The organism is Faecalibacterium langellae, from assembly GCF_002549775.1.
Taxonomy (GTDB): Bacteria; Bacillota; Clostridia; order Oscillospirales; family Ruminococcaceae; genus Faecalibacterium; species Faecalibacterium langellae.
Genome location: NZ_NMTR01000016.1, coordinates 1 through 115,057, shown reverse-complemented (window position 1 = coordinate 115,057; position 115,057 = coordinate 1). Strand labels below are relative to the sequence as shown.

Annotated in this window: 105 protein-coding genes and 1 rRNA gene (1 of these 106 cut by a window edge); 47 read left to right on the top strand and 59 right to left on the bottom strand. The window is 60.1% G+C overall.

Translation table 11 applies throughout. The features are described from left to right. From CGS49_RS06810 to rsmD, 13 genes are all read right to left on the bottom strand, one after another. On the bottom strand, positions 1-1,061 hold the 5' portion of the coding sequence (locus tag CGS49_RS06810) for an MATE family efflux transporter (protein WP_343215857.1). Its footprint begins 274 nt before the window's first position; the window shows 1,061 of its 1,335 coding nt (coding positions 1-1,061); it begins with the start codon at positions 1,059-1,061; its stop codon lies off the left edge, out of view. A gap of 127 nt (positions 1,062-1,188) precedes the next feature. Then, positions 1,189-2,667: a UDP-N-acetylmuramoyl-L-alanyl-D-glutamate--2,6-diaminopimelate ligase gene (locus CGS49_RS06805; protein ID WP_097801124.1), complete on the bottom strand. Its 1,479-nt coding sequence runs from the start codon at positions 2,665-2,667 to the stop codon at positions 1,189-1,191. 35 nt (positions 2,668-2,702) lie between these two features. Then, positions 2,703-4,244, bottom strand: coding sequence for a cell division protein FtsQ/DivIB (locus CGS49_RS06800; RefSeq protein WP_097801123.1), 1,542 nt, complete (start codon positions 4,242-4,244; stop codon positions 2,703-2,705). A gap of 33 nt (positions 4,245-4,277) precedes the next feature. Then, positions 4,278-5,405, bottom strand: coding sequence for an undecaprenyldiphospho-muramoylpentapeptide beta-N-acetylglucosaminyltransferase (gene murG / locus CGS49_RS06795; protein WP_097801122.1), 1,128 nt, complete (start codon positions 5,403-5,405; stop codon positions 4,278-4,280). A 280-nt stretch (positions 5,406-5,685) separates the two neighbouring features. Beyond that, positions 5,686-6,996 (bottom strand): FtsW/RodA/SpoVE family cell cycle protein, encoded by a 1,311-nt coding sequence (locus CGS49_RS06790; RefSeq protein ID WP_097801121.1) that lies wholly within the window; start codon positions 6,994-6,996, stop codon positions 5,686-5,688. Between the two features lie 37 nt (positions 6,997-7,033). Then, on the bottom strand, positions 7,034-8,053 hold the full coding sequence (locus tag CGS49_RS06785; protein ID WP_097801120.1) for an MraY family glycosyltransferase: 1,020 nt from the start codon (positions 8,051-8,053) through the stop codon (positions 7,034-7,036). Positions 8,054-8,081: 28 nt separating this feature from the next. Beyond that, entirely contained in the window at positions 8,082-9,464 is a 1,383-nt protein-coding gene (locus CGS49_RS06780) for a UDP-N-acetylmuramoyl-tripeptide--D-alanyl-D-alanine ligase (protein WP_097801119.1), read from the bottom strand. A 24-nt stretch (positions 9,465-9,488) separates the two neighbouring features. Continuing rightward, positions 9,489-11,975, bottom strand: a complete 2,487-nt coding sequence (locus CGS49_RS06775; RefSeq protein ID WP_097801118.1) for a peptidoglycan D,D-transpeptidase FtsI family protein — start codon at positions 11,973-11,975, stop codon at positions 9,489-9,491. 121 nt (positions 11,976-12,096) lie between these two features. Next, positions 12,097-12,576 (bottom strand): cell division protein FtsL, encoded by a 480-nt coding sequence (locus CGS49_RS06770; protein WP_097801117.1) that lies wholly within the window; start codon positions 12,574-12,576, stop codon positions 12,097-12,099. A 43-nt stretch (positions 12,577-12,619) separates the two neighbouring features. Further along, positions 12,620-13,585, bottom strand: coding sequence for a 16S rRNA (cytosine(1402)-N(4))-methyltransferase RsmH (gene rsmH / locus CGS49_RS06765; RefSeq protein WP_097801116.1), 966 nt, complete (start codon positions 13,583-13,585; stop codon positions 12,620-12,622). A gap of 40 nt (positions 13,586-13,625) precedes the next feature. Next, positions 13,626-14,045 (bottom strand): division/cell wall cluster transcriptional repressor MraZ, encoded by a 420-nt coding sequence (gene mraZ / locus CGS49_RS06760; protein WP_097801115.1) that lies wholly within the window; start codon positions 14,043-14,045, stop codon positions 13,626-13,628. Between the two features lie 229 nt (positions 14,046-14,274). Next, positions 14,275-14,736: an ATPase gene (locus tag CGS49_RS06755; RefSeq protein ID WP_097801114.1), complete on the bottom strand. Its 462-nt coding sequence runs from the start codon at positions 14,734-14,736 to the stop codon at positions 14,275-14,277. Continuing rightward, a complete protein-coding gene (rsmD, locus tag CGS49_RS06750; protein WP_097801113.1) occupies positions 14,733-15,320 on the bottom strand; it encodes a 16S rRNA (guanine(966)-N(2))-methyltransferase RsmD in 588 nt (195 codons plus the stop codon). Before rsmD ends, CGS49_RS06755 begins: the two co-directional genes overlap by 4 nt. 185 nt (positions 15,321-15,505) lie before the next feature. On the opposite strand from rsmD, the gene CGS49_RS06745 reads away from it, so the two are divergent. The 5 genes from CGS49_RS06745 to CGS49_RS06725 all read left to right on the top strand — a co-directional run bounded on the left by CGS49_RS06745 (position 15,506) and on the right by CGS49_RS06725 (position 21,012). Beyond that, on the top strand, positions 15,506-16,126 hold the full coding sequence (locus CGS49_RS06745; RefSeq protein WP_097801112.1) for a flavodoxin family protein: 621 nt from the start codon (positions 15,506-15,508) through the stop codon (positions 16,124-16,126). Between the two features lie 278 nt (positions 16,127-16,404). Then, complete coding sequence (locus CGS49_RS06740; RefSeq protein WP_097801111.1) at positions 16,405-18,792, top strand: glycoside hydrolase family 2 protein; 2,388 nt, start codon at positions 16,405-16,407, stop codon at positions 18,790-18,792. A 137-nt stretch (positions 18,793-18,929) separates the two neighbouring features. Further along, the gene (locus CGS49_RS06735) at positions 18,930-19,325 is read left to right on the top strand and encodes an RING finger protein (protein ID WP_097801110.1); all 396 of its coding nucleotides are present in this window, start codon (positions 18,930-18,932) and stop codon (positions 19,323-19,325) included. A gap of 3 nt (positions 19,326-19,328) precedes the next feature. Next, on the top strand, positions 19,329-20,180 hold the full coding sequence (locus CGS49_RS06730; protein ID WP_097801109.1) for a DUF5685 family protein: 852 nt from the start codon (positions 19,329-19,331) through the stop codon (positions 20,178-20,180). 97 nt (positions 20,181-20,277) lie between these two features. Then, positions 20,278-21,012: a J domain-containing protein gene (locus tag CGS49_RS06725; protein WP_097801108.1), complete on the top strand. Its 735-nt coding sequence runs from the start codon at positions 20,278-20,280 to the stop codon at positions 21,010-21,012. 69 nt (positions 21,013-21,081) lie between these two features. On the opposite strand, the gene CGS49_RS06720 is transcribed toward CGS49_RS06725, so the two are convergent. From CGS49_RS06720 to CGS49_RS06710, 3 genes are all read right to left on the bottom strand, one after another. Beyond that, on the bottom strand, positions 21,082-22,008 hold the full coding sequence (locus CGS49_RS06720) for a hypothetical protein (RefSeq protein WP_097801107.1): 927 nt from the start codon (positions 22,006-22,008) through the stop codon (positions 21,082-21,084). Between the two features lie 217 nt (positions 22,009-22,225). Further along, complete coding sequence (locus CGS49_RS06715; RefSeq protein ID WP_097801106.1) at positions 22,226-22,900, bottom strand: GntR family transcriptional regulator; 675 nt, start codon at positions 22,898-22,900, stop codon at positions 22,226-22,228. Between the two features lie 136 nt (positions 22,901-23,036). Further along, positions 23,037-23,672, bottom strand: coding sequence for a phosphatase PAP2 family protein (locus CGS49_RS06710; protein ID WP_097801105.1), 636 nt, complete (start codon positions 23,670-23,672; stop codon positions 23,037-23,039). Between the two features lie 148 nt (positions 23,673-23,820). Here CGS49_RS06710 and CGS49_RS06705 point away from each other — a divergent pair, with 148 nt between their 5' ends. From CGS49_RS06705 to CGS49_RS06685, 5 genes are all read left to right on the top strand, one after another. Continuing rightward, positions 23,821-24,729 carry a Cof-type HAD-IIB family hydrolase gene (locus CGS49_RS06705; protein WP_097801104.1) on the top strand — a complete coding sequence of 303 codons (909 nt, stop codon included), beginning with the start codon at positions 23,821-23,823 and terminating at the stop codon, positions 24,727-24,729. A 237-nt stretch (positions 24,730-24,966) separates the two neighbouring features. Next, a complete protein-coding gene (gene eda / locus CGS49_RS06700; protein ID WP_097801103.1) occupies positions 24,967-25,929 on the top strand; it encodes a bifunctional 4-hydroxy-2-oxoglutarate aldolase/2-dehydro-3-deoxy-phosphogluconate aldolase in 963 nt (320 codons plus the stop codon). A gap of 91 nt (positions 25,930-26,020) precedes the next feature. Then, positions 26,021-27,046 (top strand): sugar kinase, encoded by a 1,026-nt coding sequence (locus CGS49_RS06695; protein ID WP_097801102.1) that lies wholly within the window; start codon positions 26,021-26,023, stop codon positions 27,044-27,046. 19 nt (positions 27,047-27,065) lie between these two features. Beyond that, positions 27,066-27,914: a 5-dehydro-4-deoxy-D-glucuronate isomerase gene (gene kduI / locus CGS49_RS06690; RefSeq protein WP_097801101.1), complete on the top strand. Its 849-nt coding sequence runs from the start codon at positions 27,066-27,068 to the stop codon at positions 27,912-27,914. An 82-nt stretch (positions 27,915-27,996) separates the two neighbouring features. Beyond that, positions 27,997-28,797, top strand: a complete 801-nt coding sequence (locus tag CGS49_RS06685; protein ID WP_097801100.1) for a gluconate 5-dehydrogenase — start codon at positions 27,997-27,999, stop codon at positions 28,795-28,797. 89 nt (positions 28,798-28,886) lie between these two features. On the opposite strand, the gene CGS49_RS06680 is transcribed toward CGS49_RS06685, so the two are convergent. Both CGS49_RS06680 and CGS49_RS06675 read right to left on the bottom strand, forming a co-directional pair. Then, positions 28,887-30,485 carry a hypothetical protein gene (locus CGS49_RS06680; RefSeq protein WP_143405824.1) on the bottom strand — a complete coding sequence of 533 codons (1,599 nt, stop codon included), beginning with the start codon at positions 30,483-30,485 and terminating at the stop codon, positions 28,887-28,889. 24 nt (positions 30,486-30,509) lie between these two features. Next, positions 30,510-30,695 carry a hypothetical protein gene (locus CGS49_RS06675; RefSeq protein ID WP_097801098.1) on the bottom strand — a complete coding sequence of 62 codons (186 nt, stop codon included), beginning with the start codon at positions 30,693-30,695 and terminating at the stop codon, positions 30,510-30,512. Between the two features lie 189 nt (positions 30,696-30,884). Between CGS49_RS06675 and CGS49_RS06670 the strand changes: the two genes are divergently transcribed. The 3 genes from CGS49_RS06670 (at position 30,885) to mscL (ending at position 32,430) form a co-directional block, all read left to right on the top strand. Beyond that, positions 30,885-31,070, top strand: coding sequence for a hypothetical protein (locus CGS49_RS06670; RefSeq protein WP_143405823.1), 186 nt, complete (start codon positions 30,885-30,887; stop codon positions 31,068-31,070). A gap of 234 nt (positions 31,071-31,304) precedes the next feature. Continuing rightward, the gene (locus CGS49_RS06665) at positions 31,305-31,775 is read left to right on the top strand and encodes a cytochrome C (RefSeq protein ID WP_097801096.1); all 471 of its coding nucleotides are present in this window, start codon (positions 31,305-31,307) and stop codon (positions 31,773-31,775) included. Positions 31,776-31,977: 202 nt separating this feature from the next. After that, a complete protein-coding gene (gene mscL / locus CGS49_RS06660) occupies positions 31,978-32,430 on the top strand; it encodes a large conductance mechanosensitive channel protein MscL (protein ID WP_097801095.1) in 453 nt (150 codons plus the stop codon). A gap of 175 nt (positions 32,431-32,605) precedes the next feature. Here mscL and CGS49_RS06655 read toward each other — a convergent pair whose 3' ends face one another. Then, positions 32,606-34,153 (bottom strand): alkaline phosphatase, encoded by a 1,548-nt coding sequence (locus CGS49_RS06655; RefSeq protein WP_242975402.1) that lies wholly within the window; start codon positions 34,151-34,153, stop codon positions 32,606-32,608. 296 nt (positions 34,154-34,449) lie between these two features. Here CGS49_RS06655 and CGS49_RS06650 point away from each other — a divergent pair, with 296 nt between their 5' ends. From CGS49_RS06650 to CGS49_RS06605, 11 genes are all read left to right on the top strand, one after another. Then, the gene (locus CGS49_RS06650; protein WP_097801093.1) at positions 34,450-35,265 is read left to right on the top strand and encodes a Cof-type HAD-IIB family hydrolase; all 816 of its coding nucleotides are present in this window, start codon (positions 34,450-34,452) and stop codon (positions 35,263-35,265) included. 18 nt (positions 35,266-35,283) lie between these two features. Continuing rightward, positions 35,284-36,261, top strand: a complete 978-nt coding sequence (locus CGS49_RS06645) for a 3'-5' exonuclease (RefSeq protein ID WP_097801092.1) — start codon at positions 35,284-35,286, stop codon at positions 36,259-36,261. A gap of 448 nt (positions 36,262-36,709) precedes the next feature. After that, positions 36,710-37,300 (top strand): TVP38/TMEM64 family protein, encoded by a 591-nt coding sequence (locus CGS49_RS06640; protein WP_097801091.1) that lies wholly within the window; start codon positions 36,710-36,712, stop codon positions 37,298-37,300. A gap of 121 nt (positions 37,301-37,421) precedes the next feature. Next, on the top strand, positions 37,422-37,559 hold the full coding sequence (locus tag CGS49_RS14200; protein ID WP_179859043.1) for a hypothetical protein: 138 nt from the start codon (positions 37,422-37,424) through the stop codon (positions 37,557-37,559). Between the two features lie 161 nt (positions 37,560-37,720). Next, positions 37,721-38,203: a MarR family winged helix-turn-helix transcriptional regulator gene (locus tag CGS49_RS06635; protein ID WP_097801090.1), complete on the top strand. Its 483-nt coding sequence runs from the start codon at positions 37,721-37,723 to the stop codon at positions 38,201-38,203. A 401-nt stretch (positions 38,204-38,604) separates the two neighbouring features. Continuing rightward, entirely contained in the window at positions 38,605-40,356 is a 1,752-nt protein-coding gene (locus CGS49_RS06630; RefSeq protein WP_097801089.1) for an ABC transporter ATP-binding protein, read from the top strand. Beyond that, on the top strand, positions 40,356-42,275 hold the full coding sequence (locus CGS49_RS06625; protein WP_097801088.1) for an ABC transporter ATP-binding protein: 1,920 nt from the start codon (positions 40,356-40,358) through the stop codon (positions 42,273-42,275). Before CGS49_RS06630 ends, CGS49_RS06625 begins: the two co-directional genes overlap by 1 nt. A gap of 141 nt (positions 42,276-42,416) precedes the next feature. Beyond that, complete coding sequence (locus CGS49_RS06620) at positions 42,417-43,493, top strand: leucine-rich repeat protein (RefSeq protein ID WP_242975401.1); 1,077 nt, start codon at positions 42,417-42,419, stop codon at positions 43,491-43,493. 5 nt (positions 43,494-43,498) lie between these two features. Continuing rightward, on the top strand, positions 43,499-44,938 hold the full coding sequence (locus CGS49_RS06615; protein ID WP_343215856.1) for a vWA domain-containing protein: 1,440 nt from the start codon (positions 43,499-43,501) through the stop codon (positions 44,936-44,938). 10 nt (positions 44,939-44,948) lie between these two features. Beyond that, positions 44,949-46,487: an ATP-binding protein gene (locus tag CGS49_RS06610; protein ID WP_097801085.1), complete on the top strand. Its 1,539-nt coding sequence runs from the start codon at positions 44,949-44,951 to the stop codon at positions 46,485-46,487. Between the two features lie 3 nt (positions 46,488-46,490). After that, entirely contained in the window at positions 46,491-47,450 is a 960-nt protein-coding gene (locus tag CGS49_RS06605) for an AEC family transporter (RefSeq protein ID WP_097801084.1), read from the top strand. Positions 47,451-47,499: 49 nt separating this feature from the next. Here CGS49_RS06605 and CGS49_RS06600 read toward each other — a convergent pair whose 3' ends face one another. Together CGS49_RS06600 and CGS49_RS06595 are read right to left on the bottom strand one after the other, a co-directional pair. Continuing rightward, a complete protein-coding gene (locus CGS49_RS06600; RefSeq protein WP_097801083.1) occupies positions 47,500-48,486 on the bottom strand; it encodes a glycerophosphodiester phosphodiesterase in 987 nt (328 codons plus the stop codon). 60 nt (positions 48,487-48,546) lie between these two features. Next, positions 48,547-49,986 (bottom strand): 6-phospho-beta-glucosidase, encoded by a 1,440-nt coding sequence (locus CGS49_RS06595; protein WP_097801082.1) that lies wholly within the window; start codon positions 49,984-49,986, stop codon positions 48,547-48,549. Positions 49,987-50,274: 288 nt separating this feature from the next. Here CGS49_RS06595 and CGS49_RS06590 point away from each other — a divergent pair, with 288 nt between their 5' ends. Continuing rightward, on the top strand, positions 50,275-51,144 hold the full coding sequence (locus CGS49_RS06590) for a phosphoribosylaminoimidazolesuccinocarboxamide synthase (RefSeq protein ID WP_097801081.1): 870 nt from the start codon (positions 50,275-50,277) through the stop codon (positions 51,142-51,144). A gap of 60 nt (positions 51,145-51,204) precedes the next feature. Here the strand turns inward: CGS49_RS06590 and CGS49_RS06585 are convergent, their stop codons facing one another. From CGS49_RS06585 to CGS49_RS06570, 4 genes are read right to left on the bottom strand one after another with little or no spacing between them, the layout of a single operon-like run. Continuing rightward, positions 51,205-52,146, bottom strand: a complete 942-nt coding sequence (locus tag CGS49_RS06585) for a hypothetical protein (RefSeq protein WP_179859042.1) — start codon at positions 52,144-52,146, stop codon at positions 51,205-51,207. Then, complete coding sequence (locus CGS49_RS06580) at positions 52,130-52,846, bottom strand: hypothetical protein (protein WP_097801080.1); 717 nt, start codon at positions 52,844-52,846, stop codon at positions 52,130-52,132. Before CGS49_RS06580 ends, CGS49_RS06585 begins: the two co-directional genes overlap by 17 nt. Before the next feature lie 11 nt (positions 52,847-52,857). After that, entirely contained in the window at positions 52,858-53,430 is a 573-nt protein-coding gene (locus tag CGS49_RS06575) for a hypothetical protein (protein ID WP_097801079.1), read from the bottom strand. Continuing rightward, complete coding sequence (locus CGS49_RS06570) at positions 53,417-53,959, bottom strand: RNA polymerase sigma factor (protein WP_242975399.1); 543 nt, start codon at positions 53,957-53,959, stop codon at positions 53,417-53,419. Before CGS49_RS06570 ends, CGS49_RS06575 begins: the two co-directional genes overlap by 14 nt. A 172-nt stretch (positions 53,960-54,131) precedes the next feature. Between CGS49_RS06570 and CGS49_RS06565 the strand changes: the two genes are divergently transcribed. Beyond that, positions 54,132-55,094, top strand: a complete 963-nt coding sequence (locus tag CGS49_RS06565; protein WP_097801077.1) for a biotin--[acetyl-CoA-carboxylase] ligase — start codon at positions 54,132-54,134, stop codon at positions 55,092-55,094. 54 nt (positions 55,095-55,148) lie between these two features. On the opposite strand, the gene CGS49_RS06560 is transcribed toward CGS49_RS06565, so the two are convergent. The 4 genes from CGS49_RS06560 to CGS49_RS06545 form a co-directional block, all read right to left on the bottom strand. Further along, on the bottom strand, positions 55,149-56,360 hold the full coding sequence (locus tag CGS49_RS06560) for a condensation domain-containing protein (protein WP_097801076.1): 1,212 nt from the start codon (positions 56,358-56,360) through the stop codon (positions 55,149-55,151). Positions 56,361-56,365: 5 nt separating this feature from the next. Further along, positions 56,366-56,608: an acyl carrier protein gene (locus tag CGS49_RS06555; protein WP_097801075.1), complete on the bottom strand. Its 243-nt coding sequence runs from the start codon at positions 56,606-56,608 to the stop codon at positions 56,366-56,368. A 151-nt stretch (positions 56,609-56,759) separates the two neighbouring features. Further along, positions 56,760-58,232: a class I adenylate-forming enzyme family protein gene (locus CGS49_RS06550; RefSeq protein ID WP_097801074.1), complete on the bottom strand. Its 1,473-nt coding sequence runs from the start codon at positions 58,230-58,232 to the stop codon at positions 56,760-56,762. 20 nt (positions 58,233-58,252) lie between these two features. Then, on the bottom strand, positions 58,253-59,704 hold the full coding sequence (locus CGS49_RS06545) for a class I adenylate-forming enzyme family protein (RefSeq protein WP_242975398.1): 1,452 nt from the start codon (positions 59,702-59,704) through the stop codon (positions 58,253-58,255). Between the two features lie 395 nt (positions 59,705-60,099). On the opposite strand from CGS49_RS06545, the gene CGS49_RS06540 reads away from it, so the two are divergent. The 10 genes from CGS49_RS06540 to CGS49_RS13975 all read left to right on the top strand — a co-directional run bounded on the left by CGS49_RS06540 (position 60,100) and on the right by CGS49_RS13975 (position 72,318). Continuing rightward, on the top strand, positions 60,100-61,218 hold the full coding sequence (locus CGS49_RS06540) for an acyltransferase family protein (protein ID WP_097801073.1): 1,119 nt from the start codon (positions 60,100-60,102) through the stop codon (positions 61,216-61,218). Positions 61,219-61,277: 59 nt separating this feature from the next. After that, entirely contained in the window at positions 61,278-62,069 is a 792-nt protein-coding gene (locus CGS49_RS06535; protein WP_097801072.1) for a hypothetical protein, read from the top strand. 22 nt (positions 62,070-62,091) lie between these two features. Then, the gene (locus CGS49_RS06530; protein ID WP_242975397.1) at positions 62,092-63,690 is read left to right on the top strand and encodes a glycosyltransferase family 4 protein; all 1,599 of its coding nucleotides are present in this window, start codon (positions 62,092-62,094) and stop codon (positions 63,688-63,690) included. Positions 63,691-63,850: 160 nt separating this feature from the next. After that, positions 63,851-64,894 carry a lysylphosphatidylglycerol synthase transmembrane domain-containing protein gene (locus tag CGS49_RS06525; RefSeq protein WP_097801070.1) on the top strand — a complete coding sequence of 348 codons (1,044 nt, stop codon included), beginning with the start codon at positions 63,851-63,853 and terminating at the stop codon, positions 64,892-64,894. A gap of 5 nt (positions 64,895-64,899) precedes the next feature. Next, the gene (locus tag CGS49_RS06520; protein ID WP_097801069.1) at positions 64,900-65,358 is read left to right on the top strand and encodes a hypothetical protein; all 459 of its coding nucleotides are present in this window, start codon (positions 64,900-64,902) and stop codon (positions 65,356-65,358) included. 774 nt (positions 65,359-66,132) lie between these two features. Further along, positions 66,133-68,385 (top strand): formate C-acetyltransferase, encoded by a 2,253-nt coding sequence (pflB, locus tag CGS49_RS06515; RefSeq protein WP_097801068.1) that lies wholly within the window; start codon positions 66,133-66,135, stop codon positions 68,383-68,385. Beyond that, on the top strand, positions 68,372-69,127 hold the full coding sequence (gene pflA / locus CGS49_RS06510) for a pyruvate formate-lyase-activating protein (protein WP_097801067.1): 756 nt from the start codon (positions 68,372-68,374) through the stop codon (positions 69,125-69,127). The genes pflB and pflA overlap by 14 nt, the downstream gene beginning before the upstream one ends. Before the next feature lie 118 nt (positions 69,128-69,245). Further along, entirely contained in the window at positions 69,246-70,643 is a 1,398-nt protein-coding gene (gene cysS, locus CGS49_RS06505) for a cysteine--tRNA ligase (RefSeq protein ID WP_097801066.1), read from the top strand. Positions 70,644-70,806: 163 nt separating this feature from the next. Continuing rightward, positions 70,807-71,721, top strand: coding sequence for an ROK family protein (locus CGS49_RS06500; protein ID WP_097801065.1), 915 nt, complete (start codon positions 70,807-70,809; stop codon positions 71,719-71,721). Positions 71,722-72,075: 354 nt separating this feature from the next. Further along, a complete protein-coding gene (locus tag CGS49_RS13975) occupies positions 72,076-72,318 on the top strand; it encodes a hypothetical protein (protein WP_143405821.1) in 243 nt (80 codons plus the stop codon). Here the strand turns inward: CGS49_RS13975 and eno are convergent. Then, positions 72,282-73,580: a phosphopyruvate hydratase gene (gene eno / locus CGS49_RS06495; RefSeq protein WP_097801064.1), complete on the bottom strand. Its 1,299-nt coding sequence runs from the start codon at positions 73,578-73,580 to the stop codon at positions 72,282-72,284. The genes CGS49_RS13975 and eno overlap by 37 nt on opposite strands. 400 nt (positions 73,581-73,980) lie before the next feature. Here eno and CGS49_RS06490 point away from each other — a divergent pair, with 400 nt between their 5' ends. From CGS49_RS06490 to asnA, 7 genes are all read left to right on the top strand, one after another. Further along, positions 73,981-75,402: an MATE family efflux transporter gene (locus tag CGS49_RS06490; RefSeq protein WP_097801063.1), complete on the top strand. Its 1,422-nt coding sequence runs from the start codon at positions 73,981-73,983 to the stop codon at positions 75,400-75,402. Between the two features lie 266 nt (positions 75,403-75,668). Then, the gene (locus CGS49_RS06485) at positions 75,669-76,886 is read left to right on the top strand and encodes an ABC transporter substrate-binding protein (protein WP_097801062.1); all 1,218 of its coding nucleotides are present in this window, start codon (positions 75,669-75,671) and stop codon (positions 76,884-76,886) included. A 172-nt stretch (positions 76,887-77,058) separates the two neighbouring features. Continuing rightward, a complete protein-coding gene (locus CGS49_RS06480; protein WP_097801061.1) occupies positions 77,059-77,937 on the top strand; it encodes a branched-chain amino acid ABC transporter permease in 879 nt (292 codons plus the stop codon). Between the two features lie 14 nt (positions 77,938-77,951). Continuing rightward, positions 77,952-78,980 (top strand): branched-chain amino acid ABC transporter permease, encoded by a 1,029-nt coding sequence (locus CGS49_RS06475; protein WP_097801060.1) that lies wholly within the window; start codon positions 77,952-77,954, stop codon positions 78,978-78,980. Then, the gene (locus CGS49_RS06470) at positions 78,973-79,812 is read left to right on the top strand and encodes an ABC transporter ATP-binding protein (protein ID WP_097801059.1); all 840 of its coding nucleotides are present in this window, start codon (positions 78,973-78,975) and stop codon (positions 79,810-79,812) included. The genes CGS49_RS06475 and CGS49_RS06470 overlap by 8 nt, the downstream gene beginning before the upstream one ends. 3 nt (positions 79,813-79,815) lie before the next feature. Continuing rightward, positions 79,816-80,529, top strand: coding sequence for an ABC transporter ATP-binding protein (locus tag CGS49_RS06465; protein WP_097801058.1), 714 nt, complete (start codon positions 79,816-79,818; stop codon positions 80,527-80,529). 172 nt (positions 80,530-80,701) lie between these two features. After that, a complete protein-coding gene (gene asnA, locus CGS49_RS06460) occupies positions 80,702-81,715 on the top strand; it encodes an aspartate--ammonia ligase (protein WP_097801057.1) in 1,014 nt (337 codons plus the stop codon). Positions 81,716-81,797: 82 nt separating this feature from the next. On the opposite strand, the gene CGS49_RS06455 is transcribed toward asnA, so the two are convergent. The 5 genes from CGS49_RS06455 to CGS49_RS06435 all read right to left on the bottom strand — a co-directional run bounded on the left by CGS49_RS06455 (position 81,798) and on the right by CGS49_RS06435 (position 89,038). Beyond that, the gene (locus CGS49_RS06455; RefSeq protein WP_097801158.1) at positions 81,798-83,102 is read right to left on the bottom strand and encodes an HlyC/CorC family transporter; all 1,305 of its coding nucleotides are present in this window, start codon (positions 83,100-83,102) and stop codon (positions 81,798-81,800) included. Positions 83,103-83,420: 318 nt separating this feature from the next. Continuing rightward, positions 83,421-86,033 (bottom strand): ATP-dependent chaperone ClpB, encoded by a 2,613-nt coding sequence (clpB, locus tag CGS49_RS06450; protein WP_097801056.1) that lies wholly within the window; start codon positions 86,031-86,033, stop codon positions 83,421-83,423. A 321-nt stretch (positions 86,034-86,354) separates the two neighbouring features. Then, on the bottom strand, positions 86,355-87,257 hold the full coding sequence (locus CGS49_RS06445) for a DegV family protein (protein WP_097801055.1): 903 nt from the start codon (positions 87,255-87,257) through the stop codon (positions 86,355-86,357). A 53-nt stretch (positions 87,258-87,310) separates the two neighbouring features. Then, the gene (locus CGS49_RS06440) at positions 87,311-88,603 is read right to left on the bottom strand and encodes an adenylosuccinate synthase (protein WP_097801054.1); all 1,293 of its coding nucleotides are present in this window, start codon (positions 88,601-88,603) and stop codon (positions 87,311-87,313) included. A 210-nt stretch (positions 88,604-88,813) separates the two neighbouring features. After that, positions 88,814-89,038 (bottom strand): DUF896 domain-containing protein, encoded by a 225-nt coding sequence (locus tag CGS49_RS06435; RefSeq protein ID WP_097801053.1) that lies wholly within the window; start codon positions 89,036-89,038, stop codon positions 88,814-88,816. Positions 89,039-89,170: 132 nt separating this feature from the next. Here CGS49_RS06435 and CGS49_RS06430 point away from each other — a divergent pair, with 132 nt between their 5' ends. After that, complete coding sequence (locus tag CGS49_RS06430) at positions 89,171-89,800, top strand: epoxyqueuosine reductase QueH (RefSeq protein ID WP_097801052.1); 630 nt, start codon at positions 89,171-89,173, stop codon at positions 89,798-89,800. 286 nt (positions 89,801-90,086) lie between these two features. On the opposite strand, the gene CGS49_RS06425 is transcribed toward CGS49_RS06430, so the two are convergent. The 7 genes from CGS49_RS06425 to CGS49_RS06395 form a co-directional block, all read right to left on the bottom strand. Continuing rightward, complete coding sequence (locus CGS49_RS06425) at positions 90,087-91,229, bottom strand: MFS transporter (RefSeq protein WP_097801051.1); 1,143 nt, start codon at positions 91,227-91,229, stop codon at positions 90,087-90,089. Positions 91,230-91,488: 259 nt separating this feature from the next. Then, positions 91,489-92,454, bottom strand: a complete 966-nt coding sequence (locus tag CGS49_RS06420) for an RnfABCDGE type electron transport complex subunit B (protein WP_097801050.1) — start codon at positions 92,452-92,454, stop codon at positions 91,489-91,491. Positions 92,455-92,469: 15 nt separating this feature from the next. Next, the gene (locus CGS49_RS06415; RefSeq protein WP_097801049.1) at positions 92,470-93,102 is read right to left on the bottom strand and encodes an electron transport complex protein RnfA; all 633 of its coding nucleotides are present in this window, start codon (positions 93,100-93,102) and stop codon (positions 92,470-92,472) included. Position 93,103: 1 nt separating this feature from the next. After that, a complete protein-coding gene (gene rsxE / locus CGS49_RS06410; RefSeq protein WP_097801048.1) occupies positions 93,104-93,769 on the bottom strand; it encodes an electron transport complex subunit RsxE in 666 nt (221 codons plus the stop codon). A 16-nt stretch (positions 93,770-93,785) separates the two neighbouring features. Next, a complete protein-coding gene (locus CGS49_RS06405; protein WP_097801047.1) occupies positions 93,786-94,337 on the bottom strand; it encodes an RnfABCDGE type electron transport complex subunit G in 552 nt (183 codons plus the stop codon). Further along, entirely contained in the window at positions 94,334-95,293 is a 960-nt protein-coding gene (locus CGS49_RS06400) for an RnfABCDGE type electron transport complex subunit D (RefSeq protein WP_097801046.1), read from the bottom strand. The genes CGS49_RS06405 and CGS49_RS06400 overlap by 4 nt, the downstream gene beginning before the upstream one ends. Next, positions 95,293-96,615: an RnfC family protein gene (locus tag CGS49_RS06395; RefSeq protein WP_242975404.1), complete on the bottom strand. Its 1,323-nt coding sequence runs from the start codon at positions 96,613-96,615 to the stop codon at positions 95,293-95,295. The genes CGS49_RS06400 and CGS49_RS06395 overlap by 1 nt, the downstream gene beginning before the upstream one ends. Before the next feature lie 326 nt (positions 96,616-96,941). Here CGS49_RS06395 and CGS49_RS14540 point away from each other — a divergent pair, with 326 nt between their 5' ends. Then, positions 96,942-97,067: a hypothetical protein gene (locus CGS49_RS14540; RefSeq protein ID WP_275542717.1), complete on the top strand. Its 126-nt coding sequence runs from the start codon at positions 96,942-96,944 to the stop codon at positions 97,065-97,067. A 151-nt stretch (positions 97,068-97,218) separates the two neighbouring features. Here CGS49_RS14540 and CGS49_RS06390 read toward each other — a convergent pair whose 3' ends face one another. From CGS49_RS06390 to CGS49_RS06340, 11 genes are all read right to left on the bottom strand, one after another. Then, a complete protein-coding gene (locus CGS49_RS06390) occupies positions 97,219-97,755 on the bottom strand; it encodes a DUF5662 family protein (protein WP_097801044.1) in 537 nt (178 codons plus the stop codon). 149 nt (positions 97,756-97,904) lie between these two features. Then, positions 97,905-99,785 carry a glycosyltransferase family 2 protein gene (locus CGS49_RS06385; protein ID WP_097801043.1) on the bottom strand — a complete coding sequence of 627 codons (1,881 nt, stop codon included), beginning with the start codon at positions 99,783-99,785 and terminating at the stop codon, positions 97,905-97,907. A gap of 3 nt (positions 99,786-99,788) precedes the next feature. Continuing rightward, positions 99,789-100,532 (bottom strand): ABC transporter ATP-binding protein, encoded by a 744-nt coding sequence (locus tag CGS49_RS06380; protein WP_097801042.1) that lies wholly within the window; start codon positions 100,530-100,532, stop codon positions 99,789-99,791. Positions 100,533-100,545: 13 nt separating this feature from the next. After that, positions 100,546-101,355, bottom strand: a complete 810-nt coding sequence (locus CGS49_RS06375; RefSeq protein WP_242975396.1) for an ABC transporter permease — start codon at positions 101,353-101,355, stop codon at positions 100,546-100,548. 6 nt (positions 101,356-101,361) lie between these two features. Then, a complete protein-coding gene (gene rfbC / locus CGS49_RS06370) occupies positions 101,362-101,928 on the bottom strand; it encodes a dTDP-4-dehydrorhamnose 3,5-epimerase (RefSeq protein ID WP_097801041.1) in 567 nt (188 codons plus the stop codon). Positions 101,929-102,002: 74 nt separating this feature from the next. Beyond that, positions 102,003-103,331: a D-alanyl-D-alanine carboxypeptidase family protein gene (locus CGS49_RS06365; protein WP_097801040.1), complete on the bottom strand. Its 1,329-nt coding sequence runs from the start codon at positions 103,329-103,331 to the stop codon at positions 102,003-102,005. Positions 103,332-103,427: 96 nt separating this feature from the next. Continuing rightward, positions 103,428-104,021 carry a dipicolinate synthase subunit B gene (locus tag CGS49_RS06360; protein ID WP_097801039.1) on the bottom strand — a complete coding sequence of 198 codons (594 nt, stop codon included), beginning with the start codon at positions 104,019-104,021 and terminating at the stop codon, positions 103,428-103,430. Further along, positions 104,018-104,812 carry an NAD(P)-dependent oxidoreductase gene (locus CGS49_RS06355; protein ID WP_097801038.1) on the bottom strand — a complete coding sequence of 265 codons (795 nt, stop codon included), beginning with the start codon at positions 104,810-104,812 and terminating at the stop codon, positions 104,018-104,020. Before CGS49_RS06355 ends, CGS49_RS06360 begins: the two co-directional genes overlap by 4 nt. Positions 104,813-104,961: 149 nt before the next feature. Further along, complete coding sequence (locus tag CGS49_RS06350) at positions 104,962-105,555, bottom strand: ECF transporter S component (RefSeq protein ID WP_097801037.1); 594 nt, start codon at positions 105,553-105,555, stop codon at positions 104,962-104,964. A gap of 136 nt (positions 105,556-105,691) precedes the next feature. Continuing rightward, the gene (locus CGS49_RS06345) at positions 105,692-106,672 is read right to left on the bottom strand and encodes a Gfo/Idh/MocA family protein (protein WP_097801036.1); all 981 of its coding nucleotides are present in this window, start codon (positions 106,670-106,672) and stop codon (positions 105,692-105,694) included. A 28-nt stretch (positions 106,673-106,700) separates the two neighbouring features. Beyond that, positions 106,701-107,597 (bottom strand): type III pantothenate kinase, encoded by an 897-nt coding sequence (locus CGS49_RS06340; RefSeq protein WP_097801035.1) that lies wholly within the window; start codon positions 107,595-107,597, stop codon positions 106,701-106,703. A gap of 304 nt (positions 107,598-107,901) precedes the next feature. On the opposite strand from CGS49_RS06340, the gene coaBC reads away from it, so the two are divergent. Then, positions 107,902-109,098, top strand: coding sequence for a bifunctional phosphopantothenoylcysteine decarboxylase/phosphopantothenate--cysteine ligase CoaBC (gene coaBC / locus CGS49_RS06335; protein ID WP_097801034.1), 1,197 nt, complete (start codon positions 107,902-107,904; stop codon positions 109,096-109,098). A gap of 35 nt (positions 109,099-109,133) precedes the next feature. On the opposite strand, the gene CGS49_RS06330 is transcribed toward coaBC, so the two are convergent. Then, on the bottom strand, positions 109,134-109,982 hold the full coding sequence (locus tag CGS49_RS06330; RefSeq protein WP_097801033.1) for a DegV family protein: 849 nt from the start codon (positions 109,980-109,982) through the stop codon (positions 109,134-109,136). A 277-nt stretch (positions 109,983-110,259) separates the two neighbouring features. Here CGS49_RS06330 and murC point away from each other — a divergent pair, with 277 nt between their 5' ends. After that, positions 110,260-111,642 (top strand): UDP-N-acetylmuramate--L-alanine ligase, encoded by a 1,383-nt coding sequence (gene murC, locus CGS49_RS06325; protein ID WP_097801032.1) that lies wholly within the window; start codon positions 110,260-110,262, stop codon positions 111,640-111,642. A gap of 63 nt (positions 111,643-111,705) precedes the next feature. Here murC and CGS49_RS06320 read toward each other — a convergent pair whose 3' ends face one another. From CGS49_RS06320 to rrf, 5 genes are all read right to left on the bottom strand, one after another. Next, entirely contained in the window at positions 111,706-112,179 is a 474-nt protein-coding gene (locus tag CGS49_RS06320; protein WP_097801031.1) for an LURP-one-related/scramblase family protein, read from the bottom strand. Positions 112,180-112,311: 132 nt separating this feature from the next. Continuing rightward, positions 112,312-113,268, bottom strand: coding sequence for a histidine kinase dimerization/phospho-acceptor domain-containing protein (locus tag CGS49_RS06315; protein WP_097801030.1), 957 nt, complete (start codon positions 113,266-113,268; stop codon positions 112,312-112,314). Next, a complete protein-coding gene (locus CGS49_RS06310; RefSeq protein WP_097801156.1) occupies positions 113,250-113,930 on the bottom strand; it encodes a response regulator transcription factor in 681 nt (226 codons plus the stop codon). The genes CGS49_RS06315 and CGS49_RS06310 overlap by 19 nt, the downstream gene beginning before the upstream one ends. Before the next feature lie 5 nt (positions 113,931-113,935). After that, on the bottom strand, positions 113,936-114,799 hold the full coding sequence (locus CGS49_RS06305) for a TraX family protein (RefSeq protein WP_097801029.1): 864 nt from the start codon (positions 114,797-114,799) through the stop codon (positions 113,936-113,938). 138 nt (positions 114,800-114,937) lie between these two features. Beyond that, a 5S ribosomal RNA gene (gene rrf, locus CGS49_RS06300) occupies positions 114,938-115,054 on the bottom strand. Positions 115,055-115,057: the final 3 nt, after the last annotated feature.

Below are 115,057 nucleotides of genomic sequence, written 5' to 3'. Positions count from 1 at the left end.
ATCAACAATTTTACTACAAGCTCAATCATCTGTGTATCATCCGTAAACATATGAACGATAAAACGTCCGGTCATTGCAAATGTCACAGAAAAGCACGTTGCTGTTACAAGACCATATATCACAGCTTTCCGTGTACCCCTGTCACATTCCTCATACTTCTTTGCCCCGATTCTCCAGCCAGTCATAATAGCATTTGCCTGTGCAAGTGCTGCCCCCACACAATATGAGAAATTGGCTATCTGCATAGCATACGAACGAGCTGTAACATTCATTCCATCCGTATCCATCTGGTTCATAAAACGCACTATAAATGTCATTGCTACATTATAAAGTGCTGTCTCAAATGCAGAAGGAAACCCAATCTTAACAATCTGTGCAAGTATCCTTCGTGGTTGTTCACGTTCAGGGCTCTGCTTTGCTTTTATAAGTACAGCCCCCATTGCCGCTACAATAATAAGATTCACTGCTTTTGAAATAACTGTTGCAGTAGCAACTCCCATGACTCCCCAGTGAAACACAAACAGGAATACTGAATTCAGTATAATATTAATTACATTACCGACAACTGTCCCTATCAAGGAATGTTTTGTATATCCAAATACTCTTAAATAGCTGGAAAAAATAGGAATAAGCGCATTTAAAAAGCTTGCGCCTCCAACAATTTTAAGATATGTTTCAGCTGATTCAAGCAAAGCAGGAGCAATACTCACTGCCCTCAGTATCCCTCCTGAAAAGACAGCAAGAACAACAGATATCAAGATACCTGTCAGTGCATTAAATACAAGTCCAAGCTGTCTCGCCTGATATGCAATTCCAGGTCTTCCAGCCCCGATATTCTGTGACATCACCGCTACCATACCAGATGATATTACCCCGAACATAATGATAAAAACACTTATATATGTATTTGCTGTTCCGACAGCCCCAACAGCCTGGTCGCTTACTGATGATAACATCAGTGTATCAACCATACCTGAAAGCATATAAAATAAAGTTTCCAGGCATATTGGCACAGATAGTTGTGTCAACGTTTTTCTTTCACCTTGCATGTTTTCCTCCATAAATTCCGATTTATTGAGTTGAGTATACCACACCACCCGTCAAGATTCCACTTTCACACGCAAAAAGTCCCCTGTCTGCACCACACCGATGCAGACAGGGGACTTGCCGTTTTACAATATTATTTTCTTATTCCAGCCCGATCTGCTGTGCATATTCTTCCAGCAGTTCCCGCTCCAGGAACGGCGTCTTGACGCCCTCGCGGTCACGGTAGGTCTCGTGGCCCTTGCCGATGACAGCGATCAGGTCGCCCTCCTGCGCATGATCCACCGCGTAGTGCAGTGCGTCCAGACGGTCCGGGATCTCCACGAACTTGGCGTCCGGGTTGCCCTTGTTCATGCCCACACGGATATCCGCAAGGATGTCCTCCACCTTTTCAAAGCGGTTGTTGTCCTCGGTGAGGATGGAGAAATCGGCCATCTTGGCGCAGATCTCACCCATGCCGTAGCGGCGCAGCTTGGAGCGGTTGCCGCCGCAGCCAAACACCACCACCAGCCGGTGGGGCTTGTAGGCCCGCAGGGTGGTCAGCAGGCTTTCGGTGGAGACCTCATTGTGGGCGTAGTCCAGCAGAATGGTGAACTTTTTGCTGATGGGCACCAGCTCCACGCGGCCCTTGACCACGCACTTGCCCAGGCCATCGTGGATGGCGGCATCCGGCAGGCCCAGCACCTTGCCCACGGCCAGCGCTGCCAGCGCGTTGTAGACGCTGAACTCGCCGGGCATGTTCACCTTCACGTCCATCTCGTCCTTGCCGGTAACGTGGAACTTCACGCCCAGAAAGTCGTGGGTGCGCAGCAGCTCAAAGCCGGTCTCGCGGTAATCGGCCTGTGCGGCGCGGCCATAGGTCACCAGCTTGCAGGTGCGGCCTTCCAGCAGCGCTTCGGTGTTCTCGTCGTCGATGTTGACCACGCCCACATCACAGCGCTTGAACAGCTGGCCCTTCCAGCTGCGGTATTCCTCAAAGGTCTTGTGCTCGCCGGGGCCGATATGGTCGGGCGAGAGGTTCGTGAACACGCCCACGTCGTAGTGGATGCCCGCCACGCGGTCCATCATCAGGCCCTGACTGGACACTTCCATCAGCGCGGTGTCGCAGCCTGCGTCCAGAAACTCCCGGAAGGTCTTCTGCAGCTCGTAGCTCTCGGGGGTGGTGTTGGCGGTATCCTTATGGCGGCCCATGTAGTAGATGCCGTTGGTGCCGATCATGCCCACCTTGCGGCCGGCGGCTTCCAGCACGCTCTTGATCATGTGGGTGGTGGTGGTCTTGCCCTTGGTGCCGGTCACGCCGATCATGATCATCTTGCGGGAGGGGTTGCCGAACAGGTTCCCGCTCATCAGGGCCATGGCGTAGCGGCTGCTCTCCACCTTGACCACAGTCACGCCGGGCACGGCAGAAAGGTCGATGTCGTGCTGGATGACCAGCGCGCTGATGCCCTTGGCCGCGCAGTCGGCGGCGAACTCATGGCTGTCGCGCTGGGTGCCCACGATGCACACGAACAAAAGGCCCGGGGCCGCCTTGCGGCTGTCATAGATGATGTCCGAAATTTCGGTTTCCAGGCTGCCCTGCACCAGGGTGAAAGGCACGCCTTCCAGCAACTGTTCCAGTTTCATAACTGCACACGCTCCTCAAATCGTTTGATATTGGTTCACATGGGGTTTTCGTCTTCGTTGGCGGTCATGCGGGCGGGGTCGGTCAGCGGTGTTTCATCCGCTGCTGCCTCCGTGCCGTCCGCAGGCTGGGCCGCAGCGGCATCGTCCGCCGTGTCGGCGGCTGTATCGTCCGCGGTATCGTCCACGGCCGGTTCTGTCGGCTCCGGCACCACATAGCCGGAGGGCAGGGTCGGCTCACCCTGCGCGAAGTAAATTTTGCGGGTGCTGCCCGCGCTGATATGGCTGAAGTCCAGCCGGCCGGTATCGGTGGGCGCACAGCCCTTACCGTCGGCGTTGGTCAGCACATAGCGTGCACGGTCCAGCTTATAATCCAGATCGTTCAGCGTGCCCAGCAGCACACTGACCCGGTCCTGATACAAAAATGCGATCTGGTCGGTGTCCGCGAACTCCATGCGGGTCACGTCGTCCAGCATCCCGTATTCTTCCAGCTTTGCCTGCAATGTGGCCAGAGCTTCCATCTTTTTGTCCGTCGCTTCCAGCGTGCTGGCAGCGCTGTCAGCCGCATCGCTGGCGGCGGAAGCCGCGCTCTCAGCGGGCTGTTCTGCGGCAAAGCTCAGCATTTCGCCGGGGGTCGTGGTGCTCACCTCGCCGCCGTACAGGGTCTTGAGCCCGTCGGGCTGGGCGGCATCGCAGGCCAGAATTTTGAACTTATCCGAGAGGGTCAGCCAGCCACTTTCCGTCTGCATGGCGTAAGCAGGCACGGCTTCGGCCACCTTGACCACCACGGTGTTGGGATAGTCCCGCACCACACGGATGGATCCCAGCAGCGGGAACTGCCGTTCCAGCGCAGTCTCCTTTTCAGCGGGATCAAAGCTGAAGATGTTTTCTTCCAGCTGCACACCCAGCGCCTGCAAAATCTGGCCGCTGGAATAACCCGCTGCTTCCTGCACCACGGTGCCGTCCTCGGTCTGCACCTCGATGGTGCCGATCTTGAACAGCATGGTCATGGTCAGGTAAACGCCCGCCGCAATGACGGCCAGCAGCGTGACCACCGCCATCAGCCGCCGGAACATCCGGCGGCGCTTGATGGCAGCCCGGGTCATCTTGCGCTTTTTGCGCTTCTCCCGCCGGACCGGGTCCCGGTTTTGCTGGGCCGGGCGCAGGCGCTGGTTCTGGTAGCGCTGCTGCGCGGCATTCTTTGCGCCCGGGGCCTTCCGCTTTTTCGCGTTCTGCGGCCGCTGTGCCTGCTGCCGGTTCTGCCCGGAAGATGCCGCCCGGGTGCGCTGGGCGCTGCGGCCCGGGTTCTGGCCCCGGCTGCGCTGCGGGGCGCTCTGGCGCTCCGTGCGCGGCTGGGTGGGGAAGGCAATGCTGTTGTCAGTGCGGGTACGGCGCGGCGCGCCGCTGGCCGTGCGGTCCGGCTTGAAGCTCAGCGGTTCCCCGTTGAAGCCGTAGCGGCCGTCGGCGCTCCCGGCAGGCGTCCCGCTCTGCTGCGAAGGTGCTGCGGGCCGCTGCGGGTCCCGTCTCAAGTCCCGCCGCAGGTCATAGATATTCCCGTTGTTCCCACGGTTCTGCGGCATGGTGAGCACCTCCTTTCCAATGTTTTTTCACGCTCAGTGTTCGTTCGCCAGTTTCATCAGGGCATCGGCGATGCGGTCCAGGCTGTCATCCACCGACAGGCTGCGGGCGTTCCGGCCCATCTCTGCCAGCTTGCCGGGCTGGGCCAGCATGTCGGAAACGGTGGCCACCAGCTTTTCGCCGGTCAAGTCCTTTTCCTCAATGACCACGGCGGCACCGGCCTTCTGCAGCTCCATGGCGTTGAAATACTGGTGGTTCTCGGCCACATTGGGGCTGGGGATGAGCACGGCGGCGCGGCCCACGGCTTCCAGCTCGGCCAGCGTCAGCGCACCGGCACGGCTGATGACAAGGTCTGCCGCTGCCAGCAGCTCCGGCATATTGTTGATGTATTCCTTCACCACAAGGCTGTCGCCCTCGGCAAAGTTCTTTTCCGTTTCCAGATCCTTGAACAGCTGCACACCGTACTGACCGGTGGCGTGCAGGTGCAGCACCGGCTTGTGCTCATGCTGCTCCCAGGCGCACAGGTCGGCCACCACTTCGTTGACCCGGCGTGCGCCCAGACTGCCGCCGAAGGAGAGAATGACAGTGCGGTCGCCTGCGCCCAGCTCGGCACGGATGGCGTCGCGTTCCTTCGCCTTGGTGAACACCTCCGGCCGCACCGGGTTGCCCACCACGACGGTCTTTTCCGGCGCGCCCAGCTTTTCCACAGCAGCCGGCACAGCGGCAAACACGATATCCACGTCCGGGGCCAGCAGCTTGTTGGTCATGCCGGGGAAGGCGTTCTGCTCATGGATGGCGGTGTGGATGCCCATTTTGGCGGCGCAGCGCACCACCGGGCCGGACACATAGCCGCCGCAGCCGATGACGAGGTCGGGCTTGACTTCCTTCATGATGGCCTTGGCCTTGGGGCCGGAGAGGGCCAGATTCCACAGCGTGACGATGTTGCGCTTGATGTTGTTCAGCGACAGCTTGCGCTGGAAGCCGGTGATCTCAATGTGGTGGAAGGGGTAGCCCGCCTGGGTGACCAGACGATACTCCATGCCTTCCCTGCGGCCAGCGAAATGAATCTCGGCAGAAGGGTCTGCCTTTTTGATGGCTCCTGCAATGGCAAGGGCCGGGTTGATATGGCCGGCAGTGCCGCCGGCAGCGATCAGAACGCGCATAATGGTTCCTCCTTTAATGTATCTATAACGGCAGGCCATCGAGTAGCTTTCTCCTCGGACACGAAAACGAGTTGCGGCTCCCAGCATCTGCTTCGCTACCGCTTGCATCTTGCTGGCCGCGGCCCCAACAAAGACTCCCTGTTTCCGCCACTGGCGGCGGTCGTCATTGTTGCGGGCCATTCCATCGCCCGCCCTATTGCCTTCGGCAACAGGGTCCCGCCCCAGCGGACGGTCCTCGAAGAAACTACCCGCCGTCCTGTCAAAATACTGCATTCCTATTTTATACTTCGCGTGCCCTGCGGGCGGCGTCCAGATCAATGGTGCGGCTGGCACGGTCGGCTTCCCGCTCGGCCTTTGCGGCTTCATGCTGGGCACGCATGGCTTCCCGCTGCTGGGCGGCACGCTCGCCGTTGCGGCCGATGTTCACCATCACGCCCATCTCGGCCAGCAGCAAGATCAGGCTGGTGCCGCCGGACGAGAAGAAGGGCAGGCTGATGCCGGTGTTGGGCAGGGTGTTGGTGACGACCGCGATGTTGCAGAACACCTGCCACGCGATCTGTGCCATGATGCCGATGCCCACCATGGTGCAGTAGAGGTTCTCGGCCCGGTAGGCGATCAGTAGGCCCTGCACGATGAACAGCACGAACAGCACGATGATGAGCACCGCGCCGATGAAGCCCAGCTCCTCGCACACAACACTGAAGATGAAGTCGTTGGTGCTCTCGGGCAGCCAGAGCTGCTTTTCCACGCTGTTGCCAAGGCCCAGGCCGGTCAGCCCGCCGGAGCCGATGGCATACAGGCTCTGCACGGTCTGGTCGGTCATCTTGCTCAGGTCCTGGGTCCAGCCGTCCAGACGGTCCTGCAGGTAGGGGATGGAATCCACATGGGACAGCAGCGTTTCCAGCATCAGGCCCGCCGCACCGGCACCCACCCAGGTGAGGATGCCGCCGCTGCCCGAAAGCAGCAGGATGGTGCCCACCACGGCCACCGTCAGCACGATGCCGGACATGTGGGGCTCCAGCGCCAGCAGCACGATCACAGGCAGAAGCGGCAGCACCGGGAAGATGAGCTGCTTCCACACCCGGACATAGAACCAGGTGTGCGGTGTCACGCGGACGCGGCGGGCGGGGTCATATTTTTCGATCTGCGGTGCTTTGGCCGCAAGGCTGGAGCACAGCAGGATCATCTCAAATTTTGCCACCTCGGAAGACTGCAGCGTGAAGCCGCCGAAGCGGATCCAGCGGCGGCAGCCGTTCAGCGGGGCCATGGTCAGGGTAACGGCCAGCATGACCAGCACGATAAAATACCCCGGCACCGCCATTTTGCGCAGAAAGCGGTAATCCATGTAGCTCATGACGAACATGCACCCGAGGCCGATCATCATGCACAGCGCCTGCTGCTTGATGTAGTGAAAACTGTCGCCCATGCGCAGGTAGCCGGTGGTATAGCTTGCGCTGAACAGCATCACAAGGCCGAACACCATGATGACCGCCAGCGTCGCCAGCCAGTCGATCACCAGCCGGGACCACGGCCCCGGGTCCCGCTGCAGCGGGCGCACCGGCTCTCTGTGTTTTCTGCGGATGGTTGCCATCTGCCTTTCTCCCCTCGTTTCCAGTTTGTGCCGGGCCTCAGGCCCAGCGCGCCAGCCCCATGGTCAGCGCCAGCCCGCACACGCTCAATGCGCACAGGCTGCAAAAAATACTCACATCGCCATGGCCCCGTTTTTCCAGCCAGCGGTGCAGCGGCGCGGCGCGGAACAGCGTTCTGCCCGTCAGCCGGTAGGACAAAATCTGCAAAAGCACCATGCCGCCCTCGGCCCAGAAGGGCAGTGCCAGCGGCACGGCCAGCTCTGCGTAGCCCATGCACAGCGGGATGCACCCAATGGCCCCGGTGAGGAACAGGCAGCCGCATTTGCCGGGCCGCAGCTTTGCGGGCGGGAAGTTCCACAGAAGGAACGCCATCAGCGCACCGGCCAGCGCGGCGGGCAGCACCGCCAGCGGGAACCAGCCCAGCTGCGTTTCCAGCAGCATCAGGCCAAGCATGGCTGCAAAGGCCGCACCGCACACGGTGCCGTCTGCCCCGTCGGCCACCCGGCCGCACTCGGCCAGCGCCACCAGCAGCACACCCCAGAGCAGCGGTGCGGCGGCAAAGCTCACATAGCCTTTCCCCGGCAGAATGAGCCCGCCGGGCAGGCAGCCGTTCAGCGCCAGCAGGCCCAGCACTGCAGCAGCGGCCGCTGCTTCCAGCCCAAGGCGCACGCCGCGCCGCAGGCCCAGCCCGTTCGGATAGCCGCTGCGCACCCGAGCCAGATCATCGGCCAGGCCGATGCCGCCAAAGGCCAGCGCACCGGCCAGCGCGATGAGCAGCCGGGTCATCAGGTTGCCGTCACTGCCCAGCAGCGAGGGCTGCGCGGCACAGGCGGCCACCCAGCCCACACCCACGGCAGCCAGCGTGCCCACCATCAGGCACAGTCCGCCCAGCGCGGGCACCGGCTGCGGCGGCTCGTGCTGCGGTTCTGTTTTCGGGTCCGGTGCCTGCCCGCGCAGCGAGCGTTCCAGCTCCCGCAGCAGGGGCACCATCAGATTGCCGAGCGCCGCCGTCAGTGCAAACCCCAGCACCGACGCGACGATCAAGGCGAAACGTATCATTTTTCCGTCTCCAATTTATGCCAAAGTGTTATGCTTCGGCATCTTTCTGCTCTGCGTAGAAAATTTCCAGCACTTTTTCCAGTGCCATGCCGTGGCTGGCCTTCACCAGCAGGGCATCACCCGGCTCCATGCGCTTGAGCAGCGAATCGGCTGCTTCGCGGTAGCTGCCCGCATGGATGGTCTTGACCCCCTTCGCGGCGGCCACCACGGCGGTGCGCTTTGCCTGCTCGCCGTAGGTGATCAGGCAGTACAGGCCGCTTTCGGCCGCCTGACGGCCCAGTTCCTCATGAGCCTCGCGGGAGAGCTCGCCCAGCTCCAGCATATCGCCCAGCAGGGCAAAGCGGCGCTTGCAGGGGAACTCTTTGAACATGGCAAGAGCCGCCTTCATGCTGTCGGGGTTTGCGTTGTAGCAGTCCTCGATGACGGTGACGCCCTTGCTGTGCACCACCTTCTGGCGGCGGCCGGTCTGCTCAAATTCAGCCAGCCCCTTGATGACGCCGCGCGGGTCGCAGCCCAGACGGGTGGCGGCGCAATAGGCGGCCAGTGCATTGGCCACGTTGTGCCGGCCCATGGCCGGGATCTTTACCACGAAGGTGCCTTCTTCCTGGTCTTCCAGCACAAAGCTCATGCCGTCGGCTTCCTGCCGGATGGACAGGGCACACACGTCGGCGTTTTCGTCAGCCAGGCTGAACCACACCGGGCGCACATGCGCGGGCAGCTTTGCCTTGCGCAGGAAGGGGTCGTCGTAGTTCAGCACCAGCGGGGCACCCTCGGGCAGGCCGTTGCAGATCTCCAGCTTTGCCTTGCAGATGTTCTCCTGGCTGCCCAGGTTGCCGATGTGGGACACACCGATGCAGGTGATGATGCCCACATCCGGCCGGGCGGCGCGAGCCAGACGGTCGATCTCGCCCGCATGGCTCATGCCCATCTCGATGACGGCATATTCGGTGCTCTTTTCCAGACGCATCAGGGTGCGGGGCATGCCCAGCTCATTGTTCTGGTTGCCCTCGGTCTTGATGGTCTCGCCAAAACCGGCCAGCGCGGCGTAGGTCATCTGCTTGGTGGTGGTCTTGCCCACGCTGCCGGTCACACCCACCATCTTGGGGTGGTACTGGCTGCGGTAGTTTGCGCCCATGACCATCATGGCGTGGTAGCTGTCCGGGCAGAGGATGGCCTTTTCGGCGGGCACGCCCTCCACCGGGTGGTTCACCACAACGAAGGCCGCGCCATCTTCCAGCGCCTTGGCCGCAAAGTTGTGGCCGTCGAATTTTTCGCCCGGGAACGCCACAAAGATGCAGCCGGGCTTCACCTCGCGGCTGTCGGTAGTGACCAGTTCCACCTCCGGGTCACCGGTCAGAAAGCCTTCGGGCACCAGCCCGGCCAGAAGCTTGCTTGCAGAGATCTTTTCCATTGGTCCTTTCCCCTCTCTTATTTCTTATCCACATGTAATCGTGATAATGCTGCCGCGCTGCACGCTGGCCCCCGCATCCTCGCTCTGGGCCTGCACGGTGCCGTTGGCGTCGCCTTCCACCACGCAGTTCAGGCCCGCCGCCGACAGCATCTGGCGGGCAAAGTCCGCGCTCTTGCCGGTCACATCCGGCACCTCGGTGTGCTGGCCCTCGTAGGTATCGGTGTACAGGTACACCGTGGTGCCATAGGCCACCTTTGCCCCTGCATGGGGGTACTGATAGGTGACCGCCGCAGCGGTCTGGCTGGACTCGCTCTCGGCCAGCTGATGCTTGAGGCCCTTGATGTTCAGCTGCACCTGGGCGCTGCTCCACTCGGTGCCCACCAGATTGGGCACGGTGACAGTGGTGCCGCTGCGGTCCTCGCCGTCGGTGGCGATACCCAGATACGGTGCTACCTCGCTGATGATGTTGCCCACAACGGGGGCTGCCAGCAGGGACGAGTAGTCGGTCTTGGCGTTGTTGGGGTCATCCAGCATGACATAGACGATGATCTCCGGGTCGTCGGCAGGCAGAACGGCGGCGAAGGACGCCACTTTCTTGTAGTCGCCATCGGTGCGGCGGTCCATGTTCAGCTGTTCGGAAGTGCCGGACTTGCCGCCGATGCGGTAGCCGGAAACGTAAGCATATTTGCCGCCGCCGGTGCCATTGCCCACCTCATATTCCATGATCTGGCGGATGGCATCGCTGGTGCTGGCGCTGATGACCTGGCGGCGGACGTTCGCGCCCACCTCCTCGATCACGTTGCCGTTGGAGTCGGTGATCTTATCCACCACATGGGGCGTGACCAGATAGCCGCCGTTGACGGCTGCGGCCACGGCCGTGCACATCTGCAGCGGGGTGATGGCCATGGCCTGACCGAAAGCCGAGGAGGCCAGCTGCACTTCGCCCAGCTGGTCGGCCTTGTAGTACTGCATGAAGTTGGTCTCGCTGGGCAGGTCCACACCGGTGCGGCTGGTAAAGCCGAAGGCATCGAAGTAATCGTAGAAGGTCTGGGAGCCGATGCGCTGACCCAGCTGGATGTAATAGATGTTGCAGCTCTGGCGCAGCGCTTCGGCCAGGGTGATGGTGCCATGGGCCTTGTGGCCTGCGCAGTGGTAGGTCTCCTTTGCCACGCCGTAGGCACCGGCACAGGTGAAGGTGGTGTTGATGTTGGCAAGGCCGGAGTCGATGCCCATGGCCGAGGTGATCACCTTGAACACACTGCCGGGGTAGTACAGCTCGGTGATGGCCTTATTCTTCCACTGGATATCGCGGAAATAGCCGGAGTAATCGGCTTCCTCGTCCAGGATGCGGTTGCCGTTTTCGTCCTTGATCTCGTTGCCGTCGGCATCCTTTTTGTAAATGCCATAGAGCTCCGGCTCAGCCCGTACCAGTTCGTTGAGGTAATCGAGGTTGGTGCTGTAGTCCAGCGGGTCGTTGGGGTCAAAATCCGGCTTGGAGGCCATGGCCAGGATCGCGCCGGTCTTCACGTTCATCACGATGGCCGTGCCGCGGTTCTCCACGGTGTTGGCGGCGATGGCCTCGTTCAGGTAGCGCTCCACGATCTCCTGCACGTTCACGTCCAGCGACAGCACCAGATTGCTGCCGTCCTTGGCCGCAAAGGTGGTGGCGTTTGCATCCGCGATGGCGTTGCCCACCGCGTTGCGCTGGGTGATGGTGCGGCCGTCCACACCGGCCAGCGTGGACTGGTAGGATTTTTCCAGTCCGTAGGTGCCCACGCCGTCGGCGTCGGTAAAGCCCAGCACCGCCGCCGCAAAGGCACCATAGGGGTAGTTGCGCTGGAAGCTCTTTTCCGAAGACACCGAGATGCGGCCCTTGCGGGAGGTGTCGGTGGCCTTTTTGTGGGCCTTGTTGAAGGCGGTGACGTACTGTTCAATGGACAGCTTCACCGCGTTGTTCACCTTGGTGGCCAGCGTGACATAGGCGGCGTCGGTCTTGGAAAGCGCATCGTACACGGTCTGGTACTGCTGCTGGTACGCGTCGGACGAGGTGTCCACCGCGTCCAGGCTTTCGCCGTCGCCGGACAGCAGCCGCAGCGTCAGCTCCCGGCTCACCTCGGCGCACATGGCCGGGTCCAGCGTTTTGGTCACGGTGCCGTCGGCGGCGGTCTGGCTGGTGTAGAGGATGCTGCTGTAGCTGGGGTCGGCCCAGATGGTCCACACCACGCTGGTGGAAGCCAGCGTGATGCCGGAAGCATCATAAATTTCACCGCGGGTGGCTTTGATGGTGGTGTCCATCAGCTGCTGCTGGGCCGCATACTGGCGGTAGGTCGCGCCATTTTTGATCTGGATGACGTACAGGCTGTGGATGACGATGGCCGCCGCCACCACCACAGCCGCCACGCCCAGCTTGCTGCACACGCTGCGCACGCCCGTGTCCAGCCGGTCGCGGGCGCTGGCCTGCCGCAGCCGGTAGCCGCGGCCCTTTTGTTTTTTGGGGGAAGATTCTTGCATCGGTATTCTCCTGCGGCGTGCCGGGCGCCGTGCCCAGCCTGCCGCCATGATCGTTTTTTGCTGCCTTGCGGCTATAAACCGAAAAAGCGTGCACTGCCGCACGCTTTCCCGTTTTTTCGATTTACTGGATGGTGCCCAGAATGGTCACGGCACCGTTATAGATGAAATCGGTCCACTGCCGCACAGCGGACTGGGTACGTTCCAGCGTATCGCTCTCGCCCAGACGGATGTAGGTGATCTGGCTCTGGTCGATCTTCATCAGGCCAAGCCGGTTGGCGGTTTCTTCCACGCTGGTAATGTTGGTCTTGCTGTTCAGGGTGCTGTTGTAGTACGTATACTGGCTCTGCTCGCTCACCAGCTGGGCTTTTGCATCCTGGATCTGGTCGTTCAGTTCCACCAGACGGGACTCGCTCCACAGCAGGCTGATGGCAAAGCCCACCAGCAGCGCCGCCGCCACCAGATGCATGGCGTTGTGCACGGCTGCCTGCAGCGGCGACAGACGCCGCTTGCCGCCCTTTGCCACCCGCAGATCGGCCTTCCGCTGTGTCTGCGGGGCTTTTCTGCGGCGTACCGCGTTCATATCATATGCTGCCTGACCCATGATTGCACTCCTCCTCACACAATGCTGACAGATCCGTCAGCATTCAGCATTTTTCCAAAACTCTCAGGTGAGCAGACCGGCTGCGCCGGTTCTCCTCCAGCTCCTGGCTGTTTGCTTCGATCGGTTTGCGGGTAATAAGCTTCGCCTTCGCCTTGCCGCCGCACACGCACACCGGGAACTCCGGCGGGCAGGTGCAGGCTGTAGACCAGCGGCGGAACTTGTTCTTCACCAGCCGGTCCTCCAGCGAATGGAAGGTGATCACGCACAGGCGGCCGCCCGGCGCGAGATGTTCAAAAATGGTGTCCAGCCCTTCTTCCAGCGCGTCCAGTTCGTGGTTGACCGCAATGCGCAGCGCCTGGAAGGTGCGGCGGGAAGGGTTCTTGTTCTTGCGGCGCTCGGCCGGGGGCATGGCGCTGGCCACGATGTCGGCCAGCTGCAGGGTGGTCTCGATGGGGGCCGTTTCCCGCGCCTCCACGATCTTGCCTGCGATCTGCCAGGCGAAGGGTTCCTCGCCGTAGTCCCGCAGGATGCGGGCCAGCTCCTCGCGGCTCTCGCTGTTCACAAGGTCCGCCGCCGTCTCGCCCTGCTGGCTCATGCGCATGTCCAGCGGGGCGTCTGCCCGGTAAGAAAAGCCCCGGGCCGCGTCGTCCAGCTGGTGGCTGGAAACACCCAGGTCCAGCAGCGCGCCGTTGATCTTTTCAATACCCAGACTCTCCAGTGCCTGCCCGGCGTAGCGGAAGTTGATCTGCACCACTGTGGCGGGCAGTCCGGCCAGGCGGGCACGGGCGGTCTGCACAGCGTCCGGGTCCTGATCCAGCGAGATCAGCCGTCCGCCCTTCTCGCCGTCCAGCCGCAGGGCGATCTGGCGGGAGTGGCCCGCGCCGCCTGCGGTGCCGTCGAGGTAGGTGCCTGCGGGGTCGATGTTGAGCCCTTCCAGGCACTCGTTCAGCAAAACCGGGATATGCTCAAACGAGGCCGGGTCAAAAGGCTGCTGTTGTTCAGGGGCCATTGGCACGGCCTCCTTTCTCGTGTTTGTAGATTTTGGGGTATCAGAGATGCAGCATCCGCAGGCGCTCCGCGCGCTGGGCGTTGGTCACGGCGGCACGGCGCTCGTTCCAGGCTTCGGTGGCCCAGATCTCGGCGTGGTTACGGTTGCCGATGATGGTCACATCCTTTTCCAGCCCCGCATAGGCCCGCAGCTCTGCCGGCAGCAGGATGCGTCCCTGCTTGTCCGGCACCACTTCGCACGCGGTGCTGAACAGATCGCCGGAGACAGCCCAGCTGTCCATCAGCTCGTCAGCGTCCAGCTTGTCCGCCAGCTTTTCCACTTCCTGCATGGGCAGCGCGAACAGGCAGTTGTCCACCCATTCCAGCACCACGAAGCTTTCGCCCATGGCTTCCCGGAATTTGGCGGGGAAATTCAGCCGTCCTTTGGCGTCAATGGTGTAATCGTACCGGCCAAAAAACACGTCTGATTCCCCCTTTCCGGAGGGTATGCAGGGCCTTGGCCCTACTTTTACCCACTTTGCCCCACTGATACACATTTATTGTAGCAAATCAAGCCTGTGATTGCAAGGGTTTTCGCTTTGCTTTTTCGGTCAAAAATTCACAAAAAAAGCCCCGCCGGGCCGTCATTTTTGCCCACCGGAGCTTCCGTTTCTGTCGTGTGTGTAATTTGTGTGTAAAAAGCCGGGCTGCTCAGCCGTTTTTCTTTGCGTTCTGGCGCAGATTTGCCCGCACATTCTTCACCTGCGCCGCATTTTCCACCATGGTCTCCTCGGTGTTCTTGAGCATGTTGTCGCAGTAGTCGGTCACGGTCTGGCGCAGGGTGCGCGCTTCCGTCTGCGCTGCAGAGGTGATCTCCCCGGCGCGCTGCTGGGCCGCCTTGACGATCTCGGCCTCGCTCACCAGAATGCGGGCACGCTCCTCGGCCTTTTTCACGATGACCTGGGCCTGGGCGTTGGCCGTCTCCACGATCTGGGAGCGGTCGTTCACGATCTGCTGGGCCTGCCGCAGCTCGCCGGGCAGGTTTGCGCGGATCTCGTCCAGCAGGTCGCGGATCTGCTCCACATCCACGATCTTCTTGCCGCCGGAAAGGGGGACGTTGGCGCCCTCCTCCAGTGCATCCTCAATGGTATCCAAAAGTTCGTTCACGTTCATAGTGCTTCTCCCTCCTGCTCATGGTCGATCGGGTCTGCGTTCTGCATGGGCTTCGTGTATTTCCAAAGCAGCACCCTGCCGTATTTGTACTGCTTGCGCAGCGTCAGGCTGCCTGCCTGCGCCGGCAGCACGATGCCGGTCTCGCTCTCGCACAGCACGGTGCCGCCGGGCGCGGTGCACTTGTCCACCGCAGGCAGGATCTTTTCCAGCGTACCATTGCGGAACGGCGGGTCCAGCAGAACGATGTCGAACTGCTCCCGGCAGGCACTGAGGTACCGTGCTGCCTCGCCGATATTGACGCGGCTGCGGTCGAACACGCCGCAGGCTTTGCAGTTGCGCATCACGATGTTCACCGCGTCGCGGTTCTCGTCCAGGAACACGCAGCGCGCCGCGCCGCGGCTCAGTGCTTCGATACCCAGCTGGCCGCTGCCCGCATACAGGTCCAGCACCCGTGCACCGGGCAGGTCGAACTGGACGATGCTGAACATGGCCTCCTTCACCTGCGAAAGGGTGGGCCGGGTCACATCGGTCCCCGGCAGGGCCTCCAGGCTGCGGCCCCGGGCGTCTCCTGCGATCACGCGCATACGTTGTTCCTCCTCCGGCAGCCGGAGTGCCCGGCTGCTTTCTCATTTTCTGTATCTTTTATTATCGCCCAACGGCATATTCTTGTCAAGGGCCGCGCGTTGCGCCGCCGCAGCCTTTGTGCTACAATAAAGCCAGCTGCGCCGGGCTTTTGCGGCGCATTCTGGCATAAAAGGAGAGGTTTTTCATGAAAGTTCTGCTCATCAACGGCAGCCCCCACGAAAAGGGCTGCACCTACACCGCCCTGTCCCTCATCGCAAAGGAACTGAACGACGCCGGTGTGGAGACCGAAATTCTGCACGTCGGCGGCAAACCCGTGGGCGGCTGCATCGGCTGCGGCGGCTGCCGCAGCGGCAATGGCTGTGTGTTCGGCGGCGTAGTCAACGAGGCCATCGAAAAGGCCAAGACCGCCGACGGTTTCGTCTTCGGCAGCCCGGTGCACTACGCATCCGCTTCCGGCAACATGACCAGCTTCATGGACCGTCTCTCTTACGCAGGCGGAAAATATCTGGCCTACAAGCCCGCCGCCATCTGCTGCTCGGCCCGCCGCGCCGGCACCACCACCACGCTGGATCAGCTGGTGAAGTACCCCCAGTTCTTCCACATGCCGCTGGTCAACGGCTCTTACTGGGCCATGGTGCACGGCTCCAATGCCGAGCAGGTGCTCGAGGACGCCGAAGGCTGCGCCGTGATGCAGGAGCTGGGCCGCAACATGGCCTGGATGCTGCACTGCATCGAGGCGGGCAAGGCCGCAGGCTTTGACCACCCGCAGAACCCGCCGCGCCCGATGACCAACTTCATCCGGTAAAACGCCGCCGCTTTGCTCTAGCGATTTGCAGCGGTAAATATTTTTATGATTTGTAGCTCCGAAACGACTGTGGTCGTTTCGGAGCTACTTTTTCACGCAAGAGGCCGCAGCAGAAAACAACCGCACTTCATCCCGAATGCAGTTTTTATTTGCACTCTCCGCTTTTTTGTGCTGAAAGCAGCTAAAAACCTTTGCAAAACGGCTCCCGGCTTCTTTTTTCGTTCATATCTTTGTGTTACTATAAGATGTAAAGTGATTTTTTCAATGGGAGATCTGCCATGGAACACTACGATTGGAACGAAGGCTGGCTGTTCTCGCCCCAGTTCGACCCGGCGCTCGTGCGCCCAGAGTGTGTGCTGGAGCTGGAGCCGGTGCGCATCCCCCACACCGTGAAGGTGCTGCCCTACAACTACTGCAACGAAAATGAATACCAGCGGCTGTGCGGCTACCGGCGCGAATTCTTTGCGCCCCGGGAGTGGGAGGGCCGCACCGTGCTGCTCACCTTCGGGGCTGTCGCCCACGACGCCACCGTCTTCTGCAACGGGCGCCGGCTGTTCCACCATGGCTGCGGCTACACCGCCTTCACCGTGGACCTGACCAGCGCCCTGCGCTTCGGCCAGAAGAATGTGGTGGCCGTGCGCTGCGACAGCCGCGAGGACCTGAACATCCCGCCCTTCGGCGGGCAGATCGACTACCTGACCTTCGGCGGCATCTACCGCGCCGTCAGCCTGGACATCAAGGAGCCCGCCTACCTGCGGGACGTGTTCATCGAGGCCAAAGCCGAGGGCGATTTTCGCATCTACACCTCCACCGTAGGCGAGACAGTGGGCTGCACCCTGCAGGCCGAAATTTGCAGCCCTTCCGGCAGCCGGGCCGCCTACAGCGGCGAGTTGGCCCTGCCCATCACCGGCACGCTGAACGGCGTGCACCCGTGGAGCATCGAGCACCCCACCCTGTATACCCTCACGGTGCAGCTCATCCGCCCGGGCACCGGCGGCCTGCCGGACCGTGTGCTGGACGAAAAAACGGTGCGGTTCGGCTTCCGCACCGTGCAGTTCGTGGCGGGCGGGCTGTACCTGAACGGCCAGCGGGTGGAGCTGCGGGGCCTGAACCGTCACCAGAGCTTTGCCTACATGGGCTATGCCATGCCGGACAGCATCCAGCAGCTGGACGCCCAGATTTTAAAGAAAGAGCTGGGCTGCAATGCCGTGCGCACCGCCCACTGTCCCCAGAGCCCGGCCTTCCTGGATGCCTGCGACGAGCTGGGCCTTCTGGTGTTCACCGAAATGCCCGGCTGGCAGCACATCGGTGACGAGGTGTGGAAGGCACAGGCGCTGCAGAACTGCCGCGAGATGGTCTGCCAGTGCCGCAACCATCCCAGCGTCTTTTTGTGGGGCGCGCGGGTCAGCGGCAGTGCCGACGACGAAGCCTTTTATAAGCGCACCAACGAAGCCATCCGTCGGCTGGACCCCACCCGCCCCACGGCGGGCGCGCGGAACTTCCGCAAGAGCCAGCTGCTGGAGGACGTCTATGCTTACAACGATTACTCCTACCGCGGCCGCGGTGCCGCCTGCGAAGCCCGCTCAGCCGTCACGCCCGACACCCGCAAAGGCTACCTCATCAGCGAGTTCGGCGGGCAGCAGTTCCCCACCAAGCCCTTTGACGACGAGGCCCACCGGCTGGTGCAGGCCCTGCGCTTTGCCGCCGTGCTGAACGATTCCATTGCCCAGCAGGGCGTGGCGGGCAGCTTTGGCTGGTGCATGGCCGATTACAACACCCACCGGGAGTTCGGCAGCGGCGACCGGGTCTGCTACCACGGTGTGCTGGACATGTTCCGCAACCCGAAGCTTTCCGCCGCCGTCTACGCCAGCCAGAAGACCGCCCGCTCACCTTCGGACATCGTGCTGGAGGTATCCTCCGCCATGGCGCTGGGCGACCTGCCCGGCGGCGTGCCCACAGCCTGCTGGGTGTTCACCAACGCCGAGAGCGTGCGGCTCTACCGCGACAACGATTTCATTGCCGAGTTTGCGCCCGACCGCCGCGGACGGTTCGCCGCGCTGCCCCACCCGCCCATCGAGATCAGCGATTTCGTGGGCTCGCTGCTGGAAAAATACGAGGGCATGGACCCCGCCTCGGCCCAGATGGCCGCTGCCATCCTGAACGAGATGCGCCGGGACGCCATGGAGCTTTCGCCCCTGTCCAAGGCGCGGATGCTCTCGCTGCGGCTGGGCTGGAACGACGTGGTGCGCATGTACTACAAATATATCGGCGTGCTGGGCGGCCCGGCCCCGGTCTACCGGTTCGAAGCCGTGTGGCGCGGCCGCGCGGTGCGCACTGTGGTGCGGGAGCCGGTGCAGAGCATCCGGCTGGAATGCACCGTGCACAACCCCATCCTGACCGACGGCCCCACCTGGGACTGCGCCGCCGTCAGCCTGCGGGCCATCGACCAGAACGGCAGTCTGCTGCCTTACTGCGGCGAGGCCGTGCAGCTGAGCGTGGAGGGCCCCGTGAAAATTCTCGGCCCCAGCGTGGTGCCGCTGCGCGGCGGCATGGCGGGCACCTACCTTGCCACCACCGGCGAAGCGGGCCGTGCCGTGCTGCACTGCCGCATGGAGGGCGCGCTGGACACCGAGGCCTCCCTCACCGTGCGCTGCCGGGAGAGCTGAAGCCTTAACTTTCGTCCTTCACGATAGATTTGCACTCTGTTCAAAATTTCCTCATGGTTGGCTGATATCCTAGAACCATAAAGAATTGCGGGCTGTTTGCACCCGTTTTCCATTTCAAATAAAAGGATGCAGGACATATGAAAGAAAAATTCCGTCAGTTTATGATCGGCCGCTATGGCACCGATGGCCTGAACCAGTTTCTGAGCATCGCTTCCATCGTGATGCTGCTGATCTCGCTGCTCACCCGCGTCACCCTGTTCACCTGGGTGGGCGTGGTGCTGCTGGTGCTGTGCTACTACCGCTCCCTGAGCCGTAACATCGGCAAGCGCACCGAGGAAAATTACAAATACTATGCCATCAAGGACCGTGTGGACAACAAGTTCCGCGGCCTGAAGGACCAGTGGGCCAACCGCAAGATCTACCACTACTACCGCTGCCCCAAGTGCCGCCAGAAGCTGCGCGTGCCCCGGGGCCGGGGCCGCATCCAGATCTCCTGCCCGCGCTGCGGCACCCAGTTCATCAAAAAGAGCTGAGCCATGTTTGGATACGTTGTACCGAATCAGGCCGCCCTCGCACCCGAAGCGCAGGCGCGCTACCGCACCGCTTACTGCGGGCTGTGCCGCCGCATCGACGCGCTGCACGGGCTGCGCGGGCGGTTTTCCCTGAGTTATGACCTGACCTTTCTCGACCTTTTGCTCTGCAGCCTGTACGAGGGCGAGACCGAAGCTGCAAAAGGCCATGGCCGCTGCCCCATCCACCCCATCAAGGGCGTGGACTGGCGGGCCGATTCCCCCACCGACTACTGCGCCGACATGAGCGTGGCGCTGCACTATTACAGCGCCCAGGACAAATGGCAGGACGACCGCAATGTGCTGGCACTGGGCTACGAAAAACTGCTCACCGGCTGCCGCGCTGACGCCGAGGCCCGCTGGCCGCGCCAGTGCGGTGCCATCCGCGTTTGTCTTGCCCGGCTGGCGGAGTACGAAGCCGCCGGCAGCGAGGACCTGGACGCTGTGTCCGGCTGCTTTGGCGAGCTGATGGCAGAACTGTTCGACTACAGGCAGGATCATTGGTCGCCGGAGCTGCGGGCCATCGGCTTCCACCTGGGCAAGTTCATCTACCTGCTGGACGCCTACGACGATCTGGCCCGCGACCAGCGCAAGGGCAGCTACAACCCGCTGAAGACCCTGAGCACCCAGCCCGGCTATGAGGCAGAGATGAAGGAGATCTTCGAGCTGCTGCTTGCCCGCTGCGCCCAGAGCTTTGAGCGCCTGCCCTGCGTGGAAGACGCCGACCTTCTGCGCAACATCCTTTATTCCGGCGTGTGGCTCAAATATGACTGCAAGACTGCCAAAGACGCCCGGAAAAACGGCAGGGCCGCAGAATGAGGCGTTTTTCCGCTTGATTTTCACCGGCAGATACGGTACTATAAAAACACTGTGCGGCAATGCGGCCGCGCAAAATGAGACGTGAGGAAGTAGATCCATGAAAGACCCTTATGAGGTGCTGGGCATCCAGCGCGGCGCAAGCGACGACGAGATCAAAAAAGCATACCGCGCCAAATGCAAGCGCTGGCACCCGGACCTGAACCCCAACGACCCCACCGCCGAGGAGCACTTCAAGGAAGTGCAGGAGGCCTACGACGCCATCACCAAAGGCACCACCGGCCCTCAGGGCGGCAGCACCTATGGCTACGGCCCCCAGAGCGGCTACAGCCAGCAGAGCTATCAGAACGGCTATGGCTACCAGGGCGGCTTTGACGGGTTCGATGGCTTCGACCCGTTTGGCTTCGGGTTCGGTTTCGGCGGCTACCAGCAGAGCGGGGCCAGCGCTTCCGGCTCCGACAGCCCGGAGATGCAGGCCGCCCGCAACTTTGTGGTCAATGGCCGCTATGCGGAGGCCCGGCGGGTGCTGGACGGCATGTCCGCCCGCAGCGCCCGGTGGTATTACCTCTCCTCCCTCGCAAACCAGGGCCTGGGCAACAGCATCGACGCGCTGCAGGACGCCCGCCGCGCCGTCCAGCTGGACCCCAACAATGTGGAATACCAGATGCACCTGCGCCGGATGCAGAACCCCGGCCAGACCTACCGCACCACCCAGACCACCTACACCCGGCCCGGCGGCCTGATGCAGTGGTGCTGGAGCATGATCCTGCTGAACCTGCTGTGCAACTGCTGCTGCGGCGGCTTTGGCGGCTTCCGGTTCGGCGGACGGTTCTGATAAAAACACGGAACATGCAAAAACAGCCTGTGCAAAACCAATGCACAGGCTGTCTTTTTTTGCGTCTTTTTAATACACCACAATGTTGCGGCTGATCTTGCTGCAGGAATAGTTGCCGCCGATCTCGGCCGTCTCCACATAGGTGCCCGGCTCGGTGGGCAGGCTGCCGGTGCTGCACAGGGAGCCGTTCTTCTTATAGGTATAGGTGACCTTATCGGTGGGCACCACCTGGCCGTCCACTTCCAGCACGGCGGCCGGGTTGAAGGCGGCAGCCTCGGCCGCGCTCATGGGCGCTTCGGCCTGCTGTGCCCAGTACATACGCACGCCGTCGGTCTTCTGCTTGATCTTGAACATCGCAAAGCCTGCGGTGTTCACGTCGCCATTCTCCAGTGCAACAGCACCGGCCACATAATTGCCGGAGTCCACCGGCTGCTCATCCAGATAGATGCGGCTGAATGCCCCCTCCGGCAGATACTTGCGGATCAGGTTCAGCGCCAGGCGCAGGCCGCTTGCCACCTGCTCCACCTGGGGCACATAGAAGTGGATGGTGTCCATCACCGACACCACTTCGTCCGCCACCCGCAGCAGCACGCCGACGTCGTTGCCGTCGATCAGCTGCTTGAGGTAGCTGTAAACGTTGAACTCCTCTACCTGGTCCGGCGTCTGGGACATCTTTTTGGGCAGCGGGATCATCTTGAGCAGGGTGCGGATCTTATCCGACATCAGCAGGGTCACATAGCCGTTGGCCTCGCCGCCGGTGCCCAGCACCACGGCCAGATACTGCGTGTTTTCGGGGGTCGTCTGGACCTCCAGTTTATAGTCAGAACCATACACCAGGTTGCCAGACGCCTTGATGCGGATCGACACCATGTCGTTTTCTTCTTCGAGCGCGCTGCCCGGCTTCAGGGCAGGTGCCGCTGCCAGGACAGGCATTGCCGCTGCGCTCAGCGCGAACGCTGCAGCCAGGGTAAATGCGATCCATCGTTTGGCCTTCATCCAACAAGACCTCCTGTTCTCAAATGTCAGTTTCAAGCGCCTGCTGCCGTGCACACTGCACGCAGCGGCGGGACGGAAACGCGGGCCCCGCGCCCCTTGTACCCCGATTTTACCGCAAAAGCCGCAGCCGGTCAATAACGGGATTCAAGTAACTCAAAATTTTTACATTTTTACACAAAAAAGGGGGACCCGGCTTTTCCGCGTCCCCCTTTGCGTTTTATTCGTCGATGAAATATTCCGGGTGCACGCTGCGGGCCTGCTCCACCGAGAGCTTGTAGCGGGTCAGGTGGCTCTGCAGCGCCTCGCCCACATCCTCCGGGCTGCCGCTGATCAGCGCTTCCAGAATGCGGGTGTGGGCCCCGCACACCGATTTGTTCTCCTCGGTCTGCAGGCTGAACTTGCGGATGCGCTCCACATGCTGCAGCTTGGAGAGCATGTAGTTGTAGTGGTCCTCCATGCCGCAGATCTCAAAGGCGCGGCGGTGGAAGGCGTTGTCCAGCTCCAGCATCCGAGCCGTGCGGCGGGGCTGGCCAAGGTCTGCCTCCAGCGCGCGGTAATCGTCGATGCAGCGGCGATAATCTGCGATCTGCTGCTCGGTCAGCTTGCCGCGCAGCCGGTTGAGCACCTCTTTTTCCAGCGCATAGCGCGAGAACTGTTCCATCTCCATCAGCTTCAGATTGATGGGTGCCACATGGGTGCCGCTCTGGGGCTTGATGTCCACCATGCGGGCTATGTTCAGCATGAGCAGCGCTTCCCGCATGGGGGTGCGGCTGATGCCCAGTTCTTCCGCCAGCTCCCGGTCGTTCAGCGGGTCGCCGGGCTTGAGCTCCATGGTAATGATCCGGCTGCGAATGGTCTGGTAGGCCGTTTCGCGCGCACTGAGTGATGACATGATCTTCTCTCCCTTCAGGGTATCGAAGTGATATATTAGTTCTGGGACCATATTACCGGACGGCCGGACCGCTGTCAAGAGCATTGTCAACTAAAAATTGCCCATATTTTTTGCCGTTTTGCCCAGATTGTGCCCTTCACGCCTTTTTCCGGCGGTACAGCACCGGCACCCACACGAATGCCACGGCCAGTCCGCACACTACGTCCAGGATGGAGTGCTGCTTTGTGAACACGGTGGAAGCGCAGATCAGCGCCGCCCACACCCAGGCCGCCGCCTGCAGGGCCGGGCGGTGCTTCGCCAGTCTGCTCTGGCTGAAGGCCAGCGCCATGCAGGCCGAGGACTGGCAATGGATGGAGGGGCACACGTTCACCGAGGCATCCGCGCTCCACAGCAGCTGCATGATGCTCATGGCGATGTTGGAGCGGCCCACTGCCTCCGCCGTGGGGCGGATGTCCAGACCGTTGGGCAGGAGCATGTAGATGACAAGGCAGAAGGTCATGCCCGAGAACATCATCAGGCAGAGCTTATCATAGCTTGCGGTGTCGCACCACCACAGCAGCGCCGTGACCCCCGCCAGCAGCAGGAACCAGCTGCAGTACGGGAACACGAACCACTCGTTGAAGGGGATCATGTCGTCGAGGGGGCTGTGGATGATGTATTTGGGGGTTTGGATGGTCAGGTCCAGCCAGAAGAACCAGATGAGGTAGATCACCCAGTACAGCTGGAACCAGAGATGCGGGCGGCGCTGCGCCCACAGTTGTTTGAACTTCATGGTATTTCTCCTATAATTTCAATGTGTTGACGTATGATTATACCACATCCCGCCATCTTGCGCAAACAGTGCCTGTGGTATACAATAAAGGTGTATGTGAAAATTTTTTCTGCGCCCATCCGGTGCACATTTATAATAAGGAGTCCCCATGTTACAGAATGTTCCCCCCATCCGTCTGGTCGCGCTGGACCTGGACGGCACCCTGCTCAACCACGAGGGCAAGGTCACGTCCCGCACCCGGGCCGCCCTGCAGGCCGCTGCCGACCGGGACGTTGCCATCGTGCCCACCACAGGCCGCCCGCTGGGCAACCTGCCGCCGGTGGTGGCCCAGCTGCCCGGTATCCGCTACGCCATCACCTCCAACGGTGCCGCCGTGTGGGACCTGGGCGACGACCCGCTGGCCGCCGTATACAGCCGCTATTCCAACGCCGCCCAGCGCCGCACCGCCGAACCCGTGTGCCTGCTGCACCGGCTGATGCCGGTGGAAACCGCCCGCGAAGCCTTTGCGATGTTTATGGAATATGAAGGCGGCATGGGCGTGTTCTGCAACGGTTACTCGGTCAAAGATCAGGCCGGTGTGGATTTTCAGGCCGCCCGCCTGGCACGGCTGCACTCCACCGAGGCCCGCCAGCCCAACGATGGCCGTTTTCTCGTGGTGCGTGACCTGGGCGAGTGGATGACCCGCCATGCCCACGAGGTGGAAAAGCAGTGCCTGTTCTTTGCCCGGCAGGAGCAGGTGGCCGGGGCGCTGGCGCGCTTCCGGGCCATGCCGGGCATCGAGGTGGTGCAGGGCTCGCCGGAGAACATCGAGGTGACCGCCGCCGGGGTGGACAAGGGCGAAGCCGTGCTGGCCCTGGCCGACAGGCTGGGCATCGACCGCCGTGCCACCCTGGCCGTGGGCGACAGCGAGAACGACCGCGCCATGCTGGAAAAGGCCGGTGTTTCTGCCGTGATGGCCAACGGCATCCCGGAGGTAAAGGCCCTGGCGGACTATGTGAGCGAAGCCGACTGCGACCACGACGGCGTGGCCGAAATTCTGGAAAAGCTGGGCGTCTGAGCCGTATTGGGGGGCAGTTTGGGTGCGATTTAACGAACTTTTGGCCCGCTTTGGGGCGTCGTTCGTCATTTTTGTGCAATGTATACAAGCTATTATGCAAAACATTGTGCTTGTTGAGCATTTCCAAACTCATTTCCGTCGTTTATACTAATAATATGAGCGCACTGTGGGTGCACCATGCCCGAACGGCAGCCCACGCGCACCAAGAGAGTCAAATTTAAAAAGGAGAAATGCGTTATGAATCCCATCGTAGAAAAGGTCTATCAGATCGGCATTATCCCTGTTATCGCCTTCAACAGCGTGGACGAGGCCCTGCCCCTGTGCAAGGCTCTGGCCGACGGCGGTCTGCCCGCAGCCGAGGTCACCTTCCGCACCGCATGTGCTGAGGAGTGCATCCGCAAGATCCACGAGGAGATGCCCGAGATGCTGCTGGGCGCAGGCACTGTCCTGACCACCGAGCAGGCTGACCGCGCTATGGCTGCCGGCGCTTCCTTCATCGTTGCTCCCGGCTTCGACCCCGAGGTCTGCAAGCACGTCATCGACAAAGGCGGCATCATGATGCCCGGCACCGCTTCCGCAGGCGAGATGCAGCAGGCCATGAACATGGGCTGCGAGGCCCTGAAGTTCTTCCCCGCTGAGGCAAACGGCGGCGTTGGCATGCTGAAGAACATCGGCGCTGCCCTGAAGGGCGCACGCTGGATGTGCACCGGCGGCGTGAACGCAAAGAACGTCAACGATTACCTGGGCTATGACCAGATCTTCGCTGTGGGCGGCACCTGGATGTGCAAGAGCGATGTCATCAAGGCCGGCGACTGGGCAAAGATCACCGCTCAAAGCAAGGAGGCCGTTGACACCATGCTGGGCCTGAAGCTGATGCACGTTGGCATCAACACCGGCAACGAGGAGGAGGCCATGAAGGTGGCAAACCTCATCGGCAGTCTGCTGAACATGAAGGTCGCTCCCGGCAACTCCAGCATCTTCGTGGGCAACAAGGAGTTCGAGATCATGAAGAAGCCCGGCCGCGGCACCAATGGCCACATCGCCATCGGCTGCAACAACGTGGATCGTGCCATCTATCACCTGTCTCAGCGCGGCGTGAAGTTCGATCTGGATTCCAAGAACGTGAAGAACGGCAAGACCATCGCCTGCTACTTTGCAGACGAGATCGCCGGCTTCGCCTTCCACCTGGTCCAGGCCTAAGCGCCAGCCCGCTTTCCGTAAAAGCCCTGCCGCGCCGGGGATGCCCCGCAGCAGGATATCATAAACACCTGTAAATAAAGGAGAAAAACCAATGAAAGTCGTTACTTTTGGCGAACTGATGGTCCGTCTGCAGCCGTTCAACTATGAGCGTTTCGTTCAGGCTAACAGCCTGGAGTTCACCTTCGGCGGCGGCGAGGCAAACGTTGCTGTCTCTCTGGCAAACTACGGCCTGGACGCAGCTTTCGTCACCAAGCTCCCCGCACACGCTATCGGCCAGGCCGCTGTCAACAGCCTGCGCCGCTACGGCGTTGACACCAGCATGATCACCCGCGGCGGCGATCGCGTTGGTATCTACTACAACGAGAAGGGCGCTTCTCAGCGCGGTTCCGTCTGCATCTACGACCGTGCCAACAGTGCCATCCAGCTGGCTCAGCCTTCCGACTTCGATTGGGACAAGATCTTCGAGGGTGTGGATTGGTTCCACTTCACCGGCATTACCCCGGCTCTGGGCGCAAACGTTGTTGAGATCTGCCTGGAGGCCTGCAAGGCTGCTAAGGCTCACGGCGTGAAGATCAGCTGCGACCTGAACTACCGCGGCAAGCTGTGGACCCGCGAGCAGGCTCGTGAGGCTATGACCAAGCTGTGCGAGTACGTTGACGTCTGCATCTCCAACGAGGAGGACGCAAAGGACGTGTTCGGCATCGAGGCCGAGGCTACCGATATCTACGGCGGCAAGCTGAACGCTGAGGGCTACAAGAGCGTGGCTAAGCAGCTGGCTGACAAGTTCCACTTCGAGAAGGTCGCTATCACCCTGCGTGAGAGCCACAACGCTTCCGAGAACGGCTGGAGCGCAATGCTGTATGATGTTGCTTCCAATGAGTACTGCTTCTCCAAGAAGTACGAGCTGAAGATCATCGACCGCGTTGGCGGCGGCGACTCCTTCGGCGGCGGCCTGATCTACAGCCTGCTGACCGGCAAGACCACCCAGGAGGCTGTCGAGTTTGCAGTTGCAGCTTCCGCTCTGAAGCACTCCATCGAGGGCGACTACAACATGATGACCGTGTCCGAGGTCGAGAAGCTGGCCGGCGGCGACGGTTCCGGCCGTATCCAGCGCTAAGAGCAGGAAGGAGTCCAGAATGGATATCCGCTACTCCTGCAACCAGAAGGATTTCAAGCGCTATACCACCGAGGAAATGCGGGACGAAATGCTCATCACCGGTCTGTACAAGGCCGATGAGGTCGTTGCTGTGTACAGTCATGTGGACCGTATGGTCACGTTGGGCTGCATGCCGGTGCACGAGACCGTGTCCATCGACAAGGGCATCGACATCTGGGCCAACTTTGGCACCCACTACTTTTTGGAGCGCCGCGAGATCGGCATGTTCAACATCGGCAAGGATTCCACCGGCATCGTGGTGGCTGACGGCGTAAAGTACGAACTGGGCTATAAGGACTGCCTGTACATCACCAAAGGCACCAAGGAAGTCACTTTTGCTTCCGCCGACCCGGAGCATCCCGCCAAGTTCTACATGGTATCCGCTCCCGCACATTGCTCTTACGAGACCCGCCTGATCAAGATGGCCGATGCAAACCATCGTCCTCTGGGCAACGTCGAGACCTGCAATAAGCGCACCATCAACCAGTTCATCCACCCGGATGTGCTGAAGACCTGCCAGCTGAGCATGGGTATGACCGAGCTGGAGCCGGGTTCCAACTGGAACACGATGCCCAGTCACACCCACGAGCGGCGCATGGAGATCTATACTTACTTTGAACTGCCCGAGGGGCAGGTGGTGTTCCACATGTGCGGCGAGCCTACCCAGACCCGCCACATCGTGATGCACAACGAGGATGCTGTCATCAGCCCCTCCTGGAGCATCCACAGCGGCGTAGGCACCTCGAACTATACGTTTATCTGGGCAATGGGCGGCGAGAACATGGAGTTTGACGACATGGACAACATCGCCACCACTGACCTGCGCTAAAAAGCACCATTCAAACGCCCCGTACCGGGAGGACCGGTACGGGGCGTTTTGCTAAAAATTTAACTGGGATAAGGAGAAAATCATGGATCTTTCCGCTTTCAATCTGCAGGGCAAGGTGGCCCTGATCACCGGCGGTGCCCACGGCATCGGTTTTTCCATCGCAGAGGGCATGGCCAAATGCGGTGCAGCTATCTGCTTCAACTGTTCTTCTGAGGCAAGCCTGGAAAAGGGCCTGGCTGCTTACAAGGCTGCCGGTATCGAGGCCCATGGCTATGTGGCCGATGTGTCCGACGAGGACGCCGTGAACGCCATGGTGGCCAAGATCAAGGCCGAAGTGGGCCCCGTGGACATTCTGGTGAACAACGCCGGTCTGATGAAGCGCGTGCCCATGATCGAGATGAGCCACGCCGACTTCATGCGTGTCATCGACGTGCATGTGGGCGGTGCCTTCAACTGCTCCAAGGCCGTGCTGCCGGATATGATCGCAAAGCGTGAGGGCAAGATCATCAACATCTGCTCCATGATGAGCGAGCTGGGCCGTGAGACCGTCTCCGCCTATGCCGCCGCCAAGGGCGCCCTGAAGATGCTGACCAAGAACATTGCTTCCGAGTACGGCGAGTACAACATCCAGTGCAACGGCATGGGCCCCGGCTACATCGCCACCGCCCAGACCGCGCCCCTGCGCGAGATCCAGCCGGACGGCAGCCGCCACCCCTTTGACCAGTTCATCACCGCCAAGACCCCCGCAGGCCGCTGGGGTGAGCCGGACGACATGGTGGGCCCCTGCGTATTCCTGGCCAGCCACGCTTCCGACTTTGTGAACGGCCAGATCCTGTATGCCGACGGCGGCATTCTGGCTTACATCGGCCGCCAGCCCAAGTAAGCTTTTCGAGGTATCAAAAAAGCGGAGTTTCCCACAGCCTGTGCTGTGCGGAAGCTCCGCTTTCTTCGTCTTTCGCTTATAGATCGTTCTCAGTCGTCGTAATAACGGAGTTCACCCGTAATGTCGTGTACTCGATTTTCTGCCTGATCCTCCGTTTCCGGTGTGCTCGACTCATAGCAATAAGAAATGTATTTATCTGCCAGGCTGCCATTCGGGAATACGACCTCGTACAGATTAACATAGTTTTCAAAAATGCTGTACGCCGTTTCGTAATCGTATCTGGAACCGATCATTTCAATATCATCGCACATGGTGTATTCCCACTGGTCGAAAAACGCATCCTCTCCCATGGCACGCAAATAGCTGAGTTCCTCATTATCCAGTTCTCCATCCGCAGCCAGACCGGCGTCCACTTGAATGCGTGTATAAAGGTCTTCGCCCCAGTCCCAATCGTCCCATTCGCTGTCCGCTTCGCTCTCCTCATCAGAACCGCTTACCGACTCGCTTACTGATTCAGCTGCAGGTTCTTCCGGCTCACTCTCCGGCTCAGGAACGGCGCCGGTAGCATCGTTTAAGTCGCCGTTCAAAATGTCGTCCAGTGAATCAAGCGCATCATCCAGCGGGTTACTGCCGGAGTTTGCAATGCCATGATGCTGGCAATAGCTCTCACTGATCTTGGAAAGCACAGCATACTGCTTCAGCAGGTTCATGGTGTCGCCGTTCCATGTCATCCGGTCCATGCTGAACGAGCCGTCATCCTCCTGTTTGAAGTAGAACCCTATGGTGATCGTCCCGCCGGTCTGCGCGTCCGCACATTCACCGGTGTAGCTGACAAAGGTCGCGCCGCTCTGCTCGTAGTTATCCCACTTGCCGTTGACAAAAAAGTCATCCAGCACTTCGCCCACAGTGGCTTCTGCGGGGAACGCACTGTAGTGACCCTCCGAAAGGCCTTTGGAGCGGGCCGCATCCGAGTACAGTGCCATATACAGCATCCAGCCCATAACGACCAGCACCACGATGCCAATGACCCACTCAATGAGCATGGGCAGACCGTGCCGCCTGAACAGTTTGTTCACCTGGGCTTTTTCTTCTTCCACCTGCGCGGCAGAGATCATTTCCGGGTAGAGCAGTGCGATCACCTGTGAGAGCAGCATACTGCCGAACACCGCATACAGATATTCCTTTTTGCCGCTCCGGGACGGCTTTGCCAGAATGGTCATCCGCAGACCGTCCGGCGTATTTTTCAGCTGGTAAGTACCGCGTTTTTTGCTGTGGAATGTAATATCCTCCGGCGTATCGGTCACCTGTTCCACGTCCGGGTGCGCAAAGCCGTGTCGGATGCGCTCCACCGCCTGCTCCCATGTCATGCCCTCGGGCAGGGTCAGAACGCCTTGGTCACGTTCCGGCGCGTACAGCTTTTTATACACATCGTTCTGGTAACCCATATAGATCACCAGCGCCAACGCTGTACCAAATCCCAAACCAAACCCGACGCCGGCTCCTGCAGCGATGCCTGCCGCCAAACCCACAATAAAGACGACCAGCATCGGGATCTTCAGGCTGCTCAGCATCACAGCACGTCGGGCCGGCGCTGTCAGCAGCAGATGGAAGCCGTTCCAGCTTTTGGCCTGTTTCCGGGCGGTTTTGGCCTCGGCACTGCCGTCGTAGATCTTCATTGGTTCACTCATCGCTTTTCTCCTCACTTCGTCCGTTCAATGGCTGAAAAGCTTTTTCAGAATCGCCACCGGGATCAGGATCACCCCCAGCAGGATGCCCACCACAAGACGGTTAAGAAAAATATTCTTCATTGTGCCGATTTGGATCTTATTGGCGTAGATCGTCTGCCCTGCCGCCCAGTAAGCCAGCGCGCTATACACAATAAAAACAAACATCTCCATAAGATCATCCTCCTCATAGGTTTCATTTATGGTCGTTTTCTGGCAAGTTGGTCTCCGCCAGCCTCTTTTTGCCAGATTTTCTTAAGTTTACTGTATTTGCACTTATTTTTCAAGTGTAAATAGCGCACAATTTAATGCGTAGATTTTGTGTATCATGTTTTTATAATAGAAGCATAGGGGGTGTGTATCGTGGCATTCAAGATTCCAAAAGAAGAATACATCAACCGTACCTTTCGGCTGCGAAAAGAGCTGGTTGACCGCATGGAGACGATCTGCAACGACAAAAACATCTCTCTTAATAAACTGACCGTGCTTTGCATTGAATACGCTTTAGACAACCTGGAAGATGATCCTCCCGAATCAAGTTCCAAATAATGTCTTTTGCCAGAACCTTCCATCTTGAAGGTTCTTTTTGTTTTCTTCATGTTAGCACATGTTAAAATGTGTCCATTTCATGTCAAAATGGTAACAGTTCCTGCTTCATCGTGGAAAATGCGCATGAAATTCTTGCTTTTTTGTCCAAATTTCCGTATAATCATCTTCGTCAGCCAACCCACCTTGTTGGTTGAATTCAAACATGAAGTAAAGACTATAAGGAGTATATTTCACATGAAACTCAAGAATGCTGCTATCGTTGCTGCCGCTGCAGCACTGGCTGTCGGCATGACCGCATGCGGTTCTTCCGCATCCTCCACCGCTGCTTCTTCCGTGGCTTCTTCTGCTGCCGCTTCCTCCGAGGCTGCTTCCAGCGAGGCCGAGGCTGTTTCCGCTGAGTACACCGTGTACAACACCACTGGTTCTACCGTCACCGAGCTGTACCTGTACGACGTAGGCAGCGAGGAGAAGGGCGACAATCTGGCCGGCGAAAACGGTCTGGCTGACGGCGAGAGCGTTGTCATCACCCGCGACGAGGACGCCGACAAGCAGTCCGATGTGAACTACGTGCTGGAGTTCACCACCGAGGACGGCGAGACCCAGAGCTTTGAGACCCTGCACTACGAGACCACCCCGATCTCTCTGAAGAACGTGGATGCCGCTGCAGGCGCTACCCCCATCGCTTTTGCTGCACCGGAGAAGTAATTTCCGTTTTATAGCCACAACACGGGAAAGCCTGCGGGCTTTCCCGTGTTTGTTTTGCCGCCCAAAATGGCGCAGCATTTTGGGCCCCGAAAAAAACGCCGAAACAGGGCTTTTTCCCTTGAAAGCAGGCGGAAAATCCGCTATCATAGAGATAAATAAAAATCCCCTGCGGCATAAGGGGCGTAAAGGAGCAGATTTACTTATGGCAGAAAAAGAGAGCAAGGGCATCAAGAAATTCCTGGAAGAATTCAAGGCATTCGCCATGCGCGGCAACGTGCTGGACATGGCAGTCGGCGTGGTCGTCGGCGGTGCGTTCACCTCGATCGTCAACTCACTGGTGAACGACATCATCAACCCCGCCATCGGCCTGTTTTTCAACGCTGATTTTTCGGACGTCGGCATCCATGTGGGCGATGTGATGATCGGCATTGGTTCCTTTATCAATGCCATCATCAACTTCCTGATCGTGGCATTCGTGCTGTTCGTGGTCATCAAGGCGATCAACTCCCTGCACAAAAAGCCCGAAGCACCCGCCGCGCCCGCAGAGCCCACCACCAAGGTGTGCCCCTTCTGCCAGAGCGAGATCGCCATCAAGGCCGTGCGCTGCCCCCACTGCACCAGCAAGCTGGAGGGCTTCCCGGAGATCAACAATTAAATTTTTAAATTACAAATCGGGAAAGTCTGCGGACTTTCCCGATTTGCTTTTTCAACCGCAGAGCCGCAAAGGCCGACGGCATAACAGATACAAAAGCTCTCCACCCTGCCGCAGTCGCTGCGGTTTCAGAGCGGGGAGCTTTTTGCACATTCGCGAAGGAAAGCGGTGGATGGACTTACTGCACCTTGGTCAGGTCCGCCAGCTTGTGGTAGATCTCGGTGTTGTCGAACACACCGCCGAAGTTTTCAGCACCCACGCCGTTTGCGTAGATGTTCACCATGGCACCGGTGTGGGCATAGGTGGTGTGGTCCATGCCGGACTTGTGGTTGATGGTGTGGCAGATGGCCATGCTGAAGGGGATGTAGGTGCCGTACAGCTCATAATCCTGCTGGCTCATCTTGCTCTGGCTGGAGGAACCCACCTCCAGGGTGCGCTCGTAGGCGGTGCGCAGGTTCTCCACCTCGTAGTCGGTCAGCAGCAGCTTGCCTGCGCTGGCGGCGGCCGGGTCGGTGGGCAGGGTCAGACCGAAGTTTGCCTTCACGTCAGCCATGGCGGTCTCAAAGGGGGTCTTATTGGCAATGTAGCCCTGCACATAGGTGGAATCGAACTTTGCGTAGGACATCTTCTGGTGGGTCAGGTTGGTCAGGAAGGTGTCGTAGTTGGTGGTCTTGTAGCCGATGGCCATGCCGCCGGTCTCGTGGTCGGCGGTGACGAGGATCAGGGTCTCGTTGGGGTGCTTGTTCTGGAAGTCAACGGCGGCCTGCACGGCGTTGCTCATCTCCAGCACATCGTGGATGGAAGCAGCGGCATCGTTGGCGTGGCAGGCCCAGTCGATCTTGCCGCTCTCAGTCATCAGGAAGAAGCCCTTGTCGTTGTCCAGCAGCTCGATGCCCTTCTTCACGTAGTCGGTCAGCTGCCACTCGCCTGCGGCGGCGTCCATGGCGTAGTTCATGGCCTTGCCGTCGGCCAGGTTCTCGGCGATGATCAGGGTCTTGCCTGCGCCTGCGGCCAGGGCAGCAGCGCCTGCCTGCGTGGTGACCACATTGTAGCCAGCCTGTGCAGCCACCTCGTGGTTGTTGGGGCCGGTGCCGTCGCCGTTCACCTTCTGGAACTCGCCGCCTGCAAAATACTCAAAGCCGGAGTTTGCCAGCTCCACGCCGATCTGGTAGTAGTTCTTGCGGCTGTTCTGGTGGGCATAGAAAGCGGCCGGGGTGGCATGGTCGATGTTGACGGAAGAAATGACGCCCACCTTGTAGCCTTTCTGGCTGTGCAGCTTTTCGGCGATGGTCTCATAGGGCACGTCGCGGGTCCAGGGGCACATGTTGATGACGCCGCTCTCGGTCTTGTGGCCGGTGGCGATGGAGGTGGCGGTGGAAGCGGAGTCCGGGCAGAAGGAAGTGCTGTCGTAGGTGGTCACGCTGCCCACGGTGGGGAAGCTGGTAAAGCTCAGGTCAGCCTCGGTAACAGCACCGTTGTTGTCCACGGTGCCCTTATAGAAGCGGGCGGACTGGATCTGGGCGGTGCCCATGCCGTCGCCGATGAACAGGAAGATGTACTTGGGCTTCTTGAACAGGTCCAGCAGGCAGTTTTCCTCGTCTGCTGCGGTGGAAGCATCTGCTTCGGCTGCCTGGGCGGCAACGGGTGCTGCGGCCAGCATACCGACGGCGGAAGCGGCTGCGCCAAATTTCAGAAAGCTGCGGCGGGAGATCTTATTTTCTTTCATAACGTGATCCTCTCTTTTCATCTCATCAAACGCTGCGGGCCTGCCTCAGGCCCCGTTTTGTCATCTTGCGGGAACGCTTTTATTGTAGCGCGCCGCCGGGCTGCAAAAAACCATGCCGCTGCAAAGCTTTGGTAAAACCGGCGCGGGCGTTCCCCGCCCAATGTAAAGCCCTGGAAAAGTGTGTAAAATCCCGCTTTTCCCACAAACCGTGCCGGAAGGGTTGAAAGTTGGGCGCATTTCATTGTACAATAGAAGATGTAAGTGTCTTATTTCCGCAAGAGAGAGGAATGTTATAGATGAGCAAGATCAAAGTTCTGGCACTGGACCTGGACGGCACCCTGACCAACGACCAGAAGGTCGTCACCCCCCGCACCCGCGCCGCGCTGGACGCCGCCATCGCGCAGGGCGTCACCGTCGTGCTGGCCTCCGGCCGCCCCACCGCCGGCATCACCCCGCTGGCAAAGGAGCTGGGGCTGGACAAAAAGGGCGGGTGCATCCTGTCCTACAACGGCGGCAAGATCGTGGACTGCGTCACCGGCGAGACGCTGGTGGAAAAAACGCTGGACCCGGCCCTGGTGCCCGAGCTGTGCGCCTTTGCCGCCGCGCAGGATATTGCCATCCTGACCTACAACCATGAGGGCATCGTGTGCGAACGTGACACCGACGAATGGGCCAACAAGGAGTGCTTTACCACAAAGCTGCCCATGATCCATGTGGACGACCTGGCAAAGTATGTGGATTACCCCATCTGCAAGATGCTCATCACGCTGGACCCGGCCCGCCGGGACGCGGTGTGCGCCGCCGGGCAGCAGCAGTTTGCGGGCCGCGCCGACCTGTACCCCTCCAGCCCGTTCTTCATCGAGGCCGTGCCGCTGGGCGTGGCGAAGGACGGCAGCCTGGCCGCATTGCTGGAACGCATGGGCCTTGGCCGCGAGAACCTGATGGCCTGCGGCGACGGCCTGAACGACCGCTCCATGATCGAATTTGCCGGGGTGGGCGTGGCCATGCAGAACGCCGAGCCGCCCGTGAAGGACTGCGCCGACTACGTCACCGAAGCCGACAACAACCACGACGGCGTGGCCGAAGCGGTGGAGAAGTTTATTTTAGAGTAACGAGAGGAACACAAAACAATGCCGCGCAATCTGGTTTTATTTGATCTGGAATGGAACATCGGCTACCAGCCCTACACCTTCAATTATCACGGCGTGCAGCAGACCTTCCGGGGCGAGATCGTGGAGATCGGTGCCGTGAAGATCGACGAGGATGCCAACGTGCTGGACACCTTTTCCATCCACCTGAAGCCCCGCATCTTCCGCAAGCTGCAGCACCACATCGCCAAGGTCACCGGCCTGACCCAGGCCGACCTCGACAAGGGCGAGCCCATCGTGCAGGGCCTGCGCCGCTTCATGCAGTGGTGCGGCCCGGACGCCGAGTTTGCCGAGTGGGGCATGGACGATGTTCCGGTGCTCAAGCAGAACTTATTTCTCTGCAACATCGACGAATCGAAGCCCACTGTCTGGTACGACCTGCAGCAGGTGTTCCTGCGGGAGCACCCGCGCAAGGAGGGCGAGGGCATGACGCTGGAAAGCGTCGTCACCCGGATGGGCATCCCCATGGAGCGGCAGTTCCACGATGCCCTGTCCGACACGCTCTACACCGCCGATGTCTGCCGTTTGCTCGACCTGCGGGCAGGCCTTGCCGCCTACCCCACCGAGGAAGACTCCCTGCGGGCCAGCCTGTGCCCCGCCCCCGGCGACTACCGGGATTTTGCAGTCTTCCACGGCTATGTGGAGCAGTACGCCTGGCGCACCGACCCGAAAATTTACACCATGCACTGCCCGGAGTGCGGCACACCGCTGACGCCGGACGACGTGTGGCTGAAAAAGGGCAGCAACAGTTGGTACACCCTGAGCCAGTGCCCCCACTGCGCCGGCAGCGGCAATGACGTGGGCAAAGGCGTCTTCCAGCGGTACAAGCTGGCCCGCCGCGACGGCCTGCACTGGAGCTACGCCCGCTGCCTGCAGGTGCCGGACGAAGCATCCCTCGCCCGGTGGGAGAAGCAGCGCACCGCCCAGCTGGAACGCCTGAAGGCCCGCGCGGAGAAGTAGAGCGCAGAGTAAAGCAGACCAGCGGGGAGCTGTTGTATTCGTCTGCGCGTCGGTAGTTTCTCTGAGGACCGTCCGCTGGGGTGGGACCCTGTTGCCGAAGGCAATAGGGCGGGCGATGGAATGGCCTGCAACGACGGCGACCGCCGCCAGTGGCGGAAACAGGGAGCTATTGTTGGGGCCGCGGCCAGCAAGACGCAAGCGGTAGCGAAGCGGATGCTGGGAGCCGCAACCCGAACTCGTGTCCGAGGAGAAAGCTTCCGACGCACAGACTTACCACGCACTTTTTTGCAGAAAAACGCCCGGCTGTCTCGTATCAATTCACAGAGAGACGCGGCAGGGCGAAAAAAGTCGCTTTCTGTTCACGTCTCTGTCATAGAATGTGGATATACTACGGATAGACGGCCTGCGCTGCGGGAAAGGGCGCAGGCAGAAGGGACGGATACACACAATGAATCTTTGGCTGCACCAGCTGGGCACGCTGGAATTCTGGGAGAACCTCCTGAACGGCTTCGGCAATCTGGGGCCGCTGGCACCCATCACGCTGGCGATGGTAGAGTCCTTCTTCCCGCCGCTGCCGCTCATTGCCATCGTGGCGCTGAACGTGGCGGCCCACGGCGGCCTGCTGGGCTTTATCTATAGCTGGGCCGGTGTGGCGCTGGGCGGCAGCATCATGTTTCTGCTGTGGCGGCGGCTGGTCAAGCGCTATTTCTGGAAGCTGGCTTCCCGCTGGCCCAAGCTGGAAAAGGCCCAGCAATGGGTGAACCGCTTCGACACTTCGTCGCTGCTCATGCTCACGCTGCTGCCCTTCACCCCCAGCTCCTTCATGCATCTGGCCTTTGGCATCTCGGACTTTGACGAGAAGCGTTATCTCATCACCATGCTGCTGGGCAAGGGTGTCATGGTGGCCATGATGGCGGTGTTCGGGCAGTCGCTGGTCAGCTCCATGAAGAACCCGGTGTATCTCATCCTTGCCGTTCTCATCTGGTGCGGCATGTACCTTGCCAGCAAACATTTCTGCAAACGGCACAATCTGGAATGACGATTTAGAATGCCCTCCGCTTTGCTCTGGGCATATTTAGCGGAAAGGTATTTTAATAATAGAGCAACAGCAGACAGCCTGCGGGCTGTCTGCTGTTGCATTTTCACAGGAAAGGTCCAAAATGGAAACCTCATCTGCTGCGCTTATTTCCTTCGGAAATGACCGCGCAGCCGGAAAATATGCTGCTTGCAACTGCGGCCCCTTCCGTGAAAAAAGCAAACCAGCCAAGCCCGCAGGCTTGGCTGGTTTGCAATATTAAAAATAATATTTCATTATTTTATGCCCAGAGCAAAGCGGAGGGCATTTAAAATCGTTTTCTTCCCCTTGACAATCCCTTTGAGCGCTGTATAATATGTATGCTATCAAACAGTTCTATTAGAAACTGTTCAGCATCAAAACAATCAAAAGGACAAAACCATTATGTGTGACGAGATCAAAGACGAGTGCTGCAAATGCACCGATCCCCCCTGGGAAGGCCCGCAGGTCATCCCGGCACAAATTCGCCGCGTGGACAACCTGATCTTCCGCAAGATCAACCAGTTTTCCCGCGAGAACGAGGTGGAACAGGCCACCCCCATGCATGGGTGGATCATTGAATACCTCTACCGCCACCCGGACACTCCGGTGTTCCAGCGGGACATCGAGCGGGAGTTTTCCATCACCCGCTCCACCGTGACCAACATCCTGCAGCTGATGGAGCGCAAGGGCTACATTGAGCGGCGCAGCGTGCCGCAGGACGCCCGGCTCAAGCAGCTGGTGCTCACTGAGGCAGGTGTGCAGTTCCACGAAAAAACGATGCTCACCTTCCACCAGACCGACGACTATGTGGCCGGTCTGCTGACGGAGGAGGAAAACGCCGAGCTGCTGCGGCTGCTGAACAAACTGCGGGAAGCACTGCAGTGACGCAAAAGGGGCGGTGTGTCGGTAGCTTTCTCCTCGGACATGAGTTCGGGTTGCGGCTCCCAGCATCCGCTTCGCTACCGCTTGCGTCTTGCTGGCCGCGGCCCCAACAATAGCTCCCTGTTTCCGCCACTGGCGGCGGTCGCCGTCGTTGCAGGCCATTCCATCGCCCGCCCTATTGCCTTCGGCAACAGGGTCCCACCCCAGCGGACGGTCTTCGGAAAAACTCCCGGCCCGCCGCCCCGGGTCAGTTGTAGTTTTCCCGTGCAACCTGCTGAAAATATGTTCGTTAAATTAGTAATTATGAACATTTTTCGAAACTTTTCCGCAGGACTTGACAATTAAAATGTTTTGTATAGAATTGTTCTGTACCAAACAAATAAAATTAACAGGAGGTAACTCAGATGATCAAAAAGTTAGTGTCACATCTGGGCGAGTACAAACGCGCCGCAGTCCTGACACCGCTCTTTGCCGCTCTGGAAGCCGTCATGGATGTGCTTCTGCCCACCATCATGGCCTTCATCATCGACCTGGGCATTGAAAAGGGCGACATGCATGCCATCATCAAGTACGGCCTGCTCACTTTCCTGGTGGCAGCCGTTGCTCTGCTGCTGGGCGTTCTGGCCGGCAAGTACGCCGCCGAGGCATCCACCGGCTTTGCCGGCAACCTGCGCGATGCCATGTATGAGAACATCCAGCATTATTCTTTTTCCAATATCGACAAGTTCTCCACGGCGGGCCTTGTCACCCGCATGACCACCGACGTGACCAATGTGCAGAACGCCTTCCAGATGATCGAACGCATGTGCGTGCGTGCCCCGGTGCATCTGGTGTTCGCACTGTTCATGGCTGTGGTCATCGGCGGCCCGTTGTCGCTGGTGTTCGTGGTGGCGGTAGTCTTTCTGGTGGTGGTGCTGGCCAGCATCATGATCCCCACCTTCCACATCTTTGACCGCGTGTTCAAGAACTACGACAACCTGAACGCCTCGGTGCAGGAGAATGTGTCCGCCATCCGCGTGGTCAAGAGCTTTGTGCGTGAGGGCTTTGAGAACGAGAAGTACACCAAGGCCTGCCAGAGCCTCTACGACCAGTTCGTCAACGCTGAGAGCCGTCTGAGCTTCAATAACCCTGCCATGCTGGTGGCGGTGTACGGCTGCAACATTGCCCTGAGCTGGTTCGGCGCAAAATATGTGCTCCATGGTGCCATTACCACCGGACAGCTGAATGCCCTGTTCGGTTACGTCATGAACATCCTCATGGCTCTGATGATGCTGAGCATGGCCTTTGTGATGATCGCCATGTCCGCCGCTTCGGCCAAGCGTATCGTGGAAGTGCTGGACGAGACCACCGACCTGCCCCCGGCAAAGCAGCCCGTACAGCAGGTGGCCGACGGCGGCATCGAGTTCGAGCACGTCACCTTCAAGTATAAGCACGGCAGCGGCCAGCCGGTGCTGAACGACATCACCTTCCGCATCAAGCCCGGCGAGACCTTGGGTATCATCGGCGGCACCGGCAGCGCAAAGTCCAGCCTTGTGCAGCTGATCCCCCGCCTGTACGATGCCGAGACCGGCACCGTGAAGGTGGGCGGCGTGGACGTCCGCGACTACAACCTCGACGTGCTGCGCCGCGAAGTGTCCATGGTGCTGCAGAAGAATGTGCTGTTCAGCGGCACCATTCTGGATAACCTGCGCTGGGGCGACGAGAACGCCAGCGAGGAAGAATGCATCCGCGTGGCAAAGCTGGCCTGCGCCGATGAGTTCATCGAGCGCTTCCCGGATAAATATAATACCTGGATCGAGCAGGGCGGCTCCAACGTGTCCGGCGGCCAGAAGCAGCGCCTGACCATCGCCCGCGCCCTGCTGCGCAAGCCGAAGGTGCTGATTTTGGACGACTCCACCAGCGCCGTGGATACCGCCACCGACGCCAAGATCCGCAAGGCGTTCCGCGAGGAGATCCCCGGCACCACCAAGATCATCATTGCACAGCGTATTTCCTCGGTGCAGGATGCCGACCGCATCCTTGTGCTGGATAACGGCAAGATCAATGGTCTGGGCACTCACGAAGAATTGCTGAAGACCAACGCCATCTATCAGGAAGTTTACAACAGCCAGACCCAGGGCGGCGGCGATTTCGATAAGCAGGGAGGTGAGCAGTAATGGCACAGGCAAAAGAAGTACGCGGCCCCGGCCCGCGCGGCATGGGCCCCAAGCCCAAAGTGGAAAACCCGGGCTTGCTGCTCAAGCGCATCATGGGCGAAGTGTTCCGGCACTATCTGCCCCACTGCATCCTTGTTCTGGTGTGCATCGTGGTCAGCGCGCTGGCCAACGTGCAGGCCAGCCTGTTTTTGCAGACGCTGATGGACGATTACATCGTGCCCATGACTCAGCAGCAGAACCCCGATTTTGCCCCGCTGGCAGCAGCCCTGCTGCGGGTGGGCGTCATCTATGTCATCGGCATTCTGGCGGCCTGGCTCAACGCCCGCACCATGGTCAACGTGACCCAGGGCACCCTGCGCAACCTGCGCATCCAGCTGTTCACCCACATGGAGAGCCTGCCCATCAAGTATTTTGACCAGCACCCCCACGGCGACATCATGTCCGTGTACACCAACGACGTGGACACCCTGCGCCAGATGCTCAGCCAGAGCATCCCGCAGCTGGTTTCCAGCGTCATCACCATCGTGTCCGTCTTCTTCAGCATGTGCCTGCTGAGCTGGCAGCTCACCATCGTCACCATGCTGATGGTGGCCCTGATGCTGTTCTGCTCCAAAAAGATCACCCAGCAGTCCGGCAAGTACTTCATCCAGCAGCAGCGCGACCTCGGCAAGGTGAACGGCTACATCGAAGAAATGATGGAAGGCCAGAAGGTGGTCAAGGTGTTCACCCACGAGCAGAAGGCTCTGGCCGGTTTCCGTGAGCTGAACGATCAGCTGAAGGACAGCGCCAACAAGGCCAACAGCTTTGCCAACATCATGATGCCCGTCAACGCCCAGCTGGGCAACATCAGCTACGCCATCTGCGCACTGGTGGGTGCAGCCATGGCCGTGGGCGGCATCGGCGGCATGACGCTGGGCACCGTGGTGGCCTTCCTTTCTCTGAACAAGAGCTTCAACATGCCCATCAGTCAGGTATCCATGCAGGCCAACAGCATCATCATGGCGCTGGCCGGTGCTGAGCGTATCTTCAAAATGATGGACGAGGAAAGCGAGACCGACGAGGGCTATGTGACCCTCGTGAACGCCAAGTACGACCGCGAGGATAATCTGGTGGAGACCACCGAGCGCACCGGCCTGTGGGCGTGGAAGCACCCCCACCACGACGGCACCACCACCTACCACAAGCTGGAAGGCAACATCACCTTCACGGATGTAGACTTTGGTTATGTGCCGGAGAAGACGGTCCTGCACGACATCAACCTCTATGGCCGTCCGGGCCAGAAGATCGCCTTTGTCGGCTCCACCGGTGCCGGCAAGACCACCATCACGAACCTCATCAACCGCTTCTACGACATTCAGGACGGCAAGATCCGTTACGACGGCATCAACATCCACAAGATCAAAAAGGCCGACCTGCGCCGCTCTCTCGGCATCGTACTGCAGGACACCCATCTGTTCACCGGCACGGTCATGGAAAACATCCGCTATGGCCGTCTGGACGCCAGCGACGAGGAGTGTGTGGCCGCTGCACGGCTCGCCAACGCAGACGGCTTCATCCAGCGCCTGCCGGATGGCTACAACACCATGCTGACAGGCGACGGTGCAAACCTGTCGCAGGGCCAGCGCCAGCTGCTGGCCATTGCCCGCGCAGCCGTGGCCGACCCGCCGGTGCTGATCCTGGACGAAGCAACTTCCTCCATCGACACCCGCACCGAGGCACTGGTGCAGCGCGGCATGGACGGCCTGATGTATGGCCGCACCAGCTTCGTCATCGCGCACCGCCTGTCCACCGTCCGCAACGCAGACTGCATCGTGGTGCTGGAACAGGGCCGCATCATCGAGCGCGGCAGCCACGACGAGCTGATCGCCAAAAAGGGCAAGTATTACCAGCTTTACACCGGCAATCTGGCCGACAACTAACGATATTCCCTACCTCCTCAAGGGCGGGCGCAGCAATGCGCCCGCTCTTTTTGCTTTACATTATTTCACCATTGGTTTATACTGAAAGCTGAATGATTTTATCAAATTGAGGGGTTTTGCATCGTGGTTTCGGAGAGCACATTGACCTTGGATATCCTGCCGCTCTCGGCAGACACAGCCCGGCTGGTACGGGTGTACGGCACCGAGCCGTGCATTGCACTGCCCGGCGCTCTGCCTACACCGGAGGGCGGCAGCTTTGCCGTCACAGAGCTGGGCGACTACTGCTTCTCCGAAAAGCCGCGCAGCCTGCCCGGTGCGGACAAGACCTGCCGCTACGAGATTACGCCGGACGGCACCGCCCGGCTGACCCGTGCCTTTGGGCAGAGCGTGGGCGGCACAGCCCGCCGGTACGACTTTGACTTTGACGCCCCGGCTTCGGACCCGGACGACCTGCACCCGGTGTGCGGGAACTTCCTCGAAGAATTGATTTTGCCGGACACGCTGCAGGTCATCGGCAGCTGCGCGTTCTACAACTGCCGCAGGCTGCGCCTGCTCACCGTGGGTGCAGGCAATCTGACCATGGGCAGCGATGTGTTCCTGAACTGCTTTGCACTGGAAACGCTCCGCGTGCAGGCGGGCCCTGCGGAAGCCACCGGCCTGTTCGCCCTTGTGAACAACATCACCGAGGCCGTGCGGGCAGAGTTTTGGCCTGCCGGGGCAGCGGCTCCGCAGGCGGCGCTCTGGTACCCCGCCTACTGGGAGGACATTGAAGAAACGCCTGCACACATCCTGCTGCACACCTTTTCCGGGCAAGGGTATCATTACCGACAGTGTTTTCTCGACAATAAATTCCTCCCCGCAGAATACGACGCCATTTTCCCGCAGGGGCACGACGCCGACGACGCCAACGCGATGGCCATGCTCTGCTTTGACCGCCTGCGGTATCCTTGGCAGCTGAGCGACACCGCCGCCGGGCACTACCGGGCATTTCTGGCGGCCAACACGGGCCGGGTGCTCACCCGCCTGCTGAAAGCGCAGGACAACGAGGGCATCCGGGCACTCATTGCGCTGGATGTGCTGGGCAAAGACGGCTTTGCCGAAGCTGCAACCCTTGCCGCCAAAGCAGAAAACGCTTCTGCCGCTGCCCTGCTGGCCGATGCGGAGCATAAAAAATATGCAGCGGAAAAGAAAAAAGACCGGTACGATTTTGATTTCTGAGTGAGGTGACCCCCTTGCCAAAAGAAAAATTCATTGACCCGCGGAAACCGTTCCAGTCCCAGCGGCCCGAGACCCACGAGGAGTGGCAGGCCCGCATGGGCGGCGAAGTGCTGGCCGTGGTACGCAGCGGGCTGTATCTGGACTTCCGCTTTCTGGATATGGCGCTCTCTGCCCTGACGCCCGCGCCGGACGAGCGCTGCCGGGTGCTGGCCACCGACGGACAGATGCTGTACTACCAGCCCACGCGGCTTTTACAGCTCTACCAGCAGAACCCGAAGTATCTCAACCGGTTGTATATGCACGTGATATTCCACTGCGTATTTCGGCATTTGTGGCTGAAAGGCCGCCGGGAGCCGCAATTGTGGCACCTTGCCTGCGACATCGCGGTGGAAAACGTCATCGACAACCTGAACCGCGCCAGCGTCAAACGGCCGCTGACCTATGTGCGCCAGAACGCCTACCAGCAGATTGCCGCCGAGGAAAAAGTGGTGGCCGCAGCCCCGGTGTACCGGTGGCTCGCCCGCCAGACGCCCGGTGTACTGCGCCAGCTGGAGCGGGAGTTTACCACCGACGACCACCGCCTGTGGCCGAAGGACGCACCCGAACAGCCCCAGCAGATGCCCACGCCCCTGCCGCAGAAAACGTGGCAGAAGATCGGTGAACGGATGCAGACCGAGCTGGACCTGCGGGACAAGGAAGCGGGCGACGGTGCCGACGCGCTGAAGCAGCAGGTAAAGGCCGCCAACCGCAGCCGCCGCAGCTACAAAGATTTCCTGCGCCGGTTCTGCATCCTGCGCGAGGAAGTGAAACTGGACCCGGACGAGTTCGACCTGAACTTTTACACCTACGGCCTTTCGGTGTACGGCAACCTGCCGCTCATCGAACCGCTGGAAAGCCGGGAGAGCAAAAAGATCGAGGAGCTGGCCCTTGTCATCGACACCAGCTACTCCACCTCCGGTGAGCTGGTGCGGGCGTTCCTGGCCGAGACCTACACCCTGCTCAAGGGCCGCGAGAACTTCTTCCACCGCATGAACCTGCACCTCATTCAGGCAGACAATGCCATCCGGCAGGATATCCTCATCCACAACGAGGACGAGCTCATCCACGCCATGAACCACTTTGAGCTGCGGGGCGGCGGCGGAACGGACTTCCGTCCTGCCTTTGACTATGTGAACCAGCTGTGCGCCGAGAAGAAGTTCTCGAACCTGCGGGGCCTTTTGTACTTCACCGACGGCATGGGCACCTACCCGGCCAAACGCCCGGCCTACGACACGGCCTTCCTGTTCCTCGGCGACCGCTTCGACGACGCCAATGTGCCGCCCTGGGCCATGAAGGTGGTGCTGGACGAGGAAGAATTTACCGGCACCGCGGCCCGCCCGCAAAGCGCCCTTGCCGACGCGCTGGCCGAAGAAGACGACCTCTACCGTGATCTGAACAATTCGTGAGGGACCTGTTATGAATATCAAACGAGCCAAAGAAGAAATTGAACACACCGTAAAAGCCTACCTCGCCAAGGACGCTCTGGGCGAATACGCCATCCCGGCCATCCGGCAGCGGCCCATTCTGCTCATGGGCCCTCCGGGCATTGGCAAGACCCAGGTGATGGAGCAGGTGGCCCGGGAGTGCGGCGTGGCGCTGGTGGCCTACACCATCACTCACCACACCCGCCAGAGCGCGGTGGGCCTGCCCTTCATCCGCCAGCGCAACTACGGCGGCAGGGATGTTTCGGTGACCGAATACACCATGAGCGAGATCATTGCCAGCATCTACGCCAAAATGGAAGCCACCGGTTTAAAAGAAGGCATCCTGTTCATCGACGAGATCAACTGTGTCTCCGAAACACTGGCACCCACCATGCTGCAGTTTTTGCAGTGCAAGACCTTCGGCAATCAGGCCGTGCCCGCCGGCTGGGTGATCGTGGCGGCCGGCAACCCGCCGGAGTACAATAAATCTGTCCGCGATTTCGATATCGTTACGCTGGACCGTGTGCGCCGCATGGATATTGAACCGGACCTGCCCGTGTGGAAGGACTACGCCCGCGCCGCCCACATCCACAGCGCCATCCTGAGCTATCTGGAGCTGCACCCGCAGAACTTCTACCAGATCAACGCCGACGTGGACGGCACCCAGTTCGTCACCGCCCGCGGCTGGGAAGACCTCTCGAATCTGCTGGACACCTACGAAACGCTGGGCCTGCAGGCCGACGAGGACCTCATTCGCGAGTACATCCAGCATCCGAAGATTGCCGAGGACTTCTCGGCCTACCTCGACCTTTACTATAAGTACCGCGACGACTACGGCGTGGAGGAAATTCTGGCCGGGCAGGCAAAGCCCGCCGTGTTCGCCCGGCTGCTGCAGGCACCGTTTGACGAGCGGCTCAGCCTGGTCAGCCTGATCTTGTCGGGTCTCAGCACCCGCTTCACCGCTTCCCGTCAGGCCGACGCCGTGGCCGACAGCTGCTATGCCTTTTTGCGGGAGACGAAAAAGGCTCTCGCCACCGTGCCCGAGGATATCCCGGACGGTTCGGCCGAGATGTTCCATCAGCAGATCGCCGACTATGACGCCGAGACCCAGCAAAAGCGCGAAGCCGGGCTGCTGAGCAAAGATGCCCTGACCACCCGCCTGCAGGTGCTTGCCGTGCTGCGCGGCTGGGAGGGCGAGCTGCGCCGGGCCAACGCCGCCGGGACGCAGGAAGCTTTCGACCTGCTGCGCGGGCAGTTCCGTTCCCTCGCCGACGCCCGCGAGACGGCCCAACAGGCCGCCAGCGCCGCGCTGGAAGCCGCCTTCGACTTCATGGAGCAGGCCTTTGCCGAGAGCCAGGAGATGGTGGTGTTCGTCACCGAGCTGACCGTGAACCCCGTCTCTCATGCCTTCCTCACCGAGAACGGCTGCGAGCGCTACTTCCAGTACAACAAGGACCTGCTGCTGGACCACCGCAAAGCCGCCCTGCAGCAGGAGCTGGCCGCCGAACAGCGCCGCCACGGCGGGGTGTGAGCCATGCTGGAAAACATCCTGTTCAGCATGAACAGCACCATGCCGCTGTTTTTCGTCATGCTGCTGGGCTATGTGCTGCACCGCACCGGCTTTCTGAGCGACGAGTTCGTGGCCGGGGCCAACAAATTCGTGTTCTATGTTTCCCTGCCGGTGCAGCTGTTCCGGGACCTTGGTGCCACCGACGTGCGCACCAGCTTTGACGGGGCCTATGTGCTGTTCTGCTTTGCGGTCACGCTGGTGAGCATCCTGGCCGTCTGGGCGCTGGCAAAGCTGTTTTTGAAGAACAAGGCCCTTGTGGGCGAGTTCGTGCAGGTGTGCTACCGCTCGTCGGCGGCCATCCTCGGTACCGCCTTTCTGCAGAGCATCTACGGCACCGCCAGCATGTCCAGCATGATGATCCTCGGCAGCGTACCGCTTTATAACATCATGGCCGTGGTCATCCTGATGCTGGAGGGCCCCGGCTCTGCCCAGGCATCTTCCCTGCCCGCACGGCTGAAAAAGAGCGTGAAGGGCATCCTGACGAACCCCACGCTGCTGGGCATCGCGGCTGGCTTTGCGTGGAGCCTTGCGGGGCTTTCCATGCCCACCATGCTCAACAAGACCCTTTCCAGCGTGGCCGGGCTCACGAGCCCTCTGGCCCTGCTTGCCATCGGCGCAGGCTTCAAGGGCCGCAAGGCGCTGGGGTACTTAAAGCCCACCGCCGTGGCCACCGTGGTCAAGCTGATGGTGCTGCCCGCGCTGTTCCTGCCGCTGGCGGTGCACTTCGGCTTCACCGATGAAAAGCTGGTGGCCCTGCTGGTGATGCTGGGCAGCATCGCCACCCCCAGCTGCTACGTCATGGCAAAGCAGATGGGCCACGAAGGCGTGCTCACCGGCAGCGTATGCGTCACCACCACCCTGTTCAGCGCCTTCAGTCTGACCTTCTGGCTGTTCGTACTGCGCAGCTTCGGGTGCATCGTATAACAAAAAACGGAAGGAACTGCAAAGCAGTCCCTTCCGTTTTTTGTTTGCATTATTCGCCCGTTTCCAGCTCACCGGCCCATTCCCGCACGCGGTCCGGGCGGTTCGTCACGATGGCATCCGGCTGCAGCGGCCAGAGGTCTTTCAGCGCCGCCTCGGTGTCCACCGTCCAGAACGCCGTCTTCACGCCCAGGTCGTGCAGCTTCTGCACCATGCTCACCTTTTTGTAGGCGGTGTGGTACTCACAGCTCACCCACTCCACCGGAAAATCCAGCGTCTGGATGTACTGCGCCGGGTCGCGCTGGCGGTTCAGCTTGGACAGGATGCCGCTCAGGCTTTCGTTCGGGAAGGCCGCCTGCAGCATGCTGTATTTGTCGTTCACCCAGCGGGTCAGCTCGCGGCAGTTTTCTTCGTCCATGTTTTCCACGGTGGGCACAGGCAGCTGTGGAAAATCATCTTCATCCTCGTCTTCGTCCAGGCCGTTCTGCAGGCCCAGCGTTTCCCAGGTGCCTTTGGGCAGGGCCAGCGTTTCCACCGCGCCAAACAGCAGCGCCCCCACCTGCAGCTCGGGCATCTGCTGCTTTGCCAGCTTCAGATGGTCGTGGTTGAAGGAGGTGAGCACCAGCTTTTCGCCAAGGCCGGCAGCCCGCACCTGTTCCACCACCTGCTCCACAAAGGCGTCGCCGTACAGCAGCGGGGCTTTCATTTCCAGCTGCACGCGGGCAACGTCCAGCTCTTTGCACAGGGCCAGCGCTTCCTCCAGCGTCGCGATCTTTTCGTCTTTGTAGGCGATGTCCTTCCAGCTGCCGAAGTCCAGTTCCTTCAGCTCGCCCTCGGTCATATCATAAATTTTGCCGGAAATATCCGTGTGCAGGTCGATGATATAATCGTGGTGGATGACCAGTTTTTTGTCGCTGGTCTGCTGGACGTCCATCTCCACGCCGTCTGCGCCGATCTCCATCGCCTTGCGGAAGGCGGAAAGGGTGTTCTCCGGCGCAAGGTAGGATGCGCCTCTGTGTGCAATGATCTCAGGTGTCATAAAATGCGGTCATTCCTCTCTGTTTTGTGCTCCTCACAAAGCTGCCGCACGCCGCAGCAGTCAGGCAAGGTCGGTGCCGTCCGACGCAATGACCTTTTTGTACCAGTAGAAGCTGTCCTTGCGGCTGCGGGCCAGGGTGCCCTTGCCGTCATTGTCCTTGTCCACATAGATGAAGCCGTAGCGCTTTTTCATCTCGCCGCTGGACGCACTCACCAGGTCGATGGGGCCCCAGGTGGTGTAGCCCATCAGGGGCAGGCCGTCCTCGTTGACGGCCTTTTCCATCTGCTCGATGTGGGCCCGCAGGTAGTCGATGCGGTAGCTGTCGTGGATGGAGCCGTCCGGTTCCACGGTGTCCACTGCACCCAGGCCATTCTCCACGATGAACATGGGCTTTTCGTACCGGTCGTAGATGGTGTTCAGGGTCACGCGCAGGCCGATGGGGTCAATGGCCCAGCCCCACTCGCTGGCCTTCAGGTAGGGGTTCACCGTGGCTTCAAACACCGCATTGCCGTCGGCCTTTTCCCCGGCCAGGATCTCCTGATCCACCGTGATGCAGCGGCTGGAATAGTAGCTGAAGGAGACGAAATCCACAGTGCCCTCTTTCAGAGTCTTTTCGTCTTCCGGCTCAGTCTGCAGCACGATGCCTGCACGCTCCATGCGCTTTTTCGCCCACACAGGGTAAGCGCCCCGGGCCTGCACATCGGTGAAGAAATAGTTGTCGCGGTCGGCCTCCTGCGCGGCGCGCACATCCTCGGGCGCACAGGTGCGGGGGTAATACTGGCCTGCCGCCAGCATGCAGCCCACCATGGCACCGGGCATCTTCTCGTGGGCCAGCTTCACAGCCTTGGCGCTGGCCACCAGCTCGTAGTGGGCGGCCTGGTACTTGATCTGCTCGGCATTCTCGCCGGGGTGGAACACAAGGCCCGCACCGGTGAAGGGCAGGTGCAGCAGCATGTTGATCTCGTTGAAGGTGAGCCAGTACTTCACCTTGCCCTTGTAGCGGTCGAACAGCACTTCGCAGTAGTGCACATAGGCATCCACCATGCGGCGGTCTTTCCAGCCGCCATACTTTTTGATGAGGGCAATGGGGGTGTCGAAGTGGCAGATGGTGACAAGCGGCTCGATGCCATATTTATGGCACTCGTCGAACACCGCATCGTAGAAGGCAAGACCTTCTTCGCTGGGCTGGGCGTCGTCGCCGTTCGGCAGGATGCGGGTCCACGCAATGGACAGCCGGAAGCATTTGAAGCCCATCTCGGCAAAGAGGGCGATATCCTCTTTATAGTGGTGATACAGGTCGATGGCCTCATGGCTGGGGTAATAGTGCTCTGCGTCGCATTCCAGCATTTCCAGCTCGCCCCGGGCCACCGGCATACGGTCCGGCCCAAAGGGGGTCACATCCACGGTGGCAAGGCCCTTGCCGCCCGCCTGCCATGCGCCCTCGCACTGATTGGCGGCCGTTGCGCCGCCCCACAGAAAACTTTTCGGGAAACTGCCCATAAGTAAAACCTCCCTATTTTATTTTTTGATTATAAGATACCGCACAAACGATTCCTTGTCTATGCCCGCATTTTACAAAAAGCAGCAGCAAAAGTTGTGAAAGTACGACTTTTGTCGTCAAAACGCCGAATTTTGGCGTTGTTTTTTGCGCACTTTTCACGATAAAAACACAAAAACAGCCGCATTTTCCTTTCATTCTGGTTCTTTCAAACTGTCCGCGGACATGGTACAATATCGGTGTAAGATACACCGCCGCCCAACCGGCACTGGAAAATGGAGTGTTTGATTATGACTGAGTTCAAGCCCATCAAAGAAGGCAAGGTCCGCGAGATCTATGACAACGGCGACAGCCTCATCATGGTTGCCACCGACCGCATCTCTGCATTTGACGTCATCCTGAAAAACAAGGTCACCAAAAAGGGCACCGTGCTCACCCAGATGAGCAAATTCTGGTTCGATTACACCCGCGATCTGCTGCCCAACCACATGCTGAGCGTGGACGTGAAGGATATGCCGGAGTTCTTCCAGCAGCCCCAGTTCGACGGCAACAGCATGATGTGCCGCAAGCTGACCATGCTGCCCATCGAGTGCATCGTGCGCGGCTACATCACCGGCAGCGGCTGGGCCAGCTACCAGAAGACCGGCGTGGTGTGCGGCATCCAGCTGCCCGAAGGCCTGAAAGAGTCCGACAAACTGCCCGAGCCCATCTACACCCCCTCCACCAAGGCTGAGATCGGCGACCACGACGAGAACATCTCCTACGAAAAGAGCATTGAAGTGCTGGAGAAGCAGTTCCCCGGCCACGGCGAGGAGTACGCCACCAAGCTGCGCGATTACACCATTGCCTTGTATAAGAAGTGCGCCGAGTATGCACTCTCCCGCGGCATCATCATCGCCGACACCAAGTTCGAGTTCGGTCTGGACGAGAATGGCAACGTGGTGCTGGGCGACGAGATGCTCACCCCGGATTCCTCCCGCTTCTGGCCGCTGGAAGGCTACGAGCCGGGCCACAGCCAGCCTTCCTTCGACAAGCAGTTCGTCCGTGACTGGCTGAAGGCCAACCCCGACAGCAACTACGACCTGCCGCAGGATGTCATTGACAAGACCATTGCCAAGTATCTGGAAGCCTACGAGCTGCTCACCGGCAAACAGCTGTAAGCCGCTTTTTCACACAAACAAAAAACAGCTCCCGTGCGTCTGCACGGGAGCTGTTTTTACTCAATCGCTTCTTGTTCCGCTCAGGCCGGAGCCGTCCATCGAAGAAGGCGCTTCCGTCTCCTCTGCATCTTCCGTCTCTGCAGCTTCTTCGGCTTCGTCCGAATCTGTGTTCTCCTCGTCCAGCAGGCCGCTCACTTCCGTCTGGCGGGCCATCTGCTCTGCCGTCCAGTCCAGCTGGGTGGTGCCGAACACTTCCAGCAGGTAGTCCTGCGTCTGCGGCGCACTGGCGGAATCCAGATTTTCCCGCACCGTGCTGTCCGCAGGCAGCGGCGCGTCACACCGGAAGGTCACGGCGTTGGGCTGCACGGCCTGCTTCTGGATCACATCCGCCACTGTGCGGCAGTCTTTGGCAAAATCGTCGGCACTGGCGTAGGGGCCAAACAGGGTCACGGTCAGGCGCAGGTTGCCATCGCCCGGCTCCAGATCAGCCAGGTCCTGCACCGTGCTGGTGTAGAGGTACAGGTCGGTGTACACGTCCTCCAGCTGGACATCCGGTGCCTCTGCCTTGAGGTCCTGATACAGCGTGTCCGTATAGGTCTGGCTCAGGCGGTTCGCCGTCTGCTGGCGTTCCGGGCCGTACTGCTCCGCGATCAGCGGCACAAAGCCCATGCACAGGCACACGCCCATCAGCAGCAGGCACACCAGCACCGACACGAAATCGTACTTCCAGCGGCCCGGGTGGCTGGCGAACCACAGCACCTCGCCGCCCAGCAGCACGAGCCCGGCCGCCGGGGCAACTTTCAGCACCAGCTGCCAGTCAAAGCCCGGCACAAAGTAGTAGCACAAAAACAGGATGCCTGCCGCGATCAGGCTGATGCCCAGCGTGAAGCTGCCCACCCGGCGGCGGGGCGCTTCGTCCTTTGCCGGGGCCGGCTTTTTCAGCGGGCGGCTCTCCGGTGCGGCGGCCGCTTCCGGCTGCACGGTCTTATTCTGCTCGTCCATCGTCGTCCTCCGTCGGTTTGTCGGCATCCTCGGGCTGTTCTTCCGCGTCTTCCGGGGTCACGGGCTGGCCCAGCAGGGCGCTGAGCTCCGGCATGGCAAAGTCGGCCGTGTCTTCCGGTGCTGCCTGCGGGGCCGCCGCATACTCCCGGAAGTCCTCGTCTTCGGGCGCATCGTGCTTCTGCTTTTTGCCCTTGGGGCCGCGCACCAGCCACACGCCGCAGATGACCAGCGCCACGCAGGCCACGATCTGCGGCAGCTCATCCAGCATCAGGTAGACTGCGCGGAAGAAGGGGTTGTTCTGGCCCCAGCGCCACATCACATCGCCCAGCACCCGCATGATGATGTTCTGGTAGGCCACCAGCGCACCCAGGGCGATCAGGCCCCAGCCCAGCAGCTTGTGGCTGTCCATCATGAACTGCTCCATGCGCTTATCCTGCCAGTTGATGTGCACCAGATAGTCGTCCGCCGGGGCGGTACCTGCGCCGATCTGGGCGCGGAGGTTGAAGGTGTCAAAAAAGCTGTACATCCACACGATCAGGCAGCCCACGATCAGCGGGTCCAGGCCGGTCAGTGCGCCTGCCATAATGAACAGGCAGAACATCGTGATCAGCGAAAGGCCCCGCTTCATGTAGCCCTGATACATCTGGCCTGCGCCCGGGCAGAAGGCAAAGAGAAAGGTCAGGATCCCGTTTTTCATCATAGTGCATCTCCTCATTTCGTCGTGGTTTCCGTGGTCGTATTGTGGGTGCTGTCTGCCGCATCGCGGCGGCCGAACAGCAGCGTGTTCAAAGCATCGGTGAACCGTGCCGGTTTTTGGGGCTCAGCAGTCTCCACCGGCTGGCCCAGCGGCTGTTCATCGGCGGGCTGGTAGTCGTCGTTCACCGGGCGGCCCAGCCGCAGGGGTCCTTCCGCGTCCTGCTGCTGGCTCTGAGAGACGCCGGGAGTCCAGCTCTTTACCTGCTGGCGCAGGCCCATCAGCTGTTCCACCGTGCCGGAGCGCCACATGGTCAGCGCCAGCACCGCCGCCACACCGGCCACCGCCGCACGGCCCCAGGTGTTCTGCATCAGCCGCACCCAGATGGTGCCCATAACGGTCTTGTGGACCGAGCGGGGCGGTTCTTCCAGCGCGTCCGCCGTCAGCAGGGCGGTGTAGCGGTCCAGACAGTGGTCGCAGTAAGAAAGATGTTCGGCTGCTTCCAGCCGCCCCAGTTCATCCAGCTGCCCGTTCACAAGGGCCTGCAGGCCTTCGTCGGTCAGGCAGCCATTTTCGTTAAACAGCTCCATGTACGCTCCTCCTCTCGTCGTTTTCGCGCTGGGCTAAAATTTGCTGTGCCAGCATCTTTTTGCCCCGGTAGACCTGCGCTTCCACCGTTTTGGGTGGTCGGCCGCACAGCTGTGCAGCCTGCGCCGCCGTGTGCTGTTCCAGCAGTACCAGACGGCAGGGCGTTTTGTAGGGCTCCCGCAGGTCCAGGATCATTTGGGTGAGTTCTTCTTCGCCCAGGGTGTCCAGCACCTGCTGTTCGGGCTGGCTGCCCGGCGGCGCGCCTTCCAGCGCCAGCACCTCGTCGCCGGGGGTGTTCACCCGGCGCACCCAGGCGCTGCGCAGGTAGTCCTTCGCCTTGTTGGATGCGATGCGCGCCAGCCACTGCTTTTCGTACCCGGGCGGGCAGCGGTCGATGGCCCGCCACGCCGCCAGAAAGGTCTCCTGGGTCAGGTCCTGCGCATCGCCCGCATCCGGCACCAGCTGGTGGCAGACCGTGTACACAAGCGCCTGATATTTCTGCACCATCGCGCTGAATTCCAAGGTCGTCAACGGTCCGCACACCCTCCCTTCCGGTCCCTGCCGCGTTCTGGAAAAGGCCGCTTTGCGCCGCCCTTCTGTACACTCATACGAGCGACGAGAACTTTTTCCTGCAAAAAAGCAGAACTTTTTTCTGCTTCATGGTACAATAGAGCCATTATAGCACAAACGGAGGTCCCACACCATGCCCACAAGCACCCGTCAGGCCCTGCTGCAGGCCCTTTCCGCCGCAGGGGGCGATTACGTTTCCGGCCAGCAGCTGGCCGACACGCTGGGCGTGAGCCGCGCGGCGGTGCACAAAGCCGCCGCCGCCCTCTCGGCCCAGGGCTACGCGCTGGAAGCCGTCTCCCGCCGGGGCTACCGGCTGGCGGGCGGCGACCCCTTCTGCGCCGAAGCCGTGGGCCCTTACCCCGCCCCGGTGCATGTCTACGACACGCTGGAAAGCTCCAACCGCACGGCAAAGCTGCTGGCGCTGGACGGTGCCCCCCACGGCACACTGGTGCTCACGGCCCACCAGAGCGCCGGGCGCGGGCGGCTGGGCCGCAAATTCGAAAGCCCGGCGGGCAAGGGCGTTTACTGCTCCATCCTGCTGCGGCCGGAACTACCCGCCGCCAGCGCCCAGACGGCCACCATCCGCGCCGCCGTGGCGGTTTGCCGGGCGGTGCAGGACCTGTGCGGGCTGGAGCTTGCCATCAAGTGGGTGAACGACCTTTATTATCAGGGCAAAAAGGTGTGCGGCATTTTGACCGAAGCGGGCACCGACCTTGAGAGCGGGCGGCTGGAATGGCTGGTGGTGGGCATCGGGCTGAACCTGACCTCCACCGCCGCCGACTGGCCCCCGGAGCTGGCCGACAAAGCCGGGAGCCTGTACCCCGGCGGGCCCGCCCCGGTGCCCCGCGCCGCGCTGGCCGGGGCCATTGCCCGGGAGCTGCTGGCCCTCGGCCCCGGGGAAGACTGCCTGGACGAATACCGCGCGCGGTGCTTCGTGCCCGGGCACTGGGTGACGGTGTGCACCGGCAGCGAGACCTACGCGGCCAGGGCCCTTGCCATCGACGACGCAGGGCGGCTGGTGGTGCGGCGGGAGAACGGCCGCGAGGAAGCCCTGCGCTGCGGCGAGGTGACCACACGGCCTGCACGGACCGAATAAGACGCAAAAAAGCACCCTTTCCTGCCCGGAAAGAGTGCTTTTTATGTTCTGCACTTATGTATCCAGCTCCACGGCTTCCAGCACCGCGATGCCCTCTTTTGCAAAGGCGGTGCGCAGGCTTGCGGCAAGGCCGGACATTTCGGCCTTGTTCTCGATGCACAGGGTAATGACCCCGTTCAGGCTGGAAGCTTCCACGCCCATGGAACCGCCATCCGGCGGCACCCAGACGTTGAAGTCTTTGGTGTAGGTTTGAATTTCCGGCGTAGCCGGGAGAAGCGGGTTGCCGAGGTAGCTCAGCCAGAAATCCGCCGGCACGCCGCTGATGTACTCGCCCATCTGGAACACGCGCTGCTTGATGCGCAGGGGCGCTTTCTGCTGGTCCACCTTGTACACCCAGCTCATCTGCTGGGCCATCTGGCGCAGCATTGCTTCGGGCTGCAGGGTGCGGCGCACGGCGGCGTCCATCTCCGGCGCGATGTCCGCCAGGCGGGTGCCATCGCCCAGCTTCACGCTGTGCTGGAAGGAGCACACGCAGTTATACAGCGCGTCCGGCACGCCCGCCGCTTTACGGGTGTCGGCCGAGTAAGAATACTGGATGTCGTCCTTGCCCAGGTACCCCCGCAGCGCCAGGCACAGCAGGCCCGCCAGCGCGGTGAAGGGCTTGACCCCGTTTGCCACGGCTTTGTCTACAAGGCTCTGCTTGGTCAGGCGCACCCGGGTGCGCCGCATTTTGCACTCCCAGGTCTGCACCACGTCCCGCTGCAGGGTGCTTTCGCTCGCCTCCGTGGCCGGGTACTTTGCCATCATGGCTTCGATATCGTAAGCCGGGCTGGACACGATGGGCGTGTTCGCAAACGCGGTGCCGTACCGCAGGTTGCAGTACAGCTCCAGAATGCGGGTGAGGAAGGGCGAGACGCCCCGGCCGTCCATGAGGAAGTGGTACCAGTCAAAATAGACGGTATCGCCTTCGCAGCTCACGCTGAAAAGATATCCGTTCGTCTCCTCCGGGATACTGCGCTGTGCGCTGCCCGCATAGACAAGGCAGGGGTTCGGGTTCGGCTCCAGAAAAGCTTCCCGCTTTTCCTGCACCAGCTGCACCCGGTAGTAGGGCGCAGCGGAAAGTGCGGCATCCAGCGCGCGCTGCAAAAGGGCGGGGTCCACCGCGTCTTTCAGCGCGAACTGATACCGGCACAAAATCTTCTCCCGGCGGAAAAAGTACATCGTCCCCTGGAAGATGTACTCCGCCGAGCGCTGTGCTTGCTCCATTGCGATCACCCTGCGTTGGCCGCCAGATAATCCACAAGATCACCCATGGTGACGAAGTTGCGCAGCTCCTTTTCCGGGATGCGCAGGCCGAAGGTCTCCTCGAGGTCGGCCACGATGGTCAAAATTTCCATCGAAGACAGGTCCAGATCGTCCATCAGGACGCTGCTCTCGCTCACATCCTCGGGGGACACCTCTGCAACGTCTTCCAGGATCGCCAGGATCTGGGAAATGATTTCTGCTCGTTCCATAGAACTTATTCTTCCTTTCCGTGACGGATGATAGGTGCAGCAGGCTGCGCCTTTCTCTAATAATACCCTGATTCGCCCTTATACGCAAGGGGGGCGGCAAAAGAAACATCTCTAGCATGGCAGAGAACCTGCCCGCTTATGCATGGCCCGCTTACTGCCGCACCAGCTTGCCTGCGCCGTTGCGGGGCAGCGGCTCGGTGCGGAACTCCACGGCGCTCATGCGCTTGTAAAGCGGCAGGGTGCGGTTGGCTTCGGTGATGAAATCCCGCACGGCCTGCTGCTTGTCTTCGTCGCAATAGACCACCACGCCGATCTTCTGGCCCATCTCCTTCACGATGCATTCCTTCACGGCTTCGCACTTGCCCACGATGCCTTCCAGCTCCTCGGGGCTCACGTTCTCGCCGCTGTCCAGAATGATCACGTTCTTTTTGCGGCCGGTCAGGAACACATAGCCGTCGGCGTCCTGCCGGGCAAGGTCGCCGGTGTGGAACCAACCGTCGGCGTCGATGACCTCGGCGGTGGCCTCCGGGTTCTTATAATAGCCCAGCATGATGCTGTCGCCGCGCATGCACAGCTCGCCGTCCGGCTCCAGCTTATACTCCAGATAGTCGTTGCCCTGGCCCACTGCGCCGATGTGCTTTGCGTCCTGGGCGTAGTTGATGATGCCGTCGCCGCAGGTCTCGGTGCTGCCGTAGGTCTGCACCACGAACATGCCGTTGTTCGCCATGTCCAGCATCACCTGCGGGTCGAACATGGCCGAGGAGCAGATGGGCACCCACAGCTGGCCCAGCCGCTCCTTGCGGCCGCGCATCACATCATGGTGCAGCGAGTTCATGATGACGGGCACCACAGCCATGGCCTGGCTGGGCATCCGCTGCATTTTCTTATAGAAGTTGCGGATGTCGCTGCTGACGTTCAGTGCCCAGCCCGCATGGGCCCAGGAGAACAGGCAGATGAAAGCGCCCAGATGGAACATGGGCAGCACGGTGTACTGGCTCATGACGAGGTCCGGCTCGTGCTTATACTCCATCACGTGCTCACCGATCTGGGTGTGGGCACGCATCACCGAGAAGAAATTCTTCTCGCTCAGCATCACGCCCTTGCTGCGGCCCGTGGTGCCGGAGGTGAACATCAGGATCATCAGGGCTTCGTGGTCGATGCAGCGGATCAGTTCGCCCGGCTCATAGCTGCGGAAGCCGTCCATGGGGCGGAGGATATCGCCGTAGGCCGCTTTCAGCTCGGCATTGAAGCCGTAGTCGTCGCCGTCGGTCAGGATGGCGGCGGGCTCCACAAGACCCAGCTCATAGCTCAGCTCGTCCCAGCTCTTGCGCTGGTTCAGCAGCACCAGCACCGCACCAGCTGCCACCACGCCAAAGCTGTTCACGGCATACTCGTAGCTGTTCTTGGTGAGCAGGCAGATCTTTTTGCCCTTGATCTCCGGGATGGTAGACTGGAAGTAATTCACCGCCTTGCGGATATCCTGCACATAATCCTTATAGAGGATGGTGGTCACGGCATCGTTTGCGGTGTCGTAGAAGCGGAAGGCCACGTTATCCTTAAAGCGGTCCTCCATGTTGATGGTGATAAGGTCGTAGACGTTATCCAGCACTCTGATCTTGCTCATTGTTCTGTTTTCTCCTGTGTTCAGCGCAGCAGTTTGCCCATGGCGTTGCGGGGCAGCGGCTCGGTGCGGAACTCCACGGCGCTCATGCGCTTGTAAAGCGGCAGGGTGCGGTTGGCTTCGGTGATGAAATCCCGCACGGCAGGCTGCTTGTCTTCGTCGCAATAGACCACCACGCCGATCTTCTGGCCCATCTCCTTCACGATGCATTCCTTCACGGCTTCGCACTTGCCCACGATGCCTTCCAGCTCCTCGGGGCTCACGTTCTCGCCGCTGTCCAGAATGATCACGTTCTTCTTGCGGCCGGTCAGGTACATGTAGCCGTCCTCTTCCACCCGGGCAATGTCGCCGGTGTGGAACCAGCCGTCTGCATCGATGACTTCCGCAGTGCCTTCCGGGTCCTTGTAGTAGCCCAGCATGATGGGGTCGCCCCGCATGCACAGCTCGCCGTCGTCCAGCTTGTATTCACAGCTGAGGTCCACATGGCCCACGCTGGTCAGGTACTTTGCCTCCTGCGAGGAGTTCCATGCACCGTCGCCGCAGGTCTCGGTCAGGCCGTACATCTGGGCCACAAAGAAGCCCTTCTCCATCATATCGCTCAGCATCTTGGGGTCGAACATGGCAGCGCCGCAGGTCAGCACGCACAGACCGTTCAGGCGGTCGCGGCGGCCCTTCATCACGTCGCTGTAGATGCTCTTCAGCAGCACCGGCACCACTGCCATCACCTCGCTGTGCATGGCACCCAAATCACGGTAGAAATACTTCAGGTTGTTGCACAGGTTGATGGAGTGGCCGGTGATGCTCCACGAAACAAGGCTGGTCATGGCGGAGATGTGGAACATGGGCAGGGCGGACAGGGACGAGAACTCGTCGGTGTTCCAGCCCGTGTACCTCTTCACATCATCAAAGGGGTCCAGGAAGGCCGGCATGGCGCTGAACAGGTTCTTCTGGCTCAGCATGACGCCCTTGCTGCGGCCGGTGGTGCCGGAGGTGAACATGATAAAGGCCAGAGCCGAGAGATCCTCCACCTCGGTCACATCCTGGGCGGGCTCATAGGCAGAAAAAGCGTCCATGGGCTGCAGGATGCTGCCGTAAGCTTTTTCCAGCTCCGGCTCCCGCTCGGCGAACTCGCCGTCGTGCAGGATGCACACAGGCTCGGTGAGGCCCAGCTCGTAGGAGATGCCGTCCCAGTCCTTGCCAAGGTTCAGCGGCACAGCCACGGCCCCGGCAATGACCATGCCGTACATGCAGATGACATACTGGTAGCTGTTGCGGGCCAGGATGGCCACACGCTTGCCGCGCACGTCGCCGTACTCGGCCCGCAGGAAGGCCACGAAACGGCGCAGGTCCTGGGCATACTTTGCGTAGTGCACCACTGCCACGCTCCCAGTCTTTTCATCATACCAGCGCAGCGCCACGCGGTCTGCGATGTTGGTTTCCATATTGCAAAGCGATTGATACAGTGAAGTGATCATTTCAGCCTCCATAATTTATCATCCCGTCCGGTGCGCCTGCGTTACCTTGCGCAGGCCTTTCCAGACATTTCCAACTGTGCCCAGTATACAATACTGTGTTCGGCAATGCAAGGCTTTTGCAACATTTAATTTCCAATATTGGCAATATTCTCTTGCCTATCTTTCGGCGTTTTGCTTACAAATTCTCCCTTTCGTTGCGATAAATGCGGCCGTGTGGTATTCTTTTTATGGGAAAAGACAACAGTCCGCCCCCGGTGCAGTGCAATTCAAAATTGACAGCCTGCACAAAAAGCATTATACTAGCTTTAAAAACCACCGGTTTTTGATCAATTCTTACACATTGCGCTGCGATTGGCTTCAAGGGGCACCCCCGGCGCAAGGAAGGACCCACGTTCATGGAAGGTACCAGACCCCGTACCGTCAGCTCCATCGGCATGTTCGACATGCTGAAGGGTGCCGGTATGCTGACCATCGTCTTTGCGCACACCGCAGAGCTTTATTCGATCCCGACCTCCGGCGGCCTGTCACTGACCGCCTTTTTTCCGTTCATTTACCGGGAAGCGCTCATGGCCGCGTTTTTCATCGCCAGCGGCTACGGCTTCCGCAAGCGCTCCATCGGCAAGTGCATCCAGCAGCAGCTGAAGACCCTGCTCAAGCCCTATCTTTACACCGCCTTTTTCACCTGCGTGCTGCACTTTTTTATTCATTATAAGTCGTTCCAGTACCTGCCCGGGACCATTGGGGAGTCCATCAAGGTCACGGGCGGTTTTGTGCTGGGGCTGCCCCACACGGCCATCTATTCCGGGCAGGAGTTCTTCTCCTGCGGGCCCATGTGGTACCTGCTGGCGCTGCTGACGGGCTGGATCTTCCTGGATGTGATCCTGAACATCTTCCCGGAGCCGTATGTTCCCTGGGCCGTGGCAGGCTGCGCCCTGCTGGGCTGGGGCACCAGCCTTGTGTGGAAGCCGCCTTTCTGCCTTGTGCAGGGGGCCGTGGTGGTGCCGTACCTCTACCTCGGCTTCCTCGCCAAAAAGCATCATCTGCTGGACCAGCCCCTTTCCCCGCGGCTGCGGGCCGGGCTGATCGCCGCCGCTGCGCTCATCGCCGTGGGTTCCATTGCCACCCGCACCACCGACTGCATCTCGCTGGCCGAGTGGTCGCTGGGGCCGGTCAGCATCTTTCTGGACGGCGCAGCGGGCCTTTTGTTCATCCGGCTGTTTTTGCGGCTGAGCCGGAGCCGCGGGCCTGTGGTGCGCTTTCTGGAGGCCGTGGGCCGGCGCAGCCTGAACATCTTCTGCGTACATACCATCGAGCTCATCGCCATCCCCTGGTACCTGTTCGTGGCAAAGTTCGAGGGACGCCCGCTGCTCGGCATGTGGCTGCAGTATGCGGTATCCATGGGCTCCATCTGGCTGGTGTGCCTGCTGCTGCAGGCCCGGCGTGCCCTGGTCATCAAGCTGTTTCCGGCCCGGCGCCGCACCCCGGCCGTGCAGCATTACACCGCCCGGCACTGAACGCACTCCCGGCTGCTGCGGATGCAGCCATGCCATAAAATCATGAGGAGGATCCTGCCATGAACCACGATGTTCCCGAGACCCTTACGGCGGCCCGCAGCCGTGCCGCCGACCTGGAGCAGCAGCTCAAGCTTTCCGACGAGGGGGTGTCCCGGCTGGCCGAGCGGTGCCTGGAGCTGGAGCAGCAGGTCCTGACCTATCAGGCTGCGCTGGCAAAGCACAGCAGCGAGACCGAATCCGCTGCCCTGACCCTGCCGCAGCTGTTCTATGACTCCGGCTCCGGCTTTTCCCCGCGGGAATGCCTGACCGCGACCGAAGACGCCTACGACGAGCTGACCCACGAGGTGTCGGCCGTGTTCACCCTGCCCACCGATGCCCGGGCCCTGCGGCTGGACCCCGGCGAGCTGGCCTGCTGCGTCACCGACCTGAGCATCTCGGATGACCGGCTGGAGCTGCGGGCCGCCAACGGCATCCGTTTGCAGGACGACTGCCTGCTGTTTTTGGATGTGGACCCGAACCTGACCGTGAAAAGCAGCGTGCCCTTTGCCGCCGGGCTGAAGTTCGCGGTGACCTATCACTACTACCCGCTGGACCGCTTCCAGCACGAGCAGCCCGGCAAAGCCCTGCTGAAGGCGCTGAACGCCATCAAGCTGCAGGCCGAAGCGGAAAAGAACGATGTGCTGGAGCAGCTGCAGGCCTCCCGGGCCGAGATCACCCGGCTGAACAACCAGCTGGCTGAGCTGCAGAGCAGCCGCGCCGCCTACGAGACCTCGCTGGAAAACCTGTACAAGAGCAGCAGCTGGAAGCTGACCGCCCCGCTGCGCGCTTTGCGCAGGCTGTTCCACGGCTGATCTGAGCGCAGAGGAGTGTAGCATGATGTACAGCAGTTACAGTGCCCTGCAGCGCAGACAGCTGACGAAGCAGGTGTACACCGATACCCAGAGCAGCTATCTGCTCGTTTACGCCCCCGGCCGCCATCTGGCGCTGGAAAATTCGCTGGCGAACCAGCTGCACCGCAAGTTCCGGCTGGTGACGGCGCTGGAGGGCGAGCTGACCGATTCTGTGGCAGGCGTGCTGCTGGTCAGCGAGGATGTGGAGTGCACCTCCACCGCCCTGACCTATTTTGCCGCCGCTTTGCAGGCCGGGGCCGACCTTGCGGTGTGCGACGCCGTCTTCGGCTTTGACGGGGCCACCGCCCTTTACCTGAGCACCCAGCACATCCCCTGCAGCCGGTGCGCCATGGTGTCGCGGCAGCTGCTGGACCGCATCCGCGCCGCCGCCCGCGGCAAAGACAGCGTGACGGAGCTTTTGCGCCTGTCCACCGCCATGGCGGAGAACTGCCAGCGCATCCCGCAGGCGCTGCTGCATTTCCGTCGGGAGCTGTGCGCCGACGATGTGTTCTCGGCCGGCGGAAAGCGCGCCGTCATCCTCAGCCACGAGCTGACCATGACCGGTGCGCCCATCGTGCTGGTGAGCGCCGTGCCCGTGCTGCGCAGCATGGGCTTTGAAGTGGTGGTGCTCGGCCCTTCGGACGAGGGCTCACTGCCGCTGTTCCTGGACGCCGGGGCCGCCGTCGTCACCCGAAGCGACTGCGTGATGCACTCGGCGCTGTGGGGCCTTGCCACCAGTGCCGACTTCGTGCTGGCCAACACGGTGGTGGAAGCCGCCGCCGTGCGCACCCTGAACGGATCCTTCGTGCCGGTGCTGTGGTGGCTGCACGACGCCTTTGCAGGCTACCCCTTCATCGCGCACCAGATCCCGAAAACACTGGAACACAATGTGCAGGTCTGCGCCGTCGGCTCCCACGCCACCGCCGCCATGCACTCTGTCCGGCCGGATTTTGCCATCGAACAGCTCATCTACGGCCTGCCGGACTACGCGCAGGAGTCCTTCCCCGTCTATGACATCTCCTATGCGGGCGGGCGGCCGCTGTTCGTCACCGTGGGCTCCTTCGAGCCCCGCAAGGGCCAGGACATCTTCTGCAACGCCATCCGCCTGCTGAAGCCCGAAGTGCGGCAGAAAGCAGCCTTCCTCTTTGTGGGCAAGGCCGCCGATAAAGACATCAAGAACACCGTGGACACCCTCGTGGAGGACTACCCGGACACCGTGTTCTACCGCAAGCGGCTGGAGCGCCCGGAGATCAAATCCCTGATGGACCAGTGCGCCTGCGTGGTGTGCGCCTCCCGCGATGACCCCATGCCCACCTTCGTCACCGAAGGCCTGATCTTCGGCAAGCCGTCCATCGTGTCGGAGCACACCGGCACCGCCGGGCTCGTCACCGAGGGCGTGGACGGCTTCGTTTACAAGGATGACGACCCGGACCTGCTGGCGCAGGCGCTGGAGCATGCTATCCTGCATCCGGAACAGCTGGCCGCCATGAAAGCTGACTGCCGGAAAATGTACGAGAAATATTATTCCAACGAAGCCTATGTTGCCACCCTGACACGGCTGGTGAACGAATCAACAGACTAAAAACAAGATAAAGGCAAGGGTCGATGCGCGCATCTGCCCTTGCCTTTTTATCATTCCATCAAAATTGCACAAGAAAATTCCAGTTCCGTTCACAAAGACACAGGCCGCGTGTGTTATACTTTTATCAAATCATTCCGCCTGAAAGGAGCCTGTTCTCTCTATGAGCCAACCCGCCTCTGCCGCACCTTCCCGCAAAAAGACAGTGATCTCGCTGCTGGTGCTCGCCGCACTTACCGGCATCATCGTGCTGCTGTTCAAGGACAACTGGGCCGAGATCACCGCAGCGCTTTCGCAGCTGTCCGCATGGCAGGTGCTGGTGGTGCTGGCCATCGGCCTCAGCTACCCGCTGCTGGAGGGGTGCGTGGCGTGGGTCATCGTGCGCAGCCGCATCCCGGGCTTCAGGCTCTGGCAGGGCATCGATACCGCGTGGTGCGGCACCTTTGGCAATGTGGTCACGCTGGGCGCAGGTGCAGTGCCGGTGCAGACATGGTATCTGCACCGCTGCAGCCTGCCGGTTGGCCCGGGCGTGGGCCTGATGACCCTGCAGTACGTGTTCCACAAAACCACCGTGCTGCTGTATGCCACGGTGATGCTGCTGTTTCAGCACAGATGGCTTGCCGCCAACACCACCGGTGTGATGAATTATCTGCCCATGGCATACGCTGTAGTGGCGGCTATCATTGTGGTGCTGGTGTTGGTGTGCATATCGCCGCTGGTGCAGGACCTTGCCCGCTGGCTGATGCGTCTGCTGCCCAAAACGGAAAAATGGCAGCAGCGCCGCGCCGACTGGCAGCAGCAGCTGGATGTTCTGGGCGAGGAGAGCCGCCGTCTGCTGGCAGATAAGCCCCGCTGCGCTGAAATTCTGGCATTGCAGGCGGTCAAGCTGTTCGGGCTGTTCTGCCTGCCCTACCTGTGCATCCGGTTCATGGGGCTTTCCCCTCTGAGCTTTTTGCAGGTGCAGCTGCTCACCAGCTTGATGCTGTTTTTGTCCAACGCCCTGCCCAATGTGGCCGGCATGGGCTCCATCGAGACGGCATTCCTGCTGGTGTTCGGCAGCTTTCTGGAGCGCGGCGAGGTGATGAGCGTGATGATGCTTTACCGCATCGCCAGCTATTATGTGGTGTTCGCCGCCAGCGCCGTGGGCTTCTTCATCGCTCAGCGGCATCTGGGCCAAATGGGAGCGGAGCTGCCAAAGGAGGCATGACTCTTATGAAGAAAAAAGGCATTCTGTCCCGGTTCGGCATTGTCATTTTAGTGCTGCTTGCACTGGTGCTGATCTTTCCTTCCGCAAAGATCGACCTTGCATCCAGCATCGAGGCCAGCACACAGGCCAGTGTCCGGGTGGAGCACATTCAGAACTTTGCCCGCTCCGCAGAGATGGATGTTCAGCTGCTTTCTGCCGACGACCCTGCCTATCAGCAGATTGCAAACGTGCTTTCCGGCCTTACCTGTGTCAAGCGGTTCAACCAGCAGTATTCCTCCTACAGCCACGAATACCCGGTGGATTCCGTCACTGTGAGCTACTACGATGATGCCGAGAACAATAACCTCCTGTTCACCGTCTACTCCGATGGCACCGCCATCGTGAACAGCCAGTTCGTGAAGATCAAAACGCCCAAGGGCGGTGCGGAGGAAGTGTATCAAAAGCTGGCGGAGATCGTGAAATAAAACTCCTTCCGTCTGCTCGCTGCACTCGCATCCACCTCCCTCAATGAGGGGGGCTTTGGCAAAACCGTAAAGTTTTCCGCACTGCCAAGGGCTCCCTCTTTGAGGGAGCTGGCATGGTGTCAGCCATGACTGAAGGAGTTAAAAACAAAAAACGGGGCACGCAGGTGGTCAAGCTGCATGTCCCGTTTTTGTTTTTCTTTTGCACTTGGTGCGGTACCAATCACACCGAATGCCGCGCATCGAGCCGTGGGAGCAAACTAAAACCACAGCTCACTTGAAAAAAGAGAATGGAATGGAGGAATTGGGGATCACCTGACACAGCTCCGCAGCTCTGCCATGGCGGATCCGGTTTTCGCAGAAGCCCTTGCAGAGGCTTCCGCTTTTCTGGTGCAACGTGGTTAGATTTGTCTAACCTCGTTGCGAGAACAGAATACCATAGCCGGTTAGTCTTGTCAACCCTTATTTTGCGATTTTTTTCGCAAAATAGGTGCACCGCCGGGATTTCGGCGCTTTTTCTACATTCTGCCCAAAGAAAGCCCTTTGCTTTGGAAGAAAACCCACTTGTTTTCTATTGCATTTTAAAGTGGTTCTTGCTATTATAATAACGCAAGATTTTGTGGGCAGGTTTTCATTTTTGTCTACACCTTGTAGTCGGGGCTGCCACAATCGGCAGTTCAAGACCGTTTTGCCCCCAGAAAGCCGCCATGCAGAGCGGTTTTTCAAAGGCTCATTAGTTAGAAAACGCTAACTGCGTGATGGAGCAAGGAGGTTCCAATGATCAATTTTGAACAGTGGGAAGGCTTTGAGGGCCGCATCTGGAAAGAAGAAGTCAATGTGCGCGACTTCATCCAGAAGAACTACACCCCGTATGACGGCGACGAAAGCTTTCTGGCCGGCCCCACCGAGGCGACCGACAAGCTGTGGGGTGCCCTGCAGAAGCTGCAGAAGGCCGAGCGCGCCAAGGGCGGCGTGCTGGATATGGAGACCGAAGTGGTCAGCAGCCTGACTGCTTACGGCCCCGGCTATATCGATGAAAGCCTGAGGGATCTGGAGCAGATCGTGGGTCTGCAGACCGACAAGCCCCTCAAGCGCGCCTTCATGCCCTACGGCGGCATCAAGATGGCAGAGCAGGCCTGCACCACCTACGGCTACCAGCCCAGCGAGGAGCTGCACAAGATCTTTACCGACTACACCCGCACCCACAATCAGGCTGTGTTTGATGCCTACACCCCTGAGATGAAGGCGGCCCGCCACACCCACATCATCACCGGCCTGCCGGACACCTACGGCCGCGGCCGCATCGTGGGCGACTACCGCCGCGTGGCCCTGTACGGCATCGATGCACTGATCAAGTTCAAGCAGGAGGACTTTGCCAACTGCGGCGACGGCACCATGACCGACGACGTGATCCGCCTGCGCGAGGAGATCGCCCGCCAGATCAGCGCCCTGAAGGGCATGAAGAAGATGGCCGAGGCCTACGGCTATGATATCTCTCAGCCCGCAAAGAACGCCAAGGAGGCCTGCCAGTGGCTGTACTTCGGGTATCTTGCCGCCATCAAGACCCAAAACGGCGCTGCCATGAGCGTGGGCCGCATCTCCACCTTCCTGGATATCTATATCCAGCGCGATCTGGACAACGGCATCCTGACCGAGACCCAGGCTCAGGAGCTGATCGACCACATGGTCATGAAGTTCCGCATGGTCAAGTTTGCCCGCATCCCCAGCTACAACCAGCTGTTCTCCGGCGACCCCGTGTGGGCAACGCTGGAAGTGGGCGGCATCGGCATGGATGGCCGCAGCATGGTCACCAAGAACTGCTACCGCTTCCTGCACACGCTGGAAAACATGGGCCCCGCACCGGAGCCGAACCTGACCGTTCTGTACTCCTCCGCCCTGCCGGAGAGCTTCAAGAAATATGCCGCCAAGGTGTCCATCGATACCAGCTCTGTCCAGTACGAGAACGACGACGTGATGAAGCCCGTGTGGGGCGATGATTACTCCATCTGCTGCTGCGTGTCTGCCACCCAGACCGGCAAGGAGATGCAGTTCTTCGGTGCCCGCGCCAACCTTGCCAAGTGCCTGCTGTACGCCATCAACGGCGGTGTGGACGAGAAGAGCCACGAGCAGTGCGGCCCCAACTATGCCCCCATCACCAGCGAGTACCTGAACTACGACGAGGTGCTGCCCAAGTATGTCCAGATGCTGGACTGGCTGGCTGGCCTGTACGTCAATGTGCTGAACCTGATCCAGTATATGCACGACAAATACTACTATGAGGAAGCCGAGATGGCCCTCATCGACACCGACGTGCGCCGCACCTTTGCCACCGGCATTGCAGGCTTCTCCCACGTCATCGACTCCCTGAGCGCCATCAAGTACGCCAAGGTGAAGGTAGTGCGTGACGAGTGCGGCCTTGCCACCGGCTTTGAGACCGAGGGCGACTTCCCCAAGTACGGCAACGATGATGACCGCGCCGACGAGATCGGCGTGTGGCTGCTGCGCACCTTCCTGGAGATGATCAAGAAGCGCCACACCTACCGCAACTCTGAGGCTACCACCTCTATCCTGACCATCACCTCCAACGTGGTGTACGGCAAGTACACCGGCGCGCTGCCCGACGGCCGTGCCGCATTCACCCCGTTTGCTCCCGGTGCAAACCCCAGCTACGGCGCAGAGCAGAACGGCCTGCTGGCTTCCCTGAACTCGGTGGCAAAGCTGCCCTACCACTGGGCACTGGACGGCATCTCCAACACCCAGACCATCAACCCGGACGCTCTGGGCCACAGCGAAGGCGAGCGGGTAGAGAATCTGGTACAGGTCATGGACGGCTACTTCGATCAGGGCGCACACCACCTGAACGTGAACGTCTTTGGCAAGGAGAAGCTGCTGGATGCCATGGAGCACCCCGAAAAGGAGGAGTACGCCAACTTCACCATCCGCGTCTCCGGCTACGCCGTCAAGTTCATCGACCTGACCCGCGAGCAGCAGATGGACGTTATCTCCCGCACCTGCCATGCAGCCCTGTAACCCCATCGGCTATGTCCACTCGCTGGAATCCTTCGGCTCTGTGGACGGCCCCGGTGTGCGCTTTGTGGTGTTTTTGCAGGGGTGTGCCCTGCGGTGCAAATACTGCCACAACCCGGAAACGTGGGCTGCGGAGGGCGGCGAGGAATGGACGGCAGAAAAGCTGTTCCAGCGGGTCTACCGCTACCGCAACTACTGGGGCAAAAAGGGAGGCATCACGGTCAGCGGCGGCGAGCCGCTGCGCCAGATGGAGTTCCTGACGGCATTCTTCGAGCTGGCCCGCTCCAAAGGCGTGCACACGGCTCTGGATACCGCCGGGCAGCCCTTCCGGCCCGATGACCCGGATTACCTGGCCGGTTTCGACCGGCTGATGAAGTCCACCAGTCTGGTCATTCTCGACCTGAAGGAGATCGATCCGGAACGCCACCGGCAGCTCACCGGCAAAGACAACGCCAACATCCTTGCCATGGCGCGGCACATCTCGGACCTCGGCATCCCGCTATGGATCCGGCATGTGCTGGTGCCCGGCCTGACCGACGACGAGGAGGGCCTGCGCAGGACCGCAGACTTTATCCGCAGCCTGAAAACGGTGCAGCGGGTGGAGGTACTGCCCTACCACACGCTGGGCCTGTTCAAGTGGCAGAAGCTGGGCATCCCTTATCCGCTGCCGGATGCCGTGCCGCCCACCGCGGAGCAGGTGAAGCGTGCAGAAGAACTGCTGGAAGTGCAGAATTACCCCGGCTGATTTCCAATTGGCAAGACGACCGTTTCCGGTGCGCAGAAAGCGCCGGGAACGGTCGTTTTTTCTTGACTTCCCTGCACTGCACCGTTATAATGAAAATCACAGTAAAGGAGAAACAGCCATGCAGATTTTCAACACGCTGACCCGCCAGAAAGAAGAATTCGTGCCGCAGGTGCCCGGTGAATACCGCATCTACGTCTGCGGCCCGACCGTTTATAACTATATCCACATCGGCAACGCCCGCCCGCTGATCGTGTTCGACACCCTGCGCCGCTACCTCGAGTACCGCGGCAACAAGGTGATCTATGTTTCCAACATCACCGATATCGACGATAAGCTCATCAAGAAGGGCCAGGAGGAGGGCACCTCCATGAAGGAAGTGGCCCAGCGCTTTGAGGCCGAGTACCTCAAGGACGCCGCCGGCCTGAACTGCAAAAAGCCCACCGTGCAGCCCCGCGCCACCGAGCACATCCAGCAGATTTTGGACATCGTGAAGGACCTGATCGACTCCGGCCACGCCTACGTTGCCAAGAACGGCGATGTGTACTTCCGCGTCAAGAGCGACCCTGAATACGGCAAGCTGAGCCACCTGAAGCTGGACGACCTCGAGAGCGGCAACCGTGAGCTGCGCAGCCAGATGGACGACGACCTGAAGGAAGACCCCGCCGACTTTGCCGTCTGGAAGGCCGCAAAGCCCGGTGAGCCTGCATGGGAGAGCCCCTACGGCATGGGCCGCCCGGGCTGGCACATCGAGTGCAGCGCCATGAGCCGCACCCATCTGGGCAAGACCATCGACCTGCACTGCGGCGGTCAGGACCTGATCTTCCCGCACCACGAGAACGAGATTGCGCAGAGCGAGTGCGCCAACGGCTGCACCTTTGCCCGCTACTGGATGCACAACGGCTTCATCAATGTGGACAATCAGAAGATGTCCAAGAGCCTGCACAACTTCTTCACCGTGCGTGACGTGGCCAATATCTACGGCTATGAACCCATCCGCTACTTCATGCTGACGGCCGGCTACCGCATGCCCCTGAACTACACTGTGGACCTCATCGAGAGCTGCAAGAACAGTCTGGAGCGCCTGTACACCTGCCGCGAGAATCTGGACTTTGCCCTGAGCAAGGGCAACTTCGGCACCGACGAGAGCCTGAAGGAAAAAGCCGCCGAGGCAAAGCAGAAATTCTGCACCGCCATGGACGACGACCTGAACACCCCGGACGCTCTGGCTGCCGTGTTCGATCTGGTCAAGGAGATCAACACCCTGTCGGCTGTTTCCAGCAAGGACGCCCTGCAGACCGCCGCCGCTGCGTTCGACGAGATCACCGGCGTGCTGGGCCTGCTGTACAACCGCAAGAAGGACGAGGTGCCCGCCGAAGTGACCGAACTGGTGGAGAAGCGTGCCGCCGCCAAAAAGGCCAAAGACTGGGCCACCGCCGATGCCATCCGCGCTCAGCTGACCGAGATGGGCTGGGCCGTGAAGGACACCGCACAGGGCCCGCAGCTGAGCAAACTGTAATCTTTTGAATTTGCAACCCGGAAAAATCTGCGGATTTTTCCGGGTTGTTTTTCACAAAAAGAGCCTTTCTTTGCAAAGCCGTGCCGTTTTTGCGTTTTCACTTTACATTCCAAATGCAATTTGCCATAATAAAAGAAAATACAGCGTTGCGGAGGGAATGTCCATGAAGGTCATGGTTTTTGATGTAGGCGGCACCGAGATCAAGTATTCGGTGATGGATGAAGCAATGCGGCGCATGCACACCGGCTCTGTGCCCACGCCGCAGGATACGCAGGCGCATTTTCTGGATGCTTTATACCAGCTGTATCTGCCCCATAAGGACGAGGTGGAAGGCATCGCCATGGCCGTGCCGGGCTTCGTGAATACCCGGACCGGCTATCTGACCAACGGCGGCGCTTTGCTCTACAATACGGACACGCCGCTGGGCCAGCTGCTGGCCGAGAAATGCGGCTGCCGCGTGCTGCTGGAAAACGACGGCAAGGCCGCCGCCATGGCCGAGCTGCAGGCCGGGGCCCTGCAGGGCTGCAGCAATGCGGCGGTGTTCCTCATCGGCACCGGCGTGGGCGGCGGCATCATCGCCAACGGCCAGCTGGTGCGGGGCGTGCACTTTACCGCCGGGGAATACAGCTTTGTGAACACCAATGCCGCCGGGTGGGACGATGAGCGCAACAACATGGCCTGCCAGTGCAGCACTACCGCGCTGCTGGAATGGTACCGCGCCCGCAAGGGCCTGCCCGCCGACGCCCCCATGGACGGCCGCCGGTTCTTTGAAGCCGCCAATGCCGGGGAACCGGAAGCGCTGGATGTGCTGGAGCGCTTCTGCCACGCGGTGACCGTACAAATTTATAATCTGACCGTCCTGCTGGATGTGGAAAAGGTGGCCATCGGCGGCGGCATCAGCAAGCAGCCGCTGCTGCTGGAAACGCTGCGCCGGGTGTACGACGGGCTGTTTGCGTCCCGGGGAGATTCCCCCTACATGAAGGGCCTGCCCCGCTGCCAGATCGTGCCCTGCGCCTTCAGCAGCGAAGCCAACCAGGTGGGTGCCCTGTACGCCTACCTGCAGGCGTTCCATTCCTGAACAAACAGCCAAAGAGAGGGGCTTTCCGTGAACCGGCAAGCCCCTCTCTTTTTGCATTTTTGATTTTCAGAAAAACCGTTCTGAAAGGATCCACCAGATGCCCGGCAGGTTGATCTGACGGAACAGCTGATACAGCATGGATAAGATCATGTTTTTCTCCCTTTTGTGTCAGAGTGCCAGCCGCAGCAGTGCAGGCAGGCCCAGCAGGATGAACAGGCTCCCGGCCAGCGTGCACACCGCCAGCAGAACAGACCACCGGCTCATGCCAGAATGCCTTTCAGGATGAGCAGCAGCAGCTTTGCAAAGCCGCCCCCGCCGAGAAGTTTGTACAGTGCCATCAGAGTAGACAGAGACATGGATGTTTGCTCCTTTTCCAGTTTTCCGGCCTTTGCGCCGTTCTATTATGGATACGATCGAACAGCCTTTTCGATTGCAGGGAAATATTGGGAATTTATTTTCACAAATTTGGCCGCGGCGGCCAACAGCATTGAAAACAAAAAGGCACCCATACCGCCGGAAAGCAGTATGGGTGCCCAAATCAATTCAAATTTTCAACAAGTTCAGCGCTTCACGTTGAAAGCTGCCATGCCGGGGTAAACGGCGCTGTCGCCCAGCTGCTCCTCGATGCGCAGCAGCTGGTTGTACTTTGCCACACGCTCAGTACGGCTGGGCGCACCGGTCTTGATCTGGCAGGTGTTCAGGGCCACAGCCAGGTCGGCGATGGTGGTGTCCTCGGTCTCGCCGGAGCGGTGAGAGCTGATGGCAGTGTAACCGGCCTTGTGAGCCATCTTGATGGCTTCGAGGGTCTCAGACACGGAACCGATCTGGTTCAGCTTGATCAGGATGGCATTGCCTGCACCCAGCTGGATGCCCTTGGCCAGACGCTCGGTGTTGGTAACGAACAGATCGTCGCCCACCAGCTGGACCTTGCCGCCCAGCTCGCGGGTCATCTCCTGCCAGCCTTCCCAGTCTTCCTCGTCCAGGCCGTCCTCGATGGAGATGATGGGGTACTTCTCCACCAGGCTCTTCCAGTGGGCGATCAGCTCACTGGAGGTGAACTCGGTGCCAGCCTTGGGCAGCTTGTAGAAGCCCTTGCCCTTGGGGCTTTTCCACTCAGAGGAAGCAGCATCCATGGCCAGCATGAAGTCCTTGCCGGGCACATAGCCAGCCTTCTCGATGGCGGCCAGAATGGTCTCGATGGTCTCCTCGTCGCTGGACAGGTTGGGGGCAAAGCCGCCCTCATCGCCCACGGAGGTAGCCAGACCCTTGGCCTTCAGGATGGAAGCCAGAGCGTGGAACACCTCAGCGCACCAGCGCAGGGCTTCCTTGAAGGAGGGAGCGCCCACGGGCATGATCATGAACTCCTGGGTATCCACGGTGTTGGTGGCATGGGCACCACCGTTCAGGATGTTCATCATGGGCACGGGCAGGCGGTTGCCGTTCACACCACCCAGGAAGCGGTACAGCGGCATCTCCAGCGAAGCAGCGGCTGCACGGCAGGCTGCGATGGACACGGCCAGGATGGCGTTTGCGCCCAGATTGGACTTGTCCTTGGTGCCGTCGGCCTTGATCATGGCGGCGTCGATGGCGTAGATGTCGGAAGCATCCATGCCCACCACAGCGTCTGCGATGACGGTGTTGATGTTCTCCACAGCCTTAGTCACGCCCTTGCCCAGGTAACGGCCCTTGTCGCCGTCACGCAGCTCCAGAGCCTCGAACTCGCCGGTGGATGCGCCGGAAGGTGCGCAGCCGCGGGCAACAGTGCCGTCGGCCAGGGTGATCTCAGCCTCCACGGTGGGGTTGCCGCGGGAGTCCAAGATCTCGCGGCCCACAACGGATTCAATTTCCAGATAGTTCATATCGAAAACCTCCTTGAATCATTTCCGGCCCGGCACCGTCCTTGCGGGCTTGTCCGGGCATTCTTGTGGATAGTTATTGCTAACTAACCACGTTTATCCTACCACGCTTTGCTTCCCAGTGCAAGAGCCGCCCGCAATGTTTGCCGGCATAAACTTTTTTGTCTCATTGCAAACCGCCCGCAGCCGGTGCAAGCCGCCGGGCAGCGCGCAGGTATTTGCTTACAGCCTGCCCGTTTTTCCGGCCCGGTATGCGGGCCTGCCTGCCATGTAAATTTCATATGGCAGATATACTAAAATTTTTCTTTACTTTTTGGCAGGTCCGTCCTATACTATCTTTTGGTTAACAAATTCTTCATGATTGGATCAGACTTCATAAGACTTCATAGAGGAGGATATTGATATGAATAAGGATCTGACGGTGGGCAAGCCGTCACAGGTATTGTGGCAGTTCTGCCTGCCCATGTTCGGCAGCATCATCTTCCAGCAGCTGTATAACATCGCCGACAGCCTTGTGGCAGGCAAGTTCATCGGCGAGAACGCGCTGGCTGCCGTGGGCAACAGCTACGAGATCACCCTGATCTTCATCGCCTTCGCCTTCGGCTGCAACATCGGCTGCTCGGTCATCGTGTCCCGCTACTTCGGCGCGAAGGACTACGATGAGATGAAGACTTCGGTCTACACTTCCCTGATCGGTTCCGCCGTGCTGTGCGCCGTGCTGATGCTCATTGGTCTGGTGGGCTGCCACGGCCTGCTGGAGCTCATCAACACCCCGGACGAAATTCTGGCAGATTCCTCGCTGTATCTGGACATCTACGTGCTGGGCCTGCCTTTCATGTTCTTCTATAACATCGCCACCGGCATCTTCTCCGCGCTGGGCGACAGCAAGACGCCGTTCTACTTCCTGGCCGTCTCGTCCCTGTCCAACATCGGTGTGGACATCCTGTTCGTGGCCGGTTTCAAGATGGGCGTGGCCGGTGTGGCCTGGGCCACCTTCCTGTGCCAGGGCGTCAGCTGTGTGCTGGCCATGGTGGTGGTGTTCCGCCGCATCAGCGCCTTCAAATCCAAGAACAAGGTCGTGCTGTTCTCCTGGAACATGCTGGGCAAGGTGGCTGTGGTGGCTATCCCCAGCATCCTGCAGCAGAGCTTCGTCTCGGTGGGCAACATCATCCTGCAAAGCGTCATCAACACCTTTGGTGCCAGCGTCATCGCGGGCTACTCAGCAGCCGTCAAGCTGAACAACATGGTCATCACTTCCTTTACCACGCTGGGCAACGGCATCTCCAACTACACCTCCCAGAACATGGGCGCAGGCAAAATGGACCGTGTGCACAAGGGCTTTGGCGCAGGCCGCAATCTGGTGTGGATCATCTGCGTGCCCATCGTGCTCCTGTACTTCTTCTTCGGCCGCTTCCTGCTGCTGCTGTTCATGAATGACCCGCAGGGTCCGGCCATCGACACCGGTATGCTGTTCCTGCGCATCCTGTCTCCCTTCTATTTTGTGGTGTCGCTCAAGCTGGTCACTGACGGCATCCTGCGCGGCTGCGGCATGATGGTGCGCTTTATGATCGCTACCTTCTCCGACCTGATCCTGCGCGTGGGCATCGCCATTGTGCTGAGCAGCACTGCTCTGGGCAGCACGGGCATCTGGATGGCATGGCCCGTGGGCTGGTGCATCGGCACCGGCCTGTCGCTGGTGTTCTACTTCACCGCCATCCGCAAGGTCCTTGCAGAGTCTCCGGCCAAAGCGGAAGCAGAGGGCGAAGCTGCCGAGGCACGTGCAGAGGCCGAGTTCGCCGCAGATGCCGAAATGGAGACCCTGTAACCCTTTTGCAACTTGTGAATTGCGTTCACCTGACACACAAACAAAATGAAGCAATTGAAATAGTGCACAAAATAGGCCTATTGCTTTTGGCTATTTTGGCAACAAAGTCCACAAAATGTCCCTGAAAGTATGGACGGTTTGTGAATTGCGGATTTTGGCTCACAGGTCTATAATATTGATAACGAAGCAAGGTCGCTTTGAGGGAAAGAGGGCCTTGCTTCCGTTTTTATACTGAAGCGCGAATGCTCCTAAGGAGGATATTCACTATGAAAAAGATGATTTCTCGTCGTAATTTCCTGGCCGCTGCAGGTGTTGTTGCTGCAGCTGGCGTTCTGACTGCATGCGGCGGTTCTTCCAACAGCACTGCTGCTTCCGCCTCTACCGCAGCTTCTGGTGCCGCTGCTTCCGGCGACACCATCAAGGTCGGTGTCATGGGACCCCTGACCGGTGATGTTTCCGTTTACGGCAAGGCTGTTGTCAACGGTGCTACCCTGTATCTGAAGCAGGTCAACGCCAACGGCGGCATCAACGGCAAGCAGATCGAGATTCTGACCGAGGATGAACAGGGCGATGAGACCCAGGCCGTGAACTGCTTCACCAAGCTGGTGGATGAGGGCATCACCGCTCTGGTGGGCGATGTCACCACCGCTCCCACCCTGGCTGTGGCTGCCGAGAGCGCCGACTACAATATGCCCATGGTCACCGCTTCTGCTACCGCTGAGGCTGTCACCTACGATGCCGAGACCGACACCGTGAATGCAAACGTCTTCCGTGCCACCTTCACCGACCCGTATCAGGGCGTCCATATGGCAGACTATGCTTACGAGAAGCTGGGCTACACCGAAGCAGCTGTCATCTTTGAGAAGGGTGCCGATTACAACGAAGGCCTGGCTGAGAACTTCATCAACGAGTTCGAAGCAAAGGGCGGCACCATCGTGGACGATGAGAGCTACTCCAAGGGCGATGTGGACTTCAAAACTCAGCTGACCACCATCATGGGCAAGAATCCGCAGGTGGTGTTCTGCCCCAACTACTATGAGGACGTGAGCAAGATCCTGAAGCAGGCCCGCGATATCGGCATGACCTGCCCGTTCCTGGGCGGCGATGGCTGGGACGGCCTGGAAGGCTACGCTACCGCCGATCAGCTGAAGGATGCCTACTTCTGCGCCAACTATGCAAAGGGTTCCAACTCCGACTTTGAGAACGCCTACAAGGAAGAGTACGGCGAGGAGTACCCCAACGGTTTCGCACCTCTGGGCTACGATGCTGCCATGACCGTTGTCTACGGCATTCAGGCTGCTGAGGATGCCGGTCTGGCTGCTGGCGATGACGACTACAAGCAGGCTGTCATCGATGCCATTGCCTCCGGCACCATCGACGGCATCACCGGCACCTTCACCTTCGATGAGCACCACGATCCCGTCAAGCAGACTGCTATCCTGTGCTTCGACGGTGAGACCCCTGTGCTGAAGGAAATGTTCTGATCCCGCTTCTCCACCGCACACCGGTGCGCGGCATAAGGGCTGGAGCCAGAAGGAAATGAACCATTGCGGAGACCGCCGGAACAGGTTTTGCTCGGCTGTCTCCGCTTTTTTGGTAAAAAAGTGCATCCCCCAAAAGGCGTGCAAACGCCGCAAAGAAAGGAAGTATCCATCCATGACAGTGTTCTTTAGCCAGCTGATCAATGGCTTGTCCCTTGGCAGCATCTATGCACTGATCGCACTGGGCTACAGCATGGTGTACGGCATCATTCTGCTGCTGAACTTTGCCCACGGCGATATCATCATGGTGGGCGCATATATGTCCTGGTTCGTCATGAATCAGCTGGGCCTTGGCCCGGTCGCTGCCGTGTGCGCCACCATCATCACCTGTACGCTGCTGGGTGTCGTGATCGAAAAGATCGCCTACACCCCCCTGCGCAGCGCCCCCCGCATCTCGCTGCTGATCACCGCCATCGGCGTGTCCTTCTTCCTGGAGTACACCGCCGAGCTGGTCATGGGATCCGGCGCCAAGGTCATCCCGGCCTACTATGACAGCAAGACCTTTATGATCGGCAAAGTCCCTCTGGGCCTGACCTCCATCATCACCCTGGTGGTCACCGTGCTGTCCATGCTGGTGCTGACCTTCCTGGTGCAGAAGACCAAGCTGGGCAAGGCCATGCGTGCCGTGTCCGAGGATATGGACGCCGCCCGCCTGATGGGCATCAATGTCAACAGCACCATCTCCTTTACCTTTGCTGTTGGCTCCGCTCTGGCCGGCATCGGCTCGGTGCTGTACTGCTGTTCCTATCCGCAGGCTACGCCCACCATGGGTTCCATGCTGGGCCTGAAAGCCTTTGTTGCTGCAGTCCTGGGCGGCATCGGTTCCATTCCGGGTGCCATGATCGGCGGCATTGCCATCGGCCTGTGTGAATGTTTTGTCTCCGCCATCGGTCTGTCTGCCTGGAAAGACGCTGTGACGTTTGCGATCCTGATCATCGTGCTGCTGGTCAAGCCCACCGGCTTCCTCGGCCGCAAGGTACAGGAAAAGGTGTAAGGAGGGGCAGAAAGATGAATACCAAACGCAAAACTTTGAAAATGCCCGTGCGCTATCTGATGAACGCCATTCTGGTGGTCCTGCTGTTCGTGGTGCTGTCCTATGTGACCGGCAATGTGCTCTCCACCTACCAGAACAAGGTCCTGCTTACCGTGGGCATCAACATCATCCTGGCTGTCTCCCTGAACGTTGCCACCGGTTATCTGGGCCAGCTGCCGCTGGGCCACGCCGGTTTCATGGCGGTAGGTGCCTACGCCTGCGCTCTGTTCACCAAGTACAGCACCCTGCCGCGCGGCATTTCCTTTGCCATCGGCCTGGTGCTGGCCTGCATCGTAGCCGGTCTGTTCGGTGTGCTCATCGGCATTCCCGCCCTGCGTCTGACCGGTGACTATCTGGCTATCCTGACCCTGGGCTTCGGCGAGATCATCCGCATCACCCTGAACAACATCGACGATGTGCTGGGCTTCAAACTGTTCTACGGCTCCAAGGGCCTGAAGAACATCCCCAAGTACTCCAATTTTACCAACGTGTTTATCTGTGTGGTCATCACCTGTTTCCTGATTCATACCATGATGAAGAGCCGCCATGGCCGCGCTGTGCTGGCCATCCGCGACAATGAGATCGCCGCCGAGAGCTGCGGCATCCAGACCACTTATTACAAGGTCATGGCCTTTGCCTTCTCGGCTGCCTTTGCCGGCATGGCCGGCGGTCTGTACGCCTGCTACATCGGCGTGCTGACTCCCTCCACCTTCGGCTTCATGAAGTCCATCGAGATCCTGGTCATGGTGGTCCTGGGCGGCATGGGTTCCATGCTGGGCTCCATCCTGTCTGCTACCGTGCTGACCGTCCTGCCCGAGGCGACCCGCAGCTTCGACAGCTACCGCATGGTCATCTACTCGCTGGTGCTGATCCTGATGATGATCTTCCGCCCGGGCGGACTGCTGGGCAGCTACGACTTCTCCATGAGCCGCATCGTGGAAAAGGTCCTGAACGGCGAGCTGTTCCGCAAGAAGAATGCAAAGGAGGGTGCGGACCATGAATGAGTTCCAGACCAAGTTACACAGTGTGCCCTCCGGCGGTTTTCTGACCGACCGCGACAAGGACAAAAAGCCCATTCTGGACGTGCGTGAACTGGGCATCGACTTCGGCGGCCTGACCGCTGTGGACGGCTTCAACCTGATGATCGGCCGCAACGAGATCACCGGCCTGATCGGCCCCAACGGTGCCGGTAAGACCACCGTGTTCAACCTGCTGACCAACGTGTATCAGCCCACCCGCGGCTCCATCCTGATCGACGGGATGCCCACCGCCGGCAAAAAGACCTACCAGGTCAACCGCATGGGCGTGGCCCGTACCTTCCAGAACATCCGCCTGTTCAAGGAACTGAGCGTCATCGACAACATCAAGGTGGGCCTGCATGAGTCCATGAAGTACAATCTGGCCTCCTCGCTGATTCGTCTGCCCAACTACTGGAAAGAGGAAAAGAAGTGCACCGAGCGTGCCTACGAGCTGCTGGACATCTTCCACATGGCCGACCTGGCCGATGTGCCCGCCGGCAGCCTGCCCTACGGTGCACAGCGCCGTCTGGAGATCATGCGTGCGCTGGCCACCAGCCCGAAGCTGCTGCTGCTGGACGAGCCTGCTGCCGGTATGAACCCCTCCGAGACCGCCGAGCTGACCGAGACCATCCGCCGCATCCGTGATGAATTCAACATCGCTGTGCTGCTGATCGAGCATGATATGAGCCTGGTCATGGGCATCTGCGAGGGCATCGCGGTGCTGAACTTTGGCCGCATCATCGCCAAGGGCACCCCGGACGAGATCCGCAACAACCCCCAGGTCATCGAAGCCTACCTGGGCAAAAAGGAGGGCTGAGCGATGGCAGATACCTTACTGAAAGTCGACAACATCAACGTCTTTTACGGCAACATCCACGCTGTCAAGGACATTTCCTTTGAGGTGGACCAGGGCGAGATCGTCACCCTGATCGGTGCCAACGGTGCCGGCAAGTCCACCACCCTGAAGACCATTTCCGGTCTGCTGCACCCCAAGACGGGCGACATCCTGTACAAGGGCAAGAGCATCAAGGGTGTGCGCGCCCACAAGATCGTGGAATCCGGTCTGGCCCATGTTCCCGAGGGACGCCATGTGTTCCTGCACATGACCGTGGAAGAGAACCTGGACATGGGTGCCTACACCCAGCCCGCTTCCACCATCGCCCCCAACAAGGAGAAGGTCTTTGAGCTGTTTCCCCGCCTGAAGGAGCGCCGCAAGCAGCTGGCCGGCACCATGTCCGGCGGCGAGCAGCAGATGTTGGCCATGGGCCGCGCCCTGATGAGCAACGCTTCCATGCTGATGCTGGACGAACCTTCCATGGGCCTGTCTCCCCTGCTGGTGCAGGAGATCTTCGACATCATCAAGAACATCCACAAGGAGGGCATGACCATCCTGCTGGTGGAGCAGAACGCACAGATGGCCCTGTCCGTGGCCGACCGTGCCTACGTTCTGGAGACCGGCCGTGTGGTCATGGAGGGCACTGGTGCTGAGCTGCTGACCAATGAGCGCGTGCGCAGCGCCTATCTGGGCGGCTGAGTTGATTTTGAAAAGGGGCTGTATCCGGTGGGATACAGCCTCTTTTTTGCTTCTTTCACTTTACTTTCGTAAAAGAATGTGCGATAATTAAACTAGTATTTTTTCGGCCTGAAGCGCCGCGCCCCGGCTCGGGAAAGCGGGGCAGAACCAAACATAAGAGGGGGTTTTTGTTATGAGCAAGACCATCATTCCGGAGAACTATCAGCCCGCGCTGAACCTGTACGATACCCAGCGCGCCATTGGCACCGTGAAGCGCCTGTTCGCCGACACGCTGTGCGCCACCCTGAACCTGTACCGTGTGTCTGCACCGCTGTTTCTGGAGGCTTCCACCGGCCTGAACGACGATTTGAACGGCGTGGAGCGCAAGGTCACCTTCGACATCAAGGACAGCGGCATTGAGGCACAGGTGGTGCAGTCGCTGGCAAAGTGGAAGCGCAAGGCCCTGAAGGACTACGACTTCCGCGTGGGCAAGGGCCTGTACTGCGACATGAACGCCATCCGCCGCGACGAGGACCTGGACAACCTCCACTCCATCTATGTGGACCAGTGGGACTGGGAAAAGGTCATCCGTCTCGAGGACCGCAACGAAGCCTACCTCAAGAGCGTGGTGCGCTCCATCGTGTCCGCCGTGTGCGCCACCGAGATGAACCTGCACGCCATGTTCCCCCAGCTGCAGGAGCTGCCCCTGCACAGCCCCAACGTGACCTTCATCACCACCCAGGAGCTGGAAGATAAATACCCCGACCTGACCCCGAAGGAGCGCGAGAACGCCTTCGTGAAGGAGAACGGCACCACCTTCCTGATGAAGATCGGTGCCCCGCTCAAGAGCGGCAAACCCCACGACGGCCGCGCCCCGGACTACGACGACTGGGACCTGAACGGCGACCTGCTGTTCTGGAACGACCCGCTGCAGTGTAGCTACGAGCTGAGCAGCATGGGCATCCGCGTCAGCCCCGAGAGCATGGACAAGCAGCTGACCATGGCTGGCTGCGACGACCGCCGCGCCCTGCCCTTCCACAAGGCCGTGCTGAACGGCGAGCTGCCCTACTCCATCGGCGGCGGCATCGGCCAGAGCCGCCTGTGCATGCTGCTGCTGGGCAGCGCCCACATTGGCGAAGTGCAGGCCAGCGTCTGGGACGCCGCCACCCGCGAAGCCTGCGCAAAGGCTGGCATCCCGCTGCTGTGATCCCCTGAAGATAAGAACAAAGGGCCTTGTAAGCCCAATAAGCACAAGAGCCGCTGCACCTGATATGCAGCGGCTCTTGTGTTTATTTAGAAGTCATGCGACCAAAATGGCCTTTTTCCTCTTCGTCCTTTTTCAGCTCTGGCTTCTCGGCCGGGGTCAGGCGCACTTCGGTGACGCGGCGCTTGGCGGTGCGGGTCACCACACCGTCGTATTCGCCCAGCGTGAACTTGTCGCCCACTTTCGGCAGGCGGCAGGTCTTTTCCTGCACCAGGCCGTTCACGGTGTTGGAGTCGATGTCGTCATCCTCCGGCAGGCCCAGCGTCTCGTACAGATCGTCCACGCTGGCGCTGCCCAGCACGACCCAGCTGCCGTCCGACTGCTTGCGGAAGTCCTCGGTCACCTCGTCGTGTTCATCCCAGATCTCGCCCACAAGCTCCTCCAGAATGTCTTCCAGCGTGATGATGCCCTCGGTGCCGCCGTACTCGTCCACCACCACCGCCATGTGGTGATGCTGCTCCCGCAGGGTGCGCAGCAGCTGAGAGATCTGGGTGGAACCGGTGGTGTAGAGCGTAGGCTTGACCAGTTCTTCCAGCGTGGCTTCCTTTTTCAGGCGGGCCAGATAAAAGTCCTTTTCATGCACGACGCCGATGATGTTATCAATGGTGCCGTGGTAGACGGGCAGGCGCGAATAGCCGGATTCCGCAAAGGTCTGGGCCACTTCGTCCAGCGGGAGGTCGTCCTCCACCGCGATCACATCCACACGGGGGGTGAGGATCTCCTCCACTTCCACATCGTCAAACTCGATGGCGCTGCGGATCAGCTCACTTTCCCGGTCGGTCAGTTCGCCGTCGTTCTCGGCCTCGCTCACCATGGTCATCAGCTCGCCCTCGGTGATGGTGTCTTCCTCACTGCTGCGGATAAAGTGCCCCAGCAGGCGCTTCCACTGGGTGAACAGCCAGGTCAGCGGGGTGAACAGCAGCATCAGCAGGTTCAGCACCGGCGACACCATGGTGGCCACCGTTTCCGGCATCTCCTTGGCCAGGCTCTTGGGGGTCACCTCGCCGAAGATCAGCACCACGATGGTCAGCACCATGGTGGACACCGTGGCACCACGCTCGGCACCCAGCGCCTTGGTGAACAGGATGGTGCCAATGGAAGCGGCGGCAATGTTCACAATGTTGTTGCCGATGAGGATGGTGGAAAGCAGCTTATCATACTTTCCGGCCATGGCCAGCACCCGGGCGGCCGCTGCGTCGCCGTCCTCGGCGCGGCTTTTCAGGCGGATCTGATTCAGGGAAGAAAAAGCGGTCTCGGAGGCGGAGAAAAAGGCGGAACATGCCACCAAGATCACCAGCGCCACGAGAAGCGTCATACTGCCATCGTCCATAAAAAGGGAAATCACACTCAACTTTCTGTTTTGATTTGGACCCTCTCAGTCATCGCTGTGGGCCTGAGAGTTTTTTAGAATAAACTTTCGTGCATACAAAAATGTGCTTTCCATCGTTGCCATTCTGCGATGAAAAGCACATCAATGTTATTTGTTATAATACCATATTCTGTACGGTGGTGCAAGCATTCTGCCCGCAGACTGTGTACAAAACAGGGAAAATCCGCGTTTGCGGAGCAATGAAGTCCCCAGTGGGGACTTTAAGCGGCAGAGCGGTCTCGCGCAAGCGAGACGGAGGGGCCTCGCCCCGACAAGTTCTCAACGGAGCACCAGCGCGCCGTTCTCGCAGTCCACGGTGAGGGTATTGCCCTCGGCGTAGCTGCCCTGAATGATGGCCTTCGCAATGAGGGTCTCCACGCGGCTCTGGATGAACCGTTTGATGGGACGTGCACCATACACGCTGTCGTAGGCCGAATCAATGATGAAGTCCTTGGCAGCCGTGGTAACATCCAGCTTGAGGTGCTTGCCCTCGTCCATGCGCTTGCGCAGGTCTTCCAGCTGCAGGTCCACGATCTTGCGGGTCTCGTCCTTCGTCAGGCTCTTGTAGTAGACGATCTCGTCCAGACGATTGAGGAATTCGGGGCGGAACTTGGATTTCAGCAGCAGGTCGATCTGCCTGCGGGCATCCTCGCTGAGCTCGTTGGAGCCGTTTGCACGGCGCTGCTCCAGATCGTTCAGGATGATGTCGCTGCCAAGGTTGGAGGTCAGGATGATGACCGTGTTCTTGAAGTCCACAGTGCGGCCCTGACTGTCGGTGATGCGGCCATCGTCCAGCACCTGCAGCAGGATGTTGAACACATCGGGGTGGGCCTTTTCCACCTCGTCGAACAGCACCACGCTGTAGGGTTTGCGGCGCACGGCCTCGGTCAGCTGGCCGCCCTCCTCATAACCGACGTATCCCGGAGGCGCACCGATCAGGCGGCTGACGCTGAACTTCTCCATATACTCGGTCATATCGATACGCACCATGTTGCGCTCGTCGTCAAACAGGGCCTGTGCCAGTGCCTTGGCAAGTTCGGTCTTGCCCACGCCCGTGGGGCCCAGGAACAGGAAGCTGCCGATGGGACGGTTGGGGTTGGCGATGCCCGCGCGGCTGCGCAGGATGGCTTCGCTCACCTTGGTGACGGCCTCGTCCTGACCAATGACACGGCGGTGCAGCACATCGTCCAGATGCAGCAGCTTCTCGCGCTCACCTTCCACCAGCTTTTCCACCGGGATGCCGGTCCAGCGGGCCACGATGCGGGCGATCTCCTCGTCAGTCACGCGGTCACGCAGCAGGCTGTCTTCCTTCTTGGCGGCAGCGATCTTTTCTTCCTCCTCCAGCTGTTTCTGCAGCTGGGGCAGCTTGCCGTATTTCAGCTCAGCGGCCTTGTTCAGGTCGTACTCGCGCTGGGCCTTCTCGATATCGGCGTTGGTCTGCTCGATCTGCTCACGCAGGGATTGCACCTTGCCGATGGCGTTTTTCTCGTTTTCCCACTTTGCCTTCATGCTGCGGAACTTGTCCTGCAGCTCGGCCAGCTCTTTTTCGAGGTCCTTCAGGCGGCTCTGGCTCAGGGCGTCGGTCTCCTTTTTCAGGCTCACCTGCTCGATCTGCAGCTGGGTGATGCGGTGGGCCAGATCGTCCATCTCGCTGGGCATACTGTCCATCTCGGTCTTGATCATGGCGCAGGCTTCATCCACAAGGTCGATGGCCTTATCGGGCAGGAAGCGGTCGGTGATATAGCGGTCGGACAGGGTGGCGGCAGCGATGAGGGCACTGTCGTTGATCTTGACGCCGTGGAACACTTCGTACCGTTCCTTCAGGCCGCGCAGGATGGAGATGGTGTCTTCCACCGTGGGCTCATCCACCTGAACGGGCTGGAAGCGGCGCTCCAGAGCAGGGTCTTTCTCGATATACTGGCGGTACTCGTCCAGCGTGGTAGCACCGATGCAGTGCAGCTCGCCGCGGGCCAGCATGGGCTTGAGCAGGTTGCCGGCGTCCATGGCACCGTCGGTCTTGCCGGCACCCACGATGGTGTGCAGCTCATCAATGAACAGGATGATCTTGCCCTCGCTCTTTTTCACCTCGTTCAGCACGCTCTTTAAGCGTTCCTCGAACTCGCCGCGGTACTTTGCACCGGCCACCAGAGCGCCCATGTCCAGGCTGAACACGGTGCGGTCTTTCAGGTTTTCGGGCACATCGCCGCGCACGATACGCTGGGCAAGGCCCTCGGCGATGGCAGTCTTGCCGACGCCGGGCTCACCGATCAGGCAGGGGTTGTTCTTGGTCTTACGGGACAGGATGCGGATCACGTTGCGGATCTCCTGATCGCGGCCGATGACGGGGTCCAGCTTCTGCTTGCGGGCAAGGTCTACCAGATCCTGACCGTACTTCTGCAGGGCGTTGTAGGTCTCCTCGGGGTTATCGGTGGTCACGCGCTGGTTGCCGCGCACGGCCGTCAGCTGCTGCAGGAAGGCATCCTTCTTAATGCTGAACGCGCGGAACAGCTCGGTGGTGTTCTGGGTCTGCTCGTCCAGCAGGCCGAGGAACAGGTGCTCCACGCTGATATAGTCATCCTTCATGGCCTTGGCTTCGCGGGCGGCGGCACTCAGCACCTTATCGGTGGCCTGCGAGATATAGACCTTGTCCGGGTCACGGCCGGAGCCGGAAACGCGCGGCAGGGCCGAAAGCTTTTCGGCCACAGCGGCGGCAAAGCTGCCGGGGTCCACGTTCAATTTCTGCAGCAGCTGGGGGATCAGTCCCTGCTCCTGCGAAGCGAGGGCGTGCAGCAGGTGCTCAGGCTCCAATGCATTGTGCTGGTACTCCACAGCCAGCTGCTGGGCCGCCTGCAGAGCTTCAAGGGTCTTCTGTGTATATTGATTGGTATTCATAAAGTCAAGCCTCCATTCATACCGGAAGGTTTTGTGTTAGCGGACGAATCAGTCAAGTGCTAACCGCTCTGCGCACAGAGGCTGCAGAACCGGAAGCATCTCACTTTTGATTTATGTTTCATGATTTTGTGCACCTCCTGCCGAACAGTCTCATTTTCGATTTAGCACTCTATTCATTCGACTGCTAAAAATATACTCTTATTCATTCGCTTTGTCAATAGGGTTCATAAAAAGTTTGCAATTTACAGTTTTTGCCAGCCGCACACAAAAAGAACTCCAGAAGATCCGCAGATCTTCTGGAGTTCCAAATAGAGTTCTTTCTCAGCCCTGCTTTTTCCAGCGGCGCATGACGCCCATGCCCAGCGCATAGGGGCCGGTGTGCACCGCAATGGTGCAGCCGATCTGCAGCAGGCCCACTTCACATTGTGCGCCGGGGTACTTGGCGCGCAGCGCCGCACGGGTCTGCATCCACAGACGCTTGCCCTCGTCGGCGTCGTAACCGTAGCCCACCGTGATGCGGTAGTCGTCCGGGGTGCCGCCGTGGGCTTCCAGATAGTTCATCAGCTGATCCAGCGCCTTCTCAAAGCTTTTCTGGCGGCCACGAGCCACGCCGCCGGAGAAGATCTCGCCGTCCTTGAACAGGATCATCGGCTTGATGCCCAGCATGTTGGCCGCGCGCCCGGTCACTTTGCCGATGCGTCCGCCCTTGATGAGGTAATCCAGGTTGCCCACCGTGAAGAAGATCTGGTTGGTGACCTTTTCGGCTTCCAGCCAGGTCACGGTCTCGTCCAGGGTGCAGCCTGCATCCCGCATGGCCACGGCGTTTTCCACCATGGTGGACTCGGTAACGGTAGCCGCCGCGCTGTCAATGACCTCAATGCGGGCATCGGGGAAATCTTCCAGCACCAGATCCCGGGCATTGCGGGCGCTGCCCACACAGCCGCTCATCTTGCTGGTGAACACCAGACACAGCACATCCCGGCCAGCAGCAGCATGGGCACGGAATGCCTGCTCAAAGTCCTCAATGGAAGCAAGGCTGGTTTTGGGGTAGGCCGAAGGGTTGTCCACCATGAACTGGTAGAAATCCCGCACAGCGATCTCCTTGCCTTCCTTGCGGTAGTGTTCGCCGTCCAGCGAAACATAAAACGGGATGACCTCAATGCCCAGCTGCCTGGCCGTTTCCGGCGTCAGGTCGCAGGCGCTGTCGGTAATGATATCAAACATCTGTGACGCTTCCTTTTCTGAAAGATTCGGGAGCTTTGGCCCGGCGGGAAAAATCAGACGCGGTGGATGTAGGCCTCGCGCTCAGCACCCACAGAGATGTAGGTGATCTTGCAGCCAACGGCCTTTTCCAGATATTCCACATAGGCCTGTGCTTCCTTGGGCAGGTCCTCCCACTTGCGGGCTGCGGTGATATCGCAGTGCCAGCCGGGCAGGTACTCCACCACGGGCTGTGCGGTATCCAGTGCCTCACCCATGGGGAAACGGGTGGTGGTGCTGCCGTCGGTCAGCTTGTAAGCAGTGACCATGGGGATCTTCTCCATGTAGTCCAGCACGTCCAGCAGGGTCAGAGCCACTTCATCGCAGCCCTGGCAGAACACACCGTAGCGGCTTGCCACCAGGTCGATGGGGCCCACGCGGCGGGGACGGCCGGTGGCTGCACCATACTCGTGGCCAGCCTCACGCAGGTCGTGCTTTTCTTCCTCGGTCATGGCCAGCTCAGCGGTGAAGGGGCCGTCGCCCACGCAGGAGGAGTAAGCCTTCATCACACCGATGGAGTTGTGCAGCTTGTGGCCCGGGATGCCCGCGCCGATGGGGGCATAGGCACCGATGACGTTGGAGGAGGTGGTGTAGGGGTAGATGCCAAAGTCGATGTCGCGCAGTGCGCCCAGCTGTGCCTCAAACAGCACCTTCTTGCCGGCGGCGTCGGCATCCGCCAGATACTGACCCACATCGCAGATGTAGTCCTTGAAGATGGCGGCATACTTTTCGAGCCAGTTCCACATCTCGTCTACGCTGATGGGAGCGGCGTTGTAGCTGCCCTCCATGACCAGATTCTTGGAGTCCACCATGGTGATCAGGCGCTTCTTCACGGCATCGTCCAGATGCAGCAGGTCGCCCATGCGCAGGGTCTTCTTCATGTATTTGTCGCCGTAAGCGTAGGCGATGCCGCGCTTGGTGGAGCCGAACTGTGCGCCGGTCTTGGACAGGCGTGCCTCCTCCAGACCATCCTGCTCCACATGGTAGGGCATGGTGATGGTCGCACGGTCGGAGATCTTCAGGTTTGCCGGGGTGATCTCAATGCCCTGCTCGCGCAGCTTGTTGATCTCGCCGTCCAGATGATGCGGGTCGATGACCATGCCGTTGCCCATGACGCAGACAACGTCCGGGCGCAGGATGCCGGAAGGCAGCAGGTTCAGCACGAACTTGCCGCGCTCGTTCTTGACGGTGTGGCCTGCATTGTTGCCGCCCTGATAGCGTGCAACGATGTCGTACTCCTGGCTGATGAGGTCGACCATGCGGCCCTTGCCTTCATCGCCCCAGTTGATACCCGTAATTGCAGTAAGCATAATAAATGACCTCTTTATCATTTTTTCAAAAGACAGCCTTTTCCGTGCACCTTGCCCGGGATACGCCACCTTGGGAAACCACATCAGCAGGCATACACAAAGCACATACCAATGCAAGTATAGTATAGCACAGATCGCCGTGCAAAAAAAGAGGAAAACACAGCTTTGGGCTGCGTTTTCCTCCAAAAAAGTGTGCGCAAAATTGTGCGTTCAGCTGCGGGGGTTCTCAAGTTCGGCACGGCGGGTCACCTTGTGGATGGTGCCGTCCGGCTCCTGAATGGAGGTGTTGGCCAGCTGCGCGCGCAGGCTGGCCTTCATGTCGTCGATGTATTCGCGGCGCAGGGCCTGCTGCTCTGCCTTTTCGGCCTCGGTCAGGCCGGTGGTCTTGCTCTTTTTTGCCAGCTCGTTGATGCGGGCAATCTTTTCCTGGGTCATGGGGACCTCCTGTATTTTAAATAAGAATATGCTATAATAGTAAAAAATAAACCCTCTCAGGCGCTGACGCGCCGGCTCCCCCCGAAGGGGCGAGCCTTTTTAAGGAATTGCTTGCAATCAGTATAACAAAGGATGATAAAAATGGCAACTCAACTCAATTTTGCCCAGCAGATGGATCTGGTGCTCAAAAATCTGGACGGCACACGGCCGCGCCTTTTGCTCCACGCCTGCTGCGGGCCCTGCTCCAGCGCGGTGCTGGAGCAGCTGTGCCAGTACTTCGACATCACGGTGCTCTATTATAACCCCAACACCTGGCCTGCCGCAGAATACCACCGCCGCGGCGAAGAACTGAAAAAGTTCGTGGCGGCCGCCCACCCGCTGGGCGTGACCGTGGTGGAAGACCACTACGACCCGCAGGAGTTCTATTCTGCCGTCACCGGCCTTGAAAACGAGCCGGAGCGCGGCAATCGGTGCACCGTGTGTTACCGGTTGCGGATGCGCCGGGCGGCCCAGTACGCGAAGGAAAACGGCTTCGACTGGTTCACCACCACCCTGTCCATCAGCCCGCACAAGGACGCCAAGCGCATCAACGCCATCGGGCAGGAGCTGGAAGCAGAGTTCGGCGTGAAACATCTGCCCTCGGACTTCAAAAAGCACAACGGCTACCTGCGCAGTTTGCAGCTCTCGGAAGAATACGGCCTGTACCGGCAGGACTACTGCGGCTGCGAGTTCAGCGCGAAAGCACGGGGAATTGAAAAGTAAAATGCAACCTCCCAGCAGGCCAGCGAGGTATTTCTCCGCGAACAGCCCTAGACACTGTCCCGCCCCAGTGCTGGCGCACCGGGGCCCCACCTCCAGGACATTCGCTGGAGAAACATCCCGCCGTCCTGCTGGACAACCGCATCTGTCCCGGCCGACGTGCCGGGAGTTTCTCCGAGGACCGTCCGCTGGGGTGGGACCCTGCCGCCGCAGGCGGTAGGGCGGGCGATGGAATGGCCCGAGTCGTGTCCGAGGAGAAAGCTTCCGGTACGTCGGCCCTTATCACCTTTTACTCCTCCGGCAGCTTTGCCACCAGCAGAGTGAAGATGATCAGGCCCACGCAGGGCACGATGTTGGAAGCCATACCGGCGGCAAGGCCCGCCTTTTCGGCCACGATGCCGATGATCCACGGCATGAGGATGGCACCGCTGGATGCCACCGGCAGCATGATGCCCATGCTGGTGACGCTGGTCATGCGGCCTGCGCTGGCAACTGCGGTGGGGTTCAGGCCTGCCATGGAGAAGGCAAAGGCGAACAGCAGCACGATGGCCGCACCCTGGGTGTGGGCCATGACCAGCAGCACATAGAAGAAGGTGCACAGCACGCTCATGCCCACCATGGCCTTGCGCGGGTTCTTGAAGGGGAACACGAAGGCAATGAGCAGGCGGGCCACCAGCGTGGCACCCCACATCACCGTGACGGTGTAGGCGGCCAGCGCGCCGGAAATGATGCCGCTGCCTTTAAAATAGGTCACCATCCAGCCGTTGACGCTCTGCTCCGCCGCGTTCTGGAAGAACAGCAGGCCGGTCAGCAGCCAGAACCGCGCCGAGCGCAGAAAGCTCCAGTCAATGGCCTGCTTTTCCTGCGCGTTCTTTGCCTTGCCGCCCGTCAGCGGGGTGAAGGCATACACCAGCCACAGCACAAGGCCCAGCGCCGCCAACAGGAACACTGCCAGCGCGGTGCTCACCTTTGCCGCCGCTGCAATGACAAAGGGGCACAGCAGTGCGCCGCAGGCATAGCAGCTGTGCATCAGATTCATGCCGCGGGTGCGGTCGGCGGAGTTGTCGCTGACCAGAATGGTGCAGGTGTTGATGACGCTGCCCTTGGCAATGCCCACCATGAAAAAAGCCAGTGCCAGCAGGATCTCTGCGCCGGTCAGGCCCATGATGGCATAGCCCGCCGCATAGCCGATGGTGAGCAGCAGCACACTGGGCTTCATCCCCAGCACACTGGGCAGCATGCCGATAAGCAGACCTGCCAGCAGGTTGCCCACGCTCATGAGCGAGAGCAGGGTGCCGGTCATGCCGTAGGCAAAGCCGTATTCTTCCTGCAAAAGGCTGACCACAACGCCCGCGCTGATGGCGCAGATGCCGCTGAAAAAGAAGGTGGCGAAACCCGCGTTGCGCAGGCGCGCGTTCTGTTGTTGATTCATGATGGGATGTTCCTCACTTCTTATGTTGCAATATACCAGGCCAAAGCAGAAGGCCGCTTGTTCTATTATAGCAATTCAACTTTTTAATGCAACAGCAACATCGTTGAATTGCATATCGCAGAGATGCTATTTTGATGTTGCGCTAATTTCTTGACTTGCGATAAACCATATTTTCACGCTATTTCAACCGGATTTTCTTATAAAGGCGCAAAAAGAAGGGATGGACGAAGTGTCCATCCCTTCTTTTTCGTTTGCTTGCTTATTCCGCCTTGGTCTCGGGCTTTGCCTCAGCCTTGGCTTCCGGCTGTGCAGCAGCCTGTGCAGGCTTTGCAGCGGGAGCCTGAGAAGCGGGCACTTCTGCCTTCGGGGCCTGTGCGGCGGGTGCAGCGGGCTTCGGGGCCTGCTTCACCACCGGCTTCGGGGGATTGGGATCGTCCTTCAGCGGGAACAGGATGATCTTCTTCGGGCACTTCTGGGCGCACATGCCGCAGCCCTTGCACTTGTCGTAATCCACGCGGGCCACACCGTCCACAACGTGGATGGCGTCGAACTTACAGGTGCGTTCGCACATGCCGCAGGCAATGCAGGAGGTGGTGCAGGCCTTCATGGCCACAGGGCCCTTATCCTGGTTGGAGCACATGACAACGGGCTTGCGCGGGCCTGCTGCGTCGATCATGATGACCTTCTTCGGGCAGATATTGGCGCAGGCACCGCAGCCGGTGCACTTGTCCTTGTCCACCTTGGCCACACCGTCCACGATGTGGATGGCGTCGAACTTACACACCTTGGTGCAGTCGCCCAGGCCGACGCAGGCGAAGGAGCAGGTCTTGGGGCCGCCGTACAGGGCTGCCGCAGCAGCACAGGTCTGGATGCCCTTGTAGTCGTAAGCGGGCTTACAGTGCTCGGTGCTGCCCTGGCACTGGACCACGGCCTTCTTCTCCACAGCACTTGCCTCGCCGCCCATGATCTTGGCGATGGCAGCAGCAGCCTTGGGGCCGCCGGGTGCGCACTTGTCGCAGGGGACGCCGTCCATGACGACAGCCTTTGCGTAGTCGGCACAGCCTGCGTAGCCGCAGCCGCCGCAGTTTGCACCGGCCAGGCAGCCGGCGACTTCTTCAATGCGGGGGTCTTCCTCAACAGCCATGAACTTGGCCGCTGCGACCAGAACGATCGCACCGATCGCGCCCACGACGGTACACAGGATAACAGCAGATACAATACTCATTTTCCTGTTCCTCCCTTACAGCGTGACATTGAACAGGTTTTCGACGATGCCGCCGAAGCCCATGAAGGACAGGCTGGTGATTGCGGCTGCGATCAGGGTGATGGGCAGGCCCTTGAAGGGTGCCGGGGGATCGCAGGCTTCCACGCGCTTGCGCACGCCGCTGAACATGACCATGGCCAGCATGAAGCCGACGCCTGCACCGATGGAGCAGACCAGAGCCTCAATGTAGGCAGCGCCAAAGCCCAGAGCAGCCACGTCTGCGCCGTAGTCGTCCACGACCAGAATGGTCACGGCCAGCACGCAGCAGTTGGTGGTGATCAGGGGCAGGTAAACGCCCAGCGAGTTATACAGGGCAACGACATACTTCTTGAGGAAGATCTCGATGAACTGCACCAGCACGGCGATGACCAGAATGAACACGATGGTCTGCAGATAGCCCAGGCCAGCCGGGTCCAGAATGAAGATCTGGATGGGGAAGGTCACAGCAGTTGCCATGAACATGACGAAGATAACAGCGCCGGACATACCAACGGAGGAGTCCAGCTTTTTGGAAACGCCCAGGAACGGGCAGATACCATAGAACTTCACCAGCACGTAGTTGTTGACAAGGATCATGCTGAAGAAGATCGCAGCGAGTTTGACTAACATCTTATTCTGCCTCCTTCTTCAGGTTGTCGATGTCGCAGCAGCTCTTGCGCTCGATGCGGGCATCCAGCTTGGTCTCCAGCCACACACAGCCGGCCATCAGCAGGCCGAAGCAGAAGAATGCGCCGGGGGCCTGGGTCATGATGCCGATCTTGGCCATGCTGTCCGGCAGGACCTTGAAGCCCAGCCAGGTGCCGCTGCCCAGGATCTCACGGATGGAGGCCATCAGCACAACGGTCAGGGTGTAGCCGATGCCCATGCCGATGCCGTCCAGTGCACTGTCCACCACGCTGTTCTTGCAGGCGAACATCTCGGCACGACCCAGGATGATGCAGTTGACGACGATCAGGGGCAGGAACACGCCCAGAGCGTTGTACAGGCTTTCCATGTAGGCCTGCATGAACATCTGCACGATGGTCACGAAGCCTGCAATGATGACGATGTAGCAGGGCAGATGCACCTTGCCGGGGATCACCTTGCGCAGCAGGGAGATTATGATGTTGGCGCACACCAGAACGAAGGTGAACGCAGCGCCCATGCCCAGTGCACTGGACACGGCAGTGGTGACAGCCAGCGTGGAGCAGGTGCCCAGAACCAGACGCAGAACGGGGTTCTCTTTGATGATGCCGTTGGTAAGGATGCTTACCTTGGACTTCTTTTCTTGTGCCATTTCTTACCAACCTCCTTTATGCCAGCTCGTTGTAGCAGTTCACGATGTCGTTCAGAGCGGCAAATAGTGCCTTGGAGGAGAAGGTAGCGCCGGACTTGCCGTCCACGCCGTTCTGGCCCATCACAACGCTCTGGGTGCAATCCAGACCATCGAACTGCTTCAGGAAATCATCCTCGGCCACGGCACTGCCGATGCCCTTGGTCTGGGTAGACGCATCCACCCAGATGCCGGTCTCGGTGCCGTTGGCGTCCAGACCAACGATGACGGTAACGATGCCGCCGTCGAAGCCGGACTCCTCAGCCTTGATGGCCATGCTGCCATCCGGGGCCTTGACCACACCGGTAACGCCGGCGGTGGTATAGTCGGTCACTTCTTCCAGCTCGCTGGCATCCGAAACAGACGGCAGCACGCCGACATAGGCGGCCAGAGTGGTGCGCTTGGTGTTCTCGGCAATGACCGGGGCGGTCATGCTGTTCACCAGTGCCAGCAGAAGGCTGACGATCAGGGAGATAACGCTCAGCACAACGATGGGCTTGATGGTGCTCTCCCAGTTGGAAGACTTACTCATTTGCCAGCACCCTCCTTTGCTTTCTTTGCAGGCTTGATGTAGCCATACGGGGTCTGACGGGTCAGATCATTGATGTAGGGGACCCACAGGTTCATGAACAGCAGTGCGAAGGACACGCCCTCGGTGTAGCTGCCCCAGTAACGGATGGCGAAGGTCACGATGCCCAAGGCTACGCCGTACACCAGCTTGCCCTTCAGGGTGAAGGGGCTGGTGACGTAGTCCGTGGCCATGAACACGGCACCAAACAGCAGGCCGCCGCTCAGCACAGCTGCCAGAGCAGCGTGCACACTGTGGGTAGCGATCAGATAGAAAATGAACATGCTGCCGACATAAGAAGCCGGGATGGCAATGCTGATGGTCTTGGTGGCAACCAGGTAGATCAGGCCCAGCACGATGGCCAGCGCGCAGGTCTCGCCCAGCACGCCGCCGTGGATGCCCATGAACAGATCCAGCAGGCTCAGCTTGGAGGTATCGGCCACAGCCAGCGGGGTAGCGCTGGACAGCTGGTCCACTGCTGCATCCGGGAAGACCCACTTGTTCATGGAGCTTGCAAAGCTGATGAACAGCACGATACGGCCCACCAGAGCGGGGTTTGCAAAGTTCATGCCGATGCCGCCGAACAGCTGCTTGACGATGACGATGGCCACCAGGTCGCCAATGATCAGCTGGCCCAGAGGCATGCCCACAGGCACGTTCATGGCCAGGATGATGCCGGTGACGACGGCAGACAGGTCACTGATGGGGTTGGGGCGCTTCAGCAGCTTGCAGTACAGCCACTCAAATGCCACGCAGGCAACGACAGACACTGCCGTGACCAGCAGGGCGCGCATGCCGAAAATGATCGCAGAGGCCACCACGCAGGGGCACAGGGCAACGATCACGTTGGCCATCAGGCCCGCGGTCGTCTCCTCGCTGCGCACATGCGGGGAAGCCGAAACAATAAGCTTCGTATCCATTACTTATTGCCTCCTTTTTTGATTTCACCGAGGTAGAATGCCTTTGCCAGGCTCATCATCTGGGTCACCGGGCGCTTTGCCGGGCAGACGAAGGAGCAGCTGCCGCAGTTGAAGCAGTAGTCTGCATGGAGCTTGCCCAGCTCCTGCACGTCACGGGCAGCATATGCCTGGTTCACTTCCACGGGCTCCAGGCCCATGGGGCAATACTCCACGCAGCGGCCGCAGCGGATGCAGGGGCTGACGGGAGCGGGCTGTGCGGCGGTGTCGCTCAGCAGGATCAGGCCGGAAGTGGTCTTGGTGGTGGGATAGCTGGTATCCTGCACAGCGGGGCCCATCATGGCACCGCCTGCCACCACCTTGCCCAGAGTCACGCCGCCCTTGACGCCGGCGAAGTCGATGATGTCCTGGTAAGAAGTACCCACGGGCACCACGATGTTCTGGGGCTTTGCGCAGGCATCGCCGTCCACGGTGATGGTGCGCTCGACCACCGGCATACCGGTGGCCAGATACTTGCCCAGGGTGGAGACGCTGGTCACGTTCATGACGATGGCGCCTGCATCGGCGGGCAGACCGCCATGGGGCACTTCGCGGCCCAGGCACTTCTCGATGAGGATCAGCTCAGCGCCGGTGCCGTAGACACTGGGCAGGGGCTTGACCTCGATGGCGGAATCGCCACTGGTCTTCTTGCACAGCAGGTCGATGCACTCAGGCTTGTTGTTCTCAATGCCGATGACGCACTTCGGGATGCCGGTGTACTGCAGCACGGCCTTGATGCCGCGGATGATGTCATCGCTGCAGTTCAGCATCTCCTGGGTGTCGCTGGTCAGCCACACTTCGCACTCGGAAGCATTGATCAGCAGGGTATCCACCTGCTGCTTGGGCTGCAGCTTCACGTCGGTCGGGAAGCCTGCGCCGCCCAGACCCACCAGGCCGCAGTCGCGCACGGCCTTGAGGAAGCTGGCTTTATCGGTGACTTCCGGTGCCTTCACGGCCGGGTCCACCGTCTGCTTGCCGTCGGTCTTGATGACGACAGAGTCGCACATACGGCCATTGGACAGACGGAACGGCTCCACGGCAGCAACGGTGCCGGAAACACTGGAATGAATATTTGCGGAGACAAAGCCGCCAGCCTCACCGATCTTGGTGCCGACGAACACCTCATCGCCCTTCTTGACAAGAGCTTTGGCAGGTGCGCCGATATGCTGGCTCATAAGGATGCGTACCTGCGCGGGCAGAGGCATCGGGACAGGTTTGCTTGCAGCAGTTGCCTTGTCATGCGGCGTATGCGCGCCAAGCGCCGCACGTTTCAGCTTGTTCAACATGGATTTCAAATCCCCCATTCTGCTTGAATTGCCATCCCCTCGCCCATGCAGGCGCACTGGTACAGGGACAGCAGCTGCTTAACACACTTATTGTATCATTTTGGCGCGGGAAGTCAACGACAATGGAGCGAAAATGATGCATTTTCCTGAACTTTCTTCTCCTTTTTCGGCGGTTAGTTTAGACTAATCAGCGCATTTTTTTGCTTTTACGCCCATGCGCCGCCGGTGTTTGCCTTTGCGGGCGGAATATGATATACTAGAACCACCCAAACTGCGGAACATCCCCCCGCTCCGCCCAAGACTTTTTTCCAAGGAGGCTCCAAGCCATGAAAGTACTCAAAGCCCTGCTCGCTGTCCTGACCACCCTTGCCGTGGTGCTGACCGGTATGCTGCTGTTCTGGCAGGACAAAGCCGCTCCGCGCTATATCCAGATCTACGAAAACGAGGAATAAGCCCCGTTCCCGATAAACGACAAAAAGCTCCCCCAGCCTGAACGGTCTTGCCGCCCGGGCTGGGGGAGTTGTGGTCTGCGGGGCGGTGCGCCCCGGGCAGAAAAACACCGCTGACCGTTCGTCAGCGGTGTTTTTTGTCAAAATATCACTCTCAGTAATCTTTTTCGCAGCCCAGCAGAAACTTCATGTACTGGAAGGTGCGGTCATGGCCCAAGTCCTTCACCATGGTCAGCAGCTTTTCCAGCAGGACGCGGGTCTCCGGGTGCATCAGGTAGTGGTCCTTGCTGCGCTCGTAGTACTCCCACGGAGAAGCATCGGTGTACTTGTCGCCCAGATAGATCTGGCTGGCCGCCACCCGGTCGCACACCATCTCGCACACATAGCGCAGGGGCATCTTCATGCCGCCCATGCCGGATTTGTTGGTGGTGTAGTCGATCCAGTATTCCAGATGGTGCTTGTTGCGGCCCTTGTGGTGCAGCCACGCGGAGGAGTAGCCCCGCGCCGCGCGCTCAGCCTCGTTGGGGCTGTGGTCGCCCTGATAGTAGATGCACCCCGGGATGAACTCGGTGGGGCTGTACTTGCTCAGGTCGTGGGCAAGGCCCTGCTCGTAGAGCCCGCAGGCAAAGCAGTATTTCATCACCAGCAGCTTGTGCCGGGTGATGGTCTCAAAATGGCCTTTGATGTTCATTGGTGTTCCTCCGCTTCTGCAAAGGCTTCCCCCAGTCGGGGGAAGCTGTCACCGCAGGTGACTGATGAGGGTGTGTTTTCAGCGCTCTCCATTCTGCGCCCTCATCCGCTTCACTTCGTTCAGCACCTTCCCCCGTCCGGGGGAAGGCTTTATGCTCCCCGATAGCGCACCGTGATCCTTCCCTCTTTCAGGCCGCGCAGGTCGTCGCTCTCAGAAAAATCTTCCCGGTCGCGGGTGAGGTTCGGGTTATAATAGGGATCGTCCAGAATGTTTTCCTTCCCGTGCACGGTGTAGAGCCGCTGCTGCTCGGCGGCAAAGCGGGCCGCCTTCACGGGGTCTTTTTCGTCCCCGCCGCGGCTCTTGCTCTCGTAGTGGGTCAGCTGCGCGTAGGGCGTCCAGGCAATGCGGTAGCCCGCATCCCGCACCCGCAGGCAGAAGTCCACGTCGTTGAAGGCCACGGCGAAGGCTTCGTCCAGACCGTGCACTTCGTCCCACACACTGGTCTTCACCAGCAGGCAGGCACCGGTCACGGCGGAAAAGTCCTGCACAGTGGCGGCACGGAACATGTAGCCGCTGCCGCCCGCCTTGCGGTACTTGTGGCTGTGGCCCGCGTAACCGCCAAGGCCGGTCACGACGCCTGCATGCTGCAGGGTCTCATCCGGGTAGAGCAGCTCTGCGCCGCAGATGGCCGCCCCGCCGGGGTGGGCGCACTGCCGCAGAAGCTCGGTGAGCCAGTCGGCATTGCGCACTTCCACGTCGTTGTTCAGCAGCAGCAGATAATCCCCGCTGGCGTACCTGCGGCCAAAGTTGTTGATGGCCGAGAAGTTGAAGCCCTTCTGCGGCCAGACGACCACCTGCAGGCCGTCGTAGCGCTGCTTTGCCTGCTCATAATAGGAAAAGGTGGCCGGGTCGGTGGAGTTGTTCTCGATGACGATGACCTCGAAGTTCTCCCAGCTGGTCTTTGCCCAGAGGCCGTGCAGGCACTTTTCCAGATCGTCGGTGTGGTCTTTATTGGGGATAAGGATGCTCACCTTCGGGTCCCCCACGATGTCCCACTTCACCCGGTAGGTGCTGGGATACAGACCATCTTCCACGGTGCCGGTGCGGCCGGTGCGGGCCAGATGATCCGCCAGCGCCTTTTTGGCCGCCGCCGCCACATAGGGCTTGGCGTCAGCACCGCCGGAGGTGGAACCCTCATGCACCCGCCAGTAGTACAGCACCTGGGGCACATGGGCCGCGCCGCCGGTCTTTTCCGCCAGCCGCAGGAACAGGTCATGGTCCTGACTGCCGTCGCACTCCGGCCTCTCGCCGCCAATTTCGTCCCACAGTGCTTTTTGAAACACCGCCAGATGGCAGATGTAGTTGCAGCACAGCAGATAATCCGGCGCATAGTCTGGCTTGAAGTGGGCCACGATGGGCCGCTGGATGCTTTTGGAGAAAAGCGCTTCGTCGCTGTAGAGGAAGCCGTCCGGCTTTCCCTGCGCCCGCAGCTGCAGAATGGCCTTGCCCATGGTGTACATGGCGTGGGGCGCAAGGATGTCGTCGTGGTCGGCAAGGGCCAGATATTCGCCGTCGGCCAACGCGGCAGCCGCGTTGGTGTTGGCTGCAATGCCCCTGTTTTCGACTTTTTTGTATACGATGCGTTGATATTTCGTCTGATATTCCTCAACGATACGTTTTACATCGGCATGTTCCGCGTCGGAAGCATCGGCAAGGCAGAGCTGGCCGTTTGGGGCCGTCTGGTTCACGAAGGAATCCAGAAATTCCCGCAGATATTTTTCCGGCGTATTATACAGCGGGGTGAGGATGCTGATAGTGGGCAGGCCACAGGTCTCTGCCGTCTTTCCGGCCATTTCTGCCCTTTGGGCTTCCAGCACCTTTTTGGCGGGCAGATAGCGGGCCCTTTTGCCAAAGCAGCGGCGCTTGACAAAGCCCGCGCCCCGTTTGAGCATGGTGGGCAGGCCCTCGTCTTTGGTCAGCTGCACGGCATAGCCCGCCAGCTCTTTGGCACGTTTCAATCGCAGATTCATGGTTTATGCCTCGCCGCGCTGCGTTGCTTTGTAGGCCGCGCAGACCGTCGCGGTATCTCCGTTCATTTTCAGGTGTCCATGGCTCAGCCAGGCCACCTTGGTGCACATGCGCTCGATCTGCTCGATGGAGTGGGACACCAGAATGACCGTGGTACCGCCCGCCATCAGCTCCTGCATGCGCTTTTCGCACTTTTGCTGGAACAAGAAATCGCCCACCGAGAGCACCTCGTCCGCAATGAGGATATCGGGCTTGGTGATGGTGGCAATGGCAAAGCCGATGCGGGCCACCATGCCGGAGGAGTAGTTCTTCAGCGGCACATCCAGAAAGTTTTCCAGCTCGCTGAACTCCACGATCTCGTCAAATTTTTCGTCCAGATACTTGGGCGAGAAACCCAGCACCGTGCCGTTGAGGTAGATGTTCTCGCGGGCGGTCAGGTCCATATCAAAGCCCGCGCCCAGCTCGATGAGGGGTGCGATGGTGCCGTTGACGGTCACTTTGCCCTTGCTGGGCTTGTACACGCCTGCAATGGTCTTGAGCAGGGTGGATTTGCCCGAGCCGTTCAATCCCACAAGGCCGTAGAAATCGCCGGGCATGATGTCCAGACTCACGTCCTTGAGGGCATAGAACTCATCGTACTGCAGGCGGCCCTGCACCATGGCGAGGAAGTATTCTTTTAAGCTCTCATGTTTTTCTTTTGAGAGGTTGAAGCACATGGAAACATTGTCCACTTTGATGATCGGTTCCATTGTTCTCCCTCCTTTAAATATGCAGAACGAAGCGGTCCTGCGTTTTGCGGAACACGCCTACGCCCACCAGCATGGACAGCACCGCGCAGATGCCGCACACCGCGAACATGTTGAAGTCCAGCGGGATGCCCCACATCACAGTACGGCGGAAGCCCGTGATATACCAGTACATGGGGTTCAGCTTGATGATCTGCTGCATGTTGAAGCCGCCGATGGAAAAGGTCATCTGGGTGGGGTCGTAGAAGATGGCGGAAAAATACAGCAGGGCGGTGATGAACACGCTCCAGATGTGCATGATGTCCCGGAAGAACACCGTTGCTGCCGCAAGGAACAGGCCAACGCCCAGACTGAAGAAGAACAGCGTCGCCAGCGGGTAGATGGCCTCGATCAGGGTCAGGTGGAAAGGTGCCCCGGTGAAGATCATCACCAGCAGCAGCGCCACAAAGCTGAACACGCAGTTCACCATGGCAAAGCAGCACTTTTCCAGCGGGAAGATATACTTGGGGATATACACCTTTTTCAGCAGAGGCGCCGCGCTGAGCACGCTGCTCATGCTGGTGGAAGTGGCCTCGTTGAAGAAGTTGAACAGCAGCTGGCCGCACATCAGGAAGACGGCAAAGTTGTCGATGCCGCTGCCGCGCATGTCCATCAGACTGCTGAACACCGCCCAGTACACAAGGCACATGAGCAGCGGGTTCAGTACGCTCCACACCACGCCCAGCACGCTGCGGCGGTATTTGAGCTTGAAGTCACGGCTGACGAGGTTCCACAGCAGATAGCGGTAGCGCCAGAAGCCGTTCCACATTGCTTTGAGTTTTGCCACGGGCGATCACCACTTTTCAAAATATTCGAACTTCTGGGCGGCAAAGGGCTCATGCAGCTTGTCCTTTGCGCTGGTCTTGTGCTCGCAGCCGCAGTCCGGCCACTGCACGTTGACAGTGGGGTCGTCGTAGGGGATGCCGCCCTCGCTGGTGGGGTCGTAGACATCGGTGCACTTGTAGCAGAACTCTGCTACATCGCTCAGCACGAGGAAGCCGTGGGCAAAACCCTCCGGGATATAGAACATCTTCTTGTTCTCCTCGGACAGGGTCACGCCGACCCACTTGCCGAAGGTGGCGCTGTTGGGGCGGCAGTCCACGGCCACATCGAACACTTCGCCCTTGGTCACACGCACCAGCTTGCCCTGGGTGTGGTTCTTCTGGAAGTGCAGGCCGCGCAGCACGCCGCGGGTGGAGCGGCTCTGGTTGTCCTGCACGAATTCCTTATCAATGCCGGCTTCAGCAAACTGGTCCTTCTGGTAGGTCTCCATAAAATAGCCGCGGTCATCGCCGAACACCTGCGGCTCAATGACCACGACACCGGGGATCTCGGTCTGAGTAAACGTAAACTTGCCCATATTTTTGTACCTCTCTTTTTTGTGAAGCATTTTATTTTATCTGGAAAAGTCTGGTTTTGTGCAGGCTTTTGCGCTTATTTGCCATGGCGGGATGCACTGCGGGCGCGGCGTTTTTTGCGCTTTGCCAGCAGCCGCACGATGAAAAAGGTCACGGCCGCCGCTGCCACGGTGGACCCCAGCGAGATGCCCAGCAGCCAGAGCGCCCGGCCCTTGGGCTGCACGGCTTTGGCGGCTTCCAGTTCGGTGCCGGTGCTGTTTTCCAGCAGCTCGGTCAGGCCGGAAATTTCCGCTTTCACCCGCACGCTGGTGCTCTCCTGCTTTGTGCCGCCCCGGATGGTGTACACCGCGTACACCTCCGGCTCGGTGCCCAGCACATACGTCTCGGGCAGTTCCAGCGAGACGGTCACATCTTTTGCGGACAAGCCGTCGGCCAGCAGCAGCCGCACACCGGGGTCGGAGACAGTGACCGTGCCAAGGCTCTCGCCGCCGCCTGTCACCGGCAGCTGCGCCGTCACGCCCTGGGCGGGCAGATCGGTGTAGCCGGTAAAGGTGCTGAAGGCGTAGTCCAGCAAAGTGCGCACATCATTGTATTTATCGGTGCTCAGCTCGCTCTGCATGGTCACGCAGATCAGGCGCACGCCGTTCTGTTCGGCAAGGCAGGCGTAGCTGTAGCGGGCCGTGTTGGTGTAGCCAATTTTGGACCCCAGAATGGACGAAACGTGGTACCGGCTGGAGCCGATGCGCATTTTGTCCTGCTGGGAGAAGTAGCGGGTCACGGGCTGGACGTTGGTGGGCTGCATGGTGTACATCTCGCTACGGGTGAACACATCTTCAAAGCCCGGCTGCTCCAGCGCCCAGCGCAGGATCTGCGCCATGTCGTAGCAGCTGGTGTAGTGGTCCTCATCGCTGATGCCGTGGGGGTTCGCAAAGTGGGTGTGGGCAAGGCCCAGTTCCTCCACCTGCTCGTTCATCTTTGCCACGCCGCCTTCGATGGTGCCGCCGCCGAAATATTCCGCCAGCAGGTTCGCGCCGTCGTTGGCGCTGGCCATCTGGGTGGCATAAAGGGCATCAACCAGCGGCACTTCTTCCCCTTCCCGCAGGGCGATATGGCTGGAGTCCGTGCCCGCCAGCGAGTAGACGTCCTCGTGGGTCACGGTCAGCTTCACGCCGTCCCAGTTCCCCTGGGCCTTTTCACAGGCAAGGCCCAGCGTCATCACCTTGGTGATGGACGCCGGGTGCAGTTCTTCGTTCATATTCTGCTGGGCCAGCACAAGGCCGGTGTCAGCATCCACGATGCAGTAGGCGCGGGTGGCGCTGAGGGCGGGCCTGGCCGCCGAAGCGCCCGGCAGGCACACGCAAAGCACAAGCAGCACAGCGCAGAGCGCCGCTGTCAGTTTTTTCATCTGGTTTTTCTCCGTCGCAAGTTTTTCTGCCCGTCGTACCGCACCGGCAAAGCATCAAAGTCAGTATACCACATTTTGAGCCCGCTGAAAAGACATTCACGCGCCCCTTTGCCCCAGCAGCACCGGCTGCAGCTGGCGGCCCTGCAGGGCCGCTTCCAGTGCAGCGGGCAGGCTGGAAAGGTCTGCCTTCAGGCTGCTGGGCTTCTGGATGGGGTCATCCTGCCCGTAGGGCACGAAGAAATAGTGCTTGCGCTGGAACAGCCGGGCAAGATTCTCACCCGATGCGCCCAGCCCGTCGTTGGTGGAAATGCCCACCACCACCGGGCACCCCACCCGCAAAAGGCTCTTGGCTGCCAGCGTCACCGGTGTATCCGAAAGGCCCGCCGCCAGCCGCGCCAGCGTGGCCCCGGTGCAGGGCGCGATGACCAGCGCCCGTGCCAGCCGCTGCGGGCCCAGCGGCTCCACAGCCTGCAAAGTGTCCCGAACGGCGTGGCCGGTCAGCGCTTCCAGCCGGTCTTTCCAGTGTTGCCCGGTGCCAAAGCGGGTGTCCTGCCCCGCCGCAAAGCTCATGATGGGTAAAAGCTCCCAGCCCTGCCGGTTCAGCGTTTCTGCTGCCGCCAGTGCCGCGTCCAGTGTGCAGAAGCTGCCGCACACCGCAAACGCGATGGTCCCCCGTTTTTGTGTGTTCATGCTCGTTCCTCCCGCTCCCGCAAAATGGTCAGCACCGTGTGGGCCACGGCTTCGCCCGCGGTCTCCGGCGCACAGACCGCCGGCAGGCTCAGCGCATGGATGACCTTATGCCCCAGCCGCCGGGCCGCGTCAAAGTCGGTGCCGCCGGGCTTCGACGCCAGATCGACGATCAGGCTGCCGGGCCGCAGCGCCGCCAGAACCGGGGCCGTCAGCACCCGGGCCGGGACGGTGTTCACCACCGTGTCAAAGGCCGGGGCCAGTGCATCCAACCGGGAAAGTGCGGCCCCCCGCAGACCAAAGCTCTCGGCCACCGCCCGCTGTTCCGCGCGGCGGGCGCAGACGGTGACGTTCATGCCCAGCGCCGCCAGCCGCACCCCCAGCGCCTGCCCCACCGGCCCAAAGCCCAGCAGCAGAAGGTTCTCGCCCCACAGGGTGCGGGTGCGCTCGCGCAGCAAAATGCCGATGCAGCCCTCGGCAGTGGGGATGGCATTGTAGACGGTCAGCTCCGGCCGGGCAAAGTAGTCGATGAGTTCCACGCCCGCTTCCCGCGCGATGACCTTTGCCTGCACGGAAAGCCTGCCGCCCAGCGCCAGTGCCCCGGGCTTTGCGGCCCGCAGCAGTTCCGCCAGCGGGGTGCGGCTCTCGTCCAGCGGGAGCGGCAGCAGGATGTAATCTGCCAGCGCCACCTGCTCGGCCCCGCTCACCGCATAGCCCGCCCGTTCCAGCGCCCGGCCTGCCGCCGCCTGCCGGGCGTCGCTGCCCACCACCGCAAACCGTTTTCCCGCTTTCATACTGCCATCCTCCCCGCTGTGTTGTGGGCCATCCTATGCAACGGATGATTTTTGCGTGACAACAAAAAAGGACTGCCATGCATGATGCACAGCAGTCCCTTTGAAAAAATATTTTTACGGAATGCGCCGCCCTGACATTCGGCACATCTTTATTTTACGAACTTCGCCACGGCGCGGGCCACGATGCCGCCCAGAATGCCGGAGACGAGGAACTCGGCCACGCCCTGCACGCCGACCAGCAGCACCACGAACATGAAGGGGTTCGCAGCGCCCTTGACGGAAACGAGGTTCTGCACATAGTCGCAGCCGTAGAAGGCCAGCACGATGTAGCCCATGAAGAACAGGGTGTTCAGGGCCGGGGCGCACATGGCGCTGACGATGTAGCTCCAGGTGCCGGGCTTGTCGAAGCGCTTGATGGCGTTGAAGATCAGGCCCACGCACAGGCCCATCAGCACGCGCATGCCCACGCACAGGATGAAGGTGTTGACCGGGCTCACCTGGAACAGGGCACCCGTCATGGCCGAAGCACCGGTGATGGCGTCATAGAAGCTCACCGCGCCGAACACACCGCCCAGCAGCGCGCCCACGGCCGGGCCCATGGTGATGGCACCCACCGCGATGGGAAGGGTGAGAAAGCTCATGTACAGCGGGCCCACCGGCACACTGCCGAGGCCGACCAGTTTCATGACCAGTTCAATGGCGACAAGCAGCGCCACGCGGGTAAGAGTCTTGGTGTTTTTCATAATTCAATTTTCCTCCTGCTGCCGTTCCGCCCGATACGTCGGATACGGCGCAAACCTGCCCGCTCTATGCGGGTTTTGGGTTGATATTCAAACAATGGAGCGCGTGTTGTCAGGGCGTGTTCCAAATGGGGAAAGCTCAGTTGTCGCCGGGGAAGCGGATGCCCGCATTCCGGCGCGCCACGGTCAGCACCCGGCTGACCGCAATGGAAGTGTCCTGCATCCGGGTGCAAAGCTCCTGGTCGCCGCCTTCCAGCGCACGGGCAAATGCTTCGAACTCGGCCGCCTGCCGGGGCCTGCCACCGTTCAGGTTGTAGTGCTCCTCCTTGCCCTCGTTGGGGTGGAAGGTAACGCCGCCGCAGAAGTTGGCAGTGGATTTCTGCAGAATATAGCCCTTCGTACCCTGAATGACATACCGGGCCGGGGCGGCGCAGTCCTTGGCGGCGATGCTCACCGCACGGAAGCCGCTGTACTCCATGGTCAGGATGCCGCTGGTGTCGATGCTGCGCTCAATGTTGGCGGTGTACTTCACCTGATTCGGCTCACCGAACAGGCCCACGATGTAGCTGACATTGTACACGCCCAGATCCATCAGAGCACCGCCGGCGCAGTTCGGGTCGAACACCGGCGGGGTCTCGCCCTTGCAGAAGGCGTCGTACCGGCTGGAATACTGGCTGAAATTGCACTGCACCAGCTTCACCGTGCCGATGCGGGGCAGCAGCTCCCGGATCTTTGCATAGTTTTCAAGGTACTGGGTGGTGACGGCCTCAAACAAAAACACCTTTTTGTGCCGGGCCAGGTTCACCAGTTCTTCGGTCTGTGCCGCCGTGGGGGCCATGGGCTTTTCCACAATGACATGTTTGCCTGCCTCCAGTGCCACGCGGGCGTATCGCACATGCTGCAGGTTCGGCACCGCGATGTACACCACATCCACCCACTGCAGCAGCTCCAGAAAATTGGTTGTGTGCTGGGGCACGCCGTACTGCCCGCACAGGCTCTGGGCCAGCTCGGCGCTGCGGGGCGTCGAGCAGATGGCCTGCACCGTGAAGGGCGTATGCTCCACGAGCCACGGCAAAAATTCCTGCACGATCTTGCCCGTGCCAAGAATGCCTAATTTCATGTTGTTCTCCCTATCCTATCGTCTCTCGTCAGCCCGTCCGTGCTTCGTCGGCCCGCTCGCAGCGGGTGCGCTTTCTGGGGTAGCGCTGTCTGGCGCGGCCATGCTGGTTCTGCGGGCCATAATGCCTGCCGCCCGCACTGTGGTGCTGGGGCTGCTGAGCGTTGAGCTGATACAGCAATGCCAGACCCTTCATGAGCAGTTCCGGGTCATAGGTCAGCGGGTGGCGGCACAGCGGCGTGACATACTTTGCCAGGCCCCCAGTGACCACCAGCGTAGCCGGGCGGCCCAGTTCTTCTTCGATGCGCTGCACCATGCCGTCAATGAGCACGGCCGTGCCCATCACCGAGCCGGACAGCATGCACTTTTCGGTATTGGTGCCGATGGCACTTTTGGGCGAGCCGAGATGCACCTGCGGCAGCTGGGCACAGCGTTCGCCCAGAGCCCGCAGCCCGGTGGAAAGCCCCGGACAGATGACGCCGCCCCGGAACACCCGGTCCTCATCCACCACGTTGAAGGTGGTGGCGGTGCCAAGGTCTACCGTGACCACCGGCAGCGGAAAGTTCGCCGCCGCATAGGCCGCATCCACAAGGCGGTCCTTGCCCACAGAGCCGGGTTCATCCACCCCCATGGTCAGGCCGGTGCGGATGTCCGGCGACACGATGACCGGCTTTTTGCCGGTGTAGTGACGGGCGCACTCGGCCAGTGCACCGGTGATCTGGGGCACCACGCTGGTGAGCACAGCGCCCTCAAAGCGCATGGGCCGTTCCGGGTGGCGGCGATGCGCAAAAATTTTATCCATTTCGGCACGATATTCAGCAGCCGTACGGGTGCGCACCGTGTCCATGCGCGCCACAAAGCATACACGTCCGTCCCGAATGCCCCCCAGGGCGACGGTGGTGTTGCCTATATCAATGGCTAAGATCATAATTCTGTTTTCCTTTTACAGTGCGGTTTAGCGGTGTGCCGGGAGCTTTCTCCTCAGACACGATTCGGGCCATTCCATCGCCCGCCCTATTGCCTACGGCAACAGGGTCCCACCCCAGCGGACGGTCTTCGGAGAAACTTCCGGTCCGCCGCTGGAGCCTGTCTATTCTTTATCAATCCGTATTTTACCGCATTTTGACCCAGGATACAACCCCGCCGAAAGATTTTGTTGTGCTGGCGGAACTTTTGCATTATACTAAGGGAAGATATGTGGAAACAGCACGTTTTTGCAGGAGGTTAGACCAATGGATCTGAAAGGCAAATGCGTCCTTCTGGGCGTCACCGGCGGCATCGCCGCTTATAAAATGGCCAATGTGGCCAGTGCACTGCGCAAGCTGGGGGCCGACGTGGAGGTCATCATGACCAAAAATGCCACCCAGTTCATCACCCCGCTCACCTTCGAGACCCTCACCGGCCACAAGTGCATGGTGGATACCTTTGACCGCGACTTCAAGTTCGAGGTCACCCACATCTCGCTGGCCAAGAAGGCAGATGTGATCCTGGTGGCACCGGCCACCGCCAACGTCATCGCTAAAATGGCCCACGGCATCGCCGACGATATGCTCACCACCGTGGTGCTGGCCGCCAAGTGCCCGAAGCTGGTCTCCCCGGCCATGAACACCGGCATGCTGGAAAATCCCATCACGCAGGACAACATCGCCACGCTGCAGCGCTATGGCTTTACGGTCATCCCGTCCGAGAGCGGCGTGCTGGCCTGCAAGGATGTGGGCAGCGGCCGCCTGCCGAAGGAAGACGTGCTGCTCGAGTACATCCTGCACACCATCGCCCGGCCCAAAGACCTGGCTGGGGTGCGGGTGGCCGTCACCGCCGGGCCCACCCAGGAGTCGCTCGACCCGGTGCGCTACCTGACCAACCACTCCACCGGCAAGATGGGCTACGCCCTCGCCCGTGCCGCCGCCATGCGCGGTGCCGAGGTGACCCTCATCCACGGCGAAACTGCCCTGCAGCCGGTCAAGTTCACCACCGACGTGCCGGTGACCACCGCCCAGCAGATGTACGAGGCCGTCACCAGCCACTTTGCCCAGACGGATGTGCTCATCATGGCCGCTGCCGTGGCCGACTACCGTCCCGCCGTTGTGGCCAATGACAAGATCAAGAAAAAGGACGGCGACATGTCCATTCCGCTGGAGCGCACGCCGGACATCCTGGGCACCATCGGCCCGCAGAAGACCCACCAGTTCCTGTGCGGTTTTTCCATGGAGACCCGCGACCTTGTGGAAAACTCCTCTGCAAAGCTCACCAAAAAGAATCTGGACATGGTGGTGGCCAACAACCTGAAAGTGGCCGGGGCCGGCTTCGGCGTGGACACCAATGTCGTCACCCTCATCACCCCGGACGGTGCCCGGGAGCTGCCGCTGATGAGCAAAGCCGACGTGGCAGACGCCATTCTGGATGAGATCCTGAAACGGCGCACAACGTAAGAAAAATGGCTGTTGCGATGCAACAGCCATTTTTCTTACTTCTCTTTCCGTGCAAACACGATGCCGATGGTGCCCGGGCCGGAGTAGCCGCCGATGGTGGTGCCGATGTCGGTCTCATAGCACTCGGCAAAATTGCCGTATTTTTTCAGGCCTGCCTTCACGGCGTCCATGCAGCCGGGCTTCGGCTGGCAGGAGGAGATGAACACCAGCCCGTCCTCGATGTCGTCCCGGTCTGCCAGACGGTCGGTGATGTACTTGCCCACGCAGATGGGCAGGCTGCCGCGGTACTTTTTGACCACCTTCAGCTCGCCGTCAATGACTTCCAGCGCCGGTTTGATGCCCAGCAGGTTGGCCCCGAAGGCCAGCACACCGGAGCAGCGGCCGCTTTTGGCCATGAAGTCCAGCCGGTCCAGCACAAAGCTCAGCTCCACCCGCCTGGCCAGGCTCTGCAGCCGCATGGCGATGTTGCGGGGCGGCAGGCCGTCGGCTGCCCACTTGGCCGCCTTCAGCACAAGATAGCCCTGCCCGGTGCAGATGTTCTGGCTGTCCACCACATAGACGTTTGCAAAGTCCTCTGCGGCCAGCTTTGCGTTCTGGTAGCAGGACGAAAGCTTGCTGCTGACCGAGATGTGGATGACCGCGTCGTAGTCCCCCGTGTAATTGCCAAAGAATTCGGCGTACTCCACCAGATTCGCCGCGGCGGATTTCGGCATCTTGCCGCCGCCGTTCACATAGGTGAACACATCCGCCGGGTGGATGGTGACGCCGTCCAGATAGCTGTCCTCGCCCATCAGGATGTGCATGGGCATCAGGGTGATGTCCCATTTTTGCAAAAGTTCGGCAGACAGATCGCAGGTGCTGTCCGCAGTGATCTTGATCTTCACGTTGCTGCTCCTTTTTCAGATGGTTTCGTTCCCTTTTATTTTAGCACAGATGCTTCAAAATTGTGAAGTATTTCCTTCTCGCAAATGTAAATCTTTTATGAATCCCGGTTTTCTTGTACACATATCACAAAATCAGAAAAGGAAATATGGTTCTTTCCGAAAATTCGATTTTTCCTGTTTATTTTGTGCGCCAAAAATTATATAATAAGATGTATCCCAAACGAATGGATGGAATCGGCCTGCTCTGCAGCCGTTAATTATTTGGAGGTTGCCTTATATGTTCATGTACACCGATTACAACCAGCACCTGCTGGACAATGTAAAAAAGATCCACTTCATCGGCTGCGGCGGCAGCGGCATGTACCCGCTGATCCAGATCCTTGCGGCAAAAGGCTACGAGATCTCCGGCAGCGATGTGCTGGATGGCAGCATCATCCGCTATGAGCGGGAGATGGGCGTGAAGGTCAGCCTGGGCCACAGCGCCGACAACGTCATTGGCGTGGATCTGGTGGTCTACTCGGCAGCCATCTCCAAGGACAACGTGGAGCTGAATGCCGCTTCCTCCTACGGCATCCCCACCATCGAGCGCAGCGTGCTGCTGGGCTATGTGAGCCGCCTGTACAAGCAGAGCATCTGCGTGTCCGGCACCCACGGCAAGACCACCACCACCTCCATGATCACCACCGCACTGGAGCTGGCCGGCCGCGACCCCTCCGCCGTCATCGGCGGCAAGCTGCCCCTCATCAACGGCTACGGCAAGGCCGGCAAGGGCGATGACATCGTCATCGAGTCCTGCGAGTTCGCCGAGACCTTCTTAAAGCTCACCCCGTACCTGTCCGTGGTGCTGAACATCGACAACGACCATCTGGACTACTACGGCAGCATGGGCGAGCTGAAGTTCGCCTTCAAGCGCTTTGCCCTGATGACCCAGTTCATGATCTTTGCCAACGCCGACGACAAGAACACCATGGACGTCATGTACACGCTGGACCGCCGCGTACGCACCTTCGGCATCAAGAACGACGGCGACTACCAGGCCCTGAACGTGAACGAATACAAGCCCGGCTTCTTCGAGTTCGACCTGAAGGAGTGGAGCAAGATCACCGGCCACATCCGTCTGGCCGTGCCCGGCTACCACAACATCTACAATGCTCTGGCCATGTGCGCGGTGTGCCGCTTTGTGGGCCTGACCGTGGAGCAGTGCGCCGAGGCTGCTCTGAACTTCAAGGGCGCAGGCCGCCGCTTTGAGGTGTACGGCGAGTGCAACGGTGCGCTGGTGGTGGACGATTATGCACACCATCCCACCGAGCTGCGTGCCACCATCACCACCGCAAAGGAAATGGGCTACAAGCGCCTGATCGTTGTCCACCAGCCGTTTACATACAGCCGCACCAAGATGCTGTTCAACGACTTCGTGGATGTGCTCAAGATCCCCGATATCACCGTGCTGACCCCCATCATGGGCAGCCGTGAGCCCAACGACCCCACCATTACCAGCGCAAAGCTGGCCGCGCAGATCCCCGGCGCTGTCCTCGTGGACGGCCTGAAGGAAGCGGCCGACTGGGTCAAGCAGAACGCACAGCCGGGCGACCTGGTGCTCACCCTGGGCTGCGGCGATATCTACAAGGCCGGCAAGATGATGGTGGCCGACGCACAGTAACTTTTCCCTGATACGCAAACGAGGAACGACCGAATGGCCGTTCCTCGTTTTTTGTTTATTATATCAGTTCCGAGAACACTTCTCCGCGTCGATGGCCAGCACGAACATCAGCACATAGAGCGCGTCGTCCGGGTCGGCAATGTCCAGAATGTAGGTGTCTGTCCAGTGGAAGATCTCTTTGGACACGGTGGCCACGGTGCGGCCGTCCGGGCCGGTGATGGTATAGTCCCACTCAGCAAAGTCGCCCTCCACGTGCCAGCCGTTGAAGTCGATGTTGTACTTGGGTTTGAACCAGCTCCACTCCTTTTCCAGGTGGCCGATGCACGCTTCCCCCTCGTACAGCTCGAACCGGGGCCGCCAAGTCAGCACTTCCTGCTTCACGGTGCCCAGCTCGTGGGCCTCGTTCGCATCAAAAATTTTCAGGCAGTGCCCCCAGGAAAGCTGCCCCTTGACCACATAGACGGTGTTCTCGTTTTCATCGTAGATGTCGTAGCTGTCAAACCAGGTAAATGCGCGCTGTTTAAAAAGCAGTTTCATCTTCCCCACCTCATAAAGAATACGATCCGGGACGGCATTTTGGTGCAGTTTTCTTTGAATATACCATCTTTTTCCGTTTTTCGCAATCCTCATGCAGGCACCGTAGAGCGCTTTCCCCGAACGGTGCCGGTTTTACTGCGGCATGCTACTCTTTTTCGTCTTGTACTTCAGCGGCGTCTGCACCTCGGCGCGGATTTTTCCCAGATAAGTGCGGGTCTGCTCGGCGCCCTGCAGAATGGCTTCCACCTGCGCTTTCTGTTCCGGCGTCAGCGCGTCCTCGGCCAGCAGTTCAGCGTTGCCCTCGATGATGGTCAGCGGTGTTTTCAGCTTGTGGGAAAGCTGGATGATCTGCTCCCGCTGCCGCTGTTCCATCGCCCACTGCTTCTGTAAGCTGCCGGTCAGGGCGTCACCCATGGTCTGCAATGCCTGCAAAGTGCTCTCGTACTCCCGCACCTTCGCGCCGGAAAACACCGCGCTGTCCAGCTCCTTCCGTGCCACCGCCTGCGCCGCCGCAGTCAGCTTTTCGGTCTCCCGGGTCAGGAAGCGCCCGGTCCTGTGGGTGCTCCACACCACTGCCCCTATCAGCAGCAGAATGCCCAGAATGCAGTGCACGGTCTGCATATCCGGCAGCACGCCCCGCAGCGCAGGGTCGGCGTAGGGCACGGCATAGTCAAATTGCAGCAGACAGACCGTTCCGTCCTGCAATTTTGACGTCATATAATACTGCGTGTAGCCAAAATGCCAGCGGGTTTTCCCCTGCCGGTTCTCCATTGCCCGCTGCAAGTGCCCGGCATCCATGTTGGTGGCCAGCACCTCGCTGCTGTCCGGCGCGGCAAACAGGGCGTACCGGCACAAGGAGTCCAGCTGCGTCTCGTCAAAAGTAGCGGCGGTCATGCCCGGTAAAACGTCCTGTGCGGCTTTCTGGCAGGCCTGTGCAGCTTGATTCGCGGGAAGAAACAGCCCGCCGTTCTGGATCCACAGCATCAGCACCAGCAGCCACCCCACCGCGACCAGCAGGCAGGCCAGCGCCGTGCGCACCAGATATTGCAGCAGCACGCTGCGCAGAGAGGTCAGTCTTCGCTTTTCCATCGGTATCCCACACCCCATACGGTATTGAGCAGCTTTTCCGGCTCCGGCACACCCGCTGCCCGCAGCTTTGCCCGGATATTTTTGATGTGCTGTGTCACGGCGGTGTCGTCCGCAGTGCCATCAATGCCAAAAACCGCTTCGTAAATTTGCTCTTTGGTAAAGGTCTGCCCGGCGTAGAGCGCCAGATATTCGCAGATGGCATATTCCGACCGGGTCAGCGGAAGCGGCGTTTCGCCCACGGCCGCGCTCTTGGCCGACAGGTCAAACGCCACACCGCCGCGCACCAGCCGGTGCGCCGGTGTGCGGTTCTGCCGCCGCAGGTGCGCCGCCACCCGGGCCCGCAGTTCGGCCACCCGGAAGGGCTTTTGCAGGTAGTCGTCTGCCCCGATGCCCAGTCCTTCCAGCACGGCGGGCTCGTCCGTCCGGGCGCTCAGGAACAGGATGGGCGCTTCGGTCAGGCTGCGGATGCGGCGGCACACCGCAAAACCATCCTCGCCGGGCATCATCACATCCAGCAGGATGCAGTCTGCCCAGCGGCAGAGCGCCTCGGTGAGCGCCGCGCCGGAAAGCCGCGTTTCCACCCGGTGACCGTCCCGCTCCAAGGCGGTGCGGATCAGCGTGCAGACCTCTAAATTGTCATCCACTGCCAGAATGTTAGCCACAAGATTCACCTCAACACGTTATAAACAAGGCAGGATGCCCCGTACAGCAGGTACACATGGGCGGGGTAGAACCAGTAGAACAGCCGCTTGTGCCCGCTGCCGCGCTGCCCGTTGTACAGCAGCATCAGCAGCACCGCCAGCACCCCGAACCACTCGTAGTAGTCGGTGAACATCTGCGTCCACACAAAGCCCTCCTGCCCGCAAACCGCCCGGAAGTTCAGGGCAAAGTCACACAGGAAAATGAGCAGTGCCCATACCGTCAGCTGCACGCGGCGATGACCTCGCAGGGCATACAGCAGCACGCCGCCCAGCAAAAAGCTCCAGCCGCCATCCGTGATGGTCGTCCACATGGGCAGCGGGCTGGTGATGACAAACGCCACGATTGTCGAGGCAATGGGCATCTCCTGTACCCCGGGAAAGAGCAGCAGAAAAACCACTACCACATACGGCCAGCACAAAACGGCGGCAATGGCAGCAATGCCCTTGGCGAATTTTTTCTCCCGCAGCCAGTCGATGCCCTGCCAGACGATGCACAGCAGCGCAAGATCCTGAAAAATAGCGTTCAGCGGGTAGAAGCCGTCCCCGCGCCGGAAGGCTTTGGCGTAGATCATAAAGAATTCCAGCGCCGCCATAGCCGCGCCGATAGCCCAGATGCGGATAAAATACCGCTTGCGGTCATGGGTGTGGGCAAAGCCCTCCACCGTGCAGAACAGAAACAGCGGTGCACTGAGCCGCCCCAGCATACTGAACACCGTCGGGATGCAGCCGGTGAACTCAAAAAAATAATGAATGTGGTCCAGCACCATCAGCACCAGCGCGATGGTCTTGAGCTGGGTACCGTCCAGCCCCTTTTTCGTTAATTTTTCCATAGAGATTCTCCTTTCGTTGTGCAAACAGTGTAACAGGAGAATCTGTAGAAAGTATAAGGTTCTGCCTTTATGATACTATTTTCTGCCCCGAAACGCAACAAAAAAGCCCTGAGACTTTCATCTCAGAGCTCTTTGTTAAGTCGGCGACTACCTATTTTCACGCGCCGTTTCCAGCGAACTATCTTCGGCACAAGTGAGCTTAACTTCTGTGTTCGGAATGGGAACAGGTGGAACCTCACCGTCATCGACACCGACCGA

Coding starts and splice junctions, on each gene's coding strand:
- CGS49_RS06530 (WP_242975397.1), top strand. CDS start 62,092: ATGATGTACAGCAGTTACAGTGCCCTGCAGCGCAGACAGCTGACGAAG.
- CGS49_RS06635 (WP_097801090.1), top strand. CDS start 37,721: ATGTGTGACGAGATCAAAGACGAGTGCTGCAAATGCACCGATCCCCCC.
- murC (WP_097801032.1), top strand. CDS start 110,260: ATGTTCATGTACACCGATTACAACCAGCACCTGCTGGACAATGTAAAA.
- CGS49_RS06355 (WP_097801038.1), bottom strand. CDS start 104,812: ATGAAAGCGGGAAAACGGTTTGCGGTGGTGGGCAGCGACGCCCGGCAG.
- CGS49_RS06640 (WP_097801091.1), top strand. CDS start 36,710: ATGAATCTTTGGCTGCACCAGCTGGGCACGCTGGAATTCTGGGAGAAC.
- CGS49_RS06755 (WP_097801114.1), bottom strand. CDS start 14,736: ATGAACGTGAACGAACTTTTGGATACCATTGAGGATGCACTGGAGGAG.
- eno (WP_097801064.1), bottom strand. CDS start 73,580: ATGAACTATCTGGAAATTGAATCCGTTGTGGGCCGCGAGATCTTGGAC.
- CGS49_RS06775 (WP_097801118.1), bottom strand. CDS start 11,975: ATGCAAGAATCTTCCCCCAAAAAACAAAAGGGCCGCGGCTACCGGCTG.
- CGS49_RS06490 (WP_097801063.1), top strand. CDS start 73,981: ATGAATAAGGATCTGACGGTGGGCAAGCCGTCACAGGTATTGTGGCAG.
- eda (WP_097801103.1), top strand. CDS start 24,967: ATGAATCCCATCGTAGAAAAGGTCTATCAGATCGGCATTATCCCTGTT.
- CGS49_RS06710 (WP_097801105.1), bottom strand. CDS start 23,672: ATGAAGTTCAAACAACTGTGGGCGCAGCGCCGCCCGCATCTCTGGTTC.
- CGS49_RS06540 (WP_097801073.1), top strand. CDS start 60,100: ATGGAAGGTACCAGACCCCGTACCGTCAGCTCCATCGGCATGTTCGAC.
- CGS49_RS06340 (WP_097801035.1), bottom strand. CDS start 107,597: ATGATCTTAGCCATTGATATAGGCAACACCACCGTCGCCCTGGGGGGC.
- CGS49_RS06480 (WP_097801061.1), top strand. CDS start 77,059: ATGACAGTGTTCTTTAGCCAGCTGATCAATGGCTTGTCCCTTGGCAGC.
- CGS49_RS06790 (WP_097801121.1), bottom strand. CDS start 6,996: ATGGCAACCATCCGCAGAAAACACAGAGAGCCGGTGCGCCCGCTGCAG.
- CGS49_RS06610 (WP_097801085.1), top strand. CDS start 44,949: ATGAATATCAAACGAGCCAAAGAAGAAATTGAACACACCGTAAAAGCC.
- CGS49_RS06725 (WP_097801108.1), top strand. CDS start 20,278: ATGAAAGACCCTTATGAGGTGCTGGGCATCCAGCGCGGCGCAAGCGAC.
- CGS49_RS06405 (WP_097801047.1), bottom strand. CDS start 94,337: ATGAGTAAGTCTTCCAACTGGGAGAGCACCATCAAGCCCATCGTTGTG.
- CGS49_RS06785 (WP_097801120.1), bottom strand. CDS start 8,053: ATGATACGTTTCGCCTTGATCGTCGCGTCGGTGCTGGGGTTTGCACTG.
- CGS49_RS06320 (WP_097801031.1), bottom strand. CDS start 112,179: ATGAAACTGCTTTTTAAACAGCGCGCATTTACCTGGTTTGACAGCTAC.
- CGS49_RS06380 (WP_097801042.1), bottom strand. CDS start 100,532: ATGGAACCGATCATCAAAGTGGACAATGTTTCCATGTGCTTCAACCTC.
- CGS49_RS06630 (WP_097801089.1), top strand. CDS start 38,605: ATGATCAAAAAGTTAGTGTCACATCTGGGCGAGTACAAACGCGCCGCA.
- CGS49_RS06500 (WP_097801065.1), top strand. CDS start 70,807: ATGAAGGTCATGGTTTTTGATGTAGGCGGCACCGAGATCAAGTATTCG.
- CGS49_RS06430 (WP_097801052.1), top strand. CDS start 89,171: ATGATAAAAATGGCAACTCAACTCAATTTTGCCCAGCAGATGGATCTG.
- CGS49_RS06780 (WP_097801119.1), bottom strand. CDS start 9,464: ATGGAAAAGATCTCTGCAAGCAAGCTTCTGGCCGGGCTGGTGCCCGAA.
- CGS49_RS06360 (WP_097801039.1), bottom strand. CDS start 104,021: ATGAACACACAAAAACGGGGGACCATCGCGTTTGCGGTGTGCGGCAGC.
- CGS49_RS14540 (WP_275542717.1), top strand. CDS start 96,942: ATGAAAGTACTCAAAGCCCTGCTCGCTGTCCTGACCACCCTTGCCGTG.
- CGS49_RS06590 (WP_097801081.1), top strand. CDS start 50,275: ATGACTGAGTTCAAGCCCATCAAAGAAGGCAAGGTCCGCGAGATCTAT.
- CGS49_RS06565 (WP_097801077.1), top strand. CDS start 54,132: ATGCCCACAAGCACCCGTCAGGCCCTGCTGCAGGCCCTTTCCGCCGCA.
- clpB (WP_097801056.1), bottom strand. CDS start 86,033: ATGAATACCAATCAATATACACAGAAGACCCTTGAAGCTCTGCAGGCG.
- CGS49_RS06735 (WP_097801110.1), top strand. CDS start 18,930: ATGAAAGAAAAATTCCGTCAGTTTATGATCGGCCGCTATGGCACCGAT.
- CGS49_RS06720 (WP_097801107.1), bottom strand. CDS start 22,008: ATGAAGGCCAAACGATGGATCGCATTTACCCTGGCTGCAGCGTTCGCG.
- CGS49_RS06805 (WP_097801124.1), bottom strand. CDS start 2,667: ATGAAACTGGAACAGTTGCTGGAAGGCGTGCCTTTCACCCTGGTGCAG.
- mscL (WP_097801095.1), top strand. CDS start 31,978: ATGGCAGAAAAAGAGAGCAAGGGCATCAAGAAATTCCTGGAAGAATTC.
- CGS49_RS06420 (WP_097801050.1), bottom strand. CDS start 92,454: ATGAGTATTGTATCTGCTGTTATCCTGTGTACCGTCGTGGGCGCGATC.
- CGS49_RS06455 (WP_097801158.1), bottom strand. CDS start 83,102: ATGGACGATGGCAGTATGACGCTTCTCGTGGCGCTGGTGATCTTGGTG.
- CGS49_RS06385 (WP_097801043.1), bottom strand. CDS start 99,785: ATGAATCTGCGATTGAAACGTGCCAAAGAGCTGGCGGGCTATGCCGTG.
- CGS49_RS06400 (WP_097801046.1), bottom strand. CDS start 95,293: ATGGATACGAAGCTTATTGTTTCGGCTTCCCCGCATGTGCGCAGCGAG.
- CGS49_RS06305 (WP_097801029.1), bottom strand. CDS start 114,799: ATGGAAAAATTAACGAAAAAGGGGCTGGACGGTACCCAGCTCAAGACC.
- CGS49_RS06315 (WP_097801030.1), bottom strand. CDS start 113,268: ATGGAAAAGCGAAGACTGACCTCTCTGCGCAGCGTGCTGCTGCAATAT.
- CGS49_RS06435 (WP_097801053.1), bottom strand. CDS start 89,038: ATGACCCAGGAAAAGATTGCCCGCATCAACGAGCTGGCAAAAAAGAGC.
- CGS49_RS06395 (WP_242975404.1), bottom strand. CDS start 96,615: ATGTTGAACAAGCTGAAACGTGCGGCGCTTGGCGCGCATACGCCGCAT.
- CGS49_RS06365 (WP_097801040.1), bottom strand. CDS start 103,331: ATGAAAAAACTGACAGCGGCGCTCTGCGCTGTGCTGCTTGTGCTTTGC.
- coaBC (WP_097801034.1), top strand. CDS start 107,902: ATGGATCTGAAAGGCAAATGCGTCCTTCTGGGCGTCACCGGCGGCATC.
- CGS49_RS06580 (WP_097801080.1), bottom strand. CDS start 52,846: ATGATGAAAAACGGGATCCTGACCTTTCTCTTTGCCTTCTGCCCGGGC.
- CGS49_RS06745 (WP_097801112.1), top strand. CDS start 15,506: ATGAAAGTTCTGCTCATCAACGGCAGCCCCCACGAAAAGGGCTGCACC.
- CGS49_RS06465 (WP_097801058.1), top strand. CDS start 79,816: ATGGCAGATACCTTACTGAAAGTCGACAACATCAACGTCTTTTACGGC.
- CGS49_RS06675 (WP_097801098.1), bottom strand. CDS start 30,695: ATGGAGATGTTTGTTTTTATTGTGTATAGCGCGCTGGCTTACTGGGCG.
- CGS49_RS06575 (WP_097801079.1), bottom strand. CDS start 53,430: ATGGAGCTGTTTAACGAAAATGGCTGCCTGACCGACGAAGGCCTGCAG.
- CGS49_RS06650 (WP_097801093.1), top strand. CDS start 34,450: ATGAGCAAGATCAAAGTTCTGGCACTGGACCTGGACGGCACCCTGACC.
- CGS49_RS06695 (WP_097801102.1), top strand. CDS start 26,021: ATGAAAGTCGTTACTTTTGGCGAACTGATGGTCCGTCTGCAGCCGTTC.
- CGS49_RS06445 (WP_097801055.1), bottom strand. CDS start 87,257: ATGTTTGATATCATTACCGACAGCGCCTGCGACCTGACGCCGGAAACG.
- CGS49_RS06345 (WP_097801036.1), bottom strand. CDS start 106,672: ATGAAATTAGGCATTCTTGGCACGGGCAAGATCGTGCAGGAATTTTTG.
- CGS49_RS06625 (WP_097801088.1), top strand. CDS start 40,356: ATGGCACAGGCAAAAGAAGTACGCGGCCCCGGCCCGCGCGGCATGGGC.
- CGS49_RS06415 (WP_097801049.1), bottom strand. CDS start 93,102: ATGTTAGTCAAACTCGCTGCGATCTTCTTCAGCATGATCCTTGTCAAC.
- CGS49_RS06715 (WP_097801106.1), bottom strand. CDS start 22,900: ATGTCATCACTCAGTGCGCGCGAAACGGCCTACCAGACCATTCGCAGC.
- CGS49_RS06665 (WP_097801096.1), top strand. CDS start 31,305: ATGAAACTCAAGAATGCTGCTATCGTTGCTGCCGCTGCAGCACTGGCT.
- CGS49_RS06555 (WP_097801075.1), bottom strand. CDS start 56,608: ATGGAACGAGCAGAAATCATTTCCCAGATCCTGGCGATCCTGGAAGAC.
- rsmH (WP_097801116.1), bottom strand. CDS start 13,585: ATGGCCCCTGAACAACAGCAGCCTTTTGACCCGGCCTCGTTTGAGCAT.
- CGS49_RS13975 (WP_143405821.1), top strand. CDS start 72,076: ATGGATGTTTGCTCCTTTTCCAGTTTTCCGGCCTTTGCGCCGTTCTAT.
- rfbC (WP_097801041.1), bottom strand. CDS start 101,928: ATGGGCAAGTTTACGTTTACTCAGACCGAGATCCCCGGTGTCGTGGTC.
- CGS49_RS06545 (WP_242975398.1), bottom strand. CDS start 59,704: ATGATCACTTCACTGTATCAATCGCTTTGCAATATGGAAACCAACATC.
- CGS49_RS06535 (WP_097801072.1), top strand. CDS start 61,278: ATGAACCACGATGTTCCCGAGACCCTTACGGCGGCCCGCAGCCGTGCC.
- CGS49_RS06475 (WP_097801060.1), top strand. CDS start 77,952: ATGAATACCAAACGCAAAACTTTGAAAATGCCCGTGCGCTATCTGATG.
- kduI (WP_097801101.1), top strand. CDS start 27,066: ATGGATATCCGCTACTCCTGCAACCAGAAGGATTTCAAGCGCTATACC.
- CGS49_RS06740 (WP_097801111.1), top strand. CDS start 16,405: ATGGAACACTACGATTGGAACGAAGGCTGGCTGTTCTCGCCCCAGTTC.
- CGS49_RS06645 (WP_097801092.1), top strand. CDS start 35,284: ATGCCGCGCAATCTGGTTTTATTTGATCTGGAATGGAACATCGGCTAC.
- CGS49_RS06585 (WP_179859042.1), bottom strand. CDS start 52,146: ATGGACGAGCAGAATAAGACCGTGCAGCCGGAAGCGGCCGCCGCACCG.
- CGS49_RS06425 (WP_097801051.1), bottom strand. CDS start 91,229: ATGAATCAACAACAGAACGCGCGCCTGCGCAACGCGGGTTTCGCCACC.
- murG (WP_097801122.1), bottom strand. CDS start 5,405: ATGCGCGTTCTGATCGCTGCCGGCGGCACTGCCGGCCATATCAACCCG.
- pflB (WP_097801068.1), top strand. CDS start 66,133: ATGATCAATTTTGAACAGTGGGAAGGCTTTGAGGGCCGCATCTGGAAA.
- CGS49_RS14200 (WP_179859043.1), top strand. CDS start 37,422: ATGGAAACCTCATCTGCTGCGCTTATTTCCTTCGGAAATGACCGCGCA.
- CGS49_RS06705 (WP_097801104.1), top strand. CDS start 23,821: ATGTTACAGAATGTTCCCCCCATCCGTCTGGTCGCGCTGGACCTGGAC.
- CGS49_RS06730 (WP_097801109.1), top strand. CDS start 19,329: ATGTTTGGATACGTTGTACCGAATCAGGCCGCCCTCGCACCCGAAGCG.
- CGS49_RS06800 (WP_097801123.1), bottom strand. CDS start 4,244: ATGCCGCAGAACCGTGGGAACAACGGGAATATCTATGACCTGCGGCGG.
- pflA (WP_097801067.1), top strand. CDS start 68,372: ATGCAGCCCTGTAACCCCATCGGCTATGTCCACTCGCTGGAATCCTTC.
- CGS49_RS06560 (WP_097801076.1), bottom strand. CDS start 56,360: ATGGAGCAAGCACAGCGCTCGGCGGAGTACATCTTCCAGGGGACGATG.
- rsxE (WP_097801048.1), bottom strand. CDS start 93,769: ATGGCACAAGAAAAGAAGTCCAAGGTAAGCATCCTTACCAACGGCATC.
- CGS49_RS06605 (WP_097801084.1), top strand. CDS start 46,491: ATGCTGGAAAACATCCTGTTCAGCATGAACAGCACCATGCCGCTGTTT.
- CGS49_RS06520 (WP_097801069.1), top strand. CDS start 64,900: ATGAAGAAAAAAGGCATTCTGTCCCGGTTCGGCATTGTCATTTTAGTG.
- CGS49_RS06350 (WP_097801037.1), bottom strand. CDS start 105,555: ATGAAAAACACCAAGACTCTTACCCGCGTGGCGCTGCTTGTCGCCATT.
- CGS49_RS06600 (WP_097801083.1), bottom strand. CDS start 48,486: ATGACACCTGAGATCATTGCACACAGAGGCGCATCCTACCTTGCGCCG.
- CGS49_RS06525 (WP_097801070.1), top strand. CDS start 63,851: ATGAGCCAACCCGCCTCTGCCGCACCTTCCCGCAAAAAGACAGTGATC.
- CGS49_RS06685 (WP_097801100.1), top strand. CDS start 27,997: ATGGATCTTTCCGCTTTCAATCTGCAGGGCAAGGTGGCCCTGATCACC.
- rsmD (WP_097801113.1), bottom strand. CDS start 15,320: ATGCGCGTGATCGCAGGAGACGCCCGGGGCCGCAGCCTGGAGGCCCTG.
- cysS (WP_097801066.1), top strand. CDS start 69,246: ATGCAGATTTTCAACACGCTGACCCGCCAGAAAGAAGAATTCGTGCCG.
- CGS49_RS06550 (WP_097801074.1), bottom strand. CDS start 58,232: ATGAGCAAGATCAGAGTGCTGGATAACGTCTACGACCTTATCACCATC.
- CGS49_RS06440 (WP_097801054.1), bottom strand. CDS start 88,603: ATGCTTACTGCAATTACGGGTATCAACTGGGGCGATGAAGGCAAGGGC.
- CGS49_RS06680 (WP_143405824.1), bottom strand. CDS start 30,485: ATGAGTGAACCAATGAAGATCTACGACGGCAGTGCCGAGGCCAAAACC.
- CGS49_RS06485 (WP_097801062.1), top strand. CDS start 75,669: ATGAAAAAGATGATTTCTCGTCGTAATTTCCTGGCCGCTGCAGGTGTT.
- CGS49_RS06770 (WP_097801117.1), bottom strand. CDS start 12,576: ATGGGTCAGGCAGCATATGATATGAACGCGGTACGCCGCAGAAAAGCC.
- asnA (WP_097801057.1), top strand. CDS start 80,702: ATGAGCAAGACCATCATTCCGGAGAACTATCAGCCCGCGCTGAACCTG.
- CGS49_RS06470 (WP_097801059.1), top strand. CDS start 78,973: ATGAATGAGTTCCAGACCAAGTTACACAGTGTGCCCTCCGGCGGTTTT.
- CGS49_RS06655 (WP_242975402.1), bottom strand. CDS start 34,153: ATGAAAGAAAATAAGATCTCCCGCCGCAGCTTTCTGAAATTTGGCGCA.
- CGS49_RS06390 (WP_097801044.1), bottom strand. CDS start 97,755: ATGAACATCAAAGGCCATTTTGAGACCATCACCCGGCACAAGCTGCTG.
- CGS49_RS06595 (WP_097801082.1), bottom strand. CDS start 49,986: ATGGGCAGTTTCCCGAAAAGTTTTCTGTGGGGCGGCGCAACGGCCGCC.